We start from the raw sequence: 84,040 nt of genomic DNA, 5'->3' as shown, positions 1-84,040 counted from the left end.
ACATCTGCAGAATCTTGATCACTTACATCAGAAGAAGTGTTATCTTCTTTATTTTGTTCAGAAGCTTGAGTATCTTCATCATCTTGAACGTCTATATCAGAAGCGTGATTTTCAGATTGTTGAGCCTCTTCAGAATCTTGTCTGCTTACGTCAGAAGAAGCGTCATCTTCTTTATCTTGTTCCGGAGATTGATTAGTTTCATCATCTTGAACGTCTTTATCAGAAGCGTCATCTTCAGGTTGTTGTTCGCTTACGTCAGAAACATCTTCTCTAGGTTGTTGAGTCTCTGCAGAATTTTGAGCGTCAGCAACTGGCGTAGTTGTATCGTCAGTTGAATTTGTTTTAGAATTTTGTCTGTTTAAGTCAGAAGAAGCGTTGTTTTCATTATCTTTATCAGAAGCTTGAGTGTCTTCATTATTTTGAACGTCTTCACTAGAAGCATCTTCTTCAGGTTGTTGCTCGCTTAAGTCAGAAGAAGTATTGTCTTGAGCTGTATTTTGTTCAGTAGATTGCGTGTTTTTAGTGTCCTGACTGTTATCAACTGGTGTAGCTGTATCGTCAGTTGGATTTTCATCATTATTTTGAACGCCTTGATTAGTAGAATCTTTTTCAGATTGTTGAATAGCGTCATTATTTTGCTCTTTTACGTCAGAAGAAGTGTTGTTTTGAGCTGAATCTTGTTCAACACTTTGAGCATCTTCTGGATTTTGAGTATTTTCAGTTACTCCGTTAGCTTTTGTTTGAGAATTCGTTTGTTCTTCTTGATTTGGAGTTTGTTGGTTGTATGTATCTTGACTTGGTGTTTGTTCAGAGTTCAACTCATCTAATTCTGCGTCGTAAGTGTTAACTTCGTTTGCTAAGGTCTGTTGAACTTGTGTAGGGTCTTGGTATGATTGTGTACCTGAAATATTAGCAGTAGGTTTACTAACTTCAGATTTGATTTGTTCACTTTGTTTAAGTGTATTCTTATCATCTAACACATTCTCGTTTGTAGAGTGATTTTGTGCGTCATCTGCAGCTTGTGCTTGATGAGATGTTAAAGCTGTACCTGCTAACGTTAGTGCTACCATCGACGGTACTTTATAAGTAAACTTTTTCTTAGTCATTAAACTGCCCCTTTAACTATATATTTAACATTTATTATAATACGACTTTTGGAGGAGTGGTTTAAATTTTACTGTTTTGTAATATAAAATTAATCTGATTAAGTTTTGGGGAAGCTATAACATCTGATTTAAAGCGTTATAAAGCTTAATTTAAAAAATATTGAAATATTACACGTAGAAAAATATTACAAATAATAGTTGCAATATAAATGTAAAAACATATTAAATTGGGTTAAATTGATTTTTCCATAGCAATATGATTAATATTTTCTTCAATAAAAATTTCTCCAAAAGGTTTATATCCTAAAGATTCATAAAAAGCTTGAGCGTGGCATTGTGCATTTAGTATTAATGAATGATGACCTTGATTTTTAGCGATTTCTTCTAAAAATTGCATGAGTAATTTGCCATTTCCAGATTTTCTATGAGACACAATAACTGCAACTCTTTCTATTTTAACGCCATTGTCATAAGGACGAAATCTGCCAGTGGCGAAGGGGATGTTGTTTTTATCATATCCAATGATATGCGTAGCAATAGCTTCGTATTGATCTATTTCATTTTCAAGTGGCACACCTTGCTCTAGAACAAAAACTTGTTCTCGAACACTGTATGCATCTTCCATCATGGAAGGCGTTGTAACGATTTTAAACATAATTATTCCTCATTTCCTTTTTGATAAAAAAACGCCCTATCAAAGTTTAATGTGATAGGGCGTTGGTTTAATTATTATTGTGCTTCTTTTCTAATTATCGCAGTATATTGCCAAAAAATTCGCATTTGTGCAATATTCCAATTATTCATGCCCATTGTGAAACCAGATGGCCTGAATAAATTAACATCTGTAACCTCTAATGCAGCGGCAATAAGATATTGGATAGGGACGCTAATTTCTTTCATTGTTTCTGTAATTCCATTTTGATTATAAACCCAAGAAAACGGTAATTCTGATTCAAAAACATCAACTTTTTCGAATATTTCTGGAAGTCCAACAATATAACATGCACCATCGACGATAGGATTATTTTCACTATCTTTATAGTATATGCGTAAAGCTTCATAGTTTTCACGGTGTTCATGATTGACATAGAAAAATTCATTTCTAAAAAGCGCCATATCTTTGCTGTGTATCATTTGTTGTTCTAAAACATTAAACATTCCGTTTACATGAGCAAGTTTTTCGTATGTTTTGCGTGACATATAGTGAGCTCCTCTCCACAGTTAATATTGATTAGTTGGTACTTCTTGAGAATTTTGTTGCTGATTCGGATCTACTTGTTGCTGGTTAGGGTCAGCTTGTTGCTGATTCGGATTGTTTTGTTGTTGGTTAGGGTCAGCTTGTTGTTGATTTGGATCTACTTGCTGTTGATTTGGATCAATCTGTTGCTGATTGTTATTCTGTTGCTGTGAATTATCATTGTTTTCAGTGCCATTTAATTCAGATGAATTGTCTTCATCCTCATCATTGGAACTATCATTTTGATTTTTTCTAAGTAGGCTGCTGTCTAACTCTGTTTGTGGTACGAGTGTACCATAAAAATCAGTGACACGTTGATTTAAGAAATTACTTGTATCTTCAATTTTAGGTAAATTTAAGTCATCTCGTAATAAATTTGAAGTGTCTTGAATACTTTTAATATCTGGATTGTAATAATAAATTCCATTTAAGTAATCATCGTCACCTTTAAGTTGTTTACTTTTGATTTCAACATCATCTTTTAAATAAGATGTTGCAAGTGCCTTTACCTCGTCATAGCTTAAATTATGTTTTGAATTATTACCAACTATTTCAATAACATCATCTAATTTACTAAAGGACCCAGCATTTTGCGCCTTAGCAAAGAGTTTTTTAATTAACTCCATTTGTCTTTGGCCACGTTTTAAATCAGAATCTTGATGTCGTGTTCTAGCCACTGCTAATGCTTCGTCGCCATTTAGTTTTTGAAGTCCTTTTTCAACTTTTATTTTGCCAGTGTCATCTGTATTTGGTTCACTGATGTCATATGGTACATCATATTCAATGCCCCCAAGTTCATCAACAGCATCTACAAATGCGTCCATATTAATACGTACGTAATAATCAACCGGTACGTTTAAAGTAGCTTCCACAGAATCCATTGAAGCTGTAGGTCCACCATAAGCATGTGCATGAGTGATTTTATCGTAATAACCTACTTTTGGAATATAGCTGATTGTATCACGTGGAATGCTTAGCATTCTTATTTGCTCTTTATCGGAATTGAATGTTGAAAGAATCATAGCATCGGTTCTTGATTGTTCAGTACTTTGCCCATTTTTTTCTCGTCCACTATTTCCATCAATACCTAAAAATAAGATAGAAATAGGGTCTTTAGAAGGATCGACTTTAGATTCACGAATGTTTGATTTCCTCGTGGAATCACCATCGTTAAAAGAATTCTCAAAAGCACCTTGAGATGATTTGAGCAGAATGATAGCAAATATAACCGGAACAACTACAAGAACTAAAGATAGAAATATTAAAAAATATTTTAAAAATTTATTCATGTTTGAAGCTCCCCATGTATATGATTTTGTACATGTTACTATATTTTCGTTAAATGTTATAGTTCTTTTAACTATATTAAATATTTGTAAAGAAGAAAATGTACTATAACTTATAATTTTATTACTATAGCTAGTAAATATCAACTATGAATGTGTTATTTTCAAGTTTAAAGTAAAATTAAATTAGGGTATTTGTAGTATTAGTCTTCTATATTAAAGTTTATCAATAGAAACTAACAAAAATGTTATTTGCTTATAAATGATTTATAGCGATACATAAGCTATAATATATAATAGAAATATCAACTTGTGAACAATAACTGTGTTGCAAGGAAATGACAAAATAATTATAAATATAAGAAAAAAGAGCTTTGCTACGTTATAATTTAAGAACAATGATTTCTATAAAATATTTTAAAAATTAATAATTGAAATGGATATATCTTTACCAAAAGATATGAGGAGGACATGTGAATATGAAGCAAGAATGGTTAGATAAAATAGATGAGAGTTTAGTGAAAGGTTTTTATGAGATACAAACAGAAACAGATAAAGAAGAAGGTTTCAAAGGAAGTTTAGCTTTTGGAACTGCAGGTATCCGAAGTACTTTTGGTTTAGGCCCTGGAAGATTAAATGCATTTACGGTTCGCAAAGTAGCTTTAGGCTTAGCTCAATATTTAATTAATAAAATTGATTACCCAACTGTAGTAATACACTTTGATACGAGGTTTTTATCTAAAGCATTTTCACAAGAAATGGCTAGTGTACTAGCTAATAATAATGTTACACCTATTTTATCAGAAGATTATAAATCTACTCCAGAGTTATCATTCGCTGTTAGACATTTGAATGCGGATGCAGGTGTAATGATAACAGCTAGTCATAATCCTAAAAATTATAATGGTATAAAAATTTACGATGAAAAAGGTGGTCAATTACTACCTGATGAATCCGAACAACTTAGCAACTATATTAATACGATAGAATCTCCATTATTAATTGAAAAGGGCAATTTTGAAGTATTAAAAGAAAAAGACAAAATTAAGTATATTACTAGTGAAGTAACTGAAAATTATAAAAGTGAAGTTAAAGATTTAGTAGGTTCAATTGATGAAAAAGATGCAAAAGTGGTATTAACGAGTTTACATGGTACAAGTTTACCGTTGATATCAAATATATTAACAGAATTGGATTACCAAAATTTTGTAATAGAAGAAGAGCAATCTACACCTGACGGCAATTTTCCAACTGTAGAAATTGCTAACCCTGAAGATGAAACTGCTTTTAATTATGGCTTAGCACTTGCAGAAAAAACAGATGCACAACTTGTCATAGCTACAGATCCTGATGCAGATAGATTTGGTTTTATTGAACGTTATGGCAAAAATGATTATAGATATTTTAATGGTAATGAAATTGGATTATTGTTTATGAAATTAAGATTTCAAGACTTAGTTGAAGCAGGCACACCGCTTTATATTATTAAATCTATCGTGACAAGTGAATTAGCAGAAAGATTAGCATTAGCGTTAAATGTACAAGTTAATAATGTGCTAACTGGATTTAAATATATATCTGATTTAATTGAGCAAAAAAGTGGAGACAATGATACGCAATTATTACTCGCATTTGAGGAAAGCCACGGCTATTTAGCGAAATCAATTTCTAGAGATAAAGATGCAATTCAAATGGTACCTTTATTAGTTAAATATAAGAATCTATTATCTAAAAATGGTTTGACGTTTAAAGACACTATGGAAGATATTTATCAAAATATTGGCGCATTTAAAGATAGAACACTCGCACCGTCATTCGAAGGGGCAGAGGGTGTGGAAAAGATTGCGAATATAATGAGTCAATTTAGAGATAAAGATATATTCTCTATTTGTGGTATGGATGTAAAACAAATAGAAGATTATCATACTGGTGAAATTAGAAATGTCATAGAAGGTACAACAGATGCACTAACATTACCAAAAACGAATCTAATTAGATTCGTTTTTGATGATGGATTTATCGCTCTTAGACCATCTGGAACAGAGCCGAAAATAAAACTCTATTTCTCTCTGAATGTAGAAGATATAGATGCAATTACAGATCAATTTGAAAAAAACTATATTCAAAATTTAGATTAATTTATGTAGAGGCAACAAGATGACAGCAAAAAAACTAAAACAATTTATGATTTTTTTAATCTTTATTTTAACTATAATCACTTTTACAATTGTATACAGATATTATCATGATAATAAACAAGATATGAAATACCAAAGTACCCATACGAATAATTTGAAAACAGTAATGGATAAAACCAACCCACAAATTAACGCGATTAATCAATATTTAGAGAAAATTAATTTTAATGGGACTGCAGCTGTTTTTGAACGTGGTCAACTTAAATTGAATAAAGGCTATGGCGTTAAAAATTTTGAAACAGATGAAAAGAATAGGGCAGACACATTATATTTAATTGGATCATCTCAAAAATTCACTACAGGATTAATGCTTAAACAATTAGAAAATGAACAAAAAATAAATATGAATGACGTAGTTACTAAATATTTACCATGGTTCAAAACGTCAAAACCTATTACATTAAATCAACTTATGCTTCATCAAAGTGGTTTATATAAATATAAAGCTTCAACCTCTTATGAAAATTTAGATAGCGCAGTACAATCAATCCAACGTAAAGGTATTGAGGTTAAATTTTATAATGAAAATAGATATAATGATGCTAATTATTTAGTTTTATCTCGTGTGATAGAAGAAGTAACTGGTAAATCTTTTTCAAAGAATTTTGAAAAAAGATTAGCAAAACCATACCGATTGGAGCATACAGCATTCTTTAATGATGAAACTTTCAAAAAGGATATGGCTGAAGGATATAAAAAAGATGAAAATACAGGGGAACCAGTGAAGCAGAAGCCTAATGTTTTAAATCAATATTATGGCGCTGGCAATTTATATATGACGCCTCATGATATGGGGAAATTGATATTAAGTATACAAAACAATGAACTGTTCATAGATAATATAACAACTCCTTTATTACATGAAAGTTTAACGCCACGTTATCCAATAGCGTATCGTTATGGTTTTTATTCACTTCCCAATAAAAATAGGGTTAATGGTGGTTTTTTTGGACAAGTATTTACAGCATACTTTAATGACGATTATATTGTAGTGCTGGGGACAAATTATGAAAATAATGATGTGAATAATGAGAAAAAGATAAAACATATTTTTAATAAATTACTAAAACAGGACAAGCCTTATAATAAAGTAGGGCAACGATATTAATGATTTGATTACTGTAGTAACTTAAAATTATGAAATTAAAAACACTCCTAACTGCCAAGTATAAAGGTATAACCTCTAACTTGATGACAGTATTAGGAGTGTTTTTTCATAGTTATGAGTAATAGTCATAATAGGGTACAAATCAACTTATTTACAGTATTTTAGTGCATCGACGAACATGTGCTCAAATGTATCTGGATGAACAGACATGACCACCGAACAATTAGGGAAACGAGATTTGAAATCAGTTACTGTGGCACCTTTTGTAAACGTGCCATTCGTTTCTATTTGCACATCGGCTTCCAGTACATTGAATTTTTCAGGATGAAGCATATAAAGCACAGTATATGCATCGTATACATTAATACCTTTTTCAAAATCATCCCCTTTGTAATGCTTGAAGATTTGATGCAACATATCACCAGTTTTATTCAGCGTTTGTAATTTATTTACAAATGTATGGCTTAATGTTGAACTTCTTGCTACATCAAGTCCTACCATGGTTAAAGGCAAACCAGAATTAAAAACGATTTGTGCAGCTTCAGGGTCACAATAAATATTGAATTCCGCTAAAGGTGTGACATTACCACGACCTGTGCTTCCTCCCATTAAAACAATTTCTTTAATATAATCTTTTACTTCTGGATAAGTAGAAAGTAATAATGCAATATTTGTTAGTGGACCTATAGGTATAAGTGTTATAGGAACCTCACTACTTAGTAAAGCTTTTCGCATAGCTTCTATAGCATGTGTTGAAGCTAAATCTTTTTCATTTGCTTCAGGAAATGGATAACCATCCATACCGGACTCGCCATGAACTTTGCTTGCATCGACAATCTCTGAAACTAATGGTTGAGATGAACCTCTATGAACGGGTACGTCACTTGCAAAAAACTGCTTGAGTTTCAATGTATTTGCTGTTGTTTTTTCAATGCCAACATTACCATTAATTGTAGTAATCATTCTTAGGTCAAAGTTGGGGTGATTCAGCGCAATGCTTATAGCAGCTGCATCATCAATACCAGGATCGGTATCTATAATAATTGGTTGTTTCATAATCGTAAAGTCCTCCTTAGTCATTTTGTTATCGTATAGATTCATTTTACAATGTTTTCTTTTAAAAGTGTTGTACATAAAATCAAAGTGTAGATAAATTGGGCTTGAAAATAGGGGAGAACAATAAAATTAACTTGGAGTTAACTTCTATAACTTAATTAATAATAAAAAAAGACTTCTCTAAAAGAGAAGTCTTTTTCTTGGATTATAAGTGAGCTGAGTGTCCACCTTGCATTACCCAATAAGTACCAATAACAGTAATTAAAGTAATGATAATCGCAAATACAACTTTAAATGCTTGTAAGTTTCCGTCTTTACCTTCAGTTAAGTGCATGAACATTAATAATTGAACTGCAGCCTGTATAAAAGCAAAACCAAAAATGATGGTCATCTTAACGTTAAGTTCCATAGATGTGTATAAGGTTACAAACACTGCTAATATTGTCAGAACGATTGAGGCAATAAAACCTACTGTGTGTTTTACTATTGTATTCATCCGCTAAACACCATCCCTATCATATATACGGCAGTGAAGATGAAGATCCATACAACATCTAAAAAGTGCCAATATAAACTTACTATAAATAATTTAGGAGCATTGTCTTTATTTAATCCTCGCATAGCTACTTGAATTAATAAACAGATAATCCAGACGATACCTAACGATACGTGGGCACCATGTGTTCCTAATAGTATAAAGAAACTAGACCAATAAGAACCAATAGAAAGATTAACACCCTCATGTACATAGTGTGTGAATTCATAGATTTCAAAGCCCACGAATACGATACCTAATAATACAGTGATAATCATCCAAATCATCATTAATTTTTCTTTTTCTTTTCTCATGTAGTAAATTGCAATACCACATGTATAAGAACTAATTAATAAAGCAAATGTCATTATCAAAATGAGCGGTAATTCAAATAACTCGGTAGTCATTTTACCAGCATAATCGCCACCATGTTGCAGTGTTATCAACGCTGCAAATAACGTACCGAATAATGAGAATTCAGCTGTAAGGAAAATCCAAAAGCCAAGCTTATTTAATTCACCTTCATGCGAACGTTGATCAATTGTGTTTGCATCATGACTCATGACTTACAGCCTCCCTTTCTTTTATTCGTGCTTCACGTAAACGTTTTTCAGTTTCAGTTACTTCAGAAACTGGAATATGATAACCGTGATCTACTTGGAAACTACGATAAATCATAGTACCAAAGATACCAATTAAGCAAAGAATAGCCGGTAGCATTGTTTCAAATACTAGGAAGAAACCACCAATAGTGAAGAATATTCCCATGAATACACCGACTGGCGTATTATTCGGCATGTGGATATCTTTGTAATTATGGTTATCTAAATAATGACGACCATGTTCTTTCATATCAACAAATGTATCATAGTCGTTCCAATCTGGTGTAATAGCAAAGTTGTATTTAGGTGGCATTGCTGCTGCAGTTGACCACTCTAATGTACGACCTAAGCCATCCCAATTATCACCAGTTGCTTCACGTGGTGCTTTGAAGAAGCTGTAAACAATACTTGCTACTAAGAACATAAAGCCTAATGCCATTAATAGGGCACCGAAAGTTGAGATTACGTTTAGTAACCACCAACCATCTTCTGGCATGTAAGTGTATAAACGACGTGGCATACCATCAAGACCTAGGATGAATTGAGGTATGAAACAAATGTTGAAGCCAATCACAAAGAACCAGAAACACCATTTATTTAATTTCTCGTTTAACTTAAATCCAGTCATCTTAGGCCACCAGAATATTAAAGCACCTAGACAAGCAAATACAACACCCGCTACTAATGTGTAGTGGAAATGCGCTACTAAGAAGTACGTATTGTGGTATTGGTAATCTGCTGCTGCCATAGAAAGCATAATACCAGTTACCCCACCTATTAAGAAGTTAGGTATGAATCCTAATGCAAATAGCATTGGTGATTCAAAGGTAATGCGACCTTGGTAAAGCGTAAACAACCAGTTAAATATTTTAACACCGGTTGGGATACCAATAAGCATTGTTGAAATCGAGAAGAATGAGTTAATTAATGCACCATTACCCATTGTGAAGAAATGGTGAACCCAAACTAAGAAACTTAAGAATGCGATACCTGCAGTCGCCCAAACCATACTTTGGTGACCAAATAGGCGTTTACGCGCAAACGTTGGAATGATTTCAGAGTATATACCAAATGCCGGAAGGATAACGATGTATACTTCGGGGTGCCCCCATACCCAGAAGAAGTTAGCCCAAAGCATTGGCATACCACCATTAGCAACTGTAAAGAATGCTGTTCCAAATATATTATCAGTTGTAAATAGTGCTAATGCCACTGTTAGTACTGGGAAAGCCAAGATAACGATTAAAGCTGTAATGAAAGTAGTAACCGTAAACATTGGCATTTCCATGAATTTCATTGTAGGTGTTTTCATTCTAAGTATGGTTACGAAGAAGTTAATACCTGTCATCAGTGTACCGATACCAGAAATCTGTATTGCAATTAAGTAATAATTGACACCTGGCCCGGGACTGAATTCGCCTGCCAGTGGTGCATAGTTAGTCCAACCAGCTGCAGGAGAGCCTCCGACTATAAATGACAAGTTGAATAAAATCATACCTGAGAAGAATAACCAGAAACTTACGCTATTTAATACAGGGAATGCAACGTCTCGAGCACCAATTTGTAAAGGTACAATAACGTTCCATAAACCAAATATGAAAGGCATTGCCATAAAGATAATCATGATAACACCGTGTGTACTAAAAACTTCGTTATAGTGATTTGAGTCCAAGAACGTATTGTTAGGAATCGCTAATTGTGTACGCATCATTAATGCGTCAATACCACCACGAACGAACATTAATACAGCACAGATTAAATACATTGCCCCGATTTTCTTATGGTCGACAGATGTGAACCATTCTCTGTATAAATATTTCCATAATTTAAAGTAAGTAATTACTGCGATTAGTCCAATGATTCCAAATGGGGCACCGATTTGTGCCATTGTAATCATCCAGGTACCTTCAACGAGTAATTGATCCCATGGAAAATTCATTAATGTCCACCTCCAGATTCATGCTCTTTTTTCTCTATTTCAGATGCTTTTTCGTCTTTTGCACCTTTAGAGATTTTGTCCATTTCCTCGACGTTATGTGTTTCCTCGTCTTTGAATTCACTATCGTATGGCTCGTTGTTGCCAAGAATCATGGCTTTCATACCATGTCTCTCATAGTTCGCATTTGTGATTTGCGGTTTACGTGCAGGTTGATCTGGTTCATCTAACACATCTTCAGTTAATTCTTCTTCAGTGTTAAAGTTCGGATCTTTTTGTACGTAATTGTAGCGATCATAAGCGTGGAAAATATACTCAGGATCTGCTGCAGGATCAACAAATGCTAAATGGGTACCGCTGAAAGTTAATTCTTCATTTTCAGTAGTTGGTAAAAGCTGCTTATCAAATGTATCTTGATCTAATTCTTTTTTACTTTGAGCATCTTTGACCCAATCTTTAAATTCACTTTGACTTACTGAGTTAACATCGAAAGTTTGACGAGAAAAACCTTCACCGTTGAAGTTTGAGTTACGTCCACGGAACGTACCTTCTTCACTAGATGTTAATGTCCAGTCCATCGTCATACCTGTCATCGCGTATTTCTGACCACCAAGTTGTGGTATCCAGAAACTTGTCATCGAATCCATTGATTGGAGTTTGAAAACAACAGGACGATCTTTCGGTATTGTTAAGTGATTAACAGTTTCAATTTTTTCTTCAGGATAACTAAAGAACCACTTGAAACCAGCACTTGTAGCATAAACTACAATAGGATCATCCTCTTTGTCTGGTGTTTCCTCATACATGTAAAGTGATTTAACCGTTGGAATAGCTATAGCAATTACAATGATTATTGGAATAATGAACCAGATCGATTCAAGTAAAAAACTATGATGCATCTTTCCTGTTTCCTCTGTCTTGCCCATTCTATATTTATATAGAAAGACTGTGAACAAGAGAATTACAGCGACAACTATAGCAAGCATGAAGATGATTGAATAGATAATCAAGAACTTCGTATCACTTGCCATTGGCCCTTTTGGGTTTAAAACTTCTACATTCTCACAACCACTAAGTAAAATTAGCGAGCCAAAGAGTAGAAGCAAAGACTTAAATTTTGACACTTTTTTGACCTCCTAATACTACAATTGTAGGGCTTAACATCAATTTTAAGATATTACGCAATTATTACAAGTGTTTGTGCGAAAAAAATTATTGTAAAATTAAAAGAAACCCAACAGAACCAATGTCTGGCGGGCTTTTAAAGATTTGTTAAAATTATGTGTACATTTTGTGAAAAGTGTCATAATTAAGTCGAAAGAGTAATTTTGTCTTAAAAAATATGATAATCGTTATCAGTTAGGGTTTCTTGAGACTATGTATGGAATCTATGTGTTACTTAACTTCAACATAACGTATAGACTTTTTTATAGCGCCATTCGAATCTTCAACTTTATATTCAACTTTGTATTTTCCAGTTTTATTTGTATTTATATCTCCATCAACGGTAATTTTATCAGTTAAATCGCCATCTTCTTTATCAAAGGCACTTACACCATTAAGTAAATTATAATCGTCACCTTTTTCGATGATTGTATCTTTAGTACCTTTTAGTTCTGGTATTGAATTATCAGTAGCTTCTGCACTTAAGTTAGGTGACACAAGTGTGGCAGATACGCCTAATGCTGATAATGACTGTATTAGTTTGTTCATAACGTTAACCTCCGTATGACCGTCATTTATTTTATTCAACTATACTATACTTTAAATGAGTTTAGAATACATCGTACTATAGTCTTAATATAACGTATGACTTTGAATCTAACAGTAATTTTCAGTAAAAATTTAGTAAATTGAACGTTCTGTGAACTTTGACATAATAAACTTCAAAATAATATTGAGTTTTAATAAACTTAAATTGTAATAAAAATTTAAGTCGAAAGTGGTGTGGGAGCATGTTAACTGAAAATGAAAAGCTATCATTAAAAAAACAGTACCAGTACTCCAAGAAAGAGGAATAGAGATAACTTCATATTTCTATAATAGAATGTTTAAGCAACATCCAGAACTGAGAAATATGTTTAATCAAACGAATCAGAAAAAAGGATTCCAATCAACTGCATTAGCACAAAGTGTTTTAGCTTCAGTAATGAATATTGATGATTTGACACGTATTATGCCGGTAGTTATGGAAATTGCCTATAAGCATTGTGCATTGCAAGTCCCAGAAGCAGGCTATGATATAGTAGGTGAAAATTTATTAGCCGCAATACAAAGTGTATTAGATTTAGAAAAAGACGATCCGATATTGGAATCATGGGAGAAAGCTTATGCGGAAATTGCTGCTGTATTTATTGATATTGAAAAGGAAATATACGCTAAAATGGCATGGGATGGGTTTAAAGAATTTGAAATTAGTAATATTGAAACCATTGCCCCAGATATCAAAGCATTTACGATAAAATCAGCAACGCAGGATCTCAGTCAATTTTTACCGGGGCAATATATTACTGTAGATGTAGAAAGTGAAAAATTGGAATATCATGCTAAAAGACACTATTCAATAGTAGAAGGTGATATTGAATCACTTACTTTTGCTGTCAAGAGAGATGTTGGTAGGGAGTATGTAGGTGAAGTTTCTACAATATTACATGACGAGCTTAAAGTAGGTGACTTTATTCATTTATCTGCACCAGTAGGCGACTTTATTCTTGATAATATGTCTGCACCACAATTATTTATAGGTTCTGGCATTGGAGTTACGCCACTCATACCAATGTTTAATGAAGCATCACAATTACAAACGAAAGTACAATTTATACAAAATATAAGTGATGTTCATGATATACCATATAATAGTAAGTTAGAAAACATAGCAACAGCAAAAGAGAACGTTGAATATATTATTCATAACAAAACCACACAAGGTTACATGACAAAATCTTACTTGGAACAATTTATTTCAGGAGATACAGAAATTTACGTATGTGGGGGGAGTTCTTTCTTAAAATCTATAATCACGGCATTAAAAGAGTTAGGCGTCGATGAATCGAAAATACATTTTGAATCATTTATACCTAAACTTAGTGTTAGTGTGTAATTAATATTAAGATAAAACAATTGAATATTGTATAAAAAGAGAGGTTAGAATTCACTTTGTGACATCTAACCTCTCTTTATTCATTTATTAATAGTAACAATACGAATATATTATTCGCGATTGATTATTCAATGCCTCTACGCATTTTTTCCGCCATAAGCGTATTATTTAAAACCATAGTAATCGTCATTGGGCCAACGCCACCAGGTACTGGAGTAATTGCGCCAGCAACTTCTTTTACTTCATCGTATGCAATATCACCTTTTAATTTACCGTTTTCGTCTGGCGTGTTACCAACATCAATCACAACTGCGCCTTCTTTGACATCTTCTTTTGTAACTAACCCCGGACGACCGACAGCACTAACGATGACATCAGCATTTTTTAAATAGCTGTGCATATCCTTCGTTCTTGAATGAAGAATCGTAACAGATGCATTTTTTTGTAATAATAATTTAGATACTGGTTGTCCTACGATATGACTACGTCCGATAACAACTGCATCTTTACCTTCTAAATCAATATCTGCATGATTCAATAATTCCATAATACCTAACGGTGTACATGGAACGAAAGTTTGTTGATCAATATAAAGTTTACCGATATTTTCAGGGTGGAAACCATCCACATCTTTTGCTGGATCTATAGATTCTATAACCTTTTGTTCACTAACTTGTTTTGGTAAAGGTACTTGTACTAATATACCGCTCACAGTATCATCTTCATTTAAACGTTTAAGTTCTTTTAGAACTTCTTCTTCGGATGTTGATTCGTCTAAATGTACGATTTCAGAAATCATACCAATTTTTTCTGCTGCTTTCTTTTTAGAATTTACATAACTTTGACTTGCACCATCATTACCTACAAGTATTACAGATAATTTAGGTGTGTAACCCTTAGATTGCAATGCATCAACTTGATCTTTAAGACCTTGTCTGTAATCTTTTGCAATTTGTTTTCCGTCTAAAATTTTAGCGACCATGAAAAAATCCTCCTCCAATGTATGTACTATACTTAACTTTAACATAAAAAACTTGATGAATATCAACCAAAAGACGTAGATTACATCATTTTTTTGATTTAAAGTTCGATTTTTGATTGAAAAAGCATCGTTTAGTTGTTATGCTATATCTGTAATATACATCTAATAGTAGTAACATTTCAAATTTCTGAAAGGGTGTTCATTGTGAAAGTGGTAGTTATAATGGGGAGTTCTTCTGATTGGGAGACAATGAAAGAAAGTTGTCTTATGTTAGATCAATTAGAAATTCCTTACGATAAAAAAGTAGTTTCAGCGCATCGTACGCCACAATTAATGTTTGAATTTTCTAAAGAAGCAAGAGAAAAAGGATACGACGTCATTATTGCTGGAGCAGGTGGTGCAGCGCATTTACCAGGCATGGTAGCATCAATGACCACATTACCTGTGATTGGGGTACCAATCGAGTCAAAAAGTTTAAAAGGATTAGATTCGCTATTATCCATCGTTCAAATGCCGGGAGGTATACCAGTAGCAACAACTGCGATAGGCAAAGCTGGTGCAAAAAATGCAGGTGTGTTAGCGGCTAGGATTTTAAGCATTGGCAATAAAAAAGTCCAAGAGAATTTGGAAAATTTCGAAAAATCATTAGTTGAGAAAGTGAGTGATATGCAACATGAACTTCAGTAAATTAAAATTCGGAGCCACTATTGGCATTATTGGCGGAGGGCAGTTAGGTAAAATGATGGCACAATCTGCACAAAAAATGGGATTTAAAGTCATCGTACTCGATCCTGATCAAGAATGCCCTTGTCAACATGTTGCACATGAATTTATTAATGCCGCTTACGATAATCAAGAGGCTTTAAATCAACTTGGTGAATTATCGGACGTCATTACTTACGAATTTGAAAACATCTCAGCTAGTCAATTACAAACACTAGTCTCAAAATACAATATCCCTCAAGGTTATCAGGCAATTCAGTTGCTACAAGACCGATTGACTGAAAAACAAACATTGCAAGCAGCACAAACTCAAATTGCTCCATTCGTTCAATTATCTGGACCAAGTGATTTGAACCAAGCAATTGAAACGATTGGTTATCCATTTATCGTAAAAACACGTTTCGGTGGTTATGATGGCAAAGGTCAAGTTTTGGTTAAAGACGTAACTTATATAGATGAAGCAAAGTCACTTGTAGCTGAACAAGAATGTGTAGCTGAACAATTTCTAGACTTGCAAAAAGAAGTCTCACTTACAGTGACGATTGGCAATGATAACCAAATCACGTACTTTCCACTCCAAGAAAATGAGCATCAAAATCAAATACTATTTAAAACAATTGTACCAGCCCGTACAAATATAGAAAAAGAACATGAAGCACAAAATGAAGTTAAAAAAATAATTGATCATATCCATTTTATAGGCACATTTACAGTTGAATTCTTTATCGATGCACACAATCATTTATATGTGAATGAAATTGCACCGAGACCACATAATTCGGGACACTATTCTATAGAAGCGTGTGATTACTCGCAATTTGACACACATATATTAGCAATTACAGGACAAAAATTACCACAATCTATTGAATTACTTAAACCTGCAGTAATGATGAATTTATTAGGTAGAGATTTAGACCTTTTAGAAGATCAATTTGCTGAACATCCTGAGTGGCATGTGCATATATACGGTAAAAACACACGTAAAGCAGATAGAAAAATGGGTCATTTAACTGTTTTAACTGATGACGTGACTCGTTCTGAAGAAACATTGTTAATCACATTTGAAGGGAGATACAACTAATGTCTTTGTTATATGAAGGGAAAGCGAAAAGAATTTTCTCAACTGGAGAACCCGAAATACTACGCGTTGAATATAAAGATGAAGTGACAGCAGGAAATGGGGCGAAAAAAGATTTTATAGAAGGTAAAGGACGATTAAACAATCAAATTACTTCTAGAATTTTTAATTTTATAAAAGCTCAAGGCGTGAATAGTCACTTTATTGAACAAACTTCTGAAACTGATCAACTTGTGAAATCGGTAGATATTATTCCTTTGGAAGTAGTAGTAAGAAATATTGCAGCTGGTTCTATAACAAAGAGATTAGGTTTTGAAAAAGGCCATGACTTTGATGCTCCACTCGTAGAATTTTTCTACAAAAATGATGATTTAAATGATCCATTGATTACAGAAGATCATATTAAGTTATTACACATAGCAACAGATGATGAAATTGCTGTTTTAAAAGAAGCGGCTAAAGAGATAAACGCGATACTCGTTCAATTAATGGATAAAATGGATTTAAGATTAGTAGACTTTAAAATTGAATTTGGACGTACGACAAATGGTCAAATTATATTAGCTGATGAAATTTCACCAGACACTTGTCGCATATGGGATAAACATAGCGATACAAATTTTGATAAAGATGTATATCGTGAAGACACGGGATCAATTATTGAAACATATCAAACTTTTTTAAATAAATTGGAGGCACTATAAAAATGAAAACAATCGAATTACACATCACTTTACAACCACAAGTACTAGATACACAAGGACAAGCGTTAAACCGCGCAGTACATGATTTAGGATATAAACAAGTGAACGATATTCGTGTAGGTAAAGTTTTATATATGACAATTGATGAAGCAACTGACGAAGCTGTACACAATGTAATCACAACACTAAGTGAAAAATTATTTGCTAATACTGTAATTGAAGAATATAGTTACAAAGTTTTGGATGAAGGAGAGAAAGCTTAATGAAATTTGCAGTGTTGAAATTTCCAGGATCAAACTGTGACCGAGATATGTATAACGCGGCAGTGAAATCAGGTGTCCAAGCAGAATTTGTTGATTATAGAAATACTTCTTTAGAAGGTTTTGATGGTGTACTTATACCTGGTGGCTTCTCATTCGGAGACTACTTACGCTCAGGTGCTATGGCGAGTGTTGCACCGATTACCGAAGAAATTAAACGTTTTGCAAATGAAGGGAAACCAGTTTTAGGTGTGTGTAATGGTTTTCAAATTCTAACTGAAATTGGACTATTACCAGGTGCATTATTGAACAACGACTCTCATTTATTTGTTAGCCGCAATGAAACTTTAAAAGTTGTGAATAATAAAACGATGTATACCAATTTATATGAAGAGAATGAAGAAGTTATTTATCCAGTTGCACATGGTGAAGGTCACTATTACTGTACGCCAGAAATGTATGAAGCATTAGAAGCAAACAACCAAATTATTTTAAAATATTTGGACAATCCGAACGGTTCATATAATGACATAGCCGGAATTATTAACGAAAAAGGAAATGTATGCGGTATGATGCCACATCCTGAGCGAGCAATTGAGTCAATTTTAGGCACTGATAGTGGAGTGAAATTATTTGAAGCAATGGTAAATAGTTGGAGGGAACAAAATGTCTAAATTTTTAGAACCAAGTACAGAGGAAATTAAATTAGAACGATTATATAAAGATATGGGTTTAACTGATAAAGAATACGACAAAGTTTGTGAAATTTTGGGACGTGAACCTAATTTTACAGAGATAGGTATTTTTTCTGTAATGTGGAGTGAGCATTGTTCATACAAACATTCAAAACCATTTTTAACACAATTTCCAACTTCGGGTAAACATGTATTAATGGGTCCAGGTGAAGGGGCTGGTGTCGTAGATATTGGTGATGATCAAGCAGTAGTATTCAAGGTTGAATCACATAATCATCCTTCAGCAGTAGAACCTTATCAAGGTGCAGCTACAGGTGTGGGTGGCATCATCAGAGATATCGTTTCTATGGGTGCTAGACCTATTAATTTGTTGAATAGTTTACGCTTCGGTGAATTAACAGAGAAACAAAATCGTCGTTTATTACGCGGTGTTGTGGCTGGTATCGGCGGCTATGGTAACTGTATTGGTATCCCTACAACTGCAGGAGAAATTGAGTTTGACAGTAGATATGATGGTAATCCTTTAGTTAATGCAATGTGTGTAGGTGTTATTGACCATGACATGATTCAAAAAGGGACTGCAAAAGGTGTAGGTAACCCAGTGATTTATGTAGGATTAAAAACAGGTCGTGATGGTATTCATGGCGCTACATTTGCGTCTGAAGAGTTAAGCGAAGACAGTGAAAGTAAACGACCATCTGTTCAAATTGGTGATCCATTTGTTGGTAAAAAATTAATGGAAGCAACGCTTGAAGCAATTACTTTTGACGAACTTGTAGGTATACAAGATATGGGCGCGGCAGGACTTACTTCTTCATCTTCAGAGATGGCAGCAAAAGGTGGTAGTGGCTTACATCTTAAACTTGAAAATGTACCGACAAGAGAAGAGGGTATTTCACCTTATGAAATGATGCTCTCTGAAACGCAAGAACGTATGTTACTTGTTGTTGAAAAAGGTACAGAAGCTAAATTTTTAGAATTGTTCGATAAACACGAATTAGATAGTGCAGTAATTGGTGAAGTGACAGATACAGATCGCTTTGTTCTTACTTACGAAGACGAAGTATATGCTGACATACCAGTACAACCATTATCAGACGAAGCACCGGTCTACACTTTAGAAGGTGAAGCGCCAGAATATAATACAGCAAAAAATGATTATCGCAACATTGATGTAGAAAATGTGTTTGACCAATTATTACAACATCCTACGATTGCATCGAAACGTTATTTATATGAGCAATATGATCAACAAGTCGGTGCAAATACAATCGTTAAGCCTGGTTTGCAATCATCTGTAGTACGGGTTGAAGGTACAAATAAAGCTATCGCATCCACAATCGATGGTGAAGCACGTTACGTTTTTAATAATCCATATGAAGGCGGAAAAATGGTTGTTGCTGAAGCATATCGTAATTTAATATCTGTAGGTGCAACACCGTTAGCGATGACAGATTGTTTAAATTATGGTTCGCCAGAGAATAAAGAAATCTATCAGCAACTTGCAGACTCAACAAAAGGTATGGCAGAAGCTTGTGAAGTATTAAGCACCCCTGTCGTGTCTGGTAACGTGTCGTTATATAACGAAAATAGAGAAGCATCTATTTTCCCAACACCAGTGGTAGGGATGATTGGATTAATTGAAGATATTCAATATCTAAATGAATTTACTCCGCAATCAGGAGATACTTTATACATTGTTGGTGAAACAAAAGATGATTTTGGCGGAAGTCAAATTGAGAAACTACTTTACAAAGAGGTCAATCATGAGTTTGAAGCGATTGATTTATCAGATGAAGTACGTAAAGGCGAAGCTATTAAACAAACAATTCGTAATGGCGTTGCGTCACATGTACAAACAGTTGGTAAGGGTGGGTTATTAGTAACATTGGCACGTATAAGTGCATATCATCAATTAGGTATGAATGTTAATTTAGATGTTACAAACGAACAACTTTTCAGTGAAACACAAGGACGTTATGTTGTTGCAGTTAAAGAAGGTAAATCGTTCGATGTAGAAAACGCAGTAGAAATTGGTAAGTTAACTCAAGACAACCAATTCCTCGTATCAAACAAGGAAATTCAAGTAACACGAGAAGTTAAAAATCTGAATGAATTATGGGAAGGGGCTATTCCTAAATGTATGACTACAGTGGATTAAATGAAGAGTGTGGTGTATTTGGAATTTGGGATCATCCGGAAGCTGCACAGTTAACATATATGGGGTTACACAGTTTACAACACCGTGGCCAAGAAGGCGCTGGTATCGTGTGTTCGGATGGCGAATCACTTGTTGGGCAACGCGGTATGGGTTTACTTACTGAAGCTATTTCAGATACCCAACTTGAATCTTTTAAATCCTATAAACATGCAATTGGTCATGTACGTTATGCCACTTCTGGTAATAAAGGAATAGAAAACATCCAACCATTTTTATATCATTTTTATGATATGAGTGCCGCAGTTTGTCATAACGGTAATTTAATTAATGCACAAAGTTTAAAAAGATCGTTAGAACATCAAGGTTCTATTTTTCATTCTTCATCAGATACAGAAGTAATTATGCATTTAATACGTAGAAGTAAGGCACCAACCTTTGAAGATGCGCTTCAAGAAAGTTTGAGAAAAATCAAAGGTGGCTTTACTTTCGCATTATTAACGAAAGATGCGTTATATGGTGCAGTTGATCCTAATGCAATTCGCCCGTTAGTTGTAGGCAAAATGAAGACTGGTGCATATATCATTGCTAGTGAAACATGTGCGATTGACGTACTAGGCGCAGAATTTGTGCAAGATATTCATGCAGGTGAATATGTTGTGATTAATGACGAGGGTATTAGAGTTGAGTCTTATACAAGACATACGACAACTGCAATTTCAGCAATGGAATACATTTATTTCGCAAGACCTGATTCTACGATTGCTGGTAAAAATGTTCATGCGATTAGAAAACAATCAGGTAAACAGCTTGCCCAAGAAAGTCCAGCTGACAATGCTGACATGGTCATTGGTGTGCCAAACTCTTCTCTATCTGCGGCTTCAGGTTATGCAGAGGAAAGCGGATTACCTTATGAGATGGGACTTGTTAAAAATCAATACGTAGGACGTACATTTATTCAACCTACACAAGAACTACGAGAGCAAGGCGTACGAGTTAAGCTGTCTGCAGTTAAAGATATCGTTCATAATAAAAATATTGTACTTGTTGATGATTCCATTGTAAGGGGTACGACAAGTAGACGTATTGTACAAATGTTAAAAGACGCTGGTGCAAATGAAGTGCACGTTCGTATTGCATCACCAGAGTTCATGTTCCCAAGTTTTTATGGCATAGATGTCTCGACTACAGCTGAACTGATTTCTGCGAATAAATCGCCTCAAGAAATTAGCGAGCATATTGGATCAGATTCTTTAGCATACTTAACTGTCGATGGACTTATTCAATCTATTGGACTGAATGAAGATGCACCATACAGTGGTTTATGTGTAGAAAGTTTTACTGGAGATTATCCAGCTGGACTTTATGACTATGAGTCGGACTATTTAGAGCATTTAAGTGAGCGCCAAAAGGAATATTTAACAAATCATACACAATACTTTGATAAAGAGGGGAATTTAAATGTCTAAAGCATACCAACAAGCAGGTGTCGACATTAACGCAGGTTATGAAGCGGTAGAACGTATGTCGAATCATGTCAAAAGAACGATGCGTAAGGAAGTACTTGGTGGACTTGGCGGTTTCGGCGCAACATTTGATTTGTCACAATTGAATATGAAAGCACCATTACTTGTTTCAGGCACTGATGGTGTTGGAACAAAGTTGAAATTAGCTATAGATAACAATAAGCACGATACGATAGGTGTCGATGCCGTTGCAATGTGTGTGAATGATATTTTAACAACCGGTGCAGAGCCACTTTATTTCTTAGATTATATTGCAACACATAAAGTGATTCCAGAAGTCGTTGAACAGATTGTCAAAGGGGTAAGCGATGGCTGTGAAGAAACAAACACTGCACTTATCGGTGGAGAGACAGCTGAAATGGGAGAAATGTATCACGAAGGTGAATATGATTTAGCAGGATTTGCTGTAGGTGCTGTAGAAAAAGATGAATATGTCGACGGTACTTCTGTAGCACCAGGACAAGTCATCATAGGCCTTGAATCTAGTGGTATTCATTCAAATGGTTATAGTTTAGTTAGAAATTTAATTAAAAAATCAGGCATTAACTTAAATGATAAGTTTGATGAACAACGCACATATCTAAATGTCTTTTTAGAACCTACACGCTTATATGTTAAACCAGTACTTGCTGTCAAAGATGCAGTGAAAATTCATGCAATGACGCATATTACAGGCGGTGGTTTCTATGAAAATATTCCTAGAGCATTACCTGAGGGAGTTACAGCAAAAATTAATACGTCACAATTCCCAACACCACCAATATTTGACTGGTTACAAGCACAAGGTGATATCTCAACTGAAGAAATGTACAATGTTTTTAACATGGGTATTGGTTTCACATTAATTGTAGACAAAAAAAATGAAGCAGCAGTGTTAAATATATTGAAACAACAACAAGTTAAGGCATATCAAATTGGTGAAATCGTTAAAGGTGATGAACCAATTCAATTATTGGGGGTATAACAGTGACCAAAATAGCTATTTTTGCGTCAGGATCAGGCAGTAACTTTGAAAGTATCATGACTCAAATCGCAGAAGGTAATTTACCTAACATAGAAGTGACTGCTTTATACACAGATCAAGTGAGTGCTTATTGTATTGAACGTGCTAGGAAATATAATTTAGACGTCCATATCAATGAACTTAAAAATTTTCCAACTAAAGCAGATTATGAGCGTAAAATCATCGAATGGCTTACTTCAGAAAAAGTAGAATGGATTGTCCTAGCTGGTTATATGAAGCTGATTGGTGAAAATATATTAAAAGCATACAATAGACGTATTATTAATATACATCCTTCGCTATTACCTAAATATAAAGGTAAAGACGCAGTAGGCCAAGCTCTGGAGAGCGGTGATACGATTACAGGTACAACAGTGCATTATGTGGACAGTGGGATGGACACAGGAGAAATTATCGAACAATGGACATGTGATATATATCCGGACGATACTAAAGAACAACTAGAAGAAAGAATTAAAGTGATGGAACATGAACTATATCCGAAAGTGATATCCAAAATCATTCAATAAGAGGTGCCAATACAAAATGAAAAAAGCAATTTTAAGTGTGTCTAATAAAAGTGGTGTTGTGGCATTTGCCCAATCCTTAAACCAGTTAGGATATGAGTTGTATTCTACAGGTGGCACGATGCAAGCTTTAGTAGAAGCAGATGTTCCAGTGAAATCAATTTCAGAATTAACACAATTCGAAGAAATTATGGATGGAAGAGTTAAAACATTACATCCATCTGTTCACGGTGGTATATTAGCTGATCGTGATAAGCCAGAGCATTTAAAACAATTAAAAGAGCAACATATTGATCTTATAGATATGGTTGTAGTAAATTTATATCCATTTAAAGAAACTGTAGCTAATCCTGATGTTACAGAAAGCGATGCCATCGAAAACATCGATATCGGTGGACCAACTATGTTACGTGCTGCAGCTAAAAACTTTAAGCATGTCACGACAGTTGTACATCCAGCAGACTATAATGAAGTCATAGAAAAATTAAAAAATGACAATTTGGATGAAGCATACCGTAAGTCACTCATGATTAAAGTGTTTGATCACACAAATCAATATGATTCGGCGATTGTGGAATTCTTTAAAGATAATAAAGAAAGTCTACGCTATGGCGAAAACCCACAACAAGCAGCACAGTTTGTCCGCACATCTACTGCAGCGCACACACTTGGTGGCGCTAAACAGCTACATGGTAAACAATTAAGCTATAACAATATTAAAGATGCAGATGCAGCTTTATCACTTGTTAAGCAATTTGAACAACCAGCAGCAGTAGCAGTAAAACATATGAATCCTTGTGGTGTAGGTGTTGGAGAAACAATCAATGACGCTTATCAATATGCTTTTGAAGCAGATAGTCAATCTATTTTCGGTGGTATCGTCGCGTTAAATAGATCTGTAGATAGCACATTAGCAGAAACTTTACATGAAATATTCCTAGAAGTTATTATTGCTCCAAAATTCACACAAGAAGCATTAGACATTTTAAGTAAAAAGAAAAATATAAGACTTTTAGAAATTGATATGACGATTGATAATAGTGAACAAGAAGTCGTGTCTGTTTCAGGTGGTTATTTAATACAAGATAAAGATAATGTGAAATTAACACGTGACGATATGAAAGTGGTTACGGAAGTTGAACCTACTGAAGCACAATGGGATGCAATGTTATTAGGATGGAAAGTGGTTGCATCTGTGAAAAGTAACGCAGTCATTCTCAGTAATGCAAAACAAACAGTCGGTATTGGCGCTGGACAAATGAACCGTGTTGGGTCAGCAGAAATCGCCATAGAACGTGCTATAGAAATGAATGATCAAGTTGCAATGGTATCAGATGGTTTCTTCCCAATGGATGATACAGTTGAATTAGCAGCAAAGTCAGGTATCAAAGCTATTATTCAGCCAGGCGGTTCAATTAAAGATCAAGCATCTATTGATATGGCAAATAAATATGGTATTGCAATGGTAACTACAGGCGTTCGACACTTTAAACATTAAGCGAATTGGAGGCAATATACTTTATGAAAGTACTCGTAATTGGTGCAGGTGGTAGAGAGCACGTAATAGCACATAAACTGAAGCAATCACCACTGGTTAATGAAATATTTGCAATCCCAGGTAATGACGCAATGTCGAAAGTTGCACAGGTTCATAGTGAAATAGCAGAAACAGAACATGAACAAATTGTAGCATTTGCACAACAACATGGTATTACATGGGCAATCATTGGCCCTGAGCAACCTTTAACAGAAGGGTTAGCTGACAAATTAGAGGCTGCACAAATAAAAGTATTTGGACCTAATCGAGCAGCAGCACAAATCGAAGGTTCGAAATTATTTGCTAAAGAATTAATGAAAAAATATGGTATTCCAACTGCTGAATATACACAAATTACAAATAAACAAGATGCATTAGCTTATATTCAATCATGCGAATATCCTGTTGTATTGAAAAAGGATGGATTAGCGGCAGGTAAAGGTGTTATCATTGCGGAAAGTTATGAGGAAGCATTATCAGGTGTAGAAGAACTTTATCTAGAAGAAGAAGGAATCGTGGTTTTTGAACAATTTCTTGAGGGTGAAGAATTCTCATTAATGACTTTCGTAAATAATGACTATGCTGTGCCGTTTGATTGTATAGCTCAAGACCATAAACGTGCATTTGATGGTGACTTAGGTCCAAACACTGGAGGCATGGGGGCGTATTGTCCAGTTCCTCATATTGACGCATCTATTATCAAACGAACAAATGATGAAATTGCACAGCCTATTGCAAAAGCAATGGTCAAGGAAGGCTACTCATTTTTTGGTGTACTTTACATTGGAGCAATTATTACAGATGAAGGTCCAAAAGTGATTGAGTTTAATGCACGTTTCGGCGATCCCGAAGCTCAAGTACTTTTAACTCGCATGGAAAGTGATTTAATGCAGCATATTTTAGATTTAGAAGCTAAAAATCCAATTCAATTTCAATGGAAATCCGATTCTGTAGTAGGTGTTATGCTTGCATCTAAAGGTTATCCAGCAAAATATGAAAAAGGTAAAACTGTTTCAGGTTTCGATTTAGATGGGCAATACTTTGTGAGTGGATTAAAAAAAGAACAAGATATATATGTGACATCTGGTGGCCGTGTTATTCTGGCCTTAGGTGAAGGTAAAGATATAGCAAGTGCAAAAGCTAAAGCATATGAAGCGGTTGATAAAATTAAAAGCAATGCATTGTTTTATCGAAAGGATATTAGTGATAAAGCACTTAAATAACAATTAAAGTAATTTGTATATGGGTATTTTGAATTATATAAATTGAATAAGTTATCAAAAAAGCGTTAAGACAAAGTGGTTTAAGTTTTGTCTTAACGCTTTTGTGTTTAAATTACATGGATAGTGATGTAATTCAGTAAATACTTGAAATACGCACATCATTAATTCCTGTGATTGGGACATATTGTGCTAGGAAATATGCAACGATTAAAATAGAACTTACAACTACGATTAATAAAAGATCTCTATACGAGAAAGGTGCATAATAATAGTATGTTCTAGGTCCGTCTTTAAATCCTTTCTTCTCCATAGCAACTGATAATTGATGCGCTTTTCTGATGTTTTGGCTTAGTAGTGGTATCACAAGATGTTTAATCCGTTTAAAACCTCTATAATTATGTGCGTCAATCATTTGATAGCGCATTTTTAATGATTTTCTGAGTTGGAACAATGAAGTAAACATTAATGGCGCCATTCTAATCGCTGCCATAAATGCATAAGCTACTTTTGGTTTAACCTTGAGATGTTGCATAAGACTATAGAAAATCATGACGATTTGAGATGTAAAGGCAATTAAAATTCCAAAAAGAGAAATAGTCGTCGTACGCATTGCTAAGTGCAAACCACGAAGTAAACTTTCTGTAGTGATTTGAATAAAGCCTAATTTAAATAGCGTGTGTGTGCCATCACCATAAAAAATCATGAATAAAGCAGAGATTAAACTGAATGTCATAGTAAAGAATATGAAAATAAAAGTGATTTTAAATTTCAAGCCATTAAATAAGAGTAGAAACCCTAACATCAATAACGTTATATAGAACATGTAATCAAATTGATGCACAAAAATAACGAAGAAAAACAAAAGTATAGCAATTGCTAATTTAGTAATAATGTTGACGTCATCAACAAAAGAATAGTGTTTTTTCCACATCTCAAACATAAGTATCACCCTTTATTTCGGTTAATTGATGCTGATTGACATGGAATCTTCGAGTTGGATACCGTGCAATAATTTCTGGATCATGCGTTACCATCAAAATCGTTTGTCCGTTTTGTATACGTGTCTGAAATAATTTAATAAGGTTAAATGTATTATGACTATCGAGACCAAAAGTAGGTTCATCAAGTAAAATAAAGTCTGAAGATGAACTTAATGCAATTGCAACGCTAAGACGTCTTTTTTGGCCCATAGAAAGTTCATATGGATGTTGTGCTTTAACTGCTTGTAAATTAAGTATTTCAAGCATGTTTTGAGTTTCTCGTTTAGCTTCAACAGTTGAACGTGCTTTATTTTTATATTGAATGTAAATTTCATCATATACGGAATGTGTAATAAACTGTAATTCGGGATTTTGATAAACTAAATACATGTGTCTTGCGGCTGCTTTGATTTTTGATAAAGCATGATTGTTAAAATACATTTTCCCATCATATTTAATGAGTTGCATCATCGATTCTAATAAGGAAGTTTTGCCACTACCATTTGTTCCAGTGATGGTAATCCATTCGCCAGCACTGATGTTTAGTTCTGATATGTTAATCAGTTGCTGTTTTCCACGTTTAATTAAGCCATTTTTAAATTTAAATGCATTTTTTGTTTGTGGTGTAGATGAATCTATTTGTGTTTTTGATGATGGTGGGGCGGATTGCCAAGCATTAGGATGCCACACACCATATTCTGTTAATAGATGCTCATAGTCATGCAATATCTTATTAGGAGGTGCATCGGCTATTATGGCACCATCATAATTTAATAGAATGACACGATCAACATGTTGCCAAATATGTTCTACTTTGTGCTCTACAATTAATACAGTTTGGTCATGCCACAATGATTTTATTTTTTGCCATAAATCCGCAGTTGCATCCACATCTAGCATTGCTGTTGGTTCATCTAAGAATAGGGTGTTTGCTTGTTGTAACAAAGTTTCTGCAATTGCTAATTTTTGTTTCATTCCACCACTTAATTGATTAATATGTTGATATGCATCGACATTTAAATCTACTGCTGACAAGGCAGATTGAATACGGCTTTCCATTTCATCACGTGGTACACGCAGGTTTTCTAAAACAAAAGCGAGTTCCTCATATACTTTAGGCATACAAAATTGAGTGTCTGGATCTTGAAAAATAACGCCACAATCCTCATCAATTTGTAATTTATCATATTTCATAGGTAAATCTATAAGATTAGGAACAATACCACTTAAAACGTTTAATAACGTACTTTTACCTGAACCAGAAGGACCTAAGAGCAATACTTTTTCTTTGTCTTTTATATGAAGCGTTAAATTATCAAATATTTTATTATGACCGTTTGGGTATTTTAAGCGTAAATTTTTTGTGACTATCAACTTTATTGCTCCTTATAAATTGTCGTAATCGCTCTGAGTTGCAGGTCTGAATAATTTAGTGACACCAGTTTGATCTAAGGCTTTCACAATATAGTAAGATAAAAGGCCTGCTACAACAATTCCACTTATAAGTCTAAATACTATATATAATGTAAGGTTCCAACCAGCTATTTCACCGAGATAACCATAAGCAAAGTCCAATGGTAAAGTTGATACTGAAGCCAAGAAACCAGCCAACATTGCAACCATTGCTGCGCGAGATTTATATCTGAAAAGCGCAAATATGATTTCACATGCTAGTCCTTGTATTAAAGCATAAATCATTGTAACGATATCAAAACGGCCCATGACTATAGTTTCGCCAGCACCTGCAGCAAATTCGGCCAAAATAGCGATGCCCGCTTTTGGAATAATAAGATAAGCAACAATAGCTGCCATAAACCAAGCGCCGTAAGTTAGTTCTTCAAAGTGAAGTCCTGTAACTTGTAGCGCTTTATAGACAAAATTCCAGATGTTATAAATGATAGCGAAAACTACTGCTATTAATACAGTTACTAGTATTTCAGAAAGTTTTAATCCTTTTGACATATATACTCCTCCTATATAAAAAACGCACAACCTTCTAGAAAGGTGCGCGTTAAATACAGGCATACGGATACTATTTATTAATAAGTATCGCAGTACACTTTCCTACGCTAGTTTAACCTAGATCAGGTTCAAAGGGTTTGAGGGTATACCTCATCTCAGTCACTAAACACCCCTAGTGCGAATGATTATTTAATTTAACTCTAATGTATGGTTTTTAATTACTCCTGTCAAGGTGGTAAATGAAATTAATCAAAAATACTATGTATTTCAGAATATATTTAGCCTTTTGCGATTTAAAAAGCTCTAGATGTTTAATGTAAGACGAAAAATGATGGGAAGTGACGGAGACATAAAAAATGGGAAGGAGGAATACGGAGTCAAAATTAGAAAGTGATTCCGTATTCCCTCTCCCTTATGGCTAACTATAAGTCAGACAACTATTATCAGTATAATAATTGAGTTTGACTCGCGTTTATGTCCAAGACTTGCTTTAATTAATCAAAAGTATCTTGAATATTTTTTTGCGTTTCTTCACTATTTTCTTCGGCGGAATCTTTTTCATCTTTTAATTTATCTTCATTTTCTTTAGCTTTTTCAGCGGCTTTTTTATTTAATTCTTCTTTACTCATATAACAAAACACTCCTTCATGTTTTTAATCATCTATACATTTTAAATACCACGAAGAGAAAAAACTTAAACAAATGTACTTAAAAAGAGGGTTAATGCTAGAATATTAAAAGTCATGTTAAATAAATTGTTTAGAGTAAAGGTATATGTGGAAATTTGACTATACAACCAATTTATATCATACTATAGACTTATTTATGAGATTATTAAAGACAAGAGCTAAATGTTAATATATAATAACTTTGAGGTGAATGGTATGTCTTTTATGAAGAAACACGCTGAGATATTATATAGTTATATTATAGGCATCGTTTCGCTTTTCACAGGTCTCATCATTTTAATTAATTTACCAATGATTCATAAATTAAATGGCAAAGGTGAAATTGATTTACACATTAATAATGTATGGGATTTTATAAATGCATTTTTTGCTGAAATAATTAGGGTAATGAGCAATTACATAGGGAGTTTTCCGGTAGTTAGCGCCATTTTAATAATTATATTTGGCATTGGATTAATTATGCTAGGAATTACTTTATTTAGAACAACACGATATGACTATGATATTTCAATATTCTTTTTAGTTATTGGTATTCTGTTCTTTATCATAACGCTAATTTTAATGACCCAAGTTTATAGCTTTTTCGCTATTATTTTCGTGATACCATTTGTAATTCACATTGGTTATATCGTTTATAAAGATGAGCTAAATATAGAACATAGAAAATATCACTATTTATGGATTATTTTCAGTTATGGGTTTAGTTATTTGATAACACAATTGGTGTTATATGGAAGAATTGAGGGTGATGAAATTATACCGATTGACATCTTAAGCGTTAACACATTTTTCATAATTATGTGGTTACTGGGACAAATGTCAATTTGGAATTTCTTATTCTTAAGAAGATCATTACCATTAACAAAACAAGAATTAGGCGAAGAAGAACCAGAATTATCTAGAACGAGCAAAGGCACTGTAACGAACCAAACGATGGAACGTTGGAAAACTTTACAAGACAAAACGACAGAATTTACGCGTAAGACTCGCAGAAGTGTAGATATTCAAAAAGTAAGAGATAAGAAAGATGAATTTATTGAAAAATGGAAGAACATTATTGATATTCAAGAAGATGACGTTCCAAATTGGATGAAGAAACCGAAATGGATTAAACCCACTTATGTTGAATTATTTTGTGGTGCAGTTTTATTATTCTTTACATTAATTGAATTTAATAATAGGAATTCATTATTTGTTTCTGGTGATTGGGAGATTGGCCAAACACAATATGTTATTGAATGGATAACATTGTTCATATTAATGATTATCATCATTATTTACATTCTGACGACATTGACGAATTATTTGAAAGGTCAATTTTATTATCTACAATTATTTATGGTAAGTTTATTATTCTTTAAATTATTTACTGAATTTATGAATATTATGGTTCACGGACTATTGCTTTCAATTTTCATTACACCGATTCTTGTTATGATGTTAATTGCAGTTGTAGTAGCGTTTATAATTAAATTGAGAGAACCTTCTAGAGATTAAGTATTTAATATTGTTGTTTGATGAACCTATCTTCCAATTGATTGGAAGATAGGTTTTTTTATTAAGAAAGTTCAAGAATGATAAGTGCTTAGACAAAACGTTTGATTTAAATAAATATTAATGATGTTACGATGTACTTGAAATGATAAAATAAGTAAGCGACAGATAAATATAAAAAAATAGTAGAAAGGCTGACATAATTTTATGAAAACTGCCACATTAAATAGAGGTAAAGAAACAAAGTATTTAAATGAATATCCATTGGTAAGCGAGGATGATATATACGCACACGATCACTTACATGAAGGAGATTTATTTCAGTTATTAAATGATAAAGACCAGTATATTGCAACAGCATATGTTGGACGTCAGCATAAAGGTATCGGTTGGGTATTGAGTTACTCACGTGATGAAGTTGTTAACACACAATTTTTTGAAAAATTATTTGATATTGCGAAAAAAGAACGTGAATATTTTTATAATGTAGAGGGCACAAATGCATTTAGAATATTTAACGGAGAAGGTGATGGTGTTGGTGGTCTTACAATCGACAACTACAACGGTCATTTCTTAGTTCAATGGTATTCAAAAGGTATCTATAAGTTCCGTTATAATGTTTTAAGTGCGTTGAAAGCAATATTCGGTTATACGTCAGTTTTTGAAAAATTACGTTTTAAAGATGCTAACGTAGAAGGTGGCTTCGTAGACGGAGATGCACCAGAATTTCCAATTGTCATTGAGGAAAACTTCACATTTTACAATGTGGATTTAAATGATGGACCAATGACGGGCATCTTTTTAGACCAAAGAGAAGTAAGAAAAAAATTAAAAGATCAATATGCGCAAGATAAAAATTTACTGAATTTATTCAGTTACACAGGGGCATTCTCAGTTGCAGCTGCAGAAAATGCAGAAATGACAACAAGTGTTGATTTAGCTAACCGTTCTCGTGCGCTTACTGAAAGTAATTTTGGATTAAATTCTATTGACCCAGCGTCACAATATATTTATGTGATGGAGACTTTTAATTTCTATAATTATGCTCGCCGTCATGACTTCTTCTACGATACAATTGTTATTGATCCACCAAGTTTTGCGAGAAATAAGAAAAAAACTTTTTCTGTATTAAAAGACTACGATAAATTAATCGTTGGTGCACTTGATATACTTGGTCCTGAAGGTACATTACTATTATGTACGAACAATAGTACATTTTCACTTAAAGCATTTAAAAATGTTGTTATAGAAACATTAACTAAAGAAGAAGTGGACTTTGAAATTATTGATGTCATGGGCTTACCAAAAGATTTTAAAACGCATGCACACTATAAACCTTCAAAATATTTAAAAGCGATTTTTGTAAAAATACAGTAAAGTGTGAAAAAACGGGTATTATTCTTAGTGTATAGAATTTACTAAGGAGTGAATATAATGAGTTTTAAAAATAAAATCACAAATAACGTTACACAAAAAGTAGGAAACAAGTTTTTAAATATAGAAGATATAAAAAATAAAGGTAGTATACCAACATCTCATAATGAAATTGAAGAACGTCGCCAACGTGCAGAGGCGTTAGTGAGAAAAAAATCAATGTTATCATCTGGCGTAAGTGTAGTACCTATTCCAGGTTTAGGCTTCAGCGTAGATATTAAACTTATGAAAGATGTTATTGAGGACGTAAATAAGATTTACGGTCTTGATCATAAACAAGTTAATACAATGGGAGACGACATGAAAGAACGTGTGCTAACTACTGCGGCAATTCAAGGCAGCCAATTTATTGGTAAAAAAGTATCAAGTGCTATTCTCAAAGTAGTTATCCGTGATGTAGCGAAACGTACTGCAGCAAAACAAACGAAATGGTTCCCAGTAGTAGGTCAAGCAATCACTGCTTCTATTAGTTATTATTTCATGAAAAAAATAGGCAATGATCATATCCAAAAATGTGAAAAAGTTGTTAAATCACTCGTGTAAAACTACAGCGTTTTCACAAATTGTTAAATAATCGCTGAATATTGTCATATCATGGGTGCAACGAATTGAATTTATATAAATAATTTGGTAATCTTATTATATAAAACTATGTTAGGTTTTATAATAAACTAACGATTCTAACTATACGAAGGAGAAATAAATTATGGAACAAAAATCATATGTAATTATCGATGAAACAGGTATTCATGCTCGTCCAGCAACGATGCTTGTTCAAACTGCATCAAAGTTTGATTCAGATATTCAATTAGAATATAACGGTAAAAAAGTTAACTTGAAATCAATCATGGGTGTTATGAGTTTAGGTGTAGGTAAAGATGCTGAAATTACTATCTACGCTGATGGTAGCGACGAAACAGACGCAATCGAAGCAATCACTGAGATTTTATCTAAAGAAGGATTAACAAAATAATATGTCTAACTATATAAATGGTATTGCTGCATCTGATGGTGTAGCGATTGCTAAAGCATATTTATTAGTTGAACCAGATCTTTCATATAATAGTGAAAAGATTACAGATATCGACGCTGAAATTGCTAAATTCAATGATGCCATCGAAACATCTAAAGTTGAATTAACAAAAATAAGAAATAATGCTGAAAAAAATTTAGGTGCTGATAAAGCAGCGATTTTTGATGCACATTTATTAGTTTTAGATGATCCAGAGTTAATTCAACCGATTGAAGATAAGATTAAAAATGAACAAGTTAACGCACCAACTGCATTATCTGAAGTAACTGGACAATTCATTACTATATTTGAAAATATGGATAATGAATACATGAAAGAACGTGCTGCTGATATCCGTGACGTTTCTAAACGTGTGTTAGCACACATTTTAGGTGTAGAATTACCAAATCCTAGTATCATTGATGAAAGCGTTGTTATAATCGGAAACGATTTAACACCATCAGATACTGCTCAGTTAAATAAAGAATTCGTGCAAGGCTTTGTAACAAATATTGGTGGAAGAACATCACACTCAGCAATTATGAGCCGTTCATTAGAAATTCCTGCTGTTGTAGGCACAAAATCTATTACTAAAGACGTTAAACAAGGCGATATGATTATCGTTGACGGATTAACGGGCGAAGTAATTATTGATCCTACAGATGATGAAGTAATCGCTTATGAAAATAAACGTGAACGTTTCTTCGAAGATAAAAAAGAATTACAAAAATTACGTAATGAAGAAACAAAAACAATTGATGGCAAACATGCTGAATTAGCTGCAAACATCGGTACGCCTAATGATTTAAAAGGTGTTATTGAAAATGGTGCAGAAGGTATTGGTTTATATCGTACGGAATTTTTATATATGGGTAGAGATGAAATGCCTACGGAAGATGAACAATTTGAAGCCTATAAAAAAGTTCTAGAAACGATGGAAGATAAACGTGTTGTTGTACGTACATTAGATATAGGTGGCGACAAAGAGTTACCATATTTAAATTTACCTGAAGAAATGAATCCATTCTTAGGTTATCGTGCGATTCGTTTATGTTTAGATCAACCTGATATTTTTAGACCACAACTTCGTGCATTATTACGTGCATCTGTTTACGGTAAATTAAATATCATGTTCCCAATGGTTGCAACAATTAATGAGTTCCGTGATGCTAAAGCATTATTACTTGAAGAAAAAGAAAACTTAAAACAAGAAGGTACAGAAGTTTCTGAGGATATTGAATTAGGTATCATGGTTGAAATTCCTTCAACAGCTGCATTAGCAGATGTCTTCGCAAAAGAAGTTGATTTCTTCAGTATTGGAACGAATGATTTAATTCAATATACAATGGCGGCTGACCGCATGTCTGAACGTGTTTCATACTTGTATCAACCATATAATCCTTCAATATTACGTTTAGTAAAACAAGTGATTGAAGCATCTCATAAAGAGGGTAAATGGACTGGTATGTGTGGTGAAATGGCAGGCGATGAAATCGCTATCCCATTACTATTAGGCTTAGGATTAGATGAATTCTCAATGAGTGCTACATCAGTACTTAAAGCGCGTCGTCAAATCAAAGGTTTAAGCCAAAATGAAATGGAAGAATTGTCACAAAGAGCAATTAATTGTGCAACTTCTGAAGAAGTACAAGAATTAGTTGAGCAATATGCTAAATAATAAATATTAATTGAACATTTGAGTTCGAAAAAAGCTGATAGACCATTTATAGTGGCGCTATCAGCTTTTTTATTTTGCCATGCGTTAAAGAATATTAAGAATTAACGTAGTCCGTAATGGCACATTTTTAAACACTAACTTTGTAATAACACCGAAAATCATATAGTTTAGAAAGTGAACGATTTACTAATATCAATGTGCCACAGTTACGTTGGTTGTTTAATCATTATTCTAAATTTAAATTGTGGTTGATTTTATCCATATCAATTTGATACATCGGCTCATCATTTAACAAGATAAAAGGTGTAGCAAAAGCATCGTAGTCTATCATTTCATTTCTGTATTGGGAATTCGAAATATTTTTCTCGCTATATGATACGCCCTTATCTGATAAATAGTTTTTAATGAAAGTACAAGGGGGGCAATCATTTTGCGTATAAATGATTATTTTATCCATGAAAGTTCATCCTTCCTATTTTAAATTCGATTTACTTTAATATAAGAAACTTTTTAAATTATTACAAATCTTTGACTTACATGCAAGTGGTCATTAATTTGTCACTATATTTTGAACGCAACTTATTTCAATACAACGTAAAGCAGTTTATAATGAATGAACGTTGTGATTTTTGTCACAAATAAATAAAAAAGGTGATATTATGGATTCAGTTGAATTAGCCCGTTTTTTAACTGCGATGACACTCGCGGTTCATATCATATTCGCAACGATTGGTGTGGGCGTGCCATTAATGTTTGCTGTTGCTGAATTTTTAGGTATAAAAAGAAATGATCCAAAATATATAACATTAGCCAAAAGATGGTCTAAAGGATATACCATTACGGTAGCTGTTGGTGTTGTGACAGGTACAATTATTGGACTGCAATTATCACTATTATGGCCAACATTTATGCAAATGGGTGGTCACGTTATTGCATTACCATTATTTATGGAAACATTTGCTTTCTTCTTTGAAGCAATTTTCTTAAGTATTTATTTATATACATGGGATAGATTTAAGAGTAAATGGACACATTTCCTTATTAGTATTCCCGTCATTATAGGTGGTACATTCTCAGCTTTCTTCATTACAGCAGTCAATTCATTTATGAACACACCAGCTGGCTTTGAAATGAAAGATGGGAAAATGGTTAACGTCCAACCTTGGGTAGCAATGTTTAATGAATCGTTCTTAATTAGATCATTCCACGTTGTTGCTACAGCACTTATGACGATGGCATTTGTACTTGCTGCAATTGCTGCATTTAAATTATTGAAAAACAAATTCAAGAAAGACACAGAATATCATAAAAAAGCGTTGAAACTAACAATGATTCTTGGCGTAGTATTTACTTTAGGATCTATGTTAGCTGGAGATTTATCAGCTAAGTTTCTACATCAAGAACAACCAGAAAAACTTGCTGCTTATGAATGGCATTTTGAAACAGAGTCTAATGCAGACTTAATATTCTTTGGTTCTTTAGATGAAGAAACACAAGAAGTATCAGGTGCTATAAAAATACCTGGCATACTCAGCTTCTTGGCTGATAATAACACAGATACCGAAGTAAAAGGATTAAATGAGTTTCCAAAAGAACTGCATCCACCGATGATTGTACACTATTACTTTGATATTATGGTTTCTATGGGTGTATTCTGCTTGATTATATCCGGTGCGTTTATATTAACGCTTATATTTAAGAAGTTACGCAAATTCACTTATTCAAAACCAATGTTGTATGGTGCATTGTTAACTGGACCAGCGGCAATGATTGCAATAGAAGCTGGGTGGTTCTTAACTGAACAAGGTCGTCAACCATGGTTGGTTCGTGGTTACCTTAAAGTAGCTGATGCTGCAACTCAAGCAGGTGGTTTAACACTCGTGACAATATTATTCGGTATCTTATATATGATATTAATCGTGACTACCGCATATGTATTAATTCGTATGTTCAGAAATAAACCAGCATATAAAGATGTAGAAGAAAATACACCAGAAAGAGGTGATGAGTAATGATATTTGCTTATATAGGTATTACAGTACTTGGAATATTCTTATTCTCTTATATTATTATCGCCTCCATTGATTTTGGTGCTGGGTTCTTTACACTTCACGCAAAAGTGACTAAACAAGATAAACAAATTAATCATTTAATAGGTCGTTATTTAAACCCTGTGTGGGAAGTAACAAACGTATTCTTTGTATTCTTTTTCGTTGGCATTGTAGGTTTTTTCCCTGATGCGGCGAAATATTTTGGTACGGTACTACTCATACCAGCTTCAATCGCATTAATATTACTAACAATTAGAGGTAGTTTTTACGCGTTTGAAAATTATGGACCTGATTCAAAACTCATTTGGTTAGCAATGTACGGCTTGTCAGGATTGTTTATCCCAGCGGCACTAGCTACAACGCTAACAATATCAGAAGGGGGCTTTATTACCGGTTCAGGTGATAATATAGATTTGAATTGGCTTGAATTAGCCTTGAGTCCTTATTCATGGTCTGTCGTATTCTTAGCTGTTATATCAGTGCTATACATTTCTTCAGGCTTCCTTACGTACTATGCTTCAAAAGCGAAAGACAAACCAGCGTATGATTTATTAAGATATTGGTTCTTGTTCTGGGGACCGCCGATGATCGCAATTTCTTTATTCGTATTTGTATCGTTAAGATTACAAAACGAAACGCATTTCTTAAGCGCAGTAACTGATTATTGGTGGATGTTCCTACTAAGCTTTATATGTTTTATAGGTGTCATGGTACTTACATTAATAAAAAAATGGCACGGATTTGCATTTATCCTTGTTATATTGCAAATGGCATTTGCATTTTTCGGATATGGCGCCAGCAAAATGCCATACATCTTATACCCATATGTTCGTATAGATGAAGGTGTTGTTAATAGTAGCATGGCCATTGCTTTAATTACTGCATTTGTTTTAGGTTTACTTTTACTCATTCCATCGTTAATATTATTATTAAGATTATTTGTTTTCGACAAAGATTATGTTGAAGGAAAAAAATAAATTAATTTTTTAAAATGAGATAATGATAGTTATTCACTCGCTTGCTTAGGCTAATAAATAGCTATCTTATCCGTGATTTTTTAAATTGGAGGACGCATATGGACAAAGAGTATGTGGTTATCGGCTTAGGTCGATTCGGCGGTAGTATAGTAAGAGAGCTTAATGCACTTGATATGGACGTTATGGCAATTGATATGAATGAAGCACGTGTGAATGAATATAGTGATATCGCTACACATGCTGTCATTGCTGATACAACAGATGAAGCTGTTATGAAAAGTTTAGGTATCAGAAACTTTGATCACGTCATCGTAGCAATAGGTGAGAATATACAATCAAGTACGTTAACAACATTAATTTTAAAAGAGTTAGGTGTAAAAAAAGTAACAGCTAAAGCGCAAAATGATTATCACGCAAAAATTTTAAATAAAATTGGAGCGGATACGGTTGTTCATCCTGAAAGAGATATGGGAAGAAGAATCGCTCACAATGTCGCAAGTGCAAGTGTGTTAGATTATTTAGAACTTGCAGACGAACATTCGATTGTAGAGATTAAAGCAAGTGAAAAAATGGCTGGCCAAACAATTATAGAATTAGATATTCGAGCACAATTCGGTATAAGTATAATTGCTATAAAAAGAGGTAAAGAAATATTAGTTTCTCCTGACCCTAATATTAGTATTGAAATTGGTGATATATTAATTATGATAGGGCATGATAATGACTTAAATCGTTTTGAGAAAAAAGTGGTTCGATAAAAATATAATAAAAAGAAGTCTCCAAAACTGGAGGCTTCTTTTTTATTATATCGAATACTATATTTCATAAATAAATTCATGAAAAATTATTTATTTGTGCTATTAGCAATCATGAAATTGCATTCACATAGCAAGGTGATTAATATATATATAATAGAATAGTTAAAACAAAAGCAGTCCATACAATGTTTAGACATTGTATGGACTGCTTTTTAATACCTATGATTCAGATGATTTATTTGTCTCATCTTTTTTAGGTTTAGGTTTTGGAGTGTTATTTACTTTTTTCTTGTCTTTATCGTTAGGTTTTTTATTTTTTACTGGTGCTTTTGTATTGTTATTTTTAGGTTTGTCATTTTTAGGGCTAGGTTTCTTAGTAAATGATTGGTTGTTATCTTCATTTACTTTCATAATGACTGGTAAAATCATTGGTTTACGTGCAGTCTTTTCAAATAGATAAGGCTGTAACGTTTCAATGATTGATGATTTAATTTGATGCCATTGAATCTCTGGATTTTGATTTAATTTTGAAATAACATCCGTTTTGATTCTGCGTTGTGCATCATAAATCAATTGACCAGATTCACGCATGTATACGAAACCACGTGAGATAATATCAGGTCCAGAAAGTAGTTTGTTTGTTTTGAAGTCTATACTTACAACGACAATAACTAAACCTTCTTCTGATAATAGTTTACGATCTCGAATGACTACATTACCAATATCACCAATACCACTACCATCAACTAATACATTGCCTGATGGAATTCTACCAGCTTTTCTAGCAGAGTCATGTGTCAGTGCTAAGACATCACCGATATCAAAGATAAATACATTGTCTGGCTCAACGCCACACTCTACACCTGATTGACCATGGGCTTTTAGCATACGGTATTCACCATGGATTGGTAAAAAGAATTTAGGACGTAATAGACGCAACATTAATTGTTGATCGCCTTTAGAGCCATGACCAGAAGTATGAATATTAGATACTTTATTATGAATAACTTCTGCGCCTGCACGATAAAGTGAATTTATCGTACGATTAATACTTTTCGTATTACCTGGAATAGGTGAAGAACTAAACACAACTGTATCTTCAGGTATGATTTTAATTTGTTTGTGTGTACCGTTAGCAATTCTAGATAAAGCTGCCATTGGTTCACCTTGAGACCCTGTACATAAAATCAATAATTCATGCTTAGGCACAGTATTGATTTTATTTGGTTCAACAAACGTTTCTGGTGGTGCTTTGATATAGCCTAATTCCATACCAATCTTAATATTGTTTTCCATTGAACGACCAAATGTAACAATTTTACGATTGTGCTTAATTGCAGCTTCAACCGCTTGTTGCACACGGTAAATGTTTGATGCAAATGTAGCGAATATGATGCGTCCGTTACAATCATGGAATATCTTTTCAACGTTTTGGCCAACTTCTCGTTCACTTAAAGTAAAGTCTGGTACAAGTGAATTTGTAGAGTCAGAAAGTAAACAAAGTACGCCTTCTTCACCTAATTTTGCCATTTTAGCTATATTTGCAGGTTCACCAACTGGTGTGAAATCAAATTTGAAGTCACCCGTGTGAACAATATTACCTTCTGGCGTGTTAACGATAACACCATATGCTTCTGGAATACTGTGTGTAGTGAGATAGAATGAAACTTCAAAATGTTTAGATTTGATGACACTACTTTCATCAATTTCAATAAGTTCTGCAGTTCTTAATAAATGATGTTCTTCTAATTTATTTCTGATTAAACCTAAAGCTAATGGTCCACCATATATAGGCACATTAATTTGCTTTAATAGGTAGGGCACACCACCTATATGGTCCTCATGTCCGTGAGTGATAAACAGACCAACAATTTTATCTTGGTTCTGTTCTAAATAAGTAATATCAGGAATGACATAATCAATACCTAATAAATTATCATCAGGAAATTTGATACCTGCATCGATAATAACGATTTCGTCCTGATACTCAACGGCATAAGTATTTTTACCAATTTCGCCTAAGCCACCAAGCGCATAAACCGCGACTTCATTTTTATGAATTTGTTTCATTATTCAGCTTGCTCCACATTGAAGTGATCTGATTGTTTTTCGTATTCTAAATGTGCGCCCTCTAATTTAGTTATAAATTCAATGTTAAAGTTACGATCTTTTAAATATCTTCTTACTTGTTCTTCTGTTTGTCCTTCAACGTAAATTGTTTGTGTGTGTTCACGTACAATTACCTCTTCTTTGGTATTTTGAAAAAAAACTTTGAATACTGCCATTTTATATATTTCCTCCTAAAATCATGTTTGATTTATAATTTTGTATAGTAAAACCCTAGTAATATAAAAGCTTGAAATATCCATTGGTTATTTGAAATTAACTGCACTTCTAATTATGCATGGACACTGATACTGTATATAAATAGAACATACTAGTTTTTTGCCCAGTATGTTTCTAGGGAAATCTTCAGTTCGTTCGTTTAGAAAACTACAAACACTATGTTTCATATGTTTTCAGTTATTTCTCATTTTACATGATGTAGTAGAATAAATAAAGCAGTTTTATCTTTAGTGCCTCTTTTAATAAGTACAAATAATTTCATTTTTATAATAATTAATATTTAATCTACAAATCCAAAACTTTAGTTATGTAAAAAACTGCAATAAATTATCATAAAACTTGAGTGCGCGTTGAAAGTTAATTATGATAAAAGAGAGTTGATCTGCATATTTAATAAAGTAATATATTAAGTATAGAAATGAAAGATGGGTAAGGGTGATAGAAATGGATCAAGTGAAAAGAATTATAGAAGATGTTAAAAAAGAAAAAAATCGGAGCGATAAAATATTTCAAGATATCACATTTGAAATTCGTGCAGAACAAGTAATCATGTTTTTTAACTATAATGAAATTATTGATACTGTAAATGGCGATCAAAATTACGTCAAACATAACCATGATCCAGAATTTATAGATATTAAAGAATTAAACGATTTAAAGATAGAACTTAAAAAAATAGATATACCATTTACTGAACGAAGAGACGACTTCATGTAAAATATGCCGTTAGCGTTGAGAAATTCTCAATTTGCTAACGGCATATTTTTTAAACAGTTAAACTTCTACCGCATCTTCATGTGGTGTAAGTGGGTTGTTTGGATCAATATGATCATAAAACATTACGCCATTAATATGGTCTATCTCATGTTGAACGACAACTGCTGGATAACCTTTTAAACGTAATTTTACATCATTACCATCTATATCTATTGCTTTTACTGTGATTCGATATTTACGATGGACAAGGCCTGGAATATTTTCATCTACACTTAAGCAACCTTCACCAGTCGGTAAATAAGCTTCTTGAACACTGTGGCTCATGATTTTAGGGTTAACTAGCGCTAAATCATAACTTTTGCCATTACCATCATCAGGTAAATAAACTGCTATCATTTTTTTTGCAATATTAATCTGTGGAGCAGCAAGTCCTACACCTGAACGAAGCCCATATTTATTAGCTGTTTCTTCATCTTGGCTATTAATTAGAAATTCGCGCATAGCTTTTAAAGTTTCACGATCTTCGTCAGAAAGCGGAATTGTTACATCTTTTGCTTTTTCACGAAGTGTGGGGTGACCATCTCGGATAATATCTTTCATTGTTATCATTTTGTTCATACACCTTCCTTAATATAAAATATACCAAAGTTTAACGCTTAAAATACAGTGATACATTTGATTTCTTATAAAATATTATATAATATAACACACAAATAAAGGAGGATTTCTCAAAAAATGAAATTAAAATATAGCATCGGTGCGATACTCGCTTCTACAATGTTAATGGCGGGGTGTACAACAGACAAAGGTGAAATAGAAGATTATAACGAAAAAGTACAAAAAGCATTTGATGAAGAGAAACCTGTGTCTTCAGTAGGGAAGAAGTTAAATAGCCTTGAACAAGACAAGCAAAAATTAGTTAAGAAAATTAATGGCAAAAACCAAGAAGAAGTAAAAGATACTTCGAAAAAAGTCGTTGAAAATGTTGAAGAAAGAGAAAAAGCATTTGAAAAAGAAGAAGAAGCTATAGATAACTCAGAAAAAGAATTTAAGAAAGCTGAAAAGCATGTTGATAATATCAGTGACGAAGATAAGAAAAAAGAAGTGACACAATTGAATCAAGCGCTTAAAGATAAATACAAAGCACATGATGAATACGCCAAAGCGTATAAGAATATTTTGAATAAGGAAAAAGATATGTTTGGATATACTTCTGGAGATCAAGTGAGTCAAGATCAAATAGACAAAAAAGCAGAAGCGGTTTCGAAATCATATAAAAATATGAACAAAGCATTTGAAAAATACTCGGATGCGATGAATAAAGTGAACAAAGAAAAAGAAGATGTAGACAATCTTTCTTAAAATGAAAAGCGGTAAATTTGAATTTTAAATAGCTACGTTATAGCATAAGATATGAGTACGCTTACAATTTTAAGGGAATTGCTCTATAACGACTCGTTTTTTGAGTGGTACAGCGCAATGAAAAACAGTGGTACAGATTAAAAACTGTACTTGTCTTAAGTATTACAGAACTTTTTCAAATTATTTAACAGTGTAACAGTTTTGTGGTACAATATTGGAGGATAAAATAAGTTTCTATTATACGGGAAAGGTATGGTGAATTGAATGGCTCCGAAATTGAAAGCCCAATTCGATGCAGAGAAAGTATTGAAAGATACTGAATCTCAATTTGAAATGATCCAAATCTTGGATGAAGATGGTAACATCGTTAATGAAGATCTAGTACCAGATTTATCAGACGAGCAATTAGTTGAATTAATGGAGAGAATGGTTTGGACACGTATTCTTGACCAACGTTCTATTTCATTAAATAGACAAGGGAGATTAGGTTTCTACGCTCCTACAGCAGGACAAGAAGCTTCACAATTAGCTTCACAATACGCTTTAGAACAAGAAGATTTTATATTACCAGGTTACCGTGATGTTCCACAATTAATCTGGCAAGGTTTACCTTTAACCGAAGCATTCTTATTCTCAAGAGGTCACTTTAAAGGTAACCAAATGCCTGAAGGCGTTAACGCGCTAAGCCCACAAATTATAATCGGTGCTCAGTATGTTCAAACTGCTGGTGTAGCGCTTGGTATTAAAAAACGTGGTAAAAGTGCTGTAGCAATTACTTATACTGGTGATGGTGGTTCGTCACAAGGTGATTTCTACGAAGGTATTAACTTTGCTTCTGCGTATAAAGCACCTGCAATTTTCGTTATACAAAATAACAACTATGCGATTTCAACACCACGTAGCAAGCAAACTGCTGCTATTACATTAGCTCAAAAAGCTATTGCAGTTGGTATCCCAGGTATTCAAGTTGATGGTATGGATGCTTTAGCAGTATACCAAGCAACTAAAGAAGCGCGTGACCGTGCTGTTAATGGTGAAGGTCCAACTTTAATTGAAACTATCACTTATCGTTATGGTCCACATACTATGGCTGGAGATGACCCAACGAAATATAGAACATCTGATGAAGATTCTGAATGGGAGAAAAAGGATCCATTAGTTCGTTTCAGAAAATATCTTGAAAATAAAGGCTTATGGACTGCGGATAAAGAAAATGAAGTTATCGACCGTGCAAAAGCTGAAATTAAAGTTGCTATTAAAGAAGCAGACAATACTGAAAAACAAAAAGTTACTGACTTGATGGAAAATATGTATGAAGAAATGCCTCAACATTTAGCAGAGCAATATGAAATCTATAAAGAGAAGGAGTCGAAGTAACCGATGGCACAAATGACAATGGTTCAAGCGATTAACAACGCGCTTAAAACCGAATTACAAAACGATGAAAATGTTTTACTTTTCGGTGAAGACGTCGGTGTTAACGGTGGTGTTTTCCGTGTAACTGAAGGTTTACAAAAAGAATTCGGTGAAGACCGTGTATTTGATACGCCTTTAGCAGAATCTGGTATTGGTGGTTTAGCTTTAGGTTTATCTACTCAAGGATACCGTCCAGTAATGGAAGTACAATTCTTTGGATTTGTATTTGAAGTATTCGACTCTATAGCAGGACAAATTGCGCGTACGCGTTTCCGTTCTGGTAACTCTAAACAATCACCCGTTACTGTTCGTGCACCATTTGGTGGTGGCGTTCATACACCAGAATTGCATGCTGACAACTTAGAAGGTCTTTTAGCTCAATCACCAGGTTTACACGTTGTAATTCCGTCTAATCCATATGATGCTAAAGGATTATTAATCTCAGCAATCAGAAGTAATGACCCAGTTGTATATTTAGAACATATGAAATTGTACCGCTCTTTCCGTGATGAAGTACCTGAAGAAGAGTACACAATCGAAATTGGTAAAGCAAGCGTGAAACAAGAAGGTAATGACATTACACTTATTGCATATGGTGCAATGGTACAAGAGTCATTAAAAGCAGCAGAAGAGTTAGAAAAAGATGGTTATTCAGTAGAAGTTATTGACTTACGTACAGTTCAACCAATCGATATCAAAACACTTGTTGCTTCAGTAGAAAAAACAGGACGTGCTGTAGTAGTACAAGAGGCGCAACGTCAAGCTGGTGTTGGAGCGCAAGTTGTTTCTGAATTAGCAGAACGCTCTATTCTTTCATTAGAAGCACCAATTGCTCGTGTTGCAGCGGCTGATACAGTTTATCCGTTTACACAAGCTGAAAATGTTTGGTTACCAAACAAAAATGACATCATTGAAAAAGCGAAAGAAACTTTAGAATTTTAATATATATTTAATGAGGTAGGATGATATCTGTTTAGTTGATACACCTACTTCATTCAAATTTATATTTACAGCATGAGATAGTGACTTAATTGTCCCTCGCTCAATTTCTAATTTTTGACTTAATATGAATTTTTAGGAGGATAATAACGTGGCATTTGAATTTAAATTACCCGACATTGGTGAAGGTATCCACGAAGGTGAAATTGTAAAATGGTTTATTAAAGCTGGAGATACAATTGAAGAGGACGATATTTTAGCTGAGGTACAAAATGATAAATCAGTTGTTGAAATTCCATCACCTGTTTCAGGTACTATTGAAGAAGTACTAGTAGATGAAGGTACTGTTGCAATTGTTGGTGATACAATCGTAAAAATCGACTCACCAGACGCAGAAGAAATGCAATTCAAAGGTAGTGAAAGTGATGATTCAGCAAGTGAAGAAACAGAAGCACCTGCAGAAGAAAGCACTAAAGAAGAAGCACCAGCACAGGCATCTAAAGACGAAGAAGTAGATGAAAGCAAACGTGTTAAAGCGATGCCTTCAGTACGTAAATATGCTCGTGATAATGGCGTTAACATTAAAGCTGTTTCAGGTTCAGGTAAAAATGGCCGTACTACTAAAGAAGATGTGGACGCATACTTAAATGGTGGCGGAGAAGCAGCTTCAAATGACAGTGCAGCTACAGCAACTGAAGAAACTTCTAGTGCAGCACAATCAGCATCAGTTTCTACAGAAGGCGAATTCCCAGAAACAACTGAGAAAATACCTGCAATGCGTAAAGCAATTGCTAAAGCAATGGTTAACTCAAAACAAACTGCACCTCACGTAACATTAATGGATGAAATTGATGTTCAAGAATTATGGGATCACCGTAAAAAATTCAAAGAAGTTGCAGCTGAGCAAGGTACTAAATTAACTTTCTTACCTTATGTTGTTAAGGCACTTGTTTCTGCACTTAAAAAATATCCAGCGCTTAACACTTCATTTAACGAAGATGCTGGCGAAATCGTACACAAACATTACTGGAACATTGGTATTGCTGCTGATACTGACAGAGGACTATTAGTTCCTGTTGTTAAACACGCAGACCGTAAATCAATGTTCAGCATCTCAGACGAAATTAACGAACTTGCTGTTAAAGCACGTGACGGAAAATTAGCAGCAGATGAAATGAAACATGCTACATGTACAATTAGTAATATCGGTTCAGCTGGTGGACAATGGTTCACTCCAGTAATCAATCACCCAGAAGTAGCTATCTTAGGCATTGGCCGTATTGCACAAAAACCAATTGTTAAAGATGGAGAAATAGTAGCTGCGCCAGTATTATCATTATCATTAAGCTTTGACCACAGACAAATTGATGGTGCTACTGGACAAAATGCTATGAATCATATCAAACGTTTATTGAATAATCCAGAATTATTATTAATGGAGGGGTAAAATATGGTAGTTGGAGATTTCCCAATTGAAACAGACACTATTGTAATCGGAGCAGGACCAGGAGGCTATGTTGCAGCAATTCGTGCAGCACAGTTAGGCCAAAAAGTAACAATCGTTGAAAAGGGCACATTAGGTGGCGTATGTCTTAACGTTGGTTGTATTCCTTCTAAAGCATTGTTACACGCTTCACACCGTTATGACGAAACTAAGAACTCAGAAAATTTAGGTGTTATTGCTGAAAGTGTTTCACTTAATTTTAATAAAGTTCAAGAATTCAAACAATCAGTAGTTGACAAATTAACTGGTGGCGTTGAAGGATTGTTAAAAGGTAATAAAGTAGAAATCGTTAAAGGCGAAGCTTACTTTGTTGATAACAATAGCTTACGTGTTATGGATGAGAAAAGTGCTCAAACATATAACTTTAAAAACGCGATTATTGCAACTGGTTCAAGACCAATTGAAATCCCTAACTTTGAGTTTGGAAATCGTGTAATTGATTCATCTGGCGCTCTAAATTTACAAGAAGTTCCTGGTAAGTTAGTAGTTGTTGGTGGCGGTTATATTGGTTCTGAACTTGGAACTGCTTTTGCAAACTTTGGTTCTGAAGTTACTATTTTAGAAGGCGCTAAAGATATCTTAGGCGGTTTTGAAAAACAAATGACGCAACCTGTTAAAAAAGGTATGAAAGAAAAAGGCGTTGACATTGTAACTGAAGCTATGGCTAAATCTGCTGAAGAAACTGAAAACGGCGTTAAAGTAACTTACGAAGTAAAAGGCGAAGAACAAACAATCGATGCTGATTATGTATTAGTTACTGTAGGTCGTCGTCCTAACACTGATGAATTAGGCTTAGAAGAATTAGGCCTTAAATTTGCAGAGCGTGGATTAATCGAAGTAGACAAACAAAGCCGTACTTCAATTGAAAACATCTTCGCAATTGGTGATATCGTTCCTGGTTTACCACTTGCGCATAAAGCAAGCTATGAAGCTAAAGTTGCAGCTGAAGTAATCTCTGGTGAAGCATCAGAAGTAGATTACATCGGTATGCCTGCTGTATGTTTCACTGAGCCAGAACTTGCTCAAGTAGGTTATACAGAAGCTCAAGCTAAAGAAGAAGGATTAAAAATCACTGCTTCTAAATTCCCTTATGCAGCTAACGGCCGTGCGTTATCATTAGATGACACTACTGGTTTTGTTAAACTTATTACGCTTAAAGAAGATAATACATTAGTAGGTGCTCAAGTAGTTGGTACTGGCGCTTCTGATATTATTTCTGAGCTAGGTTTAGCAATCGAAGCTGGTATGAATGCTGAAGATTTAGCATTAACTGTACATGCTCACCCAACATTAGGTGAAATGTCTATGGAAGCTGCTGAAAAAGCTATAGGTTTACCTGTTCACACAATGTAATTTCATTGTTGTAACAGAAATAAAGAATGCCTTATGGGGGCGGGAATACGAAATCAAAATTTGATTTCTGTCCCGGCCCTTTTTATTTTAAAATGTAATATCAAGGTGATTTATAAATTATAAGTATTCAATAAAGAAGGAGGATACATGTTTATATGGAGTATCAATACCCGATTGACCTTGATTGGTCAAATGATGAAATGATGCAAGTCGTATCTTTTTTCAATGCTGTGGAATCTTTTTATGAATCAGAAGTAGAAGGTAAATTATTAGTAGATCGCTACAGACAGTTCAAAACAATTGTTCCTGGGAAAGCAGAAGAAAAACAAATTTTTAAAGAATTCGAAAAAAGCAGTGGATATAATAGTTACCAAGCTGTTAAAACAGTTCAAACTGACAACAGTCAAAAGTTTTTTAGTGCAACTAAAAAATAACTATTGTCATATAAGCTATATTCTGATATTTTTATTAAGCATTAAACAAAATGTTTTATAAAAGTAAACAGTGTATAGCTTTTTATTTTGCAGAAATTTATTGTAGTGTACTTCATAACGTAACGCATAATCGCATAAAGTTAATTTACATAAAGGATATTATCATGGATATAGGTAAGAAGATTAAAACGCTTAGACAAATTAAAAACTTACTCAAGAAGATTTAGCTGCACGTACAGATTTATCAAAAGGCTATATTTCTCAAATAGAGAATCAATATGCTTCACCAAGTATGGAAACATTTTTAAATATTGTAGAGGTCTTAGGTGCAAGTGATTTTTTCAAAGAACCTGAGGAAGCGAAAGTGTTATATAAAAAGGCAACACAAGTTACTTATGATGAATATGACAAAGGTTATATACTTCAATGGCCAGTTTCACAATCTAATGAATTTGAAATGGAACCACTTATAATTACATTAAATGGAAATACTTCATATAAAAATTTTGAACCCTCAGATTCGGACACATTTATATATTGTTTAGCGGGTGAAGTTACCTTAATGTTAGGTGATAACATGTTTCATGCCGAAATAGGAGATGCGCTTTATTTTAAAGCCAAGCAAGAACATAAATTAATTAATCCTACGCCAAATGAAACTCGAGTTATGATTGTTGCGACCGCATCATATTTATAGGAGGAAGAGCAAATGAAGCCGTTATTATCTTTTAACGCAGTGAGTAAAGCTTATGATGATATACCAATATTAGACAAAATGAATATAGATATTGAGTCAGGTCATTTTTATACATTACTCGGACCTTCTGGTTGCGGTAAAACAACAATTTTAAAACTTATCGCCGGGTTTGAACAAGCCGATGAGGGCGATATTATATATCAAAGCCAGTCAATTAATCATATACCAGCAAATAAACGCAAGGTGAATACAGTATTTCAAGATTATGCATTATTTCCTCATTTAAATGTGTATGATAATATTGCTTTCGGATTAAAACTAAAGAAAATGAATAAGAGCACCATTAATAAAAAAGTACAAGAAGCATTAAAACTTGTTAAACTCACTGGCTACGAAGATAGAACAATTGAAGGCATGAGTGGGGGACAAAGACAGCGTATTGCAATTGCACGTGCGATTGTAAATGAACCAGATATATTACTATTAGATGAGTCTTTATCAGCACTGGATTTAAAATTAAGAACTCAAATGCAATATGAATTAAGGGAAATACAGTCTAGATTAGGTATAACATTTATTTTTGTTACGCATGATCAAGAAGAAGCTTTAGCGCTGAGTGATTATATATTTGTAATGAAAAATGGTAAAATACAACAATTTGGAACACCCACTGATATATATGACGAACCAGTAAATCGTTTTGTTGCTGATTTTATTGGAGAATCAAATATTATAGTAGGCACAATGATAAAGGATCATGTGGTGAACATCTATGGTCAAGATTTAGAATGTGTCGATATGGGTATTGCACCACAACAACAAGTAGAAGTAGTGATTAGGCCAGAAGATATATCCTTGATTCAACCTGAGCAAGGATTATTTGAAGTGATAGTTGCTTCTATGCTTTTCAGAGGTGTACATTATGAAATCAATTGCATTGATAATAAAGGTTATGAATGGCTGATTCACTCAACTAAAAAAGCAGAAGTTAATAGTAAAGTTGGCTTATACTTTGAACCAGAGGCAATTCATATTATGGTTCCAGGTGAAAGTGAAGCTGAATTTGATAAGCGTATTGAAAGTTATGAGGAAATAGATCATGCGCAAGATTAATACATTTCTATTTATACCCTATATATTGTGGATGATTTTATTTATCGTTGTTCCTGTGGTTCTTCTTGTCTACTTCTCGCTCATTGATATGCAAGGACATTTTGGACTGGATAATTATAAACAGATGATTTCACTGAAATATTTCACAATGATTTGGGACTCTGTATGTTTTGCTGCTGTTATTACATGTATGACGCTACTTATAAGCTATCCAGCTGCATACTTTATAAGTTCATCTAAACATCAAAATATTTGGTTACTTATACTAATTGTACCAACCTGGATTAATTTACTACTGAAGACCTATGCATTTATAGGCATATTCAGTCATGATGGTATTATCAATCAAATATTGAATTTTTTACATTTGCCTAAAATGGAATTGTTATTTACTGTTCCTGCTTTTTTAATAGTAGCAAGTTATATTTACATTCCATTTATGATTTTACCTATTTTCAATAGTATGAAGGATATTCCTGAAAATATTTTGCAAGCTTCAAGTGATTTAGGCGCGAGCCCGCTAACAACCTTCAGAAAAATTATTGTGCCACTCACAAAGCAAGGTGTATTGACTGGAATTCAAGTCACTTTTATACCGGCATTGTCGCTTTTTATGATTACGAGACTTATTACGGGAAATAAAGTGATTAATATTGGGACGGCGATAGAAGAACAATTCTTAGTGATACAAAACTATGGAATGGGCTCTACCATTGCGTTGTTTTTAATCGTATTTATGGCGCTGGTTCTAATTATTACAAATACTAAAGCTACGAACGGGAAAAGGTGAATCATATGAAATGGTATGGCAAACTCTATATCGGTATATTAATCGTTATTTTATATACTCCAATATTATTTTTAATGGTTTATTCATTTAATGCTGCTGGTAATATGATTCATTTTGATGGGTTTACTTTGGAACATTATCAATCCTTATTCAACAATGATCGATTAATGTCTGTTATTTTTAATACGATCGGTGTAGCATTATTAGCCGCTGCATTTGCTACTGTGATAGGAACATTAGGTGCGATTGGGTTATATCATTTAAAAAACAAAAAGTTGAAAGTTTCTATCCTTACATTAAATAATGTTTTAATGGTATCTTCTGATGTTGTTATTGGTGCTTCATTTTTAATTATGTTTACAGTTATTGGGCATTTTACTGGTATAGGTCTTGGGTTGGCAACGGTACTCATTTCACACATTGCTTTTTGTATTCCTATTGTTGTAATTATTGTGTTACCTAAACTATATGAAATGAATAACCATACGTTAAACGCGGCTCGTGATTTAGGTGCCACGGAGTTTCAAGTTCTGAATAAGGTTATGTTGCCTCATTTAATGCCAGCAATTATCGGCGGTTTTTTTATGGCGTTGACCTATTCTTTAGATGATTTTACTGTCAGTTTCTTCGTTACTGGTAATGGATTTAGTGTGCTTTCCGTGGAAGTTTATACGATGGCAAGAAAAGGTATTAGTATGGAAATTAATGCAATATCAACCATTTTATTTGTCGGAATTATGCTAGGCATACTTGGATATTATTTAGTTAAAAATATGCTTAAGCATAAAAAACCAGTGAAACGGGGTATATTATAATGAAAGGTTTTTTACAGTTAATTATAATTTCTATCGTCATTGGTTTTATATGTTTATTTATAAGTCAAAAATTCACTTCAAAGCATCATTCTGGCAATGGTGAAAAAATTTATGTTTATAATTGGGGAGAGTATATTGATCCAAGTTTAATAAAAAAATTCCAAAAAGAAACAGGGATTGAAGTCGTTTATGAAACATTTGATTCAAATGAAGCGATGGAAGCCAAAATAAAAAATGGTGGAACTCATTATGATATTGCTTTTCCGAGTGATTATACGGTGCAAAAATTAAAAAGAGAACAATTGTTATTACCCTTAAATCATGAGAAACTGCCTAATATGAAGAATCTTGATTCAGATTACCTTGATATGCCGTTTGATAAAGAGAATACATATTCAATACCTTATTTTTTTGGTACTGTAGGTATTGTTTATAATAAAAATGTATACCCAAATGATAACTTTGATTCATGGAATCAGCTTTATAAAGCGAAATATAAAGATAATATATTATTAGTAGATGGCGCGAGAGAAATGATAGGTGTAGCTTTAAATAAATTAGGCTATAGTTTAAATGATACGCATTCTCCACATTTAGCAGACGCTGAGAAAGATTTAACTCGCTTAGGCCCTAATGTTAAAGGCGTGGTAGGTGATGAAATTACAATGATGTTAGAACAGCATGAAGCAAATGTTGCAGTGGTATGGAGCGGTGTTGCAGCTCCCATTGTACAAGAAAATGAAGAATTTGATTATGTAGTTCCTAAAGAAGGTTCAAATTTGTGGTTTGATAATATGGTTATACCTAAAACAGCACAAAATAAAGCAGGTGCCTATAAGTTCATGAACTTTTTATTAGATGCAGAGCATAGTAAACAAAATACAGAATGGGTCGGTTATGCGACGCCTAATAAAGCAGCAAGAGTACACTTGCCTGCAAATATAAAAAATGATAAACGGTTTTATCCTACAAAAGAAGACCAAGCCAATTTAGAAGTTTATAAGGACCTAGGGAAAGAAACATTAAGTGAATATAATGAAAGATTTTTAAATTTTAAAATGTCACTAAAATAAGTCATAGTTAGTAGTTATTTTATCGTTAATTCGATATAATAGTTTGACAAGCAATATAAGGAGTTGTAAAGACATGTCAGGAGAGCAATATACTCAAGTTAGACGCTCGGTGAGTCGACTAGCAGAAAAAGTATTAGGTTGGTTGAGTTGGATTTTCTTATTATTACTAACCATTATTACGATGTTTATTGCACTAGTATCTTTTAGTAGTGAAGCATCAATACAAAATTTGGAGACTTCATTGAATGGCAATGATTTTATTCAACAAATATTAGCGAATAACGGATTAAACACAATCCAATTTGTAATATGGCTACAAAATGGCGTGTGGGCGATTATAGTATATTTCATCGTATGTTTACTACTATCATTTTTAGCCTTAATTTCAATGAATATAAGAATTTTATCAGGATTCTTATTCTTAGTCGCAACGATAGTGACGTTGCCATTGGTGTTGCTATTTGTACCGCTAATTATTCCTATTCTATTTTTAATCGTGGCAATCATGATGTTTGCACGCAAAGAAAAAGTAGAAACAGTGCCTGCATATTATGCAGAAGGACACCAAGGGCGTTATTCAGATTATGAGCAACAATCGGAACCTAACTCACCTCAATATATTGAAAAGCAACAAACTTCTGACGTAGAACAACAACAAAGTAAAGATAATCAATTAAGAAGAGGCGGTTATAGCTCTGAAGTTGCAGAAAAAGTAAACACTGAAAATAATGCATCTGATGAAGAACCACAAGTACTTTCTAGACAAGCAAAATATAATTATAAGCAAAGAAAGCATGATAATGTTAAAGATGACAGTCAAAGTACTGAAGATGATTTTGGTCAAGTAAGCAATGTATATAATGAAGACGGCGAACCTCTTGCCAACGAAGACCAAGATCATAAAAATGCAGTAACGAATGAGCAACAAGAACAACAAGATAAAGAAACTGAGTTAGAAAATCAACGTGTTGCGGAAGAAGAACAACGTCGCAAACAAGAAGCGTATGAAGCTCAACAAAGAAAACAAGCGGAGCAAGAAGAGGAACAACGCCGCAAACAAGAAGAGGCGGAAGAAGCTGCAAGATTGAAGCAAGAAAAAGCTGAAGAAAAAACACGTATTAAACAAGAGAAAAAAGAACGTAGAAAACGGGAAAAAGAAAAAAGAAAACAACAACCAAGTGCAGCAAATCAGCGTAGAAAGAATTTTGAAGAACGTAAGAAAATTACTTCACAAGATGTTGAAGAATCACAAGAAAAAAAATCTAAAGAACAAAATGATTCTGAAACAAAAGACAAATCATAATAAAAAATGAGTTGTTTTATAACAATGCAATTTGGTAGTCAACTAATAAACTCGATTGCTCACATAATGTGAGTCAATCGGGTTTTTATTTATATCACTCTAACTGAGCATCATTTAGCGATAGGTCGTGATTATTTTTAAATATTCATAAATTTGCTATGATATAATTAATGAATTTATAGGAGGAAGAGTATGAGTAGGAAACCAGAACGTATTCTAGCATGGATAGCAAATAGTCTTAGTTTAATTTTCTTAATATTTTCGATAATTGTATATGCATTCATCAACGTGCCAGAATTTAAAGAAGTGTTTAATGAAATGAACCAACAACAAGGTGTAGAAATGTCGCCAGAAGCATTTAAAGCTTCTATCATATTCCAAGGTATCTTTACACTTATTTCGACAATTTTAGCTTTTATTGCAGTCTTTACGATTAAAGGCAATCGCATACTAGCAGGATGTTTATTTATCGTTTCTGCTATTATTGGTATGTTTGGTGGCAACTTTATTGCGATGGTTCTATGGTTTATTGTTGGTATTATGTTATTTGTGAAAAAAGATAACAATAATCAAAGTAATCAATTTAATCAGATGCCAAATTATAATATTTATAATAACGAAAAACAAAAACAAAAGTCCCAGCAGCAAGACATGGATCCTGAGGCAGAAATGAAACGAAAAAAAGATGATGACCCGTACATTTATTAAATGTATCTGGCAATCATTTATAAAGATAAATAAGTAAAAATAGAAAAAACAGGCTACTTAAATTCATTTTAAGTAGCCTGCTTTTTAGATATTTCCGATGAATTATTTATAGAATTTGAGTAATTGTTCGAAGGTTTCTTCAAGGAAGTTTAAAAAGACTTTGTCGCTTTCTAATTGTTCGGCATTCGGTGACAATGTACGGGCTACAAAGAACTCACCTTTTTTAACTTCTTTAACACGATTGAGTGCTTTATTTAGGTCTTCATCTGACATTTCATGAATGTAAATTTTTTCTTGGCTCATATGATCAGGACTAATGCTATAGTCATTCGGTAAATTTTTAAGTGTTTCAAATTGGTCTTCAAAAGCTTTTATTTGTTGTGCTTTGTCTTTTGTTTCATGCATGATACCATACATGACAAATAATTGATTTTCAAACAGACCTATTTGGAAATGTGGCTGCATTTTATAACCGCGTTTATTTGTAGCGAACGCGACCCATGTATCTTTGGGTGGATTAACTTTTCGACGCGCGTGTTTAGCTACGTGTGGGTAAAATTTCTCACCGGTTACGGTTTCTAAATATTGTGCAAAATAATCACCTAATTCATTAAGCTGCGGTCGGACACGGTCATTTAACGCTTCCATTCTTGCATCAAGACCATCAACTGTGAATGCTTTGAAATCTCTAGGTTTAAATATGTACTTAGTCATTGGGGCCTCCTGTAAACATTATATACGTTTGTATTGTAGCATAATATGATGTCATTAACATTGACTTTGCCCATTATGCAAACGATAAAACATAACTTTATAGTGAGCGTGTAGAAAAGTCTAAATAGGGTATACAAGTAAGAAATCATAAAATATTCAAAATATATTTTTATACATATTATTATAGAAAAATAGAAAAGTTGCACATTAACTTTTTGAGTATTAATTACTGTATAATGAGAAGTGAATAAGGAGCTGATACAATGACTGTTTACGAGTTTGCTAAAGGTCTCATATTAGAGGCAGGGAATAATGTAAAAAAAATAATGAAAGAAGATATAGAAATAGAAACGAAATCAAATGCTAATGATCTAGTGACGAATGTAGATAAAGCTACAGAAAACTATATTTTTGAAAATATTTTAAAAACATATCCTAATCACCATGTCATTGGTGAAGAAGGTCATGGTCATGATCTAAATAATGTAACAGGTGTTGTGTGGGTAGTGGATCCAATTGATGGCACATTGAATTTTGTTCATCAAAAAGAAAATTTTGCCATTTCTATTGGCATCTATAATGATGGACAGCCTTATGCAGGATTTGTATATGATGTTATGAACGATGCGCTATATCATGCTAAGGCTGGAGAGGGTGCATTCGAGAATGAAAACCGACTTCCTGAAATAAAATCGACGCCTTTAAGTACAAGTATAATCGGTATCAATCCTAATTGGCTAACCAAACCACGTTTAGGAGAATTATTTAAACCTATAGTAGAAGAATCCAGGAGTGCCAGAGCTTATGGTTCAGCTGCTTTAGAAATTATTCATGTCGCAACTGGAAAATTAGCTGGATATATTACACCTAGGTTACAACCTTGGGATTTTGCAGGCGGTCTCATTATCTTAAATGAAGTGGGTGGAAAGGGTACGGATTTAATGGGGGACGCATTATCGATTTATGAACCTAGTTCAATTGTTATGGCGAATAAACAATTGCATGCCGAACTCATTGAACAACATTTTCAAAAAAATAATGAAATCATTGGATTATTGCAACAACGTTTAAAAAATTAATAAATAAAAGATCATTTTAGAAGAAACAACACCCTATGAAAAGCGCCTCAATCCTATTTTTAGAATTGAGACGCTTTTATAGATTGTATATAAAATTTGACTCGATTATAGCCAATCGTTTTCGCGATATTTCTTTTTTAAAGTGAAACCGTAACCAAATGTTGCAATGAATAATATAAGTGTTAAAATCATCAATGGAACATTTGTTGCAGCTAAACTAAAGCTAAATAAAAGCAAGAATACTACAGCTACTACAGCAAGTACCCAGAATATTGCTTTCGATTTTTTTTGTTGCATACTACCACACCTTTATAGTTTTCTTTAACCAATTATATGATATAATAAAAAAGTTGCAAAGAAAAGTGGGAATTTACTCGAGAAAGGAATTTGTATAAATGACTAATAGAAGAGAAGACGTTCGTAATATAGCAATCATCGCTCACGTTGACCATGGTAAAACAACACTAGTAGATGAGTTATTAAAACAATCAGGAATATTCCGTGAAAATGAACAAGTAGATGAAAGAGCAATGGACTCTAACGATATTGAGAGAGAACGTGGTATCACAATCCTTGCTAAAAACACAGCAGTTAATTATAAAGACAATCGAATTAATATTTTAGATACACCAGGACATGCTGACTTCGGTGGAGAAGTAGAGCGTATCATGAAAATGGTTGATGGTGTTGTACTTGTAGTAGATGCTTATGAAGGAACGATGCCACAAACACGTTTCGTATTGAAAAAAGCATTGGAGCAAAACTTAAAACCAGTTGTAGTTGTAAATAAAATTGATAAACCAGAAGCTCGTGCTGAAGGCGTAGTAGATGAAGTATTAGACCTATTTATCGAGTTAGAGGCTTCTGACGAACAATTAGATTTCCCAGTTGTTTACGCTTCAGCTGTTAATGGTACTGCAAGTTTAGATGCAGAAACACAAGATGAAAACATGCAATCTTTATACGAGACAATTATCGATTATGTGCCAGCACCTGTTGATAATAGAGACGAGCCACTACAATTCCAAATTGCACTATTAGACTATAGTGACTATCTAGGTCGTATTGGTGTAGGACGTGTGTTCCGAGGAACAATGCGTGTAGGTGACAGTGTATCTTTAATTAAATTAGATGGTACTGTTAAAAACTTCCGTGTAACAAAAATCTTTGGTTTCTTCGGATTAAAACGTGAAGAAGTTGAAGAAGCATATGCTGGCGATTTAATTGCAGTATCAGGAATGGAAGATATTAACGTTGGTGAAACAGTAACGCCAAGTGATCACCAAGATGCACTTCCTGTATTAAGAATTGATGAACCAACACTTGAAATGACATTTAGAGTTAACAATTCGCCATTTGCAGGCCGTGAAGGTGATTATGTAACGTCTCGTCAAATTCAAGAACGTCTTGATCAACAATTAGAAACAGACGTTTCATTAAAAGTTACGCCTACTGAAACTCCAGATAAATGGATTGTTGCAGGTCGTGGAGAATTACATTTATCAATCTTAATAGAGAACATGAGACGTGAAGGCTTTGAATTACAAGTGTCTAAACCTCAAGTTATTTTAAAAGACATTGATGGTGTGAAATGTGAACCGTTTGAACGTGTACAATGTGAAGTACCACAAGAATATACAGGTCCTGTAATCGAGTCATTAGGCCAACGTAAAGGTGAAATGCTTGATATGGTTACAACAGATAATGGCTTAACTCGTATTATCTTTATGGTTCCTGCTCGTGGTTTAATTGGTTATACTACAGAATTTATGTCTCAAACACGTGGTTATGGTATTATTAACCATACATTTGACGAATTTAGACCACGTGTTAAAGGCCGTATCGGTGGCAGAAGAAATGGTGCACTTGTATCAATGGATCAAGGGAAAGCTAGTGCTTATGCAATTATGGGCTTAGAAGACCGTGGTACAAACTTCATGGAACCTGGTACTGAAGTATATGAAGGTATGGTTGTTGGTGAACATAACCGTGATAATGACTTAACAGTTAACGTTACGAAAGAAAAGAACCAAACAAACGTACGTTCTGCTAATAAAGACCAAACTGTAAGTATGAAACGCCCAAGAATTTTAACTTTAGAAGAAGCATTACAATTTATCAATGACGATGAACTTGTAGAAGTTACACCAGAAAATATTCGTATTAGAAAAACAGTGCTAGAAAAATCAGCACGTGAAAAAGAATCTAAACGTGTTAAACAAATGATGCAAGATAATGAATAATTAAATAAGATTTAATTTGAGAACCAAGCTAGAGAATATTGTCTAGCTTGGTTCTTTGTTTTAGAATTAGTGCTTAAGATGACGTGATTAAGAAATAGATATAGAGTAATAAAAATTAAATATATATTGTTATTAACTGCATTTGTACTTAATGCTTTATAACATACAAAAATAGCTAATCATTTAAAAATTTGAGCAACATTTTAGTTACGGCTCATAATTATTGAACAATTAGCTATTATAAAATTAGTTTATTAAATTGATGTGATATAAAACTTTATGTTAAAGATGATTAAAAGTTGTTACTTGATTACGTTGTTTAGGTGTATCAAGTCTACTTTTACACTCATCACACATAAATGTGTGCATTGGATCATTTCTGAGTCTTTTTGCTTCTAATGTATTTTGATCGATAAATACTTCCATATCACAAATAATACATTGAACTTTTTTCATACTTAGATCACCTCAATATGAGTAACATATGCAAATTCGTGAGAATAACCTTCATTTGGAACGTAAACAAAGCTATCTACGCTATAGTCATCATATAATCTTTTACCGTCTTTAGCGAATTGGAAAAAGAGGTAAGGTAACAAATCAATTGGAACTTCGATGGCATTATTTTCATTATATAAACGGATGGCTTTAGCAGAATCATGTGGTTCAGCGTTTTTGAAAAATGGTGTCATATTGATAACAAATGATTGTTCTAATACTGCACGTCTTTTATATTTTATTTCAGAATTTAATGTTGGTGGATTGGTTTGACCTTCCAAAATTGCACGATTCCATTCACGGTTATCGTCAAAATTGATTGGTTTTGTCCCGTCGAATACACCTTTTTCTAAATCTTCAATTTGTACTTTTCTATCATCAAAAATCCACGTTGTACTATCTAACGTTATTGGAAATTTGACTGCGCCCTTAATTTGAATCATAATCCCACTCCTATTGGTATATCTTATATATCTTTATAACAAAAATATGTAAAAATGAATTTTTTGTGAACGTTTCTTCACTTGTAAGTGAACATTTCGTATACGCATTGTACTATGAAATTTGTGTTGAAATAAAACGTTTTCACAACAGCTACAAGCAAGTTGACGATTCTGTAAATAAATATATCTGAAATAAAGATTTCTTTAATATTAATATTATCACAAATAACATGGTTTAGTATATTAAGGAATTCACTTGCTTTTTACGAATCAGTAAGATACACTTCTACATATAAAGTTACAATTGATAGGGGGGGAGTATGTCTTGGTAAAAAATCAAAAAATGAACAGTGCGGCATATGACCAGTTGAATAAAGATGCTGATAGGATTCTCCAACTTATAAAAGTACAAATGGATAATCTTACGTTACCTCAATGCCCGTTATATGAAGAAGTACTCGATACTCAAATGTTTGGATTGCAAAAAGAAGTGGATTTTGCTGTTGAACTTGGTTTAGTCGATAGAGAAGTGGGCAAAGATTTAATGTTACGATTAGAAAAAGAACTTTCTAAATTGCATGACGCATTTACTAATGTTTAATATGGTTAAATAAATAAATTTTTGGGCTGGAAAGATTTCAATCAGCTTTGAAAATACACACAACTTGTATAAGTAGTATCTTTAAAACTACATAACATATTTCGGAGTGGCTGGGACATCAATATATTGTTGATTGCATCGCAGCCATTTTTCTTTTTTTAAAATAGAAAATGAAGAAATTAATAATTAAAATAATGGAATTTAGTGTTATATTTGTTCGAAATACCATAGTGATGTTTGATATAATGTTAAAAGTGTAATTTATTTTTTATGCAACAGACCCAATATCTTAAGGCGATTTACAACAATAAATATCGTTTTAATGTTACGAATTTGAGCTGGTAATGATAAATGATATTAATAATTAGAATTGGATGATATGTCAAATGAATAACATAAAACAATTTTTTCGGTATATTGGTAGAAATGCCAAATATATAGACTATCCGTTAGTAATTACATATATATTATTATGTCTAATAGGCTTGGTAATGGTATATAGTGCAAGTATGGTTGCAGCTACAAAAGGTTCATTGACAGGAGGCGTTCCAGTAACTGGGACCTACTTTTATACAAGACAATTAATGTATGTAATCATGAGTTTAATACTTGTCTTTTTTATGGCATTCTTTATGAATGTCAAATTCCTTGAATCCATCAGATTTCAGAAATGGATGATGATGGTAATAGTTGGTTTACTTGTGGCCACTTTACTTGTAGGAAGTAATATCAATGGTTCAAAAAGTTGGATCAATTTAGGTTTTATGAATCTACAAGCTTCGGAACTATTGAAAATTGCAATAATTGTTTATATACCTTATATGATAGAAAAGAAACGGCCAAAAGTTTTTAAAGAACCAAAACTATTAGCATCACCGATTATTTTGGCATCTCTTTGTATAGCGCTTGTGCTTTTACAAAGAGATGTAGGACAAACACTATTAATCTTAATTATCTTCTTTTCAATCATATTCTATGCAGGAATTGGAGTTCAAAAATCACTTAAATATGGGTTGATGATTTTGTTCGGTGTCATTATCATAGGCTCGCTATTCCTACTATTAGGATTAGTTCCAGACTACTTGACTGCCCGTTTTAGCACATTAACAAATCCGTTTAGTAATGAAGAAGGTACTGGGTATCATATTTCTAACTCCTTGATTGCAATCGGAAATGGTGGGCTGTTTGGACGTGGATTAGGCAATAGTATTATGAAATTAGGATACTTACCAGAACCACATACTGATTTTATCTTTTCAATTATTGCAGAAGAACTAGGTTTGATAGGTGGCATCGTCGTTATTTGCTTACTATTCTTTATAGTTTATAGAGCATTTGAACTTGCAAATAAAACCAACTCTTATTTCTACAAATTAGTTTGTGTAGGTATTGCAAGTTATATCGGTAGTCAAACGTTTGTTAACTTAGGTGGTATTTCAGGTACAATACCGTTAACAGGTGTGCCATTACCATTCATAAGTTTTGGTGGTTCTTCAATGATTAGTTTAAGTATCGCAATGGGATTATTGCTAATTACAGCGAAACAAATTAAAATCGAAGAATTAAGAAAGAAAAAAGCAAATAAAATTAACAATAATATAGGAGTCTCTAGAAGATCATAAGTTATTTAAATATGGTAGTTATGATATAAAAAATGTAATTTGTAAAAGCAAACGTTACAACAGTAAAATGTTGAAAACGTTTGCTTATTTTTATAATTAGGCATCTTAATTTTGAAAAACTTAGTGTTTTTAAAGTTAATGATAATAAAAAGTTATCGGTTTTGATAATTTTTTATTATACTATAGCTATGATATAAATTCTTGAAAATGCGCGTATACTACAGTGTTTAGAGACTATCATTTACAGTTAAAATTTTATCTATAAGCAATTGCAATTCAACAGTTTAAGTAGTGTTTCTGAAAATAACGCACAAACTTTTATTTGTATACATTGTTCGCATTTTGCTATAATGGTTTCTATATCAAACTTTTTAGAAAATTCAAATTTTAAGGGGGACCATGTTGTGAAAAAAATAAATAAACTTATGGTAGCCAATCGTGGAGAAATAGCAATAAGGATTTTTAGAGCAGCAACTGAGTTAAATGTACAAACAGTTGCGATTTATTCAAATGAAGATAAAGGGTCTTTACATAGATATAAAGCAGATGAATCATACTTAGTAGGCGAAGATTTAGGTCCTGCAGAATCATATTTAGATATTGAACGCATTTTAGAAGTGGCAAAACGTGCCGATGTAGATGCAATTCATCCTGGTTATGGTTTTTTAAGTGAAAATGAAACATTTGCACGCAGATGTCAGGAAGAAGGCATCAAATTTATTGGGCCACGTGTTGAGCATTTAGACATGTTTGGGGATAAAGTTAAAGCAAGATCAACAGCAATCAAAGCAGATTTAACAGTTATCCCAGGTACTGATGGACCTATTGATAATCAAAAAGATGCTATAGCTTTTGCAAACGAAGCAGGCTATCCACTTATGATTAAAGCAACAAGTGGTGGCGGCGGTAAAGGTATGCGTATTGTTCATGCAGAAGATGAATTAGAAGACGCATTCCACCGTGCTAAGTCTGAAGCTGAAAAATCATTCGGTAACAGTGAAGTATATATTGAAAAATATATCGATAATCCAAAACATATAGAAGTTCAAATTATCGGTGATGAACATGGGAATATCGTACACTTATATGAACGTGATTGCTCTGTACAACGACGTCATCAAAAAGTAGTGGAAGTAGCGCCTTCTGTTGCGCTGTCTGATGATTTAAGAGAACGTATTTCTGATGCTGCAATCCAACTCATGGAAAATATAGCGTACGTTAACGCAGGTACTGTAGAATTCTTAGTATCAGGCGATGAGTTCTATTTCATAGAAGTGAACCCACGTGTCCAAGTTGAACACACAATTACTGAAATGATTACAGGCGTGGATATTGTAAAAACACAAATACTTGTAGCAGACGGAGAAGTATTATTTGATGATGAAATTAGTATGCCAAAACAAGAAGATATTCAAACGTTAGGATACGCTATACAATGTCGTATCACTACTGAAGATCCTACAAATGATTTCATGCCTGATACAGGTAGAATCATAGCTTATCGTTCAAGTGGTGGCTTCGGGGTTAGATTAGACGCTGGTGATGGTTTCCAAGGTGCTGAGATTTCACCTTATTATGATTCATTACTCGTGAAACTATCTACTCATGCGATGTCGTTTAAACAAGCAAATGAAAAAATGGATCGTTCATTACAAGAAATGAGAATACGTGGCGTTAAAACCAACGTGCCATTCTTGATTAATGTGATGAGGCATGAACAATTTAAAACTGGCGATTATACAACGAAATTTATCGAAAAAACGCCAGAACTTTTTGATATAGCACCAACACTTGACCGTGGTACAAAAACACTAGAATATATAGGTAATGTTTCAATTAATGGTTTCCCGAATGTCGAAAAACGACCAAAACCGATTTATGAAGCATCTCCAATTCCCAAGATTGGTAAAAAAGAAGTTGATCAATTAGAAGGTACTAAGCAACTATTAGACGCACAAGGGCCTAAAGCAGTTGCAGATTGGTTAAAACAACAAGAAGATGTATTAATTACAGACACAACATTTAGAGACGCACATCAATCCTTACTTGCTACTCGTGTACGTACGAAAGATATGATGAACATCGCTTCTAAAACTGCGGATGTAATGAAAGATAGCTTTTCATTAGAAATGTGGGGCGGTGCAACTTTCGATGTCGCATTTAACTTCTTAAAAGAAAATCCGTGGGAAAGATTGGAAAGATTAAGAACTGCTGTCCCAAATGTACTATTCCAAATGTTACTACGCGCTTCTAATGCAGTTGGTTATAAAAACTATCCAGACAACGTAATCAAAAAATTTGTCAAAGAGAGTGCAGATGCTGGTATTGATGTATTCCGTATATTTGATTCATTAAACTGGGTAGATCAAATGAAAGTAGCGAACGAAGCAGTACAAGAAGCAGGTAAAATTTCAGAAGGTGCAATTTGTTATACAGGCGATATTTTGAATCCGAATCGCTCTGACCTATATACATTAGAATACTATGTGAATATGGCAAAAGAACTTGAAAGAGAAGGCTTCCACATTTTAGCAATTAAAGACATGGCCGGCTTATTGAAACCTAAAGCTGCGAACGAGTTAATTGGAGAACTAAAAGCTGCGGTAGATTTACCTATTCATTTGCATACACATGATACAAGTGGCAATGGTATACTTGTTTACAAACAAGCGATAGATGCTGGCGTAGATGTCATTGATACTGCTGTAGCGTCAATGAGTGGCTTAACAAGTCAACCAAGTTCAAATTCGTTATACTATGCATTAAACGGTTTTGGTAGAAATGTGCGTGCGGATATTGATGGCATGGAAGAATTATCTCATTATTGGGGCACAGTGCGTCAGTATTACAGTGATTTTGAAAGTGATATTAAATCACCTAATACTGAAATTTATCAACATGAAATGCCAGGTGGACAATACTCAAACCTAAGTCAACAAGCTAAAAGTTTAGGTCTAGGCAACAGATTTAATGAAGTGAAAGAAATGTACAAACGTGTCAATTTCTTATTTGGCGATATTGTAAAAGTAACACCTTCTTCTAAAGTGGTAGGTGACATGGCTTTATACATGGTACAAAATGATTTAGATGAACAATCTATCATTGATGATGGTTATAAATTAGACTTCCCTGAATCTGTTGTATCATTCTTTAAAGGGGAAATTGGCCAACCAGTAAGTGGCTTTAATAAACAATTGCAAAAAATCATCTTAAAAGGTCAAACAGCTTTAACAGATAGACCTGGTGAATATTTAGAGCCTGTAGATTTTGAGGTGGTAAGAAAAGAATTAGAAGAGAAACAAGAAAGAGAAGTTACAGAACAAGATATAATCAGTTATGTGTTATATCCAAAAGTTTATGAACAGTTTATCTCAACACGAGAAGAATTTGGCAATGTGTCATTATTAGATACGCCAACATTCTTCTTCGGTATGAGAGCTAACGAGACTGTAGAAATTGAAATTGATACAGGTAAGAGACTGATTATTACACTTAAAACAATTACAGAACCTGACGAAAAAGGAATTCGTACAATTTTCTATGATATGAATGGTCAAGCACGTCGTATCTTTATTCAAGATGAAAACGTCAAGGCAAGTGAAAGTGTGAAACCAAAAGCGGATAAATTAAATCCAAATCATATCGGTGCTCAGATGCCAGGTTCAGTTACTGAAGTGAAAATTTCAGAAGGAGAATCTGTTACGAGTGGCCAAGCTTTATTAATTACAGAAGCCATGAAAATGGAAACAACAATTCAATCACCATTCGATGGTGTGGTTAAGAAAGTTACAGTTCAAAGTGGAGAAGCAATCCAAACAGGTGACTTATTAATTGAAATTGAAAAAGAACCAGTAGATTAAACTAATTATGTTACAAATAAACCGCCGTCAGTTTTTCTTAAAGAGGAATCTGACGGCGGTTTTATATTGTAATGAAATTTAATAGCGCAGTGTGGTTCTAAGTGCGCGCTTTCCGCGGGCACAGTCTCGTAGATATCAGACCAAAGCGCTGCCATTTTTAAATCAAAACAATATAACCAATCATTTATCATTATTCGTTAGTTGGGCTTATATAAAGAAAAATACAAATAACAATGAATATATAACTGAATTAATGAAAAGAGCGTCTCTTTATTTCCAAAAACGATTAGATAATGAAATTAATGAACTAAGATTGTTTCAAATAAAGAATAACTATAAAAAAACCAAATGCTCTTGCAGCATTTGGTTTGTCTATGTTCTTTTTCTGTTTACTAACTATTAAAAAATTATTTAACCGCCACTTCGAATCGTTCGTAGCATTAGTACTATAAAGTAGGCTATTAAGCCAAACAATATGGTAATAAATAGCGCATGTAACAAAGCAATAAATAGATTAACATTTGTCATCATAGATAAAGCACCTGTAATAACTTGTAAAACTACTAAGACAAAGGCAGCTGTATAACCAAATCGAATTGTACGATTATGGCTATAATTTTTTACAGCGTGGATAAATGTAAGTAATATCCAGATGAAAGCAATTAAAGCCATACCTCTATGTGTAAAGTTTACCCAGTCTTGCACATTATGCGGTATGATATCATCGAATGGCAATGGCCATTTACCATATGCCAAGCTGGCTTCTTTGTGTCTTACTAGTGCACCAGTGTATATAGTCAAATACACAACAATTGCCATAATCCATGTATAAATTCTTAATGGCTTTCTGATAAATAGTTCATCGGCTTCATATTTTCGATCAATTTCAAAAATAATTAAAGTTAAGATAAACACTGATGAGAATGAAATCAATGAAATACCAAAGTGTAAAGCCAATGTGTATGAATTTTGTTGCCAAATTACTGCTGCTGCACCTACAAGCGCTTGGATAACTAAGAACCCAACACTTATAATACTTAAAGGTTTTACTTCTTTAATATGACCAATATGTTTCCAAGCAACTATAGCTAACCATAATACAATAAGTAATGATAAGCCTGAAACTGCACGGTGACTTAATTCAATCAACGTTTGAATTGGTAAATTTTGAGGTAAAAATGCACCATGACATAATGGCCAGTCAGAGCCACATCCATCTGCTGAACCAGTCTTGGTAACTAAGGCACCACCCAATTGAACAAAAGCCATAATGAGTGTTGCTAAAACAGATAACCATTTCAGTTTTTTTTTGCTAAACAAGAATTAACCCCCCACTTATATGTAAAACTCTTGAGACATTAAATTACATTCAGTTGTAACATCATTTGTCGTAATTATTGTAATTATTAATCTCGAAAAGACATACTTATAAAATTTAAATAAATCTTAACTAACATTATAACAAGAAATATAGATTAAATTGTGTCACAAAAATGACTATTTGTGAAAGTCGTTAAAGTGTCACAAATAACTTTACATAAATGTAGTCAATAACACAAATTTAATATATCATTGTATTATATGAAAAAAATAGGAGGGAAATTATGAACAAAGAACAAACTTTGTCACATAATTCTAGTCGTGTAACTTTTAAAGAGTTACAGCAAATCATCAAAATGGGGCTTGTACAAGGAAACTTACTTCCCGCATTTGCTGGTTCATGGCTTGCAATTGTGTTGGCGAATCATTCCTTCCTCTCGTCAATACCACAAATCTTAATGATGTTGGTGGGCTCTACGTTAATTATGGGGGGCGCATGTGCTTTAAATAATTACTATGATCAAGATATTGACAGTATCATGCCAAGTAAACAACAGAGACCAACAGTTAATGAGAGAATCTCAGATAGAAATTTATTGATTCTCAGTTTTGGAATGATGCTTATAGGGGAGGCATTACTATTTGCGTTAAACATACCTTCGGGAGTTATTGGCTTAATAGGAATCGTTGGGTATGTTTCATTTTATTCTATTTGGTCTAAACGTCATACGGTTTGGAATACAGTAATTGGTAGTTTTCCAGGTGCAGTGCCACCATTAATTGGTTGGACTGCAATCGAAGGAAACCTTAGTTTGGTAGCAGTAGCACTATTCTTAGTAGTATTCTGTTGGCAACCGGTTCATTTTTATGCGTTAGCAATTAAGCGTAAAGATGAATATTCATTAGCAAATATCCCAATGCTACCATCCGTTAAAGGGTTTAGCCGTACGAGAGTGAGCATGTTTATATGGCTTGTTTTCTTATTACCACTACCATTCTTACTTAGCACTTTAGGCACAACGTTTATTGTGATAGCAACATTGTTGAATTTAGGTTGGGTATACATGTGGTTAACAAGCTTTAAGAAAGATTTAGATCAAACGAAATGGGCAACAAAAATGTTTGTTTATTCATTGAATTATTTAGTAGTATTCTTTGTGCTCGTTGTCGTCGTGTCATTAATTCAAATGTTCTAATAATTAATAATGAGGATGTATTATATGAATTTACCAATTTTACCTACTTTAAGTACAAGTTTTATTATTATTAGTGCTATCTTAGTTGCAATAGGTTGGCGCAAAATTTGGAAAAGAGAAATTGAAAGTCATAAAAAAGTAATGCTTAGTGCGGCATTTTTTGCACTCGCATTCTTCATCATTTATGCTTCGAGAACGATTTTCGTTGGTAATACTGCTTTCGGCGGTCCAGATTCAATGAAAATTTATTACACTATATTCTTAGTATTCCATATCAACTTAGCAACAATTGGCGCAATTTTAGGTGTATCACAAATCATCACGGCCTTTAAAGAGAAATTTAAAGTGCATAGATTTGTCGGTCCAATTGCATCAATTGTATGGTTCTTCACTGCAATCACTGGTGTAGCAGTTTACGCCTTACTTTATGTAATTTATCCTGGTGGAGAAACTACATCGCTAATCAAAGCAACGTTTGGTTTGTAACTAATACTTAACTTACTGTTAGTCATTTTACGAAAAGATTTTCGGCATATAATAAAAATGGTAAGCAATCAAATTTTGATTGCTTACCATTTTTTAGTTACAGTGATATAGTTAATAAACAATAATACTAAAGATTCATTCTAATCATTCAAATATCTTGTTAAATGTTTTGCTGTTACAGAATCTTTAGTATCTAATAAACCTTTTGGTTGTCCTTCATATAGTAATTGTCCGCCTTGTCCACCAGCATAAGGCCCTATATCAATAATCCAGTCGGCATGAGTCATCATCGTTAAATTATGCTCTATAACTACTACTGTGTTGCTGTCATCAATGAGTTGATTAAAACAGTCTAATAAAATAGGTATGTCATCTTCATGTAATCCGGTTGTAGGTTCATCGAAGACAAAAGTGTGGTTGTTTACAGTGCGTGTTAAATATTTACTTAATTTTACACGTTGCACTTCTCCACCTGACAATGTATTTAACGTTTGGCCTAAAGTCATATAATTTAGCCCTGTGGATTTTAAAGCGTTCAAAGGTATTGAAATATTTTGTTTTGAATGAAAAAATTCGATTGCTTCATCTACTGTTAATGCAAGAATATCTGCGATTGAATAACCTGCTATTTTAGCCTCGAGAACTTCTGGTTTATATCTTAGCCCATTACAAACATCACATGTTTGAGTGAAATCTGGCATAAATGCAAGTTCGGTTTTTAAAATGCCCTTACCATGACACTCTGGACAGGCACCTTCAGAATTATAACTAAACATAGATTTTTTTAATCCTGTTTCTTCACTAAAATAGCTTCGTACTTCATCAAATATATTTAAGTAAGTGAGCAGGTTAGAACGACTTGAAGCATGTACAGGTTTTTGATCAATAAAAATCGTGTCTTGTAACTGACCTAACCCTTCATGAATTAAAGAGCTTTTGCCAGAACCTGCAACACCAGTCACTACAGTCATAGCCTGTTCAGGTATTTGAGTTGAAATGTTTTTTAAATTATTACGAGATATATTAGAAAGTTTAATAAAATCTTGGCTTTCCCTAGGTTGTGATTTAAGGTTATGCATTCTACGCAAGGCAACGCCTGTACTCGTAGTTGATTTTAATAAAGCATTATAAGACCCGGTAAATGTAATTTCACCACCATTTTTTCCAGCAAGTGGACCTAAATCTATAACGTGGTCAGCAATACGTATAACATCAGGGTCATGTTCAACGACCAATACAGTATTACCTTTGTCTTTTAAAGATTGTATGATTTCATTTATGCGTTGTATGTCATCAGGATGCAAACCAACACTAGGTTCATCTATAATGTATACTAAATCACTTAAAGGGCTATTAAGATGTCTTATTAATTTAATGCGTTGTGATTCACCACCTGAAAGCGTGGTAGTTTCTCTAGATAAAGTTAAGTAATTTAGGCCAATATAACTTAAAGATTTTAATTGTTGTTGTAGTGGCTCAATAATGACACGCGCTTTATCTGAATGAATGTTTTTAATAAAATCTAACGCTTCATCAATGGATAATTGTGTGAAATCTGCGATGTCAAAGCCATTAATTTTGCATTTTAAAATATCTGGGTGTAATCTTTTTCCATGACATTTTGGACATTCTTTGGAAGTCACGACACGATCTATGGCTTCTCTAAATTTATTTTTTTCAAAATTATCATTAAGTAAAAAAGAACGTCTAAAGCGATGAATTAAACCTTCGAACTTGGCTGTCTTAGGCCAATTATCAGGTGGGTTTTTTAGTTTAGTAGGCTTTGTGTACAGTAATGTATCAAGTTCTTCCTGTGTATAATCTTTCAATTTTTTATCATTATCAAATAAACCTGTATATAAATAACGCTTTCCTCTCCAACTGTCCGGTCTAAAAGAAGGGAAACGTATCGCATCTTCATTTAAAGATTTATTAAAATCTAATAGCTCATTTAAATCTATGTCTTCCACATAGCCGAGGCCTGAGCATGTATCACACATTCCTCTAGGATTGTTAAATGAAAATATATCAGAGTAACCTACAAAAGGTTCTCCGATTCGAGACCATAATAATCTCACTGAAGCATATATATCAGATATCGTACCTACTGTAGAACGCGAATTGCCACCCAGTCGTTTTTGGTTGATAATCATTGCAACTGGTAAGTGTTCGATCAAATCTACTTTTGGTTTTGAATATTGAGTTAATTGATGTTGTATATACGTAGAATATGTCTCGTTTAAAAGACGTTCCGACTCGGCAGCAATTGTGTTAAATACTAATGAAGATTTTCCAGAACCAGAGCGACCAGTAAAAACAGTTATTTTATGCTTTGGTATATCTACAGAAATATCTTTTAAATTATTTTGTTTTGCGCCGTGAATACGAATTGTTGTCATGACTTTCACCTCTCAATTATAACTATACCCAAAAAGGGATGAGGTATCACTTATCTTGTTGAATCGTAAAATGTGTATTTTGAATGGCGTGTGCTAATCTTAACAAAGAATTTACAACGTCATACCTTGCTTGTGACATAATGAAACATGTACAATAAATGAAAGTAAAATATAGGTGGGTGAGCGATGAAAAAACTAATAATTAAAGTTATTGGGGTATTATTATTGATTTGTTTTTTGATTTATCTATTTTACTCACCGCGTTTAAAGTTTGACGTACTCGAAAATCCTAATAAAGATGCTACTAAAACGACTCAAAATAAGGATGCTCAAAAAACTGAGACAAACGCTGAAAACCCGAAACCTAAAACGGGCGTAAGTACGTGGGTTGGTCATAGCTTAGATGAATTAACTGATAAATATGGTCAAGCTGATCGAGTTTATCCATATAAAAATAATTTTAAAAACTATGTATTTAAGCAAAAAGATAAATATTATTTGATTACTACTAAAAAAGGTATCGTTAAGTCTGTTTATGCAACAGGTAAAGCTGCTAATGTAAATCCAATAAAAATACAAAACGATGCGTCACATGTTTTTGAAAAATATAGTATTAATCTAGAACCAACGATTACTGCAAATGGTAAGCAATATGAATTAGAATTATCTGATTCAGATATGAAAACACAAGCATTAATTAAATTTAAAGATATCTATGCTCAAGTCTACATAGATCAACAATCTAATGAAATTGTCGCAGTTAGATATTTAGATAGCGAAGCTCTGGCAGCATTTAAACCATATCAAATGTTATCTACCAAAGAAGATAAAGAGGTTAAAAGTAAATATGGTAATATTACATATGAACAAAACTCAAATCAACTAACAACACTTTACGAAATTACAAATGAAATGAGAAAATTAAAAGATGCTGAACCATTGAAAGTTAATAATCATTTAACCCATATTGCCTCATTTAACTTGTATGAAGCAATTGGTACTGATAGTGTTGAATTTACTGAAGATGCTTTAAAACAGCAACTAAATGAGCAAGAAGTGCCATTTGTATCTGCTAGTCAAAATGTAGGTTATGATTTTAACGAAGTTCCAACTTTAATACATAGTTGGCTTAATTCAGATATTCATAGATCTAGAATGTTAAACTCTAAATATAATGAAATGGGTGGCGAAGTAACGAATGGTTACTACACAATCATTTTTGTTGAAGATAAATAGAAAGGAGATATGTAACGATGATTACTGAAGAAACATTAACAGTGCTTGATGAAATTGAAGCACTTAGTGATAAAATACTTGAATCAAGGTTATATAAAGAATATAAAGAGGCTGAACAACAGTTAGCGGATAATGACGAAGCACATTTACTATACCAAGCATTTTTGAAATCTAAAGATAAATATGATGAAATTATGCGTTTTGGAAAATATCACCCAGATTACCAAACGGTGATGTTAGATACACGTAAACGTAAACGTGCTTATGAAATGTTACCAGTTGTAATGGATTTTAAACAAAAAGAAGTTTTATTACAGGATTTAATAGATGAAGTGATTGTTAAAATTGCATATGCTGTTTCTGAAAATGTAAAAATTGAAACAGGCAATCCATTTTTCCAAAAAGACGCAAGTGGCTGTGCTACAGGTGGATCATGTAGCTGTTCCCTTTAAGTTGAATTTATAGATTTATTAATAATAAATATTGAAAAAGCTGGGACGCCTCATTGAGGTTTCCCAGCTTTATTGTAAAGCATACGTTGTTAGTGATAAGTATGTTTAAATCGTTCTGCTAAATCGGGTCTATCGGTAACAAGCGTATGCGCACCATTAAAAATCAAATCATTCATTAAGTCGAGATTATTCACCCCATAATAACCTGGAATAATATCACGCGTGTTAAGCCATTGAATGAATTTTGGTGAAGTTAGTTTTATACCTTTGAAAGAAACAGGCATTTGGAAAGTGTGTGCACGTGGTTGAAAGGCATTACCTAGGCCTAAATAGAACTTTAAGAAACCTTCTGCAACTTCACTTTGACCTGCACCAATGGCTACTGTGCCATTGCTTATTATATTAAAACGTTCAATTTGTTTACTGTGGAAACTTGTTACTAATACCCGATTTTGAGCATCGTTAGCAACAATATCTTCGTATATAATTTCTGGTACAAGGCGACCATGTTCGCTTTCTGGGTCGTCTTTTAAATCGACATTAATCAATTGATTTGGATATAATTTAAGTAATTCATCAAAAGATAAAACGTAAGCATCTTTGTGACCTTGATAAGGTTTATGCCCGTTTATATCTACAAAATGATATCCTGAATCTAACTGTTTTACCTCTGCTAAAGTATGCTCGGATACTTTACCTGAACCGTTAGTTGTACGATCTACGTCTGCATCATGGAAAACGATAAGCTTTTGATCTTTTGTAAGTCTCACATCTGTTTCAAATCCATCAATACCGTGCGTTACTGCATTATCAAAAGCAAGTTTAGTTTGCTCTGGTCTTACAGCCATGCCACCGCGATGGGCGAATATATATGGTGCAGGTTTAGAAAAGAAAGATGGTATACTTTGATTATTCGGTTTAGTTTTATATTTAGTAATTAAAAACACACTACCGACTAAACCAAGCGTACTTAAAAACCCGCCCTTAATTAATTTATTGATTTTTGTCACGAGCAATCCTCCTCAATTTTGAGTATATAAAGTAATATAGCAAAAGTTTGTGATACATCAAAATAATTGTTATTTATAAAAAGAAAAAGACATGATATTATATAATGGCTAATAATTGGAGTGAAAAAAATGAACACTATAGCTAGAACAAGTTTGATAATTTATTTAAAACATATGAAACACGAAAGACAGGTAAGAAAATTTGGCCATATCGTAAGTGTAAATAGACAGCAACGTTATGTCGTAATGTATATTAATGAAGAAGAAGCGGATCAAATTGTTGAAAAATTAATGAAACTAAAATATGTGAAGAATATTGAAGGGTCACCTTATAAATACTTAAAAAAGGTTTATGAAAAAGAACAGCATGAAATATCTTAATTCAAAAATGAAAGCTTTAATTTTTGTATGTTATCAATAGAAATTTAGCTAATGAAATATGAATCAGTTAAAAAAGCCACAATAGTACAATGAGTGTCTACAGTGGCTTATTTTATTCAATTATTGCAATGGTGGGATCCATCTTTGCAGTCTTAAAACACTGATTAAGTAATTAAAATATAAATCGATATCGTGGAAGGTTTCACTAGGTTGTACATCAACTTCCTTGATATCTACGTGATATAATTTGGCTTGATCATTAATCATTTCAAATTTTTTGTTTGAATTTGGATAGGGATAATTTAAAGCATTAACCATGATATACATAGCTTGGAAATGTTTTTCGCTTGTAGGCTGCATAACAATTGCTACTGAAGAAGGTTTTTTTTCGAAAGTAGAAGTGTGGAAATAAACGATATGGTCGATACGTTTGAAATTATATTCTATTAAAGTGTTAAATTCGAATAAGTCTGTGAGGCCTTCGCCTAATTTTATAAATGATTGTTTCATTATTGTATCCTCCTTATCATGCAGTATGCATTATATAAAATTTGATTTAAGAATGGAAGTGTTTATAATATGAGAGTGATATCAGGAGTACATAAAAGTAAAGCGCTAGAGAGTTTAGAAGGGCGTAATACAAGACCTACGATGGATAAAGTGAAAGAGGGCATTTTTAATAGTCTTCATGAAGTTTCAGGGATAGGCTTAGATTTATATGCAGGTAGTGGTTCTTTAGGTATCGAAGCTTTGTCTCGCGGTATGGATAAAATGATTTTTGTAGATCAAAATTTTAAAGCAGTTAAAGTGATTAAAGCAAATTTAAAAAGTTTAAATATAGAAGCTCAAGCTGAAGTATATAAAAACAATGCAGACCGTGCGCTGAAAGCACTTTCGAAACGGGATATTCAATTTGATGTAATCTTTTTGGATCCACCTTATGAAAAAGGGCTTATAGATGAAGCGTTGGAAGAAATCGCAAAGTTTAATTTATTAAAAGAAAGTGGTATTATCGTTTGTGAGTTCAATCATCATGAAAAAATTAATACTGATCCTTTCCATGTGATAAAGCGTTATCATTATGGACTGACAGACACTTTGTTATTAGAAAAAGGAGATTAAAATGTCTACAACTAAAGCAGTCATTCCCGGAAGTTTTGATCCAATTACATATGGGCATATAGATATCATAGATAGAAGTGCTGATCGCTTTGATGAGCTTCACATTTGTGTCTTAAAAAACAGTAGTAAAGCAGGAACATTTTCAATTGAAGAACGCATCGAATTGATTAAAGAATCAGTGAAACATTTGGATAACGTTACAGTACATCATTTTAATGGTTTACTTGTTGATTTTTGTGACGAATTAGGTGCGCAGACAATAATCAGAGGTTTGAGAGCTGTAAGTGATTTCGAATATGAATTAAGACTAACTTCAATGAATAAAAAGTTAAATAGTGATGTTGAAACAATGTATATGATGACGAGTACTAATTATTCATTTATTAGTTCAAGTGTGGTTAAAGAAGTTGCTGCATATAAAGCGAATGTTTCAGATTTCGTCCCGGTACATGTAGAAAAAGCTTTGAACAAAAAATTTAGAAAATAAATATAAAGAACTGCTGCCAAACAAATTGGATTGTGATTCTAGAGTGTAGACAAAAGCGCAAAACCGGATCTAGTCAAGTAGAGAACTGAATAATTGAAATTAGTTATAGGCTGTCGTCCTACCTTTAGGTATACGGTCAGCCATTTTCTAATTTATGGCCAATACTTTGCTTTACACACGTATCACAGGTGTATTGAAGTCGGTAACGGTTCTATCCGAAAGAAAATTATAAATCTGAGTGGCATGTATTTCGTTTGTAAAATAATGTGCATTTTGTTTATTGACTTGTGTTATATAATTACGTTCTGGAAAAGCATGCTTTAAATATTTTAAATATTGCTGACCTTTTTGTGACATGCCTAATACTCTAACTGCTTCAATTGTTGAAGGTTTATCTTGTTGTTTGAAATTAAGTAAAATGTTCATAAGCAAACGTTGAATATGCGTATAGGTATAGCGTTTCGTTTTAATTAATTTCATTAGATGTTCAAAAGAAGTAGCTTCATTAATCAAATGTATTAAGCGATGTTCCAAGCCTTCGCTCATTAAGTGGGTTTGTTCTAATGTTTGCGCATCTTGGCTTAAAATTGCGTATTTTATATAATCAAACGTGTCTTCAATTGTAACGTGAGGCGATTCATAAAGTGCTAGAGCTGATTCAGGCACAACCTTTTTCCATTGTTCATCACCAGTTTGAAGCGATTTACGAATTGAAGTGCCGCTAGCAAAGTCAAAGTTTGAAATCAAATCATCGTGATGAGCGCTTTGTTCTCGAGGTATCGTCCAGGGTTGGATGGTTGGTGCCCATTTTTGAATCGCTCGCACATATGATATCCCTAAAGTGTTATTAGGTGATGAAAGTAACGAATGATCAGAGATAAGTTCACTAATTATACGCGGGTAGCTTTTGCCTTCTTTAGATTTCTCCAAAAATTGTGGAGAATCTTCTACTTCATTCATTTCTTGAGCAAGTGATAGAAATGCATTTATATCACCAGATTCACTTCCAAATGATAAATGATTAATATTTAAATAATCTGCGACTTGAACTGCAGTTTCTGCAAAATATTGTCCTGCAGATATTGCAGAGTAGGCAGGTAATTCAATAACTAGGTCGACAGCGGTTAACGCCATTTGCGTTCGCGTGAATTTATTATAAATTGCTGGTTGGCCTCTCATTACAAAGTTTCCACTCATAATTGCGACAGAAACTTCAGCTTCAGTAATTGACTTTGATTTCTGGGCATGGTATAAGTGACCATTGTGGAAAGGATTATATTCTGTGACTAGTGCAACGCTTTTCATTTGCAATTCTTCCTTTCAGAATTCATTATATATATTGTAACAGATGTAAATGTGTTAAGAAAAAATCTTGACAACTTATGTCTATAAAGTTAAAATAAATTTTGTGCTTGTTAGAGGTGAAGCCCTATGAAATGGTCAATAACACAATTAAGAAAATTCCAAGATAAACCATTTGAATTTCATCAAACGGTTAATTTTGATCATTTAGTAAAATCATTAGATTTAATAGATCTATCTGATATTGATGTTGAAGGTGAATTAACCGTCAGATCAAATGAAGTCATTGCAGATATGCATATAACTGGAACGTATACGATGCCATGTGCACGTACATTAGTTCCTGTGGAAACTCCTATAGATATTAAATCTCAAGAGATTTTTGATTTAGAAGGATATGATGAATATAGTAATGGCGAAGATAAAGATGAACATTACCATGATGCAACAAACGGTATGATAAATCTAAAAGATATTACTGAAGAATTAATTATCATTGAAAAGCCAATGCGTGTTTTTTCAAACGAGAGCGATCAGATGTTAAGTGAAGGCAATGGTTGGGAAGTTATTGACGAAGAAGAAGCGGTTGAACTTGCAAAAGATAAGGAAGAATCTGAATCTAAGCAAATCGATCCTAGGCTTCAAAAACTACAACAATTATATGACGAAGAGTAATAGCGGATTTTAATAATCTATAGTATAATGGATTATTGAATCTGAAAATTTCTATTTAGTGTTTGAATATAAGGAGGATATATCATGGCAGTACCAAAAAGAAGAACGTCAAAAACAAGAAAAAATAAACGTCGTACGCATTTCAAAATTTCAGTACCTGGTATGACAGAGTGCCCAAGTTGTGGAGAATATAAATTATCTCACCGCGTGTGTAAGAACTGTGGTTCATACAATGGCGAAGACGTTGTATCAAAATAATTTCATTTAATTAAATGGCTTAATAATAGCCTATTCTAATCGTTCACTAATTATTCACTTGATAATTTTTGAGCGATTTTTTATGTTAGTGACAGGTAGTATTTATATTCAACTGATAGGTTGTGTAAAATTATGGAAACAATTAATGCACAAATAATTATAAATAAAATAGAAAATAGTGATGCCATTTGGCTCTATGAACATTTTAGTGATTATTTTCAAGAAGTTTCTTCTTATAAAGAATTTAAAAAGTTGTTAAGTGCGTATAACGGTATTAGAGGAACGAACAGATTGTATAAACATTTACATATAAATCGCCAAGATGAGTATATTTGGTTTGACACTAATATGGAATCAGGTGCAAGTGTCATTTTAAATAAATATCAAGAAATTATTGGAATGGCGCTAATTCCGATTAAACAATCACATTTGATTAAATTCTCGAAATGTAGTTATACGATCCCTGTACAAGAAGATTGGCTTGTTCATACTGGTGGTGCAAATGAATTGTTAAATCAGCACTATCGGTATAAAAACCAACGCAATGCTTTTGATTTTGTTAAAGTAATAGATGGTTTTACATATAATGGCGATTCTACACAGTGTGAGAATTATTTTAGTTATAATGCGCCTATTTTAGCTCCGGCAAACGGTGTAGTAGAAGAAATTGTAGACGGGATTCCTGATTGCACACCTGGAGAATATAATACATTACATCCCGAAGGTAATTATATAATTATTAAGCACGGTCGTAATGAATATTGTATGATAGCACATATCAAACCTTATTCTTTCAAAATTGAGAAAGGTGATACGTTGTTGCGTGGACAACATATTGCAAATGTAGGTAATTCAGGAAACGCTTCTGAACCACATGTACATTTTCAGGTGATGAATCATAAAGATATAAAAACAACCCAGACACTGAAAATTAAATTTCTCAATAACGCTTCACCAGTTAAAGGTGATATAGTAACATATACAGGAGATAATGTTTTATTAGAAAGTGAAAGTCAATTTTCTACATTTTTTAAAAATATTAGTACAAACATTAAACATAAATTTAAAAGTTAAAAATACTAAAATAAAGAGGCTATGCTATGGAAATGATTACTTCGGCTCAAAATAGTAAAGTTAAAAATGCAATTAAATTAAAAAAGAAACGTGAAAGAGACAAGACAGGACGCGCACTTATCGAAGGATATCATTTAATTGAAGAGGCTTATAAAAGCAATTTAAAAATTGAGCAATTGTATGTAGTTGATATTGAAAGACTTGATGACGGTTTGATTAATCATGCTGAAGAAGTATTTGAAATCAATCTGAAAGTTGCTGAAGCATTATCGGGTACAGTTACGCCACAAGGTTTTTTTGCAGTGATTGAAAAACCTGTTCATGAAACAGAAAAAGCCCAACAAGTGTTACTAATAGATTGTATTCAAGATCCAGGTAATTTAGGCACATTAATCCGTACCGCAGATGCTGCAGGATTAGATCTAATTGTTCTTGAAAAGGGTACAGCAGATCCTTATCAAGATAAAGTTATGCGCGCGAGTCAAGGCAGCGTGTTCCATATTCCAATTGTGTCACAAGATTTGAGTGAATTTATAGATGGATTTGAAGGTAAAGTGTATGGCACTGCGTTAGACAATGCATTAGCCTATAATCAAATACAAAACCAAGAAAAATTCGCGTTACTGTTAGGTAATGAAGGTGAGGGCGTAAATCCTGAATTATTGAGTAAAACGTCTCAAAATCTAACTATACCTATCTATGGCAAGGCAGAAAGTTTAAATGTAGCAATAGCTGGTAGTATCGTGATGTATCACTTGAAAGGTTGACCCTTTTATCAATTATCGTATATAATATAGTTAATGATATTACAAAATAAATATTAACCTTTAAAAAGACGTAGACTATTTTCATACAGTTGTTTAAGGGAGATTATCCGAAGACTGAAAGATAATCCTCTGTATTTAGTTTTTTTCACCTTTTTGGTTACTTAAAGAAATTTAAGTCGGACTTCATTTCCGTTATCAATGACAACAAGTGTATGCTTAGGCATAAATTTGGGTGGTACCACGGAAGGCTTTCGTCCCAGTTTCAAGGGATGAAAGTCTTTTTTGCGTTTTTACAAACAATCATTACACATTAAGATTTTAAAATAGGAGGACTATGTATGGCACAAACAGAAGCGATGACTGAGATTAAACAGCAAGCATTAGTTGATATTAATGAAGCTCAAAATGAAAAAGAATTACAAGACGTAAAAGTTAAATATTTAGGTAAAAAAGGTTCCGTTACTGGTTTAATGAAACATATGAAAGATTTATCAAATGAAGAAAAACCAGCCTATGGTCAACAAGTGAACGAAGTGAGACAAGCAATTGAAGGGGAAATTGAATCACGTCATGAACTTTTAGCGCACGAACAATTAGAAGCACAATTAAAAGAAGAACAAATTGATGTTACTTTACCTGGTCGTAAAATTTCAATAGGTTCAAAACACCCCTTAACAAGAACGATTGAAGAGATTGAAGATTTATTCTTAGGTTTAGGTTACGAAATTGTTGATGGTTTTGAAGTAGAAAAAGATTACTATAACTTTGAAGCGTTAAACTTACCTAAATCACATCCTGCGCGAGATATGCAAGATAGCTTCTATATTACAGATGAAATATTAATGCGCACACACACTTCTCCAGTTCAAGCAAGAACGATGGAACAGCGCAATGGTCAAGGTCCTGTAAAAATCTTGTGTCCCGGTAAAGTTTACCGACGCGATTCTGATGATGCAACACACAGTCATCAATTTACTCAAATTGAAGGTTTAGTTGTAGATGAAAATATTAAAATGAGCGACTTAAAAGGTACGTTAGAATTGTTAGCTAAACAATTATTTGGTGAAGATAGAGAAATTAGACTACGTCCTAGTTACTTCCCATTCACTGAACCTTCAGTAGAAGTAGATGTGTCATGTTTTAAATGTAAAGGCGAAGGTTGTAATGTTTGTAAGCAGACAGGCTGGATAGAAATTCTAGGCGCTGGCATGGTACATCCTAATGTATTAGAGATGGCAGGTTTCGATTCAACTAAATATACTGGTTTTGCATTTGGTATGGGTCCTGACCGTATTGCAATGTTGAAATATGGTATTGAAGATATACGTCATTTCTATACAAATGATGTACGTTTCTTAGATCAATTTAAAGCTGTAGAAGATAGAGGTGAAAATTAATGTTTATTTCAAAAGAATGGTTAGAAAGTTATGTAGATATTAATGAACCAGTTAATGTACTTGCAGAAAGAATTACACGTACTGGGATTGAAGTAGATGATGTTGTAGATTATACAAAAGAAATCAAGAATTTAGTTGTCGGTTATGTACAATCTAAAGCACCTCATCCAAATGCTGACAAGTTAAATATATGTTTAGTAGACATTGGTGAAGCAGAACCGGTTCAAATTGTGTGTGGCGCTCCTAATGTTGATGCTGGTCAGACAGTCATTGTTGCAACAGTGGGTGGAAGGTTACCTGGTGGCATAAAAATCAAGCGTGCTAAATTACGTGGAGAACGTTCAGAAGGTATGATTTGTTCACTACAAGAAGTTGGCGTTCCAAGCAATCTTGTCCCTAAAAAATTTGAAGATGGTATTTATGTCTTTTCATCTGAAATGGCTCCAGGTACAGATGCTATGACTGCATTATATTTAAATGACCAAGTTATGGAATTTGATTTAACACCTAACAGAGCTGACGCACTAAGCATGATTGGTACAGCTTATGAAACAGCAGCGTTATACAATGTGTCGATGACGAAACCACAAACAAATAGTACTGAAGTTTCGGAACGAGCGTCAGATGAAATCAGTGTGAATATTCAAAACAAAGATAAAGTAGCATATTACAGCGCAAGAGTAGTGAATGGTTTGACAATCGCGCCATCGCCAGAGTGGATGCAAATGCGTTTAATCAAAGCAGGCATTCGCCCAATCAATAATGTCGTAGATATTTCAAACTATGTACTTTTAGAATACGGACAACCACTACACATGTTTGATAAAGATCAAATAGGTTCAAATCAAATAGAAGTACGTCAAGCTCATGCTGATGAAAAAATGACTACTCTAGATAATCAAGAAAGAACATTGAAAAACAGTGATATCGTTATTACAAATGGCACAAATCCAATAGCAATAGCTGGTGTAATGGGTGGCGACTTCTCAGAAGTGACAGAATCAACAACAAATGTTGTGATTGAAGGCGCTATTTTTGACCCTGTTTCTATTAGACATACTTCAAGAAGGTTAAATTTAAGAAGTGAAGCTTCTAGTCGTTTTGAAAAAGGTATTGCTACAGAATTTGTAGATGAAGCGGTAGATAGAGCATGTTATTTACTTCAAACTTATGCAGGCGGTTCAGTAACTCAAGGTCGTGTAGCAGAAGGTGATTTAGGTCAATTTGTTA

Annotated in this window: 79 protein-coding genes, 3 pseudogenes and 1 riboswitch (1 of these 83 only partly in view); of the genes and pseudogenes, 54 read left to right on the top strand and 28 right to left on the bottom strand. The window is 33.4% G+C overall.

The window, feature by feature from the left end; all coding sequences use genetic code 11:
- The 4 genes and pseudogenes from M4L39_RS08650 to M4L39_RS08635 form a co-directional block, all read right to left on the bottom strand.
- Nucleotides 1-1,106 (bottom strand): annotated as a pseudogene (locus M4L39_RS08650) (GW dipeptide domain-containing protein); the annotation flags it as partial.
- A 232-nt stretch (nucleotides 1,107-1,338) separates the two neighbouring features.
- A complete protein-coding gene (locus M4L39_RS08645; RefSeq protein ID WP_277581642.1) occupies nucleotides 1,339-1,761 on the bottom strand; it encodes a GNAT family N-acetyltransferase in 423 nt (140 codons plus the stop codon).
- A 74-nt stretch (nucleotides 1,762-1,835) separates the two neighbouring features.
- Nucleotides 1,836-2,306 carry a DUF2538 family protein gene (locus M4L39_RS08640; protein WP_277581641.1) on the bottom strand — a complete coding sequence of 157 codons (471 nt, stop codon included), beginning with the start codon at nucleotides 2,304-2,306 and terminating at the stop codon, nucleotides 1,836-1,838.
- A gap of 21 nt (nucleotides 2,307-2,327) precedes the next feature.
- Nucleotides 2,328-3,632: an LCP family protein gene (locus tag M4L39_RS08635; protein ID WP_277581640.1), complete on the bottom strand. Its 1,305-nt coding sequence runs from the start codon at nucleotides 3,630-3,632 to the stop codon at nucleotides 2,328-2,330.
- 476 nt (nucleotides 3,633-4,108) lie between these two features.
- Here M4L39_RS08635 and M4L39_RS08630 point away from each other — a divergent pair, with 476 nt between their 5' ends.
- Both M4L39_RS08630 and M4L39_RS08625 read left to right on the top strand, forming a co-directional pair.
- The gene (locus M4L39_RS08630; RefSeq protein WP_277581639.1) at nucleotides 4,109-5,767 is read left to right on the top strand and encodes a phospho-sugar mutase; all 1,659 of its coding nucleotides are present in this window, start codon (nucleotides 4,109-4,111) and stop codon (nucleotides 5,765-5,767) included.
- A 19-nt stretch (nucleotides 5,768-5,786) separates the two neighbouring features.
- Entirely contained in the window at nucleotides 5,787-6,935 is a 1,149-nt protein-coding gene (locus tag M4L39_RS08625; protein ID WP_277581638.1) for a serine hydrolase domain-containing protein, read from the top strand.
- Nucleotides 6,936-7,082: 147 nt separating this feature from the next.
- Here M4L39_RS08625 and rihC read toward each other — a convergent pair whose 3' ends face one another.
- From rihC to M4L39_RS08595, 6 genes are all read right to left on the bottom strand, one after another.
- Nucleotides 7,083-7,991 (bottom strand): ribonucleoside hydrolase RihC, encoded by a 909-nt coding sequence (rihC, locus tag M4L39_RS08620; RefSeq protein WP_277581637.1) that lies wholly within the window; start codon nucleotides 7,989-7,991, stop codon nucleotides 7,083-7,085.
- Between the two features lie 205 nt (nucleotides 7,992-8,196).
- On the bottom strand, nucleotides 8,197-8,487 hold the full coding sequence (gene qoxD / locus M4L39_RS08615) for a cytochrome aa3 quinol oxidase subunit IV (protein WP_277581636.1): 291 nt from the start codon (nucleotides 8,485-8,487) through the stop codon (nucleotides 8,197-8,199).
- Entirely contained in the window at nucleotides 8,484-9,089 is a 606-nt protein-coding gene (gene qoxC, locus M4L39_RS08610; protein WP_277581635.1) for a cytochrome aa3 quinol oxidase subunit III, read from the bottom strand. The genes qoxD and qoxC overlap by 4 nt, the downstream gene beginning before the upstream one ends.
- A complete protein-coding gene (qoxB, locus tag M4L39_RS08605; protein ID WP_277581634.1) occupies nucleotides 9,079-11,067 on the bottom strand; it encodes a cytochrome aa3 quinol oxidase subunit I in 1,989 nt (662 codons plus the stop codon). Before qoxB ends, qoxC begins: the two co-directional genes overlap by 11 nt.
- Nucleotides 11,067-12,188: a cytochrome aa3 quinol oxidase subunit II gene (gene qoxA / locus M4L39_RS08600; RefSeq protein ID WP_277581633.1), complete on the bottom strand. Its 1,122-nt coding sequence runs from the start codon at nucleotides 12,186-12,188 to the stop codon at nucleotides 11,067-11,069. Before qoxA ends, qoxB begins: the two co-directional genes overlap by 1 nt.
- A 271-nt stretch (nucleotides 12,189-12,459) precedes the next feature.
- Entirely contained in the window at nucleotides 12,460-12,777 is a 318-nt protein-coding gene (locus tag M4L39_RS08595; protein ID WP_277581632.1) for a DUF5011 domain-containing protein, read from the bottom strand.
- Nucleotides 12,778-13,019: 242 nt separating this feature from the next.
- On the opposite strand from M4L39_RS08595, the pseudogene M4L39_RS08590 reads away from it, so the two are divergent.
- A pseudogene (locus tag M4L39_RS08590) lies at nucleotides 13,020-14,164 on the top strand (globin domain-containing protein).
- A 124-nt stretch (nucleotides 14,165-14,288) separates the two neighbouring features.
- On the opposite strand, the gene folD reads toward M4L39_RS08590, so the two are convergent.
- Entirely contained in the window at nucleotides 14,289-15,146 is an 858-nt protein-coding gene (gene folD, locus M4L39_RS08585) for a bifunctional methylenetetrahydrofolate dehydrogenase/methenyltetrahydrofolate cyclohydrolase FolD (RefSeq protein ID WP_277581631.1), read from the bottom strand.
- Nucleotides 15,147-15,350: 204 nt separating this feature from the next.
- On the opposite strand from folD, the gene purE reads away from it, so the two are divergent.
- The 11 genes from purE to purD are packed head-to-tail and all read left to right on the top strand — an operon-like array spanning nucleotide 15,351 to nucleotide 26,583.
- Nucleotides 15,351-15,833 (top strand): 5-(carboxyamino)imidazole ribonucleotide mutase, encoded by a 483-nt coding sequence (gene purE / locus M4L39_RS08580; protein ID WP_277581630.1) that lies wholly within the window; start codon nucleotides 15,351-15,353, stop codon nucleotides 15,831-15,833.
- Complete coding sequence (purK, locus tag M4L39_RS08575; RefSeq protein ID WP_277581629.1) at nucleotides 15,820-16,953, top strand: 5-(carboxyamino)imidazole ribonucleotide synthase; 1,134 nt, start codon at nucleotides 15,820-15,822, stop codon at nucleotides 16,951-16,953. The genes purE and purK overlap by 14 nt, the downstream gene beginning before the upstream one ends.
- Nucleotides 16,953-17,654, top strand: coding sequence for a phosphoribosylaminoimidazolesuccinocarboxamide synthase (gene purC, locus M4L39_RS08570; protein WP_277581628.1), 702 nt, complete (start codon nucleotides 16,953-16,955; stop codon nucleotides 17,652-17,654). Before purK ends, purC begins: the two co-directional genes overlap by 1 nt.
- Nucleotides 17,655-17,656: 2 nt before the next feature.
- On the top strand, nucleotides 17,657-17,917 hold the full coding sequence (gene purS / locus M4L39_RS08565) for a phosphoribosylformylglycinamidine synthase subunit PurS (RefSeq protein ID WP_057511817.1): 261 nt from the start codon (nucleotides 17,657-17,659) through the stop codon (nucleotides 17,915-17,917).
- The gene (gene purQ / locus M4L39_RS08560) at nucleotides 17,917-18,588 is read left to right on the top strand and encodes a phosphoribosylformylglycinamidine synthase I (RefSeq protein WP_277581627.1); all 672 of its coding nucleotides are present in this window, start codon (nucleotides 17,917-17,919) and stop codon (nucleotides 18,586-18,588) included. The genes purS and purQ overlap by 1 nt, the downstream gene beginning before the upstream one ends.
- A complete protein-coding gene (purL, locus tag M4L39_RS08555; RefSeq protein WP_277581626.1) occupies nucleotides 18,581-20,770 on the top strand; it encodes a phosphoribosylformylglycinamidine synthase subunit PurL in 2,190 nt (729 codons plus the stop codon). Before purQ ends, purL begins: the two co-directional genes overlap by 8 nt.
- Nucleotides 20,749-22,236, top strand: a complete 1,488-nt coding sequence (purF, locus tag M4L39_RS08550; RefSeq protein ID WP_277581625.1) for an amidophosphoribosyltransferase — start codon at nucleotides 20,749-20,751, stop codon at nucleotides 22,234-22,236. The genes purL and purF overlap by 22 nt, the downstream gene beginning before the upstream one ends.
- Nucleotides 22,229-23,257, top strand: coding sequence for a phosphoribosylformylglycinamidine cyclo-ligase (purM, locus tag M4L39_RS08545; RefSeq protein WP_277581624.1), 1,029 nt, complete (start codon nucleotides 22,229-22,231; stop codon nucleotides 23,255-23,257). Before purF ends, purM begins: the two co-directional genes overlap by 8 nt.
- A 2-nt stretch (nucleotides 23,258-23,259) precedes the next feature.
- On the top strand, nucleotides 23,260-23,826 hold the full coding sequence (gene purN / locus M4L39_RS08540) for a phosphoribosylglycinamide formyltransferase (RefSeq protein ID WP_277581623.1): 567 nt from the start codon (nucleotides 23,260-23,262) through the stop codon (nucleotides 23,824-23,826).
- A 16-nt stretch (nucleotides 23,827-23,842) separates the two neighbouring features.
- Nucleotides 23,843-25,321 carry a bifunctional phosphoribosylaminoimidazolecarboxamide formyltransferase/IMP cyclohydrolase gene (gene purH / locus M4L39_RS08535; RefSeq protein ID WP_277581622.1) on the top strand — a complete coding sequence of 493 codons (1,479 nt, stop codon included), beginning with the start codon at nucleotides 23,843-23,845 and terminating at the stop codon, nucleotides 25,319-25,321.
- A gap of 23 nt (nucleotides 25,322-25,344) precedes the next feature.
- The gene (gene purD / locus M4L39_RS08530; RefSeq protein WP_277581621.1) at nucleotides 25,345-26,583 is read left to right on the top strand and encodes a phosphoribosylamine--glycine ligase; all 1,239 of its coding nucleotides are present in this window, start codon (nucleotides 25,345-25,347) and stop codon (nucleotides 26,581-26,583) included.
- Between the two features lie 133 nt (nucleotides 26,584-26,716).
- Here purD and M4L39_RS08525 read toward each other — a convergent pair whose 3' ends face one another.
- The 4 genes from M4L39_RS08525 to graF all read right to left on the bottom strand — a co-directional run bounded on the left by M4L39_RS08525 (nucleotide 26,717) and on the right by graF (nucleotide 30,154).
- The gene (locus M4L39_RS08525) at nucleotides 26,717-27,523 is read right to left on the bottom strand and encodes an energy-coupling factor transporter transmembrane component T family protein (RefSeq protein ID WP_277581620.1); all 807 of its coding nucleotides are present in this window, start codon (nucleotides 27,521-27,523) and stop codon (nucleotides 26,717-26,719) included.
- Nucleotides 27,516-28,937: an ABC transporter ATP-binding protein gene (locus M4L39_RS08520; RefSeq protein WP_277581619.1), complete on the bottom strand. Its 1,422-nt coding sequence runs from the start codon at nucleotides 28,935-28,937 to the stop codon at nucleotides 27,516-27,518. Before M4L39_RS08520 ends, M4L39_RS08525 begins: the two co-directional genes overlap by 8 nt.
- Nucleotides 28,938-28,949: 12 nt before the next feature.
- Nucleotides 28,950-29,525, bottom strand: a complete 576-nt coding sequence (locus M4L39_RS08515; protein WP_277581618.1) for an ECF transporter S component — start codon at nucleotides 29,523-29,525, stop codon at nucleotides 28,950-28,952.
- A gap of 82 nt (nucleotides 29,526-29,607) precedes the next feature.
- Nucleotides 29,608-29,709, bottom strand: a riboswitch (TPP riboswitch).
- 310 nt (nucleotides 29,710-30,019) lie between these two features.
- Entirely contained in the window at nucleotides 30,020-30,154 is a 135-nt protein-coding gene (gene graF / locus M4L39_RS08510; RefSeq protein ID WP_277581617.1) for a glycopeptide resistance-associated protein GraF, read from the bottom strand.
- 255 nt (nucleotides 30,155-30,409) lie between these two features.
- On the opposite strand from graF, the gene auxA reads away from it, so the two are divergent.
- From auxA to ptsP, 5 genes are all read left to right on the top strand, one after another.
- On the top strand, nucleotides 30,410-31,711 hold the full coding sequence (auxA, locus tag M4L39_RS08505; RefSeq protein ID WP_277581616.1) for a lipoteichoic acid stability factor AuxA: 1,302 nt from the start codon (nucleotides 30,410-30,412) through the stop codon (nucleotides 31,709-31,711).
- A 204-nt stretch (nucleotides 31,712-31,915) separates the two neighbouring features.
- Nucleotides 31,916-33,085, top strand: a complete 1,170-nt coding sequence (locus M4L39_RS08500; RefSeq protein ID WP_277581615.1) for a class I SAM-dependent rRNA methyltransferase — start codon at nucleotides 31,916-31,918, stop codon at nucleotides 33,083-33,085.
- A gap of 57 nt (nucleotides 33,086-33,142) precedes the next feature.
- Nucleotides 33,143-33,685, top strand: coding sequence for a DUF697 domain-containing protein (locus M4L39_RS08495; protein WP_277581614.1), 543 nt, complete (start codon nucleotides 33,143-33,145; stop codon nucleotides 33,683-33,685).
- Between the two features lie 163 nt (nucleotides 33,686-33,848).
- A complete protein-coding gene (locus M4L39_RS08490; RefSeq protein WP_002508015.1) occupies nucleotides 33,849-34,115 on the top strand; it encodes a phosphocarrier protein HPr in 267 nt (88 codons plus the stop codon).
- A gap of 1 nt (nucleotide 34,116) precedes the next feature.
- Complete coding sequence (ptsP, locus tag M4L39_RS08485; protein ID WP_277581613.1) at nucleotides 34,117-35,832, top strand: phosphoenolpyruvate--protein phosphotransferase; 1,716 nt, start codon at nucleotides 34,117-34,119, stop codon at nucleotides 35,830-35,832.
- A gap of 226 nt (nucleotides 35,833-36,058) precedes the next feature.
- On the opposite strand, the gene M4L39_RS08480 is transcribed toward ptsP, so the two are convergent.
- On the bottom strand, nucleotides 36,059-36,289 hold the full coding sequence (locus M4L39_RS08480; protein ID WP_277581612.1) for a glutaredoxin family protein: 231 nt from the start codon (nucleotides 36,287-36,289) through the stop codon (nucleotides 36,059-36,061).
- Between the two features lie 202 nt (nucleotides 36,290-36,491).
- Between M4L39_RS08480 and M4L39_RS08475 the strand changes: the two genes are divergently transcribed.
- From M4L39_RS08475 to M4L39_RS08465, 3 genes are all read left to right on the top strand, one after another.
- Nucleotides 36,492-37,844 carry a cytochrome ubiquinol oxidase subunit I gene (locus tag M4L39_RS08475; protein WP_277581646.1) on the top strand — a complete coding sequence of 451 codons (1,353 nt, stop codon included), beginning with the start codon at nucleotides 36,492-36,494 and terminating at the stop codon, nucleotides 37,842-37,844.
- A complete protein-coding gene (locus tag M4L39_RS08470; protein WP_277581611.1) occupies nucleotides 37,844-38,860 on the top strand; it encodes a cytochrome d ubiquinol oxidase subunit II in 1,017 nt (338 codons plus the stop codon). The genes M4L39_RS08475 and M4L39_RS08470 overlap by 1 nt, the downstream gene beginning before the upstream one ends.
- A 98-nt stretch (nucleotides 38,861-38,958) precedes the next feature.
- A complete protein-coding gene (locus tag M4L39_RS08465; protein WP_002508010.1) occupies nucleotides 38,959-39,618 on the top strand; it encodes a potassium channel family protein in 660 nt (219 codons plus the stop codon).
- Nucleotides 39,619-39,837: 219 nt separating this feature from the next.
- On the opposite strand, the gene rnjA is transcribed toward M4L39_RS08465, so the two are convergent.
- Both rnjA and M4L39_RS08455 read right to left on the bottom strand, forming a co-directional pair.
- Nucleotides 39,838-41,688: a ribonuclease J1 gene (rnjA, locus tag M4L39_RS08460; RefSeq protein ID WP_277581610.1), complete on the bottom strand. Its 1,851-nt coding sequence runs from the start codon at nucleotides 41,686-41,688 to the stop codon at nucleotides 39,838-39,840.
- Nucleotides 41,688-41,903 carry a DNA-dependent RNA polymerase subunit epsilon gene (locus tag M4L39_RS08455; protein ID WP_277581609.1) on the bottom strand — a complete coding sequence of 72 codons (216 nt, stop codon included), beginning with the start codon at nucleotides 41,901-41,903 and terminating at the stop codon, nucleotides 41,688-41,690. Before M4L39_RS08455 ends, rnjA begins: the two co-directional genes overlap by 1 nt.
- Before the next feature lie 505 nt (nucleotides 41,904-42,408).
- Between M4L39_RS08455 and M4L39_RS08450 the strand changes: the two genes are divergently transcribed.
- Nucleotides 42,409-42,681 (top strand): hypothetical protein, encoded by a 273-nt coding sequence (locus tag M4L39_RS08450; protein ID WP_277581608.1) that lies wholly within the window; start codon nucleotides 42,409-42,411, stop codon nucleotides 42,679-42,681.
- A gap of 57 nt (nucleotides 42,682-42,738) precedes the next feature.
- Here M4L39_RS08450 and def read toward each other — a convergent pair whose 3' ends face one another.
- Entirely contained in the window at nucleotides 42,739-43,290 is a 552-nt protein-coding gene (gene def / locus M4L39_RS08445) for a peptide deformylase (RefSeq protein ID WP_277581607.1), read from the bottom strand.
- A 126-nt stretch (nucleotides 43,291-43,416) separates the two neighbouring features.
- Between def and M4L39_RS08440 the strand changes: the two genes are divergently transcribed.
- From M4L39_RS08440 to M4L39_RS08380, 13 genes and pseudogenes are all read left to right on the top strand, one after another.
- On the top strand, nucleotides 43,417-44,043 hold the full coding sequence (locus M4L39_RS08440; RefSeq protein WP_277581606.1) for a YkyA family protein: 627 nt from the start codon (nucleotides 43,417-43,419) through the stop codon (nucleotides 44,041-44,043).
- 264 nt (nucleotides 44,044-44,307) lie between these two features.
- Nucleotides 44,308-45,420, top strand: a complete 1,113-nt coding sequence (gene pdhA, locus M4L39_RS08435; protein WP_277581605.1) for a pyruvate dehydrogenase (acetyl-transferring) E1 component subunit alpha — start codon at nucleotides 44,308-44,310, stop codon at nucleotides 45,418-45,420.
- Between the two features lie 3 nt (nucleotides 45,421-45,423).
- Nucleotides 45,424-46,401: an alpha-ketoacid dehydrogenase subunit beta gene (locus tag M4L39_RS08430; protein WP_277581604.1), complete on the top strand. Its 978-nt coding sequence runs from the start codon at nucleotides 45,424-45,426 to the stop codon at nucleotides 46,399-46,401.
- Between the two features lie 148 nt (nucleotides 46,402-46,549).
- The gene (locus tag M4L39_RS08425) at nucleotides 46,550-47,845 is read left to right on the top strand and encodes a dihydrolipoamide acetyltransferase family protein (RefSeq protein ID WP_277581603.1); all 1,296 of its coding nucleotides are present in this window, start codon (nucleotides 46,550-46,552) and stop codon (nucleotides 47,843-47,845) included.
- Nucleotides 47,846-47,848: 3 nt separating this feature from the next.
- Nucleotides 47,849-49,255, top strand: coding sequence for a dihydrolipoyl dehydrogenase (gene lpdA / locus M4L39_RS08420; protein ID WP_277581602.1), 1,407 nt, complete (start codon nucleotides 47,849-47,851; stop codon nucleotides 49,253-49,255).
- A 155-nt stretch (nucleotides 49,256-49,410) separates the two neighbouring features.
- Nucleotides 49,411-49,689, top strand: coding sequence for a UPF0223 family protein (locus tag M4L39_RS08415; protein ID WP_277581601.1), 279 nt, complete (start codon nucleotides 49,411-49,413; stop codon nucleotides 49,687-49,689).
- Nucleotides 49,690-49,853: 164 nt separating this feature from the next.
- A pseudogene (locus M4L39_RS08410) lies at nucleotides 49,854-50,386 on the top strand (helix-turn-helix domain-containing protein).
- 12 nt (nucleotides 50,387-50,398) lie between these two features.
- Nucleotides 50,399-51,499, top strand: coding sequence for an ABC transporter ATP-binding protein (locus M4L39_RS08405; protein ID WP_277581600.1), 1,101 nt, complete (start codon nucleotides 50,399-50,401; stop codon nucleotides 51,497-51,499).
- Nucleotides 51,486-52,289 (top strand): ABC transporter permease, encoded by an 804-nt coding sequence (locus M4L39_RS08400; RefSeq protein ID WP_277581599.1) that lies wholly within the window; start codon nucleotides 51,486-51,488, stop codon nucleotides 52,287-52,289. Before M4L39_RS08405 ends, M4L39_RS08400 begins: the two co-directional genes overlap by 14 nt.
- Before the next feature lie 5 nt (nucleotides 52,290-52,294).
- Nucleotides 52,295-53,104, top strand: a complete 810-nt coding sequence (locus M4L39_RS08395; protein WP_277581598.1) for an ABC transporter permease — start codon at nucleotides 52,295-52,297, stop codon at nucleotides 53,102-53,104.
- The gene (locus tag M4L39_RS08390; RefSeq protein ID WP_277581597.1) at nucleotides 53,104-54,177 is read left to right on the top strand and encodes an ABC transporter substrate-binding protein; all 1,074 of its coding nucleotides are present in this window, start codon (nucleotides 53,104-53,106) and stop codon (nucleotides 54,175-54,177) included. Before M4L39_RS08395 ends, M4L39_RS08390 begins: the two co-directional genes overlap by 1 nt.
- 73 nt (nucleotides 54,178-54,250) lie before the next feature.
- Nucleotides 54,251-55,480, top strand: coding sequence for a lipoteichoic acid stability factor AuxB (auxB, locus tag M4L39_RS08385; RefSeq protein ID WP_277581596.1), 1,230 nt, complete (start codon nucleotides 54,251-54,253; stop codon nucleotides 55,478-55,480).
- Between the two features lie 192 nt (nucleotides 55,481-55,672).
- Nucleotides 55,673-56,188, top strand: a complete 516-nt coding sequence (locus tag M4L39_RS08380; protein ID WP_277581595.1) for a DUF4064 domain-containing protein — start codon at nucleotides 55,673-55,675, stop codon at nucleotides 56,186-56,188.
- Nucleotides 56,189-56,290: 102 nt separating this feature from the next.
- On the opposite strand, the gene M4L39_RS08375 is transcribed toward M4L39_RS08380, so the two are convergent.
- On the bottom strand, nucleotides 56,291-56,902 hold the full coding sequence (locus M4L39_RS08375) for a YktB family protein (protein WP_277581594.1): 612 nt from the start codon (nucleotides 56,900-56,902) through the stop codon (nucleotides 56,291-56,293).
- Nucleotides 56,903-57,165: 263 nt separating this feature from the next.
- On the opposite strand from M4L39_RS08375, the gene M4L39_RS08370 reads away from it, so the two are divergent.
- A complete protein-coding gene (locus tag M4L39_RS08370) occupies nucleotides 57,166-57,981 on the top strand; it encodes an inositol monophosphatase family protein (protein WP_277581593.1) in 816 nt (271 codons plus the stop codon).
- Nucleotides 57,982-58,086: 105 nt separating this feature from the next.
- On the opposite strand, the gene M4L39_RS08365 is transcribed toward M4L39_RS08370, so the two are convergent.
- Nucleotides 58,087-58,278: a DUF5325 family protein gene (locus tag M4L39_RS08365; protein WP_002507991.1), complete on the bottom strand. Its 192-nt coding sequence runs from the start codon at nucleotides 58,276-58,278 to the stop codon at nucleotides 58,087-58,089.
- A 98-nt stretch (nucleotides 58,279-58,376) separates the two neighbouring features.
- Between M4L39_RS08365 and typA the strand changes: the two genes are divergently transcribed.
- Nucleotides 58,377-60,224 carry a translational GTPase TypA gene (gene typA, locus M4L39_RS08360; protein WP_277581592.1) on the top strand — a complete coding sequence of 616 codons (1,848 nt, stop codon included), beginning with the start codon at nucleotides 58,377-58,379 and terminating at the stop codon, nucleotides 60,222-60,224.
- 282 nt (nucleotides 60,225-60,506) lie between these two features.
- On the opposite strand, the gene M4L39_RS08355 is transcribed toward typA, so the two are convergent.
- Nucleotides 60,507-60,680 (bottom strand): DUF2197 domain-containing protein, encoded by a 174-nt coding sequence (locus tag M4L39_RS08355; RefSeq protein ID WP_277581591.1) that lies wholly within the window; start codon nucleotides 60,678-60,680, stop codon nucleotides 60,507-60,509.
- 2 nt (nucleotides 60,681-60,682) lie between these two features.
- Nucleotides 60,683-61,165 (bottom strand): hypothetical protein, encoded by a 483-nt coding sequence (locus tag M4L39_RS08350; RefSeq protein ID WP_277581590.1) that lies wholly within the window; start codon nucleotides 61,163-61,165, stop codon nucleotides 60,683-60,685.
- A gap of 343 nt (nucleotides 61,166-61,508) precedes the next feature.
- Here M4L39_RS08350 and M4L39_RS08345 point away from each other — a divergent pair, with 343 nt between their 5' ends.
- The 3 genes from M4L39_RS08345 (at nucleotide 61,509) to M4L39_RS08335 (ending at nucleotide 67,248) form a co-directional block, all read left to right on the top strand.
- A complete protein-coding gene (locus M4L39_RS08345; protein WP_277581589.1) occupies nucleotides 61,509-61,766 on the top strand; it encodes a YlaN family protein in 258 nt (85 codons plus the stop codon).
- Nucleotides 61,767-62,152: 386 nt separating this feature from the next.
- The gene (gene ftsW, locus M4L39_RS08340) at nucleotides 62,153-63,388 is read left to right on the top strand and encodes a cell division peptidoglycan polymerase FtsW (RefSeq protein WP_277581588.1); all 1,236 of its coding nucleotides are present in this window, start codon (nucleotides 62,153-62,155) and stop codon (nucleotides 63,386-63,388) included.
- Between the two features lie 404 nt (nucleotides 63,389-63,792).
- Nucleotides 63,793-67,248: a pyruvate carboxylase gene (locus M4L39_RS08335; RefSeq protein ID WP_277581587.1), complete on the top strand. Its 3,456-nt coding sequence runs from the start codon at nucleotides 63,793-63,795 to the stop codon at nucleotides 67,246-67,248.
- A gap of 411 nt (nucleotides 67,249-67,659) precedes the next feature.
- Here M4L39_RS08335 and M4L39_RS08330 read toward each other — a convergent pair whose 3' ends face one another.
- Nucleotides 67,660-68,568, bottom strand: a complete 909-nt coding sequence (locus tag M4L39_RS08330) for a COX15/CtaA family protein (RefSeq protein ID WP_277581586.1) — start codon at nucleotides 68,566-68,568, stop codon at nucleotides 67,660-67,662.
- Between the two features lie 284 nt (nucleotides 68,569-68,852).
- On the opposite strand from M4L39_RS08330, the gene cyoE reads away from it, so the two are divergent.
- Together cyoE and M4L39_RS08320 are read left to right on the top strand one after the other, a co-directional pair.
- Nucleotides 68,853-69,764 carry a heme o synthase gene (gene cyoE, locus M4L39_RS08325; protein ID WP_277581585.1) on the top strand — a complete coding sequence of 304 codons (912 nt, stop codon included), beginning with the start codon at nucleotides 68,853-68,855 and terminating at the stop codon, nucleotides 69,762-69,764.
- A 24-nt stretch (nucleotides 69,765-69,788) separates the two neighbouring features.
- Nucleotides 69,789-70,250, top strand: coding sequence for a DUF420 domain-containing protein (locus M4L39_RS08320; protein ID WP_277581584.1), 462 nt, complete (start codon nucleotides 69,789-69,791; stop codon nucleotides 70,248-70,250).
- 140 nt (nucleotides 70,251-70,390) lie between these two features.
- On the opposite strand, the gene M4L39_RS08315 is transcribed toward M4L39_RS08320, so the two are convergent.
- Nucleotides 70,391-72,649, bottom strand: coding sequence for an excinuclease ABC subunit UvrA (locus M4L39_RS08315; protein ID WP_277581583.1), 2,259 nt, complete (start codon nucleotides 72,647-72,649; stop codon nucleotides 70,391-70,393).
- A 186-nt stretch (nucleotides 72,650-72,835) separates the two neighbouring features.
- Here M4L39_RS08315 and M4L39_RS08310 point away from each other — a divergent pair, with 186 nt between their 5' ends.
- Both M4L39_RS08310 and M4L39_RS08305 read left to right on the top strand, forming a co-directional pair.
- Nucleotides 72,836-73,885: a CAP-associated domain-containing protein gene (locus tag M4L39_RS08310; protein WP_277581582.1), complete on the top strand. Its 1,050-nt coding sequence runs from the start codon at nucleotides 72,836-72,838 to the stop codon at nucleotides 73,883-73,885.
- 17 nt (nucleotides 73,886-73,902) lie between these two features.
- Nucleotides 73,903-74,337, top strand: coding sequence for a YlbF family regulator (locus M4L39_RS08305; protein ID WP_002507979.1), 435 nt, complete (start codon nucleotides 73,903-73,905; stop codon nucleotides 74,335-74,337).
- Between the two features lie 89 nt (nucleotides 74,338-74,426).
- Here the strand turns inward: M4L39_RS08305 and M4L39_RS08300 are convergent, their stop codons facing one another.
- Nucleotides 74,427-75,347, bottom strand: coding sequence for a glycerophosphodiester phosphodiesterase (locus tag M4L39_RS08300; RefSeq protein WP_277581581.1), 921 nt, complete (start codon nucleotides 75,345-75,347; stop codon nucleotides 74,427-74,429).
- Between the two features lie 129 nt (nucleotides 75,348-75,476).
- On the opposite strand from M4L39_RS08300, the gene M4L39_RS08295 reads away from it, so the two are divergent.
- Nucleotides 75,477-75,728, top strand: a complete 252-nt coding sequence (locus tag M4L39_RS08295; RefSeq protein ID WP_065337752.1) for a YlbG family protein — start codon at nucleotides 75,477-75,479, stop codon at nucleotides 75,726-75,728.
- Between the two features lie 120 nt (nucleotides 75,729-75,848).
- On the opposite strand, the gene M4L39_RS08290 is transcribed toward M4L39_RS08295, so the two are convergent.
- Nucleotides 75,849-76,238 (bottom strand): DUF7147 family protein, encoded by a 390-nt coding sequence (locus tag M4L39_RS08290; RefSeq protein WP_277581580.1) that lies wholly within the window; start codon nucleotides 76,236-76,238, stop codon nucleotides 75,849-75,851.
- A gap of 69 nt (nucleotides 76,239-76,307) precedes the next feature.
- Between M4L39_RS08290 and rsmD the strand changes: the two genes are divergently transcribed.
- The gene (rsmD, locus tag M4L39_RS08285) at nucleotides 76,308-76,850 is read left to right on the top strand and encodes a 16S rRNA (guanine(966)-N(2))-methyltransferase RsmD (RefSeq protein ID WP_277581579.1); all 543 of its coding nucleotides are present in this window, start codon (nucleotides 76,308-76,310) and stop codon (nucleotides 76,848-76,850) included.
- Nucleotide 76,851: 1 nt separating this feature from the next.
- Nucleotides 76,852-77,337 carry a pantetheine-phosphate adenylyltransferase gene (gene coaD, locus M4L39_RS08280; RefSeq protein ID WP_277581578.1) on the top strand — a complete coding sequence of 162 codons (486 nt, stop codon included), beginning with the start codon at nucleotides 76,852-76,854 and terminating at the stop codon, nucleotides 77,335-77,337.
- Nucleotides 77,338-77,508: 171 nt separating this feature from the next.
- Here coaD and M4L39_RS08275 read toward each other — a convergent pair whose 3' ends face one another.
- Nucleotides 77,509-78,642 (bottom strand): nucleotidyltransferase, encoded by a 1,134-nt coding sequence (locus M4L39_RS08275; protein WP_277581577.1) that lies wholly within the window; start codon nucleotides 78,640-78,642, stop codon nucleotides 77,509-77,511.
- Between the two features lie 126 nt (nucleotides 78,643-78,768).
- On the opposite strand from M4L39_RS08275, the gene M4L39_RS08270 reads away from it, so the two are divergent.
- The 6 genes from M4L39_RS08270 to pheT form a co-directional block, all read left to right on the top strand.
- Nucleotides 78,769-79,314 carry a YceD family protein gene (locus tag M4L39_RS08270; protein ID WP_277581576.1) on the top strand — a complete coding sequence of 182 codons (546 nt, stop codon included), beginning with the start codon at nucleotides 78,769-78,771 and terminating at the stop codon, nucleotides 79,312-79,314.
- Nucleotides 79,315-79,398: 84 nt separating this feature from the next.
- Nucleotides 79,399-79,572, top strand: a complete 174-nt coding sequence (rpmF, locus tag M4L39_RS08265; RefSeq protein ID WP_002507971.1) for a 50S ribosomal protein L32 — start codon at nucleotides 79,399-79,401, stop codon at nucleotides 79,570-79,572.
- 132 nt (nucleotides 79,573-79,704) lie between these two features.
- Entirely contained in the window at nucleotides 79,705-80,646 is a 942-nt protein-coding gene (locus M4L39_RS08260) for a M23 family metallopeptidase (RefSeq protein WP_277581575.1), read from the top strand.
- Nucleotides 80,647-80,672: 26 nt separating this feature from the next.
- Nucleotides 80,673-81,413 (top strand): TrmH family RNA methyltransferase, encoded by a 741-nt coding sequence (locus M4L39_RS08255; protein ID WP_277581574.1) that lies wholly within the window; start codon nucleotides 80,673-80,675, stop codon nucleotides 81,411-81,413.
- Between the two features lie 338 nt (nucleotides 81,414-81,751).
- Nucleotides 81,752-82,810 (top strand): phenylalanine--tRNA ligase subunit alpha, encoded by a 1,059-nt coding sequence (pheS, locus tag M4L39_RS08250; protein ID WP_277581573.1) that lies wholly within the window; start codon nucleotides 81,752-81,754, stop codon nucleotides 82,808-82,810.
- Nucleotides 82,810-84,040, top strand: partial view of a phenylalanine--tRNA ligase subunit beta gene (gene pheT, locus M4L39_RS08245; protein WP_277581572.1) — the 5' portion only. The gene runs 1,172 nt beyond the window's last position; only the first 1,231 of its 2,403 coding nucleotides appear in the window; it begins with the start codon at nucleotides 82,810-82,812; the stop codon falls past the right edge of the window. The genes pheS and pheT overlap by 1 nt, the downstream gene beginning before the upstream one ends.

It is taken from the genome of Staphylococcus equorum (genome assembly GCF_029531845.1).
Taxonomy (GTDB): Bacteria; Bacillota; Bacilli; order Staphylococcales; family Staphylococcaceae; genus Staphylococcus; species Staphylococcus equorum_C.
The sequence above is the reverse complement of the archived record's forward strand: the minus strand, read 5'-3'. Positions and strand labels throughout refer to the sequence as shown.

Coding starts and splice junctions, on each gene's coding strand:
- folD (WP_277581631.1), bottom strand. CDS start 15,146: ATGGTCGCTAAAATTTTAGACGGAAAACAAATTGCAAAAGATTACAGA.
- M4L39_RS08350 (WP_277581590.1), bottom strand. CDS start 61,165: ATGATTCAAATTAAGGGCGCAGTCAAATTTCCAATAACGTTAGATAGT.
- M4L39_RS08260 (WP_277581575.1), top strand. CDS start 79,705: ATGGAAACAATTAATGCACAAATAATTATAAATAAAATAGAAAATAGT.
- M4L39_RS08440 (WP_277581606.1), top strand. CDS start 43,417: ATGAAATTAAAATATAGCATCGGTGCGATACTCGCTTCTACAATGTTA.
- M4L39_RS08400 (WP_277581599.1), top strand. CDS start 51,486: ATGCGCAAGATTAATACATTTCTATTTATACCCTATATATTGTGGATG.
- M4L39_RS08305 (WP_002507979.1), top strand. CDS start 73,903: ATGATTACTGAAGAAACATTAACAGTGCTTGATGAAATTGAAGCACTT.
- M4L39_RS08640 (WP_277581641.1), bottom strand. CDS start 2,306: ATGTCACGCAAAACATACGAAAAACTTGCTCATGTAAACGGAATGTTT.
- M4L39_RS08415 (WP_277581601.1), top strand. CDS start 49,411: ATGGAGTATCAATACCCGATTGACCTTGATTGGTCAAATGATGAAATG.
- purQ (WP_277581627.1), top strand. CDS start 17,917: ATGAAATTTGCAGTGTTGAAATTTCCAGGATCAAACTGTGACCGAGAT.
- M4L39_RS08630 (WP_277581639.1), top strand. CDS start 4,109: ATGAAGCAAGAATGGTTAGATAAAATAGATGAGAGTTTAGTGAAAGGT.
- M4L39_RS08395 (WP_277581598.1), top strand. CDS start 52,295: ATGAAATGGTATGGCAAACTCTATATCGGTATATTAATCGTTATTTTA.
- M4L39_RS08315 (WP_277581583.1), bottom strand. CDS start 72,649: ATGACAACAATTCGTATTCACGGCGCAAAACAAAATAATTTAAAAGAT.
- M4L39_RS08475 (WP_277581646.1), top strand. CDS start 36,492: ATGGATTCAGTTGAATTAGCCCGTTTTTTAACTGCGATGACACTCGCG.
- M4L39_RS08625 (WP_277581638.1), top strand. CDS start 5,787: ATGACAGCAAAAAAACTAAAACAATTTATGATTTTTTTAATCTTTATT.
- pdhA (WP_277581605.1), top strand. CDS start 44,308: ATGGCTCCGAAATTGAAAGCCCAATTCGATGCAGAGAAAGTATTGAAA.
- M4L39_RS08365 (WP_002507991.1), bottom strand. CDS start 58,278: ATGCAACAAAAAAAATCGAAAGCAATATTCTGGGTACTTGCTGTAGTA.
- coaD (WP_277581578.1), top strand. CDS start 76,852: ATGTCTACAACTAAAGCAGTCATTCCCGGAAGTTTTGATCCAATTACA.
- M4L39_RS08405 (WP_277581600.1), top strand. CDS start 50,399: ATGAAGCCGTTATTATCTTTTAACGCAGTGAGTAAAGCTTATGATGAT.
- purM (WP_277581624.1), top strand. CDS start 22,229: ATGTCTAAAGCATACCAACAAGCAGGTGTCGACATTAACGCAGGTTAT.
- M4L39_RS08500 (WP_277581615.1), top strand. CDS start 31,916: ATGAAAACTGCCACATTAAATAGAGGTAAAGAAACAAAGTATTTAAAT.
- M4L39_RS08375 (WP_277581594.1), bottom strand. CDS start 56,902: ATGACTAAGTACATATTTAAACCTAGAGATTTCAAAGCATTCACAGTT.
- ptsP (WP_277581613.1), top strand. CDS start 34,117: ATGTCTAACTATATAAATGGTATTGCTGCATCTGATGGTGTAGCGATT.
- M4L39_RS08255 (WP_277581574.1), top strand. CDS start 80,673: ATGGAAATGATTACTTCGGCTCAAAATAGTAAAGTTAAAAATGCAATT.
- M4L39_RS08645 (WP_277581642.1), bottom strand. CDS start 1,761: ATGTTTAAAATCGTTACAACGCCTTCCATGATGGAAGATGCATACAGT.
- purD (WP_277581621.1), top strand. CDS start 25,345: ATGAAAGTACTCGTAATTGGTGCAGGTGGTAGAGAGCACGTAATAGCA.
- M4L39_RS08370 (WP_277581593.1), top strand. CDS start 57,166: ATGACTGTTTACGAGTTTGCTAAAGGTCTCATATTAGAGGCAGGGAAT.
- M4L39_RS08275 (WP_277581577.1), bottom strand. CDS start 78,642: ATGAAAAGCGTTGCACTAGTCACAGAATATAATCCTTTCCACAATGGT.
- M4L39_RS08495 (WP_277581614.1), top strand. CDS start 33,143: ATGAGTTTTAAAAATAAAATCACAAATAACGTTACACAAAAAGTAGGA.
- M4L39_RS08515 (WP_277581618.1), bottom strand. CDS start 29,525: ATGTCAAAAGGATTAAAACTTTCTGAAATACTAGTAACTGTATTAATA.
- purH (WP_277581622.1), top strand. CDS start 23,843: ATGAAAAAAGCAATTTTAAGTGTGTCTAATAAAAGTGGTGTTGTGGCA.
- M4L39_RS08310 (WP_277581582.1), top strand. CDS start 72,836: ATGAAAAAACTAATAATTAAAGTTATTGGGGTATTATTATTGATTTGT.
- M4L39_RS08470 (WP_277581611.1), top strand. CDS start 37,844: ATGATATTTGCTTATATAGGTATTACAGTACTTGGAATATTCTTATTC.
- M4L39_RS08320 (WP_277581584.1), top strand. CDS start 69,789: ATGAATTTACCAATTTTACCTACTTTAAGTACAAGTTTTATTATTATT.
- M4L39_RS08465 (WP_002508010.1), top strand. CDS start 38,959: ATGGACAAAGAGTATGTGGTTATCGGCTTAGGTCGATTCGGCGGTAGT.
- rpmF (WP_002507971.1), top strand. CDS start 79,399: ATGGCAGTACCAAAAAGAAGAACGTCAAAAACAAGAAAAAATAAACGT.
- M4L39_RS08270 (WP_277581576.1), top strand. CDS start 78,769: ATGAAATGGTCAATAACACAATTAAGAAAATTCCAAGATAAACCATTT.
- M4L39_RS08290 (WP_277581580.1), bottom strand. CDS start 76,238: ATGAAACAATCATTTATAAAATTAGGCGAAGGCCTCACAGACTTATTC.
- rsmD (WP_277581579.1), top strand. CDS start 76,308: ATGAGAGTGATATCAGGAGTACATAAAAGTAAAGCGCTAGAGAGTTTA.
- M4L39_RS08490 (WP_002508015.1), top strand. CDS start 33,849: ATGGAACAAAAATCATATGTAATTATCGATGAAACAGGTATTCATGCT.
- purF (WP_277581625.1), top strand. CDS start 20,749: ATGTATGACTACAGTGGATTAAATGAAGAGTGTGGTGTATTTGGAATT.
- cyoE (WP_277581585.1), top strand. CDS start 68,853: ATGAACAAAGAACAAACTTTGTCACATAATTCTAGTCGTGTAACTTTT.
- typA (WP_277581592.1), top strand. CDS start 58,377: ATGACTAATAGAAGAGAAGACGTTCGTAATATAGCAATCATCGCTCAC.
- M4L39_RS08380 (WP_277581595.1), top strand. CDS start 55,673: ATGAGTAGGAAACCAGAACGTATTCTAGCATGGATAGCAAATAGTCTT.
- purC (WP_277581628.1), top strand. CDS start 16,953: ATGTCTTTGTTATATGAAGGGAAAGCGAAAAGAATTTTCTCAACTGGA.
- M4L39_RS08635 (WP_277581640.1), bottom strand. CDS start 3,632: ATGAATAAATTTTTAAAATATTTTTTAATATTTCTATCTTTAGTTCTT.
- M4L39_RS08430 (WP_277581604.1), top strand. CDS start 45,424: ATGGCACAAATGACAATGGTTCAAGCGATTAACAACGCGCTTAAAACC.
- M4L39_RS08295 (WP_065337752.1), top strand. CDS start 75,477: ATGAACACTATAGCTAGAACAAGTTTGATAATTTATTTAAAACATATG.
- M4L39_RS08450 (WP_277581608.1), top strand. CDS start 42,409: ATGGATCAAGTGAAAAGAATTATAGAAGATGTTAAAAAAGAAAAAAAT.
- rnjA (WP_277581610.1), bottom strand. CDS start 41,688: ATGAAACAAATTCATAAAAATGAAGTCGCGGTTTATGCGCTTGGTGGC.
- M4L39_RS08455 (WP_277581609.1), bottom strand. CDS start 41,903: ATGGCAGTATTCAAAGTTTTTTTTCAAAATACCAAAGAAGAGGTAATT.
- qoxB (WP_277581634.1), bottom strand. CDS start 11,067: ATGAATTTTCCATGGGATCAATTACTCGTTGAAGGTACCTGGATGATT.
- M4L39_RS08345 (WP_277581589.1), top strand. CDS start 61,509: ATGAACAGTGCGGCATATGACCAGTTGAATAAAGATGCTGATAGGATT.
- auxB (WP_277581596.1), top strand. CDS start 54,251: ATGTCAGGAGAGCAATATACTCAAGTTAGACGCTCGGTGAGTCGACTA.
- rihC (WP_277581637.1), bottom strand. CDS start 7,991: ATGAAACAACCAATTATTATAGATACCGATCCTGGTATTGATGATGCA.
- qoxC (WP_277581635.1), bottom strand. CDS start 9,089: ATGAGTCATGATGCAAACACAATTGATCAACGTTCGCATGAAGGTGAA.
- lpdA (WP_277581602.1), top strand. CDS start 47,849: ATGGTAGTTGGAGATTTCCCAATTGAAACAGACACTATTGTAATCGGA.
- purS (WP_057511817.1), top strand. CDS start 17,657: ATGAAAACAATCGAATTACACATCACTTTACAACCACAAGTACTAGAT.
- M4L39_RS08390 (WP_277581597.1), top strand. CDS start 53,104: ATGAAAGGTTTTTTACAGTTAATTATAATTTCTATCGTCATTGGTTTT.
- graF (WP_277581617.1), bottom strand. CDS start 30,154: ATGAGTAAAGAAGAATTAAATAAAAAAGCCGCTGAAAAAGCTAAAGAA.
- auxA (WP_277581616.1), top strand. CDS start 30,410: ATGTCTTTTATGAAGAAACACGCTGAGATATTATATAGTTATATTATA.
- purK (WP_277581629.1), top strand. CDS start 15,820: ATGAACTTCAGTAAATTAAAATTCGGAGCCACTATTGGCATTATTGGC.
- def (WP_277581607.1), bottom strand. CDS start 43,290: ATGATAACAATGAAAGATATTATCCGAGATGGTCACCCCACACTTCGT.
- M4L39_RS08355 (WP_277581591.1), bottom strand. CDS start 60,680: ATGAAAAAAGTTCAATGTATTATTTGTGATATGGAAGTATTTATCGAT.
- ftsW (WP_277581588.1), top strand. CDS start 62,153: ATGAATAACATAAAACAATTTTTTCGGTATATTGGTAGAAATGCCAAA.
- M4L39_RS08525 (WP_277581620.1), bottom strand. CDS start 27,523: ATGTTTGAGATGTGGAAAAAACACTATTCTTTTGTTGATGACGTCAAC.
- qoxD (WP_277581636.1), bottom strand. CDS start 8,487: ATGAATACAATAGTAAAACACACAGTAGGTTTTATTGCCTCAATCGTT.
- M4L39_RS08595 (WP_277581632.1), bottom strand. CDS start 12,777: ATGAACAAACTAATACAGTCATTATCAGCATTAGGCGTATCTGCCACA.
- pheS (WP_277581573.1), top strand. CDS start 81,752: ATGGCACAAACAGAAGCGATGACTGAGATTAAACAGCAAGCATTAGTT.
- M4L39_RS08480 (WP_277581612.1), bottom strand. CDS start 36,289: ATGGATAAAATAATCATTTATACGCAAAATGATTGCCCCCCTTGTACT.
- purL (WP_277581626.1), top strand. CDS start 18,581: ATGTCTAAATTTTTAGAACCAAGTACAGAGGAAATTAAATTAGAACGA.